This window comes from Gimesia alba, from assembly GCF_007744675.1.
In the GTDB taxonomy this organism is placed as follows: domain Bacteria; phylum Planctomycetota; class Planctomycetia; order Planctomycetales; family Planctomycetaceae; genus Gimesia; species Gimesia alba.
In genome coordinates this window covers 2,043,437-2,158,779 of record NZ_CP036269.1, presented here as the reverse complement: position 1 = coordinate 2,158,779, position 115,343 = coordinate 2,043,437, and the positions used below count along the sequence as shown (strand labels likewise).

62 protein-coding genes (2 of these 62 running past the window's edge) are annotated in these 115,343 nt (G+C 51.8%); 30 read left to right on the top strand and 32 right to left on the bottom strand.

Going from position 1 to position 115,343, the window contains the following annotated elements:
- Window positions 1–9,799, top strand: the 3' portion of a protein-coding gene (locus Pan241w_RS08150; RefSeq protein ID WP_145213589.1) for a golvesin C-terminal-like domain-containing protein. It extends 7,118 nt beyond the left edge of the window; the window shows 9,799 of its 16,917 coding nt (coding positions 7,119–16,917); its start codon lies off the left edge, out of view; the stop codon is at window positions 9,797–9,799.
- Window positions 9,800–9,906: 107 nt separating this feature from the next.
- On the opposite strand, the gene Pan241w_RS08145 is transcribed toward Pan241w_RS08150, so the two are convergent.
- The 4 genes from Pan241w_RS08145 to Pan241w_RS08130 are packed head-to-tail and all read right to left on the bottom strand — an operon-like array spanning window position 9,907 to window position 15,820.
- On the bottom strand, window positions 9,907–12,030 hold the full coding sequence (locus Pan241w_RS08145; protein WP_145213586.1) for a hypothetical protein: 2,124 nt from the start codon (window positions 12,028–12,030) through the stop codon (window positions 9,907–9,909).
- A complete protein-coding gene (locus Pan241w_RS08140) occupies window positions 12,027–12,836 on the bottom strand; it encodes a hypothetical protein (protein ID WP_145213583.1) in 810 nt (269 codons plus the stop codon). The genes Pan241w_RS08145 and Pan241w_RS08140 overlap by 4 nt, the downstream gene beginning before the upstream one ends.
- Window positions 12,837–12,847: 11 nt before the next feature.
- The gene (locus Pan241w_RS08135; RefSeq protein WP_145213580.1) at window positions 12,848–14,587 is read right to left on the bottom strand and encodes a cyclic nucleotide-binding domain-containing protein; all 1,740 of its coding nucleotides are present in this window, start codon (window positions 14,585–14,587) and stop codon (window positions 12,848–12,850) included.
- 42 nt (window positions 14,588–14,629) lie between these two features.
- Window positions 14,630–15,820, bottom strand: a complete 1,191-nt coding sequence (locus tag Pan241w_RS08130) for a multiheme c-type cytochrome (protein ID WP_198000399.1) — start codon at window positions 15,818–15,820, stop codon at window positions 14,630–14,632.
- A 351-nt stretch (window positions 15,821–16,171) separates the two neighbouring features.
- Here Pan241w_RS08130 and Pan241w_RS08125 point away from each other — a divergent pair, with 351 nt between their 5' ends.
- The 5 genes from Pan241w_RS08125 to Pan241w_RS08105 all read left to right on the top strand — a co-directional run bounded on the left by Pan241w_RS08125 (window position 16,172) and on the right by Pan241w_RS08105 (window position 25,562).
- A complete protein-coding gene (locus tag Pan241w_RS08125; protein WP_198000398.1) occupies window positions 16,172–17,914 on the top strand; it encodes an adenylate/guanylate cyclase domain-containing protein in 1,743 nt (580 codons plus the stop codon).
- A 252-nt stretch (window positions 17,915–18,166) separates the two neighbouring features.
- Window positions 18,167–20,092, top strand: a complete 1,926-nt coding sequence (locus Pan241w_RS08120; RefSeq protein WP_145213571.1) for a multiheme c-type cytochrome — start codon at window positions 18,167–18,169, stop codon at window positions 20,090–20,092.
- Between the two features lie 15 nt (window positions 20,093–20,107).
- A complete protein-coding gene (locus tag Pan241w_RS08115) occupies window positions 20,108–21,757 on the top strand; it encodes a hypothetical protein (protein WP_145213568.1) in 1,650 nt (549 codons plus the stop codon).
- 197 nt (window positions 21,758–21,954) lie between these two features.
- The gene (locus tag Pan241w_RS08110; protein ID WP_145213565.1) at window positions 21,955–22,587 is read left to right on the top strand and encodes a sigma-70 family RNA polymerase sigma factor; all 633 of its coding nucleotides are present in this window, start codon (window positions 21,955–21,957) and stop codon (window positions 22,585–22,587) included.
- A gap of 56 nt (window positions 22,588–22,643) precedes the next feature.
- On the top strand, window positions 22,644–25,562 hold the full coding sequence (locus Pan241w_RS08105) for a serine/threonine-protein kinase (RefSeq protein WP_145213563.1): 2,919 nt from the start codon (window positions 22,644–22,646) through the stop codon (window positions 25,560–25,562).
- Between the two features lie 38 nt (window positions 25,563–25,600).
- Here Pan241w_RS08105 and Pan241w_RS08100 read toward each other — a convergent pair whose 3' ends face one another.
- The 3 genes from Pan241w_RS08100 to Pan241w_RS08090 all read right to left on the bottom strand — a co-directional run bounded on the left by Pan241w_RS08100 (window position 25,601) and on the right by Pan241w_RS08090 (window position 35,249).
- On the bottom strand, window positions 25,601–26,827 hold the full coding sequence (locus Pan241w_RS08100) for a serine/threonine protein kinase (RefSeq protein WP_145213560.1): 1,227 nt from the start codon (window positions 26,825–26,827) through the stop codon (window positions 25,601–25,603).
- 318 nt (window positions 26,828–27,145) lie between these two features.
- A complete protein-coding gene (locus Pan241w_RS08095) occupies window positions 27,146–29,527 on the bottom strand; it encodes an ABC transporter substrate-binding protein (RefSeq protein WP_145213557.1) in 2,382 nt (793 codons plus the stop codon).
- A 532-nt stretch (window positions 29,528–30,059) separates the two neighbouring features.
- Entirely contained in the window at window positions 30,060–35,249 is a 5,190-nt protein-coding gene (locus Pan241w_RS08090) for a PVC-type heme-binding CxxCH protein (protein WP_145213554.1), read from the bottom strand.
- A 322-nt stretch (window positions 35,250–35,571) separates the two neighbouring features.
- Between Pan241w_RS08090 and Pan241w_RS08085 the strand changes: the two genes are divergently transcribed.
- Entirely contained in the window at window positions 35,572–36,192 is a 621-nt protein-coding gene (locus Pan241w_RS08085; RefSeq protein WP_145213551.1) for a GntR family transcriptional regulator, read from the top strand.
- A gap of 86 nt (window positions 36,193–36,278) precedes the next feature.
- Here Pan241w_RS08085 and Pan241w_RS08080 read toward each other — a convergent pair whose 3' ends face one another.
- Together Pan241w_RS08080 and Pan241w_RS08075 are read right to left on the bottom strand one after the other, a co-directional pair.
- Window positions 36,279–37,460: a fasciclin domain-containing protein gene (locus Pan241w_RS08080; RefSeq protein WP_145213548.1), complete on the bottom strand. Its 1,182-nt coding sequence runs from the start codon at window positions 37,458–37,460 to the stop codon at window positions 36,279–36,281.
- 258 nt (window positions 37,461–37,718) lie between these two features.
- Window positions 37,719–39,518: an exo-alpha-sialidase gene (locus Pan241w_RS08075; protein ID WP_145213545.1), complete on the bottom strand. Its 1,800-nt coding sequence runs from the start codon at window positions 39,516–39,518 to the stop codon at window positions 37,719–37,721.
- Between the two features lie 175 nt (window positions 39,519–39,693).
- Here Pan241w_RS08075 and Pan241w_RS08070 point away from each other — a divergent pair, with 175 nt between their 5' ends.
- Entirely contained in the window at window positions 39,694–40,473 is a 780-nt protein-coding gene (locus Pan241w_RS08070; RefSeq protein ID WP_198000397.1) for a helix-turn-helix domain-containing protein, read from the top strand.
- Window positions 40,474–40,494: 21 nt separating this feature from the next.
- On the opposite strand, the gene Pan241w_RS08065 is transcribed toward Pan241w_RS08070, so the two are convergent.
- Together Pan241w_RS08065 and Pan241w_RS08060 are read right to left on the bottom strand one after the other, a co-directional pair.
- The gene (locus tag Pan241w_RS08065; RefSeq protein WP_145213539.1) at window positions 40,495–43,506 is read right to left on the bottom strand and encodes a PVC-type heme-binding CxxCH protein; all 3,012 of its coding nucleotides are present in this window, start codon (window positions 43,504–43,506) and stop codon (window positions 40,495–40,497) included.
- Window positions 43,507–43,885: 379 nt separating this feature from the next.
- Window positions 43,886–45,316 carry a sulfatase family protein gene (locus Pan241w_RS08060; RefSeq protein ID WP_145213536.1) on the bottom strand — a complete coding sequence of 477 codons (1,431 nt, stop codon included), beginning with the start codon at window positions 45,314–45,316 and terminating at the stop codon, window positions 43,886–43,888.
- A gap of 295 nt (window positions 45,317–45,611) precedes the next feature.
- Between Pan241w_RS08060 and Pan241w_RS08055 the strand changes: the two genes are divergently transcribed.
- The 7 genes from Pan241w_RS08055 (at window position 45,612) to Pan241w_RS08025 (ending at window position 56,041) form a co-directional block, all read left to right on the top strand.
- Window positions 45,612–45,893, top strand: coding sequence for a hypothetical protein (locus tag Pan241w_RS08055; protein WP_145213533.1), 282 nt, complete (start codon window positions 45,612–45,614; stop codon window positions 45,891–45,893).
- A gap of 382 nt (window positions 45,894–46,275) precedes the next feature.
- Entirely contained in the window at window positions 46,276–48,255 is a 1,980-nt protein-coding gene (locus Pan241w_RS08050) for a DUF1549 domain-containing protein (protein ID WP_145213531.1), read from the top strand.
- Window positions 48,256–48,339: 84 nt separating this feature from the next.
- Entirely contained in the window at window positions 48,340–49,629 is a 1,290-nt protein-coding gene (locus Pan241w_RS08045; RefSeq protein ID WP_145213529.1) for a DUF1501 domain-containing protein, read from the top strand.
- Between the two features lie 282 nt (window positions 49,630–49,911).
- Window positions 49,912–52,593, top strand: coding sequence for a PQQ-binding-like beta-propeller repeat protein (locus Pan241w_RS08040; protein WP_145213526.1), 2,682 nt, complete (start codon window positions 49,912–49,914; stop codon window positions 52,591–52,593).
- Window positions 52,594–52,793: 200 nt separating this feature from the next.
- On the top strand, window positions 52,794–53,348 hold the full coding sequence (locus Pan241w_RS08035) for a hypothetical protein (RefSeq protein WP_232107386.1): 555 nt from the start codon (window positions 52,794–52,796) through the stop codon (window positions 53,346–53,348).
- A gap of 120 nt (window positions 53,349–53,468) precedes the next feature.
- Complete coding sequence (locus tag Pan241w_RS08030) at window positions 53,469–55,334, top strand: beta-propeller fold lactonase family protein (protein WP_198000396.1); 1,866 nt, start codon at window positions 53,469–53,471, stop codon at window positions 55,332–55,334.
- A gap of 50 nt (window positions 55,335–55,384) precedes the next feature.
- Window positions 55,385–56,041 (top strand): TlpA disulfide reductase family protein, encoded by a 657-nt coding sequence (locus Pan241w_RS08025; RefSeq protein ID WP_145213520.1) that lies wholly within the window; start codon window positions 55,385–55,387, stop codon window positions 56,039–56,041.
- A gap of 18 nt (window positions 56,042–56,059) precedes the next feature.
- Here Pan241w_RS08025 and Pan241w_RS08020 read toward each other — a convergent pair whose 3' ends face one another.
- From Pan241w_RS08020 to Pan241w_RS07985, 8 genes are all read right to left on the bottom strand, one after another.
- Window positions 56,060–57,685 carry a sodium:solute symporter gene (locus Pan241w_RS08020; protein WP_145213517.1) on the bottom strand — a complete coding sequence of 542 codons (1,626 nt, stop codon included), beginning with the start codon at window positions 57,683–57,685 and terminating at the stop codon, window positions 56,060–56,062.
- Window positions 57,686–57,695: 10 nt separating this feature from the next.
- A complete protein-coding gene (locus Pan241w_RS08015; RefSeq protein ID WP_145213514.1) occupies window positions 57,696–58,817 on the bottom strand; it encodes an Ldh family oxidoreductase in 1,122 nt (373 codons plus the stop codon).
- A 42-nt stretch (window positions 58,818–58,859) separates the two neighbouring features.
- Window positions 58,860–60,275, bottom strand: coding sequence for a DUF1501 domain-containing protein (locus tag Pan241w_RS08010; RefSeq protein WP_145213511.1), 1,416 nt, complete (start codon window positions 60,273–60,275; stop codon window positions 58,860–58,862).
- Window positions 60,276–60,324: 49 nt separating this feature from the next.
- Window positions 60,325–63,657, bottom strand: coding sequence for a DUF1553 domain-containing protein (locus Pan241w_RS29315; RefSeq protein ID WP_198000395.1), 3,333 nt, complete (start codon window positions 63,655–63,657; stop codon window positions 60,325–60,327).
- Window positions 63,658–64,113: 456 nt separating this feature from the next.
- Window positions 64,114–66,570 (bottom strand): phenylalanine--tRNA ligase subunit beta, encoded by a 2,457-nt coding sequence (gene pheT, locus Pan241w_RS08000; RefSeq protein ID WP_145213509.1) that lies wholly within the window; start codon window positions 66,568–66,570, stop codon window positions 64,114–64,116.
- Between the two features lie 53 nt (window positions 66,571–66,623).
- Window positions 66,624–67,607 carry a phenylalanine--tRNA ligase subunit alpha gene (pheS, locus tag Pan241w_RS07995; RefSeq protein ID WP_145213506.1) on the bottom strand — a complete coding sequence of 328 codons (984 nt, stop codon included), beginning with the start codon at window positions 67,605–67,607 and terminating at the stop codon, window positions 66,624–66,626.
- Between the two features lie 316 nt (window positions 67,608–67,923).
- Window positions 67,924–69,339: a DUF1501 domain-containing protein gene (locus Pan241w_RS07990; protein ID WP_145213504.1), complete on the bottom strand. Its 1,416-nt coding sequence runs from the start codon at window positions 69,337–69,339 to the stop codon at window positions 67,924–67,926.
- Window positions 69,340–69,393: 54 nt separating this feature from the next.
- Window positions 69,394–72,378, bottom strand: a complete 2,985-nt coding sequence (locus Pan241w_RS07985; RefSeq protein ID WP_145213501.1) for a DUF1553 domain-containing protein — start codon at window positions 72,376–72,378, stop codon at window positions 69,394–69,396.
- A gap of 1,666 nt (window positions 72,379–74,044) precedes the next feature.
- Here Pan241w_RS07985 and Pan241w_RS07980 point away from each other — a divergent pair.
- Entirely contained in the window at window positions 74,045–74,596 is a 552-nt protein-coding gene (locus tag Pan241w_RS07980) for an SMI1/KNR4 family protein (protein WP_145213498.1), read from the top strand.
- A 127-nt stretch (window positions 74,597–74,723) separates the two neighbouring features.
- Entirely contained in the window at window positions 74,724–75,350 is a 627-nt protein-coding gene (locus Pan241w_RS07975) for an SMI1/KNR4 family protein (protein ID WP_198000394.1), read from the top strand.
- 969 nt (window positions 75,351–76,319) lie between these two features.
- Here the strand turns inward: Pan241w_RS07975 and Pan241w_RS07970 are convergent.
- Window positions 76,320–77,060, bottom strand: a complete 741-nt coding sequence (locus Pan241w_RS07970; RefSeq protein ID WP_145213491.1) for an AraC family transcriptional regulator — start codon at window positions 77,058–77,060, stop codon at window positions 76,320–76,322.
- Between the two features lie 156 nt (window positions 77,061–77,216).
- Between Pan241w_RS07970 and Pan241w_RS07965 the strand changes: the two genes are divergently transcribed.
- From Pan241w_RS07965 to Pan241w_RS07940, 6 genes are all read left to right on the top strand, one after another.
- A complete protein-coding gene (locus Pan241w_RS07965; RefSeq protein WP_145213488.1) occupies window positions 77,217–78,164 on the top strand; it encodes a dihydrodipicolinate synthase family protein in 948 nt (315 codons plus the stop codon).
- 16 nt (window positions 78,165–78,180) lie between these two features.
- Window positions 78,181–79,125 (top strand): 4-hydroxyproline epimerase, encoded by a 945-nt coding sequence (locus tag Pan241w_RS07960; protein WP_145213485.1) that lies wholly within the window; start codon window positions 78,181–78,183, stop codon window positions 79,123–79,125.
- Entirely contained in the window at window positions 79,122–80,381 is a 1,260-nt protein-coding gene (locus tag Pan241w_RS07955; protein ID WP_145213482.1) for an NAD(P)/FAD-dependent oxidoreductase, read from the top strand. The genes Pan241w_RS07960 and Pan241w_RS07955 overlap by 4 nt, the downstream gene beginning before the upstream one ends.
- Window positions 80,382–80,497: 116 nt before the next feature.
- The gene (locus tag Pan241w_RS07950; RefSeq protein ID WP_145213479.1) at window positions 80,498–83,074 is read left to right on the top strand and encodes a plasma-membrane proton-efflux P-type ATPase; all 2,577 of its coding nucleotides are present in this window, start codon (window positions 80,498–80,500) and stop codon (window positions 83,072–83,074) included.
- Between the two features lie 54 nt (window positions 83,075–83,128).
- On the top strand, window positions 83,129–83,986 hold the full coding sequence (locus Pan241w_RS07945) for a polyphosphate kinase 2 family protein (RefSeq protein ID WP_145213476.1): 858 nt from the start codon (window positions 83,129–83,131) through the stop codon (window positions 83,984–83,986).
- A 722-nt stretch (window positions 83,987–84,708) separates the two neighbouring features.
- Window positions 84,709–85,929, top strand: coding sequence for a Gfo/Idh/MocA family protein (locus Pan241w_RS07940; RefSeq protein WP_315940506.1), 1,221 nt, complete (start codon window positions 84,709–84,711; stop codon window positions 85,927–85,929).
- A 318-nt stretch (window positions 85,930–86,247) separates the two neighbouring features.
- On the opposite strand, the gene Pan241w_RS07935 is transcribed toward Pan241w_RS07940, so the two are convergent.
- Window positions 86,248–87,612 carry a hypothetical protein gene (locus Pan241w_RS07935; protein ID WP_145213470.1) on the bottom strand — a complete coding sequence of 455 codons (1,365 nt, stop codon included), beginning with the start codon at window positions 87,610–87,612 and terminating at the stop codon, window positions 86,248–86,250.
- A 185-nt stretch (window positions 87,613–87,797) separates the two neighbouring features.
- Between Pan241w_RS07935 and Pan241w_RS07930 the strand changes: the two genes are divergently transcribed.
- Window positions 87,798–88,904: a saccharopine dehydrogenase family protein gene (locus tag Pan241w_RS07930; RefSeq protein ID WP_145213467.1), complete on the top strand. Its 1,107-nt coding sequence runs from the start codon at window positions 87,798–87,800 to the stop codon at window positions 88,902–88,904.
- A gap of 26 nt (window positions 88,905–88,930) precedes the next feature.
- A complete protein-coding gene (amaB, locus tag Pan241w_RS07925; protein ID WP_145213464.1) occupies window positions 88,931–90,469 on the top strand; it encodes an L-piperidine-6-carboxylate dehydrogenase in 1,539 nt (512 codons plus the stop codon).
- A gap of 247 nt (window positions 90,470–90,716) precedes the next feature.
- Here amaB and Pan241w_RS07920 read toward each other — a convergent pair whose 3' ends face one another.
- The 11 genes from Pan241w_RS07920 to Pan241w_RS07870 form a co-directional block, all read right to left on the bottom strand.
- Window positions 90,717–91,136, bottom strand: a complete 420-nt coding sequence (locus tag Pan241w_RS07920; protein ID WP_198000393.1) for a hypothetical protein — start codon at window positions 91,134–91,136, stop codon at window positions 90,717–90,719.
- Window positions 91,137–91,245: 109 nt separating this feature from the next.
- On the bottom strand, window positions 91,246–92,214 hold the full coding sequence (locus Pan241w_RS07915; RefSeq protein WP_145213456.1) for a DUF1559 domain-containing protein: 969 nt from the start codon (window positions 92,212–92,214) through the stop codon (window positions 91,246–91,248).
- A gap of 171 nt (window positions 92,215–92,385) precedes the next feature.
- Window positions 92,386–93,720: an IS630 family transposase gene (locus Pan241w_RS07910; RefSeq protein WP_145213453.1), complete on the bottom strand. Its 1,335-nt coding sequence runs from the start codon at window positions 93,718–93,720 to the stop codon at window positions 92,386–92,388.
- 308 nt (window positions 93,721–94,028) lie between these two features.
- A complete protein-coding gene (locus tag Pan241w_RS07905) occupies window positions 94,029–95,483 on the bottom strand; it encodes a DUF1501 domain-containing protein (protein ID WP_145213449.1) in 1,455 nt (484 codons plus the stop codon).
- Between the two features lie 14 nt (window positions 95,484–95,497).
- Window positions 95,498–98,578 carry a PSD1 and planctomycete cytochrome C domain-containing protein gene (locus Pan241w_RS07900; protein WP_145213446.1) on the bottom strand — a complete coding sequence of 1,027 codons (3,081 nt, stop codon included), beginning with the start codon at window positions 98,576–98,578 and terminating at the stop codon, window positions 95,498–95,500.
- A gap of 31 nt (window positions 98,579–98,609) precedes the next feature.
- Complete coding sequence (locus tag Pan241w_RS07895) at window positions 98,610–100,349, bottom strand: FecR domain-containing protein (RefSeq protein WP_145213443.1); 1,740 nt, start codon at window positions 100,347–100,349, stop codon at window positions 98,610–98,612.
- Window positions 100,346–100,876, bottom strand: coding sequence for a sigma-70 family RNA polymerase sigma factor (locus Pan241w_RS07890; RefSeq protein ID WP_198000392.1), 531 nt, complete (start codon window positions 100,874–100,876; stop codon window positions 100,346–100,348). Before Pan241w_RS07890 ends, Pan241w_RS07895 begins: the two co-directional genes overlap by 4 nt.
- 459 nt (window positions 100,877–101,335) lie before the next feature.
- A complete protein-coding gene (locus tag Pan241w_RS07885) occupies window positions 101,336–103,639 on the bottom strand; it encodes an SGNH/GDSL hydrolase family protein (protein WP_145213437.1) in 2,304 nt (767 codons plus the stop codon).
- 158 nt (window positions 103,640–103,797) lie between these two features.
- A complete protein-coding gene (locus Pan241w_RS07880; RefSeq protein WP_145213433.1) occupies window positions 103,798–104,901 on the bottom strand; it encodes a leucine-rich repeat domain-containing protein in 1,104 nt (367 codons plus the stop codon).
- A 341-nt stretch (window positions 104,902–105,242) separates the two neighbouring features.
- Window positions 105,243–106,115, bottom strand: a complete 873-nt coding sequence (locus Pan241w_RS07875) for an alpha/beta hydrolase (RefSeq protein WP_145213430.1) — start codon at window positions 106,113–106,115, stop codon at window positions 105,243–105,245.
- 250 nt (window positions 106,116–106,365) lie between these two features.
- A complete protein-coding gene (locus Pan241w_RS07870) occupies window positions 106,366–108,249 on the bottom strand; it encodes an FAD-dependent oxidoreductase (protein WP_145213428.1) in 1,884 nt (627 codons plus the stop codon).
- 100 nt (window positions 108,250–108,349) lie between these two features.
- Between Pan241w_RS07870 and Pan241w_RS07865 the strand changes: the two genes are divergently transcribed.
- The 5 genes from Pan241w_RS07865 to Pan241w_RS07845 all read left to right on the top strand — a co-directional run.
- Window positions 108,350–109,063: a FadR/GntR family transcriptional regulator gene (locus Pan241w_RS07865; protein WP_145213425.1), complete on the top strand. Its 714-nt coding sequence runs from the start codon at window positions 108,350–108,352 to the stop codon at window positions 109,061–109,063.
- A 28-nt stretch (window positions 109,064–109,091) separates the two neighbouring features.
- Window positions 109,092–110,168: a hypothetical protein gene (locus Pan241w_RS07860; protein ID WP_145213422.1), complete on the top strand. Its 1,077-nt coding sequence runs from the start codon at window positions 109,092–109,094 to the stop codon at window positions 110,166–110,168.
- A 26-nt stretch (window positions 110,169–110,194) separates the two neighbouring features.
- Window positions 110,195–111,313 (top strand): sialidase family protein, encoded by a 1,119-nt coding sequence (locus tag Pan241w_RS07855; RefSeq protein ID WP_145213419.1) that lies wholly within the window; start codon window positions 110,195–110,197, stop codon window positions 111,311–111,313.
- Window positions 111,314–111,423: 110 nt separating this feature from the next.
- Window positions 111,424–114,438, top strand: a complete 3,015-nt coding sequence (locus Pan241w_RS07850) for an outer membrane protein assembly factor BamB family protein (RefSeq protein ID WP_198000391.1) — start codon at window positions 111,424–111,426, stop codon at window positions 114,436–114,438.
- A gap of 188 nt (window positions 114,439–114,626) precedes the next feature.
- Window positions 114,627–115,343 carry the 5' portion of an EF-hand domain-containing protein gene (locus Pan241w_RS07845; RefSeq protein ID WP_198000390.1) on the top strand. Its footprint extends 276 nt past the window's final position, so the window shows 717 of its 993 coding nt (coding positions 1–717); its start codon is at window positions 114,627–114,629; the stop codon falls past the right edge of the window.

The following is a 115,343-nucleotide window of genomic DNA, read 5'->3' as shown; positions in this document are numbered from 1 at the left end:
TGACCCCGGTGACAGTGGTCGCTACTTCGACGGTCTGATGGACGACATCGCCTGGTTCGATGTAGTACTCAATCCGGCAGAACGCGCTGAAATCATCGGAACCAGTGTTGGAACCTCATTCCTGAATGGAGATCCACGCCTGGTCGCTTACTGGAATCTGGACGATGCCCCCGGCACCACAGTCGCAACCGGTGATGGTGGAACAAACATTGACCTGAATATTCAGGCTGAACCTCCCCTGCCCCCCATTGAAGGGTTCGGAGTCCTCGCTCCTGCCAACGCAACCGTGACCTACAACGTCTTCCACGACAACGATCTGAATTCCAATCTGCCTTTGGACCCAACCAATATCCTCGGCGATCCGTTGTTTGCTTACGAAAGCGATCCGAATTATGCACCTACTGACCCAGATTCTCTGGCAGAACAGTTTGCCATCGGCTTTGGTTCGACAGCCGCGTTCAGTTCATCCGAACACGCCGTTGATGCAAACACGATGACGCCACACATCGGTGCCTTCCAGGATCTCTCCCTCTTCGGGGCGGGTGACATTGTGATTGATGGATCAGGTGAAGACGATCTGCTCGAAATCACCTTTATCGATGCCAATACTGCGACGTTTGTCCTCACCACTGATGTCGGCGGAATGGGAGAAACTGTGACTGGCCCCGTGATGTTAACCAACATCACATCCCTCACCTTCAACGGCCTGGAGGGAGATGATATTCTGCGAATCACCAACCCGATGGGCGGTCTGCTCGATCCGGTGGATGGTCTCACCTTCAACGGAGGGACCGGAGGCGAAGATGGCGCCGGCGATACCCTGGAAATCCTCGGCGGAACGGCAACTACCGTAGAACATCGTTTTGTCAACGATAGTGATGGCAGTGTCTTCTTTAATGGTGAAGGCACCGCAACGATAACCTACACCGGCCTGGAACCGGTACTCGATACGATCATGGCAACCGATCGTATCTTCACTTTTACCGGAGCAGGCGAAACCATCACCTTGTCCGATGATGGTGATGCCGGCGATGGGGAATCTCAGATTGATTCCACTCTCGGAGAATTAGTCATCTTCACTCATCCGACCGGAACACTGACGATCAATACCGAAGCTAGTGGCGGCAGCGGCATTGATGCGATCAATATCGAAGGTCTGGATAGCACTTTTGATGCAGACCTGACCATCAATGCCAAAGTTGGTGACACAACCACTTTCCAGGCCAACGCCACCGACATTGGCTCAGGCGATCTGACCGTACGCAGGGGAAGCGTGATCTTTGATCAAGATGTCACTACTACCGGCAACGCGGTCATCAATGCCACCGGCGGTTCGATCACCGATGGTGGATCAAGTGCCACTGATGAATTGACGGCAGCGACCGCAGTTTTAAGGGCAACATTTTACGTAGGTGGAATCGGCGATGCGTTGGACATCAACGTCAATAATTTGGAAGCCGATGTAGACGGATTCATCTGGATCAACAGCACCGGCGTTACACCACTGACCATCGGTGGCATTGGTCCCGTTTTCGGTCTTAAGGCAGTACATGGAATTGACCTCTTTGTCACTGGTCAGTTATTGATCCATGAAGAAATTGAAAATATTTATAACCTCATCTCCATTGAATCTGCTGATTCGATTACTCAGATAGGAACCGTGAATGCGCCCAACGGAAATATCAAAATCACTGCTAGTGGAGATATTCTCCTGGCCTCTTTAGTTGCTTTACCAGGTACGATCGATGTGCTTTCTACCACAGGAGCGATTCTGGATAACAACGGTGCTAATTTCAATACAGCCTCCACCAACGCACGATTCCGTGGCAATATGGGAGTCGGCACCAACGCGGATCGTCTGGAGACCTTCGCAGGAACCATAGTCGGTGGAAGTACCGCTGGTGGTTTTCATATTTATAATGATTCAGATGTCAATCTCGGTGGTGGTTCTTTTGGCGGTGGAATTACGGCAGCCGGCGAAATCTCAGTGATCTCTATGTTTGGTATCGATGTTGAGGATACGGTGGAGTCTACCGGGGCTTCCATCACTCTTACTTCGCTTAACAATCTGAATGTCAACACCACCGTGCAGACCAACGGAGGTGAGATTAACCTGTTCGCTGAGAACAATCTGATTCTCAATGCTGCTGCAGTCGTTGATACCACTTCGGCGGCAGCAGTGACACTCATCGCTGATACTGACTTGAGCGGCGACGGAGCTTTCACCCAGGCTGACGGTGCAGGTCTGGTGAACGCTCAAGGAGGCACGCTTTTTGTGAGTGCCACTGATAACGTTCTGATTTCCGATCTGCAAAGTGCCGGTGGTACGGTGATCGTTGAATCAACCAACGGAGCCATCCTGGATAACACATTAGGAGAAACAACCCTGATCACGGCAAGTCAGGCAGCCCTTGTAGCTCAAGGCGGCATTGGAACTCCGACCATGGATGCAGACATCGATACCGCCATCAGCACACTCAGTGCCTTGACCATTAACAATGATGTCGTGGTCAGCAACACAGGTGCTCTGATTATTGGCGATGTCCTGATGTTGAACGGAGTCACTTCAGATAATGGAAATGTAACCGTTTCCGCCGCCAGTCCGCTGACCGTTAACAACGACGTGACCGCGGCTGGCACCGTCACGCTGACCTCAACCGATGGTGCCGGTCCCGGAGATAATTTGACGATCTACGCCGGCGTCACGGTCGAATCAACGGGCGCGGATGTAGTACTGAACTCAGGCGATAACTTCCTGCTCGCTCTGACGGGCGAAGTCATCGCTGATACGACCATTACGATCAACGTCGATCCGATTACCAACGGAGCCGGAGCGATCGTGGATCTGCTGGGGAACGTCGATGCCACCCTGACCACGATCAACGGCGGCGACGACACCGACACGTTCAACATTCTGCCGACGGGCGATTCGCCAATCACCATCAATGGAGGTGATCCCACATTGCCGGGACCGGGCGACGTCCTCAACATGGACTTCAGCGGCTTAACCAATCCGCCGGTACTGACGCTGGGTATGGATGCCGGTTCGGGAGAATTCAGCTTCCTGGCACCCGATCTGCAACTGCCGGTAACCTACAGCAGCATCGAAAACGTCACCACCAGCACGGGGGCTTACCACCTGGTGCTGGACATGTTCGCCTCCGGTTTCCAGGACGGGGTCGCTGATGACATCAATGTGGCTCTGGATGCAACGGGCACCGATCTGCAAATCGCCATTAACCCCAGTATCTTCTTCACCGGGGCGATTGCTGATATCCTCTCCTTCACCGTCCTGGGGTCCAGTGACAGCGATGCGCTCCATGTCAACGAAACGACTGGTGGACTGCCCTTCTTTGCCACAGCCGCGCCGGCCGTCGGCTTTTCCAGCGGTTCGCACCTGAACGCCGCCGCCGACTTCTACCTGGAAGATGTCTTTAACCCCAATACCTACGATGTCAACGATATCACGTTCCATTTTGATGGTGGCGGAGGCATGAACGACGCATTTCGTCTCATTACCTCAATCAACACCTATGATGTCGGTTACTTCTCGGACATGGACGATGCCCTGGGGAGCGGTAATATCGTTGCCGCGCAGTCAGGGAACACCGATATTGACTTCGGATTCTCGTTTGCCCGTCTGAGAGGACTCGACTTCCTCACTTATTCAGGTGGTGAACTCCATGTCGATGCCAGTGATACCCCCATGACCAACCAGATTGTGATTGACTCCCCCTCTTTGCTCAGCAGCTATACTGAGATCATGGGTAACGGGGGATTCACCAATGTGGTGTTTGATGGATATCAGGATCTGGTAGTCGTCTCCGGCCCCGGAAGCGACACGATTGATCTGATCGCTGTGGGACCGGGGAGCAACCTCAATAGCATTGTAATCGATGCCGACGACGTGTTCGGCACCAACGCAGCCGACAACGATGTGATCCGCGTGCATTCGGCTCCGCTGGGCGTACTCAACATCGACATCCTGGCGGCCGCCGGCGATGACGTGATCAATGTCTTTGATGCCGGCAATACCGTCGACAACATCAATGCTCAGATCATGATTGACGGCGAAGGGGGCGACGACACGCTGATCCTCATCGATTCCGGCGATCTGACTGGTGACACGTTCGAAGTCACTTCGACCACCGTCGAAGGCCTGACCAGTGCCGTGGGCACCGATATCACGTATATGGCAATCGATAACCTGAACGTCACGGGGACCGACGGCAATGATGACATCAGTGTGAACCTGACGACTCAGGAAGACCTGAATAACGTCACGATCAACGGCTTTAACGGCGACGATGACTTCTCCCTGCAGAACGGCAGCACGCCCATGGGCGTGGACACCCGCCTGAACGGGGATGCCGGCAATGATGAATTCTTCTTCCTGCCTGGCAGCATTCTGCGAGGCTTCATCGACGGGGGCGGCGACGTCGATACCATCGACTACACCACCTATGCCGCCGTGGTGCACATTGCCCTCTCCGGTCTGGGAACCATCGACGGCTTCCAGGGCCGCGAAAACAACGGCAGCATCCTGGGTACCGGCATCGGCAGCCTGGGCTTCGATAACATCGACGATCTCTTGGGAACCGCCGGCGGGGATACGCTGGAAGGTCCCGATCTGAATAACTACTGGGGTATCACCTCGACGGATACCGGCTTCATTATCGCCGACCGTCCCAACCTGATGAGCGGTCGTCCGACCACGGGCGGTGACGCCACGGCCACACCACCGGAACAGTTCCTGAGCTTCCTCGACTTCGAAAACCTGATCGGGGGCAACCTGGATGACCGCTTCGACCTGAGTGACGGAGCGGGCCTCACCGGCACCCTGAACGGGGATCTGGGGAACGACAGCCTCGATTACCGGGATTACACCACAGGCGTGAACGTCGACCTGTTTGCCGGAACCGCGACCAACATTGGTGGTGGCCTGGCTCTGGGCACCGGCGGCGGCGACGATGACAACAGCATCGAAAACGTCTTCGGTGGTGACGGCAACGACAATATCACCGGCGACAACGATGACAACATTCTGGGTGACGGCTTCGGCAACGACAACCTGGACGGCGGCGGCAATGGCGTCGGCAGCGAAAACGGCGGCAACGACGTGTTCCTGATGGAACCAGGGGCCGGCGGCAGTGCCGACGTGATCACCGATATCCACGGCAACGACACGATCGACTTCCGCTTCGCCAGCCAGGGCATCGTGTTTGATGCCGATATCATCAACATGCCTCAAGATGTCTTCGGCGGCAACACGGTCGAACTGCGACAGATTCAGCCACAGCAGCCGGATACGAACCCCAGCTTCATGGAAAACGTGGTCGGTAGTGAGTTCAACGACCTGATCTTCATCGATCCACTTTCCCAGGACGGTAACTTCCCGATCGACGGACCACCGGTCCTGCGTTCGGCCGACGGCCGCGGGGGCCTGGATACGCTGGACTTCGACGCCAAGGGACAGTCCGTGATCGACACCGGCTTCTCCCTGACGGCGGACGGCGTGGGTACCGTGCAGTATCTGAACTTCGAAAATGTGCGTCCATTTGAAGACAGTCCCGGCTTCATCGTGGACAACGGCGATGTCGGCTTCACGCTCACCGGAGACTGGGCTTTCCATCCGAATGGAACGGCCGCCATTACCAATGGGACTGGTTTCGAAGACGACATTCATTCGGTCCACGGAAACACGCCGACCGGAACGGGGCCTGCTCAGGCCTTCTGGGAATTCTTCGGCCTGACACCGGGAGAATACCGGGTCTCCGTGACCTGGCCAGTTTCGGACAATCCTCAATCAGTCGGGCTCGTCGCCACCGATACTCCGTTTACGGTCTTTGACGGGGCTCAGTCCGATGTGGGCACCATTGCTGCGACTCCGCTGGCAACCGTTGATCTGAATCAGCAGTTACTGCCCGATGACTTCAGTGCCGATGGCGCTATCTGGGAAGATCTGGGGACGTTTACGATCAGCACCCGGTCCCTGACCGTCATGTTGACCAACCTGGCCGATGGCAATGTGATCGCCGATGCGATCCGCATCGAACGGGTTTCTGCAGGTCCGGAAATCGAACTGACGGATGTGACCGACGTACTGGCACCACCGGCGGTGGTCGTTGACGGACATCCCGGCGGTATTCAGTTCGGTGATACCGAACTGTTGACTCCCGCCGTGCGAACCTTTGAAATCACCAATAACGGTTCCGCGGTCCTGAATATCAGCAATATCACAATTCCAGCTGGTTATACGACCGACCTGACCCCTCAGGCCGTTGGCATTGGGGCCACGATCCAGTTTACGATTACGATGGACGCTTCCAGCTTCGGAGACCGCTCCGGCATCTTCTCATTCGAAACCGATGATGTCGACGAAGCGACCTTCAACATTCTGCTGGATGGCCGTGTTTCCAACGTGGTGATCATCGATGACGGCGATGCGGAATTTTCCGCAACGGCCGGTTTTCAAAATTTCCCGGACGGAACCAACCTGGGTGACGATGGTTACCAAGCGGATTCGACGGCAGCGATTCCAAATCAGCCCGGCGCCACGACTCAACCTGGTGCAGAAACCGCAACCTGGACCTTTACCGATCTGGCCGATGGCAATTACCGGGTTTCGACCACCTGGGCTCCCTATTTCAACCGCGTCGATGACGCGCCGTTCTCTCTGGATGGCGGATCGGGCGTGGTGACGGTCGATGTCAACCAGCAGGTTACCCCGTCCAGCTTTACGGAAGACGGAACTGCCTGGTTTGATTTGAACGCATCGTACCTTGTTGTTGGTGGGGTACTGACGGTCACGCTGACCAACGACGCCAACAACAATCCGCGTGACTTCTACCATATGTCCGACCTGTCTTACGGCGTGATTGCCGATGCGATCCGCATTGAATATCTGCCAGAGCCCGATCTGCAGGTCACCGTGGATATGGGCACGGTTGTCGAAGACGATACCGGCAATGTTGACTTCGGCAGCACGCTGCCCGGAGTACCGGTCAGCAAGACTTTTACCGTGACCAATCTGTCTTCGATGGACGTCGATGTCACCGGCCTGGTCGAATTTCCTGCCGGCTTCAGCATTGATCCCGCTTCGCCGTTTGGAACCGATACAATGCCGGTTACGATTGCCGGCGGTGGTTCCGTTACCTTTACGATCCAGTTTGACGGGGGGACCAGCGGTTCTACCTTTGGTCAGATTTCGTTTACAACGGGCGACGAAGATGAGAATCCTTATAACTTCACTGTGAGTGGAACAGCGGGGCCGGCCACCGTCGGCATCACGGACTCCGATTTCTCTACCACGGGAACCTGGAACGATTATACCCCCCGGGGCATTGGCGATCCCGAATTCCTGTATGCCGGCGTGGCAGATGTGGGCGGCAGTGGTGCCAACAGTGCCACCTGGAGCTTTGATGTGGAACCAGGCCGTTATCAGGTGGTTGCTAACTGGTACGTCCACCCGAATCTCGCTCCCTACGGCGGGGCCGCTGCTAGCAACGCTCCCTATACGATCTATGACGATCTGTCTCCTGTGACGACCGTACTGGTGAGTCATCAGACCAACCCCAATGATTTCCTGGATGATGGCACGCTCTGGGAATATATTGGTAATCCGGTTGCGATCACAGGGAACACCCTGAGTGTGCAGCTGACCGACAATGCCGATGGGATTGTTTTCGCCGATGAAATCCGCATCTATCGCGTGGTCGATCCTGTGATCAGCGTGGAAGTTGACGGGGGAGTCGTCGAAGATGGCGGCACCGTTGATTTCGAAGAGACCATCGTCGGGGCTCCTGTCATCAAGACCTTCACTGTGACCAACTATGGTGAACGGAATATGGCACTGGGAACGCTGAACCTGCCAGCAGGATTCAGCCTCCTTAGTGGCTTTGGGAATGACAATCTGTCACCTGGGTCTTCCACCACATTTACCGTACAGATGGATGCTGCAGTCGCCGGTCCCTTTGGCGGCATGATTTCCTTCGGCGCTGATTCGTTTGATGCAAATCCCTTCAACTTCAGTGTGACGGGATCGGCACAAAACTCGATGATTGTGGACAATGGAGACCTGAATTACAGCAACAGTGGTCCCTGGGAAACCGTTTCTATCAATTACGATTCCTCGTTCTATACCTACTTCCAGCGGGATCAGGATATCCTGCGTGGTGGCGATCTGCTGGGCAGCAACACCGCGACCTGGACCTTCGACAATCTGGGAGCCGGCACCTATCAGGTATCGACTCACTGGTTCCAGCACAGCAGTCTGGCACCGGATGCCCAGATCACGATCTCCGGAATTGAAGGGGGACCGATTACGGTCAGCCTGGACCAGCGGTATGCTCCCAATGATTTCACTGCCGATGGTACGACCTGGGAAGAACTGGGGAACTTCCAGGTGGCAGCAGGAGCCACGTTGACGGTGACGATTACCGACGACGGTGCCAATGGTGATGTCGTCGCCGATGCGATGCGACTGGAACTGATTCCCATCGGCCTGCGAAGCCCGGAAATCGAAGTGCAGGCAGACGCCGTTGATCTGGTCAGCGGCGTCGGCAGTGTCGACTTGGGCACAGCCAGCTTTGCGGAATCCCTGTTCCAGACCTTCACGATTACGAATTCAGGCACCGACACGCTGAACCTGGGAGCGATCTCCACTCCGGCGAACTTCAGTGTCTTCTCGGGGCCGGGAACGGTGGCGCTGGCCGCCGGCCAATCGACGACGTTTGTGCTGGAATTCAACAGCACGGGAATGTCTGGTGTCTCCGCCGGCGTGGTTTCGATTGCCAACGATGATACCGACGAGAATCCCTTCACGATCAATGTATCGGCTACGATGACGACGGTGCAGATTGTCGACAACGGGGACGCCGATTACAGCAGTGTGGGCCCCTGGCAGGCAAAGGGCGGTGCGAGTCTGTTCTACTACGAATCTGATGCGCAGCAGTTGAATCTGGGCGATAACGGTACGGCAACCTGGAACTTCAACGGTCTGGCCGCCGGGACGTATACCGTGTCTACTACCTGGTACCAGCATTCGAGCCTTCGGGCCAGCAATGCAGAATATAACATTGGCACCGGGCCGATCGTGGTCAATCAGCGACTGAAAGCGGACGACTTCTATTCCGAAGGCAAGTACTGGGAAATCCTGGGCACCATCGCTGTCGGAGCCGGTGGAACGATCACGGTGACACTGAGTGACAATGTGGCCGACGGTTCGATCATCGCGGACGCCGTTCGCATCGAACGGACCGGACCGCTGGTAGCCGCCGCCGGTGTAAGCAGCACGCCTGCTGACTCGATCACCCAGGCCGATCTGGACGCTGTGCGGAATGCCGCGTTGACCTACTGGAGTGCCACAGGGTTGACGGCGGAAGAACTGGATCGTCTGCAGTCGGTAAGCTTTGTGTTGGCAGATCTGCCGGATGCGATGCTCGGTGGTGCGAACAGCAGCACGATCCTGATCGACGTGAATGCCGCCGGCTATGGCTGGTTCGTAGACGACAGCCCGTTTGACAACAGCGAATTCACGCTGGATGCAGACGGCAACCTGGTCGCCGACGAAGCGAGTGCAGCCTTCGGTCGCATGGATCTGTTGACGGTCGTGATGCACGAACTGGGGCACGTCCTGGGTTATGACGATCTGGACGCTGATGAAGCGGGCAACGACCTGATGAGTGAATCGCTGAACGATTCACAGCGGCGTCTGCCTGTGATCGACGATGCAGACGCATCCGATCTCGATGACTTCTTCAGCGCTATCGCCGGCGGTGACAACCCGCTGTTGAACTAACAGCAGACACTGCTGCCAAGTAAAAAACCACAGCCCCCTGAAACTCACGTTTCAGGGGGCTGTTTTTTTTAAGCACCTATATCCAGATTTATTAAACGTCGCCAGGATCATTCAGAAGAAGTCAGTTTCCGATGTGCATGGTAATTGTGACATTGCAGGCAGCTTTGGGTTGCGGTTGCCTGATTATGGCAGGTACTGCAATTTTGCCGGCTGATGGGCTGAAAGCCACTGGTGCAAGCCTGCCGGCTGTTCTGATTGATCTGCCAGAACAAATTCGATCGATCGCGAACGAAATAATCACTCTGCAAAATGGCAGCACTGTCTGTGCCAGATCGGTCAAAGACATGACAATTTTCACAGTTCAGTCGTTGTCCTGCTAATAAGTGAGGAGCATGTGAGAATTGCGTGAATTGTTCTTTTGCCTGCTGCGTTGGTAACGGTTGCCAATTGATGTGAGAAACTCCGCTCACAGGATCTTTATCAACAGAGTGACACATCAGACAGCGACCGGAAGCAAGGGCTCCGTGAGAATCTTCAGTGCCGGATGCGGTCGGATTTGAGAATATCTGCCATAGACTGTCACGGTCTAAATTCTTCTGATCCTTCTGAACAGCCTGATCGAGCCAACCTTTAATGAGGGGATCGGCATGGCCGATGGGACGATAGCGAACTGTAAAATCAGAATCGGAGATAGACCAACCACTATTGGCATTGCGTGTAGAGAACCCTGACGGTGCCTGTTTTTGCCGGGTCGAAGCTGGTAGTGCCTTTTTCTCTGTATGATCTTTGATTTCCGCTGCCAGATTCGGAAACCAGATTTGCTGCGCCTGTGATAATGTGGGAACGATGGACGGTTTGAGATGCAGATACAGGGCACTGTTTTTTCCCAGGCGCTCCGTTAATGCCGCTTCGCCTGATGTGGAAATATCATAGAGCAGTCTTTTAACGGCCCAGGCAATTTCTGCGACTGCGGCGGCTTGCTCTGGATCAACATTGTTCAACTTACGATAATCAATCGCTCCCAGTTGTTTGATGGCACTTTGATAGCCGGGATCATTTTCCAGCAAGAGTTCCATCAGTCGAGGTAACCTGGCTGTGGCAAAAGATCCCTCGGTATTAGGCCAGGCTCCCTGTGACTTCATCAATGTGGGAGCAATGACTGGCAGTGCAAAAAATGGAACGCCTGGAAAATCGACATCTTCAATTTGCGGTTCATGACAACTGGCACAGGTCTTTTCGAAGCTGCCTGTCAACATCAGACGGCCTGTGGCATCAGATGTGTGACAGGAGCTGCAGGATTCCGGTTTGTGCCCGTGGGGCATGGTTCGCTTAAACTCTTCATTTTTGAAATAACGATTCAGGTGCGTGTTATGATCGAAATAAATCCGCGATCGGCGTTCATAAGGATAATCCCCCAGAGCGGGATGGCCGTGCTGGAAGCTTGCAAACTGCCTGGCATGACAGGATTGACACTGCAAATCTGTTAATTGTGTGAGATTTGCCTTTCGTCCATGATGCTCCTGGTGACAGGTGGAACAGGCGAGCTTACCGTTCGTCGTGGGATGGCCCGTCAATGAAGCAAGCTGCAGTGCTATGGGAGTCGAAGCTGTTTCCTTCGTTTCTTGAATTTGACTGGTTATTTCGTGTAATCGCTCAACAGAAACACTGTGGGCGAAAAGTGCTTCTTCTCCCAACTCCGTGTGGCATTTCAGACATAACGCTGAATCATCAAGAGCGACATCATCATTCATGGTCAGATGAATCCAGGTATCAAGGCCTCCCTCGGCGGCAGAATGACAGGCACTGCAGTTCGATTCAATATTGGCGTGTGCATCAATGACTTCCCCCGGCGAAAGGAGAGAGGAGGGAGAGTCACCGCTGAAAACAATGAGACAAAGCGAAGCAGCAATGAACGCAGCAAGTCCCCCCAGAAACCGCCGCTTGGCTAAGAGACTGCGGCGGGGTTGACAACTGGTATCAGGCTGACAGCAGGTCCCATCGGGTGCCGGACCTTCCTTACACTTTCCCCCATTCAAGACGGAACGAGTACATTGATATTTTCCACCTTTCTCTGCAGGCTCGCACTGACTTTGAACCTGGCATTCCCCCTTGTTGCTCGGTCCCAGCCGACAAGGCAAACCTTTCTCGCACAACCGTCCGCAAACCCAGGTGTTTGCAGGTCGTTCGTAATTACTGTTCTTCCAGTCGAAAGGTTGCAACGGTTCGGTCATCCGCTGGTACTCGCAAACGCACAGGCAGCAAGTGCGTGATAGAAAGCAAAAATGATCAGGGAATATGTCAAAGGCACATGCACGAAGAGCCACAATTTGATAATGGCCTGAAAAATATATTGGTAATCGAGATCATCTTTCAACTGAATTTGCTCTGCGATCTGTTGTAGCCTAACCTGCTCCTGTTCATCAAGAAACGGCTCTTGTGCAGAAATTTTCTGTTTGAGTTGATGCAGATGTCGTTTTGAATGCAGGATGTGACTGATCTGATGACGCGGGCCTTCAAAAAAATCCTGCAAGTGTTTGTGATAGAAATCAGGGAGTGCGGCCCCCTGCTCTGGCTGCGCATCATCAAAGACCAGCGTCTTAACTCGATCATGTATTTTTCGTCGATGTACGGGAATTCGCTCAAAGAGCACTTCTTCTCCACGCGAGAGGAGACGATAGGGAATCGTGCGTGACAGGAACAATCCAACCACACCACTTAAAAACACGGTGTAATACGTCAGGAAGAGAATGAATTCCAACAGGCCATTCGGAATCTGCAGTCTGGTATGTATCGCAAAGACGACAAACGACAGGAAGCCAATAAAGATATGAAAACGAAGCCAGGCGGCACTGCTTCCCAATGGTAGAAATGAGATTTTTTTGCGTAACTGATAACTGGCCAGAAAGAGAAGACAGAGCAACAAAATTGTTCCGCTGGCGAATGAAGTCTTCGAAAGTGTAATCGAAAATAAATAGCACCCCGCGAAAATCAGCAGAGAAATCACCGTGAATAACAAAAAAGTGATTCTTTGTTGCATCCAAAAGTGTTTCATCGTGAAAACACCTCTCCCACTTGAGACGCATCCTGCATATCCACACGAAAGAGTGCGTCATGCGGGCAAGCACGTTCGCAGGCCGGTCCGCCTCTCTGGTCGATACACAAATCGCACTTTGTGGCTTGAGTCAGGGGTGAACGCGTTTTGGAATCGACGATAATATTTCCTTTGGAATCTCGAATATCAACCATACGAATCGCATCAAATGGACAGTTGCTGGCACACTGGGCACAGCCAATACAGGTTTGTTCGTTGATGATGATATCACCTTGAGCAAAATCGCGAAAGATTGCACCTGTAGGGCACTCAATCATGCAGATCGGATCCACACAATGCAGGCAGGAATTGGGAATCATATATTGATTGAGAATGGGCCCATGGCGAATAAACCGGGGATTATTGTCATGGGCGGTAGAGCAGGCGCGGACGCAATCATCGCAACGTGTACAACGTTCAAGGTCAATCACCATCAGTGATGTTCCTTGGACAAAATTCTGATCGACCAACTGGCTGAGCAGCGTATCATCATTGATTTTAACCGAGTGGCTGCCTGAATCCGAAACGTGTGTTTTGACTTCATGCAGATCTGCGGCCCCGGTAGAGTCGTTTTGCTTGAGTAATTCCTCAACAAGTGGCGTGGGCACAAGCACCGCGTTCAGGTGTCCTATCGCACTCAGTTGTGTACGGCAGCCAACGGGTGTCAGCGATTGTACTTCAGCCCGAATTTCATCCAATCCAAAGATTTGACCGGGAGATAAATAACCAATTGTACGTCGGCCGTTATAATGCCGCTGACTGATACGGGCCAGGCCGCTACGAATCATGACGATGCCACTGGGATAATCACCTTCACGGATGATAACGGGTTCCCCGCCCTCAGTCGCATGATCCTGATTCTCGATTAAGTCTTTAAACGGTTTCGGAGAGTCATAGTTGCCAAAAGTATGAAATTCAACCTGATCTACAATCCGTTGCATCAATTCTGGCTGACAGTCATGAAACAAGGGAGTTGTTCGCAGGAAGGCAGCTAGAGCCCGTTCGCGGAACGCGTCCTCGATATATTGTTTCAGTTTTCCATTCTGATCATGTCGCAGAATATCGCGAATTCCCTGCCAGCGAATTTCAAGGAGCTGTGAAACCCCTTCCGAAAACACGGTAGCGACGCGGCTGGTTCGGCCCAGCGCTGCCAGTTCACCAAACCAATGTCCTGTTTCAAGTCGTGCGGTATGGTATTTATCGAGAACAGCCGAGACTTCCTGAAGATAGATTCGAGTGCTGTTGTGCGCATGACGTGTTTTCAACTCAGACTTGGAAAACACAGAATCTAGTTTACGGACTTCAGGTACACTGTGATTTCGCCAGAGTTGTGAAAAAGATTCCCATAGGTTTTTAACCTTATGATGGCGCCGCCCCAGGATTTCATCAGGCAGAGTTGGCTTTCCTCTTTCCAGACCGACACGCACATTACCAGATAAAATAAAGAAGGCTGAATTTCCCCAGTCTCCCCGCCGCACAACAATGTCACCATCGTCAAACCCAACTACCCGTGCATCGTTTTTAATGATGTCGTGCAGAGGTAGAGACCGCTTAAATCCAGCGGGGTCAATCTGCGAAAAGGGTGGCTTCTTCAGAAGGATTTCCACATCTGCATCTGTCATTTCTTCCTCGCTGCCTGGTTCGAGCGAGAAAGGTTTATCCCAGCGACGCGGACGTGAAATCGAAGGTTCTGACATGGGAGTACAACTTGTTGCTGGTGTGGAACTGGTCGAGACTTCTTATTTATTCAGATACTTGTCCTGAAACTGCTGAGAATAGTGTGGAGGATAGCGTTTGATGACAGAATCGAGTTTGGAAAAATCAGCACCATCATATTTTTTGGCAAATAGTTTTGCCTGTTCCGCGACTTCATCAGCAGCCTTCGTATAAGTCTCTTTATCGGTTGGCAGCGGCGCGAACAGTGTCCCGAACATAGGTGTGATGAGATTGATAACCGCTTGAACTTCCGGCGTGGGAGCAGCAGCATTGATCTGTGACAGCTTGCCGTTTGCCGCTGCGATAATCCCACTTATTTGTGGAATGACAGCGGGGTTTGTTGCTTTAGCGCGTGCTCGTAGTGCGGTTTCCAGTTGAACTAAAGTGCCAACCACAAACTTGACTCGCTTGCGATTTTCTGCAGTTCCCCCAGTTCGTTCCATCCACAATGAAGGGGCATCGGCATTTTTGGTTTTGTCAACGAGGAAATTATGTTTGACTTCTCCACCCGTCCAGGAAACAAAATCGAAGGCACTTGCCGCCTTATGTCCCGCAGCGATCAATTTTTCATTTCCAACGATATGACATTTAAAACAGGATTTGGACAGACCATAAATATCGGAAGAGCGTTTCATGCCAGCCTGGTCACAGAACTTGAGCCGTTCCGCACGGTGCTCTGGAGTCTCTTCAGCACGAGAAATTGGCATGCTGGCATGATAAGACTGATGACGATTGAGCCAGCCATCCTCTCCGCCGGCAGCACCATGGCACTTTTCACATGAAACTCCCGAAATTACTTTGACCTGGCCGTCTCTGACTGCCTTTGTACCATGACAGTCCGCACACATGGAATCGCCCTGTAAGTCGGCACTCGTCAGTCCCATTGCCGTTGCGTACTTTTTTGTGTTCCCTTCAAATTTAAAGAGTCGTTCATCGGGAGATTGAAAGTGCACCGTTTTCATCCAGGCTGCAACTTCAGAAGGATGACACTTCTTACAGTCGGCTGCAACGACACCCATCGTTTTTTTCGTTTGTTCTGCTTTTGACTCTGCATCGGTCGACACAAATGAGGATGCAGCTGCTGCAGATTCGGTTGCATACATCTTCTCGGAATAGACTGAAATAACGGCTTGCAGAACCAGGCAAACCACCATCAAAGTGAACAGGCAACTAGCTGATTTGAGAAAGCGAAATCTGCGTTCGGCAAGATTCATTCTGAGAAACTTTCTTTGCATGTGAATGGGAGACGGGATAGAGTAAATTTAAGGATTGTAATGGTCGTATCTGAACCAAAACTCTCTTAAAATTACCTCTTAGAGTACGATGCTATAACAATACGACTCTTATTCATTAACGAGTATACTAATTGTAATACTACGTGATTTTATTGACTAGTTTGAAGATTTTCTGACGAATTGGACGAAGAGCGGTTACCGCCCGGCAGAATATCCGTTTTAAAGGTAGGGCCCTGTGATCTTTATAAATTCAAACATGTCCGAACCCTCATTGTCAATACTATGCAAAGCACATCCACTAAGAGACAGACGACAAACGGGACCTACTCAATGATACATCTCATTGCAAAAGGGCCAAGGCCGGGCGAAAAAATTGAATGGCATATTCCTGAATCGCAAAAAATGTTGTTAGGTAGGAGCGCTGACAACGATTGTGCCATTCCCTGGGATTCTACCATTTCACGGATGCATGCTGAATTCCAACGCAATGAAGATCAGCTGAATATCCGTTGTTTTCCCAGTGTACTGAACCAAATCAAGTTTGACGAGCAATTTCATAGCGAGTTGACGATCTCAGTAGGCGATTCGTTTCAGATTGGTGAGACTCAGTTTCAGTCGATTGAACGATCATCCAATTCCGGAGTTCTGGAGATTCTAGACGATCTGGATACCGATTCTGGGATATTAACAGAAGCCAGTCTGCGGATTACAGACCTCAGAATCGAAACCGTCTCCAAAGCCGTTCCCAGTTTATGGCTTTGCAAAGATGAAGGAAACCTGGCAAAACAGGCGGCTCTCCTACTCAAGGATGTGATGCCACATGCAGACGTGGTCGCTGTGATCCAAAGTGATGGTCCGAAAAAATGGAATGTCGCCCATTGGGAACAACCCGTTCCCGGTTTTCGGCGCGTTACGATCATCAGATCGCTGGTTCGTGACACTATCCGAAAAGGCGAGACTGCCATCGAAGTAGAAAGCAGTCGCAAAGGGACGCCGCTTGCCAATGGCCGCTGGGCGTTCTGTACTCCAGTCAAAACAGAGGGAAACCAGAAATGGTGCCTCTATATCTGCGGTCGCTTTGGTGAAGATTCGCCTTCACAGGCCTATTTATCTACGAATGATTTACAGGATGATTTGAATCTTGTCGAACTGCTGGCTCATATGCTGTCTGCCATTCGTCGCGTACGAAAGCTGGAAGACCGATTTTCCGGCATAGAACAGTTTTTCTCTCCCGCGATCATCAAAGTCGTTTCTGAGGAGAACGCCAAACATTCACTGGAACCAACGGAAACAGAAACAGCTGTCTTATTCTGCGACCTGCGACGTTTCTCACATATGACGGAACAGGCAGGGAAAAATTTACAACAGTTTCTGGATCGTTTGAAGAACGCCCTGGGCGTCATGACTCAAAGCATCAGTAGTCAGAATGGGGTCATCGCAGACTTCCAGGGGGATAGTGCGCTTGGTTTCTGGGGCTGGCCTCTGCCGTTGACGAAAGGAGCGCTTCCTGCCTGTCTTGCCGCGCTGCGAATTCAACAGATGTTCAAGATTTCGAACAGTACTCATTTCAATGAGTTGAGTGGTTTCGAAGTTGGAATCGGTATCACACGTGGCAACGCCATTGCCGGCAAGATTGGAACGCGCGAGCAGGCGAAAGTCGGTGTTTTTGGCCCCGTGGTCAATCTGGCCTCTCGCCTGGAGGGGATGACAAAGCAACTGGGGGTGCCGATTCTAATTGATGAAGCGACCGCCTCTGATGTACGAAATCTGCTTCCCGAATCTGAAGGACGTTGTCGCCATCTCGGTTTATTTCGTCCCCCAGGATTAGAAGCCCCGCTTTCGGTCTATGAACTACTACCCACTGAGGGAAAGAGTTCGATTTCAAATCAGAATATTAAAGACTTTGAAGCAGCCGTGGATGCATTTATTGATGGTGACTGGGACAGTTCGCTTGATCTGTTAGGGCATCTGCCCCCCAAAGATCGTGCCAGAGATTTTTTACTGCTCCAGATTGCCAGTCATAATTATAAAGCCCCCTTTAACTGGGATGGTGTGGTCACACTCAAGAAATGACATGCATTCAAGCCTGAAGCCGCACTAAAAAACGTCCCGGGAGAAGGTGGGGCAGCCCGAAAGCCAAAGAATACATGTTTATACGAATATGTATTTTCTCCTCTTTCTTTCCAGTTATCTGGTTTAATATTCAACAGTTATTCCGATTATACCGATTATGACTATTAGGCCTGCGACAGGAGTGTTGCGCATCAACCAAAATTTGTAGTCATACTTTGCTTATTCCAGGCAATGTAAATCGGGAGTGCAGGAATGGAATCCTCTCCTTGCAGGAATGAAATCAAGATCGGACGCTATCTGGCGTTTTCGATCGTCGTTTTGGGTATTCTTCTACCCAACATCTATTTTCAATACGTTCAAGCGGAAGACCCGGGACTCATCAGGCTGTCCAACGTTCGAACTGCTTCCGCAACTGCAAGCAACACCAAAGCGACAACCGCCACAAAGCTTGACGAACTTCTACAAGCTGCCGTTGATCAGGCCCATGCCGAGTGCTATGAAAATGATCCATTCCCGTCTGCTGCCAAATGTGGCAAATGTCACCCACAGCATTATCGCGAATGGTCGGTCTCACCGCATGCTTATGCCCAGTTGAGTCCCGTGTTTAACGCGATGTCGAACAAACTGATCAAACTCAATAATGGCACGCTGGGTGATTTTTGCATCCGCTGTCATACCCCCGTCGGCATGGCGTTATCCGAGCCCATTGATATGAGCAATCTGGATCGCCCCCCTTCTTCGCGTGAAGGTGTGACCTGTGTAACCTGTCACCGCATCAATCAGGCATGGGGAAAAGGAATTGCAGGTCGTCAGGCGCTGGTGAGTGGAGATATTAACCAGGCAGTTTATGGACCGTCGGGCGGAGAAATTCTGGCTGAAGTTCTGGCGAATCCGGATAAATATGGCGTTCTGAAAACAACCGATAATCCTGCAATTCGAGGGCGTGCAATTCATGCAGAAGCGTATGAATTCTTTCAACTGACCACACCTGGTTTCTGCGGCAGTTGTCACGATGTGTTTGCCCCTAACGGCTTCCGATTGGAGGACGCTTTCAGTGAATTCAAACATTCTCCTTCTGCCAAGCAGTGCAAAGAAAATTGTCAGGATTGTCACATGGGTGTCGTTCCTGGCGTCCCTTCAGGATATTCCTTTTCGCCTGCAGCCATTGTTGGAAATGTGCCTACACCGGTTCGCAAACATACAAACCATATGATGATTGGCCCTGACTATCCGATTATTCATCGCGGCCTGTTTCCGCATAATCCGAAAGCGATCAAAGAAGAAAATTCTAGCCCCTCACCCGATCAGGGGCTCGCTACCATGCGAGAATGGCTCTGCTTTGATGATGCCGCCGGCTGGGGTACTCCTGAATTTGAAAAACACGTTACGAAAGAGACTTACTTTCCCCCTCCCTGGGACAATCAAGTCACACGAATTAAAGCACGGCTCATTCTGAATGACCAATACGAATTACTGGGAGAGGCCGCTACCCAAAGACTGCAGCTTTTGAGAGCAGGCTATCATTTAGGTGAAATTCAAGTTGAAAAAGCGAAGTGGTATGGACTGGATTTCTCGGTCCCCGTTTCGAATATTACACTGGGACATGGCGTCCCCACCGGGTTTGACGCGGAACGCGTTGTCTTTCTACGGACCATGGTCTGGGACCAAAATGGGCAACTCGTCTTTCAATCCGGAGACCTCGATCCGAATGGCGATATTCGCGACTCTCACTCCCTGTATGTGCACAACGGAAAGATACCGATTGACCGGCAGTTATTCACTCTGCAATCACGTTTCATTACCCGCAACATTCGGGGTGGTGAACGTGAGCAGGTTCTGAATGTGCCTTATTCTCTCGACCCACTGCCTTACTTTCGGCCAGCGACGCGCCCCTTTACGGTTTTGGGGCGTCCGATTGGGGCACGTAAGCAAAAGCAAAACATTCCCCCCAGAAGCAATCGCCTGGCAAACTATCATGTTTCACGAAAGCAACTCACGGGACCGGGTAATTATACGATTCGCGTTCAACTGATTGCAGGCATGGTGCCGGTAAATCTAGTGCATGAGATCTCGGACGTGGGGTTTGACTATGGCATGTCTGCCCGTGATGTCGCAGATGGCGTTGTCGACGGACATATGGTGTTGTACGAAAAAGTGGATACCGTCTGTATTCCTTAATATTGAATCAGCTTAATGAGAAAATTGAAACAACAATTCCTGTTCCTGATTCTAACGAGTGCATTTCTTTTGTACTCGGGAATTGTTCATGCGCAAGCGCCAGATGCCCCGGGTGTCGCCAGCCTGCCCCCTTCTCCGGAAATGGCAGAAGAAACACAGGCAGCTGATGAGTATGATGAATTTGACGACTACTATATCAATCCCTACGCTGATCGCGTGGAATATGATCCGAACGTGTATCACGATTCCGAGCCCCTCTACTGGAAGCTGGGCGAGATGGCAATGGATGCGTTAGCATCGCCGGCTGAACCCTTGGCACATTTCGGCCAGTGGTTGCTTTGCTCCGAACATTACGCTCCTGAAACACCTCTGGATGACTTTCCCATCGGCATACAACCGATTCCCGAACGTCCTGACCTGCTGATTGAGACCAACGAAAAATTTCTGGGAGTCGGATTCCTGAACCAGGGAATCGAGATTCCCACAGGTGCCGTCTGGCGGCCTTCGTTCTGGGTATTTGGTACTTACCGAACCGGATTGAACTATTTTAATAACCGTGCCGGGACCAACGTCACCGAATGGGCCAACCGACTCGATCTGTTTGGACAATTGAACCTTTCCGGTACAGAACGCATTCTCGTTGGTCTGCGGTCACTTGATAAGGAGTTGACTGCCTCACGACTGTTTACAAGCTATGAGTTCCACGATGGAGAATGGCTTGATGGACTCAACGCCGACATTCAAACTCTGTTTTTTGAAGGCGATTTTGGCGAACTGTTTCCGAATCTGGATCCCTATGACGTGCATCGATACGACATTGGGTTTTCCGTTGGGCGTCAGCCGATGTCGTTTCAACAGGGATTGTTAATCAACGAAGACATGGTGGATGCGGTCACCGTCACGCGGAATACAATCAACGGTGGAGGTGTTCTGAATATGCGCGTGACCGGCGTGTATGTTGAGGGGGACATCAACCGGAATAACAACGTCCATGACCCCGACTCCACAATGTATGGTATCTTCTCTGAAACGGACTTTGAAGTCAGTACGGTCAACGCCGATGTAGCGACCGTCAACTCCAGCAACCCGCAATTCGGCAGTATGACCGCTTTCGGATTGAGTGCGATTCAGCGTTTGCACGGATTCCACAATACTTACAATACTTCGTTCCAGGTACTGGGCTCATTTCCTCACGATGGCGAAACGGCAGCCTCCGGACAGGGAGAACTGCTCTTCAGTCAGATCTCTTTAACACCACATCACTCGAATGACCTGGTCTACTTCAATGCATTTTGGGCCATCGACCAGTTTACATCCCCCGCACGAGGAACACTGGCCGGCGGACCGCTGGGACAGGTTGGTCTGCTGTTTGCCGCCTCTGGACTGGGACAATATGGTGCTCCCTTGAGTAACCAGGCAACCGATGTCGCGGGTGCCAGTCTGGGATACCAACTCTTCTATGATAAGACCCGACAGCAGCTCATTTTCGAAATCGGTGGCCGCAAAGATACTAACGACGTCAATGATGGTGCCATCGGGGGCGCCATCCGCTATCAAAAAGCGATCGGCCAACATTGGATCATGCTGCTCGACAGCTTTGTAGCCAAGCAGGAGTCACGGGGCGTTGCCTCCGGTGCTCGGATTGAATTTCTGGCTAAATTCTAGTTCCAATCCGTCAAAATCAGGGGATCTCGCGTAGTAAACTCTGGTAGCCTCAACCATTGTACGTTTCACCTCAAGGGGTCGCATAAGCCTTATAACCCCTGTAATCGAGCCAGAATGATCCGCCTTGTCGTCTGCGGAAGCAATCGGTTAGAATCATTGCCGTCAATGATTTGGATACCGATCGGGAGATACGTTAATTGTTGGATGAGCACGAAGATCAAGAAAAGTTTCTGAACCGGTTACGACAGGACCCGGAAGGCGTGCTTGCGGAAGAATATAACCAGTACCGAGACCGTCTGTGGCGAATTGTGAATTTTCGGCTTGATCGGCGACTGCTCGGTCGAGTAGATGCAGATGATATTCTGCAAGAAGCATATCTGGATGCGGCCACGCGGATTGAACATTATCTGAATGACCCGGCGACCACATTTTTCATCTGGCTGCGGACGATCATCGGACAAACTTTGATCGACGTACACCGCCGTCATCTGGGAGCGCAAAAGCGAGATGTCAGACGAGAAGTCAAAGCGAAGCGCAGAGTATTTTCGGCATCGACTTCATTTCAAATCGCCGATGTCTTGCTGGGCGACATGACGTCTCCGAGTCAGGCTGCGCTCAAAGAAGAACTGGCCGCACAATTGCATGAGGCTCTGGAGAGTCTGAATGAAATTGATCGCGAGATTTTGGTGCTGCGTCATTTTGAAGAATTATCAAACCTGGAAGCATCGGAAGTACTTGAAATCGAACCCAAAACAGCAAGTATGCGATATTTTCGAGCCTTAACCAGATTACGCTCCATTCTGGTGCAGATTCCCGGTATTATTGAGTAATCAGCCGTCCGTGAAGCGAGTATTATTGCAGGACCATATCAACAGGACAGCAGGCAATGTTATCTCCCGACTCACATCACGCAACTAAGAATCTGACGCCTCCGGATCCGCCCGACCTGGAGCAAATCGCTGATGAATTCATCAGTCAGATTCGTAACGGCGAGAACCCTGAGGTTTCTGAATACGCGAAACGCTACTCTGATTTTGCCAGTGAGATTGCAGAGTTCTTTCCTGCCATTGCTGCTTTGGAAGGTGGAAAACATGCCGACCAGGCCCATGGTAAAGTCTCCTTAGGCGCCAGTACACCACAACAACTGGGTGACTTTAAAATCGTCCGAGAAATTGGGCGAGGTGGCATGGGTGTGGTCTATGAAGCTATCCAGGAATCACTCAATCGGCGCGTCGCGTTAAAACTGTTGCCGCGTCATTCGCTAATGGATGAAAAACAACTGAGGCGATTTCGCCGGGAAGCCGAATTAACGGCTTCGCTGCATCACACCAACATCGTACCGGTCTTCGGTGTCGGCGAGAACAGCGGTTTTCACTACTATGTGATGCAATTGATCGAAGGCGTTGGTCTGGATGAACTGACGCAGAAAATCGTGGTGACTGCTGCCGACAGCGATTTGAAACAGATCGCAGCAGGAAACAATACTCTGACGCAGGCGGGCAGTGACACCTCGCTCTCTCACAGTGATGACTCGCAAGTCAGACAGCAGGACGAATCGAGGTCTTTCCACAACATCGGTCCTGAATTTGATAAGTATGTCGGCTCTCCTCAAAATATTGCAGCGCTCGGCATTCAGGCCGCGAACGCGTTACAATATGCACATGATCGCGGTATTTTACATCGTGACATCAAGCCTGGAAATTTACTTTTAGACCGGGATGGTCTGCTCTGCATCACGGACTTTGGACTGGCACGTGCGGCTGAACAGAGCGATCTGAGTAAATCCACCGACATGGCGGGCACACTCGGTTATATGGCGCCCGAAATGTTTCGAGGAGAAACCTGCCGCCAGAGTGATATCTATGGTCTCGGAATTACACTTTACGAACTATTAACCAAACGTCCCGCAATTGAACGCACCAGCCGTCATGCAATGATCGAACTGATCACGCGGGGGGCGATTCCACCGCTCAGGCGGATCAATTCCGAAATTCCCCGCGATCTGGAAACGATCATCCAGAAGGCGATTGCAGCGGATACGAAACATCGTTACCAGAAGGCCAGCGACCTGGCAGATGACCTGAATCGATTTCTCGAGAATCGGCCGATCCGTGCCCGACGCGTGACACTCTTCGAGCAGTTGTGGCGCTGGAGCCGTCGTAACCCGGCGATTGCCAGCTTATCCGGAATTGCATTCAGCCTGCTGCTACTGTTGGGAATCTCGCTGGCAGTCGGATTTGAAAATGAACGACGGGAACGAAAGCGAGCAGAAGCATCATCTCAACTGGCAACTGCAGCCCTGGACCGCGTTTTCAATCGCTTTGTCCCCAGCCGCGCCCAGTCAACAGAAAGCAACACATCGGCAGCCGACTATTCAGAACCGGTTTTGTCCCGGGAATCAGCTGATTTACTGGCAGGAATGATTCAGTTCTATGAACAATTGGCAGAATCAACAGGATCACAACGCGAATTTCAAATCAAAGCGGCCAATGCACAGCACAAGGTTGGTGACATTCATCGCCGACTGGGAGATTATCAATCAGCACTTGCCGCGTATCAAAAATCGCTCGAAATGTACAATCAAAACTCGGTTGAAGCAGATCCTCTCACGATCGCCACACTCTTCAATGAAATCGGTCGAATTCACTGGTACCTGAATCAACTGACGTCTGCCAAGGATTCCTACCTGAAAGCGGAGCAGTTGCTGAAACAGGAACTCGCGAAAAACCCGGATCAACCTGCGCTCCGTTTTGAACTGGCACGTTCCTATTTTCTGATGTCACATAAAGTACGTCCCGGTCAAGTGAAACCACACTCTGTTCCTCATCAGGCGCCTCGCTTCCCTGCAACGGAAGACGAATCAGAGGCGAATCAGGCTCTCTCGCAGAAGGCCATTGATATTCTGGAGCCGTTAGTGAATTCCGATCATGCGAAGCCGGAATATCGCTACTTACTGGCCCTCTGTCTGCAGGAACAAATCTCAAATCAATATCCGCAATCTCAGGCGGATACAGAAAAACAAGCGCGTGTGCTTCAAATTCTGGAGAACCTGGTTCGGGAATATCCGCATGTTGCCGACTATCGACAGGCTGTGGTGAAATCCTATGAGCGAATCGAGCTTCGCAATGCAACCCCCAGGGACATTGAAGAGACCATTGCGAAACGTCTGCAAAACGCGATTCAGCATGCCAGCCGCCTGGTTTCCGATTATCCAACGATCCCGGAATACAAAATCTCGCTGATCCATGCCCATAATAAACTGGCGCATGCAATGGATATTTTGACTGATGGAAGTCCGGATTCAGACAAAGTACGACTTCGCCATGATACAGGCGAACGCTCCTTGAGAACAGCTATCAGATTACAGAGAGAACTCGCGAACCAATTTCCGGAAGTGCCAGAACATCAAACCTGGCTAGCCAGGTTTGAAATCATGCTGGCAAATATTCTGGAAAGAAAAGGAAGTGAAGCCGAAGCAATTCCACTCATGGAAAATGCCATCAAGATCCTGGAAACAGAACAGAAAACACAACCGGATTCTGCTGACATCTATGAGGATCTGTTGAATGCCACAGAGAAGCTTTCTGAGCTTTATCAATATTCAGGAGATGAACTGAATAGCATCCTGCTGTGGGATAAATACAATCAATATGAAGCGCAATTTAAATCCAAATTCCCAGAGGCAGTACGTCACAGGCCTAAACAAAATCGACGGCCCCAACGGGGCGACGGACCACCACGCCCACGAGACAACAGACAGCCACCGCGGCCACGTGACAGGAACGGGCCTCCCTTCCGCAGATGAGACAACTTTCGTTTAGGTTGACTTAATAAAACCCGTCTCTACTCTGACTGCTGACTTAAATTGTGGTTCCAGAAGGGAAACCTGATCCTGTTGAAAACACCGAGAGAGCTTGTGCGACGCTTGACAGATTTGCCATGAATCAATCGGACTAGATCAATGCTGAGTGCTTCGACTGATTGATACCGCTGCTGCTGTGACTTTGCGATGCAATTTAAAATCATGGATTCGAAATTGACGGGGATCGACGGATTCTGCGCGCGTGGTCTTAACGGTTCCTGATTTAAAATCTGCTCGACGAGCTCACTTGAATTTGAGGAAGGGAACGCCGGCGAGAGAGTCGCCAGTTCATACAACACCATCCCCAGAGAGTAAATGTCGCCTTGCTCATGATTCTGTCCCTGAAACCGTTCGGGCGCCTGATAACACAATGTCTTTGCCGGCTGCTGTTTGAGAGCGCCCTCTGCAAACTGGGCCAGACTAAAATTATTGACCCAGACATGACCTGCTGCATCAATTAAGATGTTCTCCGGCTTCAGATCATTGTGTAACGTTTCGCGGCTATGCGCGTATCTCAATGCATCCGCTACCTGTAATGCGATACCAGTCAAGGCACGCCAGCGATTCTCCTGCAAACTGTGTGCGATGGCTGCTATCTGATCACGATGTTTCTGTTTTCCGATATTCTTTTGAGAAAACTGACTCTCACCTGCGAAGTACTCAATGATTTGATCCAGGCCAACCCCATCGACCTGTTGCGTCACTGAAAAACAATATCCCTGATCTTCTCCCGATTTATAAAACGACACGATATTCGGATGACGTAGTCGCGCAACCAGACGTGCTTCACGCTCGAATCGTTCTCGCCAGCGGGGCGTCATTTCTGATTTCCAGGGCAGTAGTTTGACCAATACACGGCGATTCCATTTTCCTTGAACCGCTTCATATAAAATCGAAGTTCGATTGCGGCTGAGTTCGCGAGTGATGCGGCAATCCCCCAGTTGTTTGATACTGTCCGGTTCAGGCAGCTGCCGTCGTAAACTGGAAAACTCCTGATTCCCCTTCCACTGTTCCATCGCGATCAATACGGGGAAGCTCTCACGAATTTCGTCAGCGTATTCCGGATAGGTCAGAGCATACGCTTCGATCGAGGGGTTCAACCACCGCCGATGCTCGTCAACAAACTGACTCGCCAGCACATCCAGAGTGATGCACTCGGTAGCGACTGCAGCAGCCGAAATTGTCTCTGTCCGATTTTCAGAATTCATGTTGGCCCTTTAAGACATTCTAAAGTCGATGATCTTAGTTCTCAGTCCAACGCAAGGTCTCACTGGCTGATTAAAAGCAGCAGACTCTGTAAATGAGGAAAACTGCAACTCCTATGCGGCGTAATACTTAAGGCAACGACTCAATTCCGCGAGAAAATGCGAATATGAGTCAAACGGCAGCACAGAATTACCAGGCCAGCGTATTCTCAATAACGAATACGGGAGAACGATTGCTACTGAAGAACTGCTGACTTTTCTAACCGCAGCCAGGCAATCGCTCTATTGAGAATCGAACGCAATCTATTTAATAACAAAGACTTACTGCATTTCCAGTTCTTTGTATTGCGCTTTCTTATCCAAGACAGTCCCCCAGACCCGATTGGACGCCTGATGTCGTGAGGGGCCGAAGTTAATAATCGGCCCGATTCCCAAATCCAGATTATTGATCTGTTCCAGGGAATTAATGACATTCTCTGTGGTCAAGGCTTCTCCGGAAGCGACCGTTTTCTTCAAACCTTCCACAAAACATTCCGCAGCCAGGAAGCCTTCCAGAGAGACAAAACCTGGTTTCGATAATGGATAAAACTTTTTCATTGCTGCCCGGTAGCGCAGCACTCCACTGGCGCTGGAAAGATAATAGGGCACCACCTGAGTCACAATCACATCTTCGGCATAATCGGCCCCCATTTCTTTGAACTGCTGTGCCAGCAACTCACTGCCGACAAAGGAAACAGCGGCCACCTGTATGTTGAGCTTGCGATCCTTGATTTGCTGAACCATCAACGCAGCCGGTTTGAAGGTCGCCACCATGATCAACGCTTCAACACGGTCTTTATTCTGTTCGATGGTCTTGACGGCTTCTGTGATTTGTGTTGTATTTCTCTCATAGCCGACACGCAGGATATTTTCCGGCTGAACTTTATATTTTTCCAGTGCCTTGGCAACGCCCGCAAACCCATCGTCACCAAAGGAATCGTTTTGCGCAAAGACTGCGATTTTGTCCGGGGATATCCGTTTTTTCTCTACGAAATAGTGAACCATGGCCTCTGTTTCGTCAGCGTAACTGGCACGCAGATTAAACACATAGCGATCGGGAGGATCTCGCCTGAGACTTTTCGCTCCGGTCATCGGGGCAAAAAACAGGTATTTATTCTCATTAGCATAAGGCACGGTCCTGTTCGCGGTCGGTGTACCAACATTTCCGATCACAGCAAATACTTTATCACCTTCAAAGAGTTGGTGCATATTTTCGTGTGCCTGATCAGGCTCATAGCCGTCATCTTTGACAATCAGTTCAAGATTGCGGCCACCAATGCCTCCCGCTGCATTCACCGATTTGAAACAGGCCTGCATGCCCATCACCATATTACTACCCAGCTCTTTATTCGCCCCTGACATGGCAGTGGATGTACCTAAAATAATCTTGTCGGCAGTGATGCCTTGCGCCAGTTTCTGATTCGTCGGACTTACTTTGGCAGGTTTGCCAGTCGTCTCATGCTGTTCTCGATTCGTCCAGAAATAGTAGGGAACCAGAGTTAACAGCAGAAACGTCACAGTAAAAATGACCGCATTAAAAATCTTGCCTTTTAAGGGTGACGTTTCATTCTTACGTTTTGAGATATCCTTCAGATCTTCCTGATTGAGAACTTTTGTATCACCGTATCGTTCGGATTCGGTTTCCACGGCTTTTAAATCAGTCAGCATTTCCTCTGCAGACTGGTAGCGGTCTTCCGGCTTTTTGGCCATGGCCTTCTGAATAATTACAGCACACTTATCCGGAATCTTAGAATCCACATCCCGCGGATCAAGTACATCGGCATGACAGTGGGCATACATAATCTGTACGATGCTGCCGGCATCTTCATAGGGATGATCTCCGGTGAGCAGTGTGTAATAAGTTGCTCCCAGCGAATAGATGTCACTTCGATTATCAACGGTTTTCGATTCACACTGTTCGGGGCTCATGAAGTAAGGCGTTCCGATCAGCTGCCCGTCCTGAGTCAATTGTTGTGACTGCTGAATAACCCGTTTTGCTAAGCCGAAGTCCGCAACTTTGATGGTCCCATGTTTTGACTGCAATAAATTCCCCGGCTTAATATCCCGATGAACGAGGCCGGAAGCATGAGCGACCATCAATCCTTCACAGGCGTCGGCAATAATTCGGGTTGCTTCCAGGGGAGAATAGGGACCGATCGACTCCAGATGATCGTCGGCACTACCGCCGGTCATCAACTCCATCACGATAAAATAGACATCGCCTTCCTGGCTGATCTCATGAATCGAGACCACATGCGGGTGGGTTAAACGACCAGCCGCTTTGGCTTCTGCCAGAAAGCGGTCCAGCATTTTTTTGTCAGATGCCAGTTCCGCGGGCAACAACTTGATGGCGACATCGCGTTCAATCGTTGAATCATGCGCCTGATAAACAACCCCCATGCCTCCCTGCCCCAACAGGCCAGTGATTTGGTACTTGCCTAACTGACGTCCGATCCAGGCCGCGGCTTTGTCTGCGGAAGGCCCAACCGATTGATTGCCTGCTTTCTCCGCAGCACTATCCGCGCCAATCACGGTTTTGTCGATTTCATTGATATTGATCGGCGGAATTTCGTCGACCGTTTCCTCCTGGCTAATATCTACAGGCGGAAACTCATCGACGGTTTCTTCTTCACTGGCACGATTTTTAAAACCTTCGTCCGACACTTGTGACTTCCCTCAGATCGATTGTCTTGGACAGGGATACAGGAGACAAAACATTCTGACTTTTCTGCCTGCTTAGAATCAAATCCATTTCATAGGCCAGCCAGTTCCTCATCGGGAATCGCTATTTGGCCAGGTTTTTCCACTGATATTTAAATGAGGCATTTATAGATATACAGAATCATCGTGCATAAAAAAAATTTACGCAATCGATTTCTTTGAAAGTCAGCGTAATATCCCTGAAAAGTGAGAACATAATTTGAATCTTCAGGTTGATCTCATCTTAACTACCTCCAATAACGGTAGAATGTTGGCGTTTACACCTGATTTCCACCAATTATTTCGAGATCTGCTGAGTTATTATGTGCCCAGAAATCAGGTAATCTGAAGAGCATATAATCGGAACAACCTGCAGGAACGCAATAGTTTAGCTCAGCGCAACCGCGCAGTCTGCCTGAAATAGCATCCCAGGTCCAGCGGCCCCAATTCATGAAAAGAAGAGCATCGGGCACATCATGTCGTTATGAATGATCAACTACTGACTGGAAACTCGCAGGCGGATCGTTTTCAAGTCTAATAAAGCATTGTTGATCTTTCCCTCACTGCGAATCGCGAGCCTTGGTTTACCGGCAGGAAGGTTGATGGTTCCAATTTTTCGACTTTGATAGACGTCCCAACTCCCCGTTCCCGGCACACTCCAGGTCAGACGTTGCCCCGCCACTTCAAGTAACCCCCGGTTGCCCGCTTCTTTGGGAACGGCAAATTCGAGATAGACATCGTACTTACCGGATTGGGGGACATTCAAAGTCCAGACCGCACGATCGTTTTCGCTCTGCCAGTATCCCAGGTTTTTGTACTTGTTCTCGAATTTCAGAGTATTGCCGTAAATTTCCGCAAGCTGGGGAATCAGAAAATAATCGCCGCGCAACGCTTCGGCCTCGACGACCGCCGGCTCATTCCCGGCAAACGTTTTTCGCGGTAGTTCGGCTGTATTCAGATAAGCGATCAGGTCGGCCAGATCCTGGTGACTCATATCTTTTTCCAGCCCTTCCGGCATCAAAGACTTGCCGGTACTCAACAATTCATCCAGATCATCACGCAGCAACGTTTTCTGTTTCCCATCATTCTGAATCAGCGTGATGCTCTCGCCACTTTCTGCAGTGAGCAGGCCATTAAAGGTTAAACCATTCACGGTGACCGCGAGATAGCTGAGGTACTTACTTTCAATTGCCCGGTTCGGATCCAGAATTGCCGTTAACAAGGCCCGCTCTGATTTATCCGTCAATGCAGACAGATCAGGGCCAATCGGCTTGCCTTCCTTGTTGAGTTGATGACAAACAGAACACCGTTTGACAAAAATCTGATGTCCGGCTTGGGAATTGCCTTTGAGTGAAGAAATCGAAGCATATTTCTCGATCACTTTTGCCCGATTGGAATCGACAGAAGCAGCGAGCAAGTTCTTTGCTTTTTCACGCAGCTTGCTGTCTTTGTGGCTCAGTAATATTTGTCGGCTGGAGGCATCGATGTCGGAAGCGAGAATGGTTTTCTGCTCCAGGGCAGTTAACACAGAATGGGCCCATGCCTGGCGGCTTAACAGGGCACTCAAAACTTCTACGCGTAAGCCGGGACCGAAACTTTTCCAGCGTTCGAGCAACGTTCCAGGCGTGCGTTGGCTGCCAAACTGCGTGAGTGCCTGTACCGCTGCACTTTGGAGCTGACGCGAGTTGCGCGGAGAGAGCATTTCAGCCAGCAGTTCCAGATCCTGCTCCCGCTGATCAAATCCTCGACCCAGTAACGGTAATGCCTGCTTTTTGTTTTCGACAGACGCACTTTCATTGCCGGCGACAGTGCGGGCCTCCTGAAACAGCGGCTTCAATTGATCCAGGGCGGCCTGTAGACGCGGATTCGCTCGTTGATAAAATTGAGGCAGCGTCTGATTCCGCCGACTCAATGAATTGAGCAATGTCGCAACCGCCTGAAACTGCCAAGGTTCGAATGGTTTCCCGGCCGAACGTTGCCCCACCCTGTCATAAATTTGTGCGAGTGCCTGCTGCTGATTGGCAGAAACCGTCATCGCGACCAGAGAATTGAAAATCTGTGTGGGCGGCTGCTTGCCGTCCAGCTCCTGAAACAGTGCTGCCGTAAATGAATCCAGATGAGTTCCGACCGAGCTCAGAATGGCGGTACGCAAAAAGGCATCGTCATCATGAGCGAGCGCCATTTGCGCCAACGCCGTCCCCGCTTGCGGCGCGTTCCACTCGCCGAGAGAATACGCCAATTGCATTTGCAGTTGTAGATCTGGATCGCTGACGAGTTGCAGTAACTGCGGTCCGATTTCCGGAGATTCGTTCAACTTTGCTTCGCTGATCCGAATCGCATGGCGGCGTACGCCGGGATGCTTGTCTTTCAAAGCGGCTAATACGGTTTCATTCGAAACCTGCCCCAGCCCCTCCAAAACACACAGAGCATGCAGGCGGGCGGTGGCAGATTTGCCGTGATGCACCATTTTCCTTAATTCCGGGACGACCGCCTTATCTTTTCTGCTGACCATCAACTGATGTGCCATGTCGCGCTGTGTCCCATTCGGACATTCCAGAACCTGTACCAGTTCGGCGTTATTCAACTGATCCAGACGGGGAACCGGACGCAGCGGCGTATTGTCGCGGACGACGCGGTAGATCCGACCCTGCTCTTTCCCGGCCCGCAGATCGAGTTTTTCCTGCATCGCTTTGGGAATCCATTGCGGATGCTCAATCACGTGTCGATACATATCGACGACCCATAATCCTCCATCGGGGCCTGTGCGCGCCATGGTGGGACGGAACCAGTTGTCCGTCGACGCCATGAACTCAGAGCTCTGTTCGCTCTCGGCACGTTGGCTGGTGAAGGTAGTCCCTTTGGGTGAAACGATTTCCCGATGCACCAGATTGTGGACAGGTTCGCAAATAAAGGAATTGCCGACAAACTCCGGCCCCAGTAATTGATCGCGATAGAAACAGAGTCCACAGGCGGATGTAATGCGATTCACTTTGTTTAAATCATTAAAGCGTTCCTGAGTGCGACTGACGGGAAAGATGGTGGCCGCCCCCGGTTGAATGGAAACCTGGACTTTCGCGTTCGGTGCAATCAGGTTCTTGTTGCGTCGCAAATAATGGTCTGCCAGTGCGTAATGAAAGGCGGGGTTACTATTGTTACTGCCAAACCAGTTACCCCAGTCGTCCCGTTCCCGCCCGAACTGGGTTTGCCCCGACTGCGGATCCATCAAGCCGGCATCGGGTCTGATTCGTAAATCGCGACGGCCGAGCTTCAGTTTCTCTTTTGTCTTTGCCGAGATCAGTTCGCCGCCGGAATCTCCGTTAGCCAGATAAATCCAGTTATCGAGGCCCCAGCGCAGGCCATTCACCCGATGCTGCTGATTGCCTTCACCGAAGCCGGTATACAATGATTCGTGCAAGTCGGCTTTGCCGTCATCGTTTGTATCTTCTGCATAAAAAACCTCGGGCGCAGTGGTCACGATCACGCCATTTTTCCAGGCCATAACGCCCGTCGGGTAGCCCAGCCCCTCTAAGAATAATGTTGATTTATCGTATTTGCCATCCCCGTTGGTGTCTTCCAGATAACGCACACGTCCGGCGAATTCCCCTGATTCATCGACCCCCAGCGGATAGTCGGCCATTTCCGCCACCCAGAGTTTTCCATCTGCACCCCAGTCAAAGGCGACCGGGTCCTGCACCAGTGGTTCGGCTGCGACCAGCTCGACGTGAAAGCCGGGTTTGACTTCGATCGTCTTTAAAGCGACATCGGGAGACTTGGGCCGTGGTCCCCCTTCTTCCAATAATTCATCAAACGATTTGCCCGCGACCAGATGTTTCAGCTTGGCGGTATTTTCATTTTGTACCCAGAGATGTTTGGAATGAAACCAGGCGCCGTTATTCGTGCCGTTGCGTGAAATCGCAGGCATATCATCGCCGTCCTGACGCTCTTTCTGGAACACTTTTTTCCAGCCGTCTTTCAGGGATGTGAAGAGATGCAGTGAATATCGATCCTCATTGGAAAATAGAGCATCCGCAAAACCATCTTCATTGATGTCGGCAAAACGCAAGCCGGCATCGCGACCCTTCCCATCAACAATGGTTGACTCTTCCGGAAGCGACCAGGGCAATTTCTGCCAGCAGGAATCAGTTTCTGACCAGGCAAAGACCGCCTGTTGTTTCGGATTCGAGACGATGAGTTCGCATTGGCCGTCGTTGTTCAAATCTCGCAGTCGAAGTCCCTGATCGGTGTCGTTCTTAAGTGTTAACAGAGCCGCCTTACCTGTTGGCAAGCCTGTGAGCAGGCGTTTGTCTTCAACCCAGCTTCCCGCGTGAAACCGCCAGGCGGAGGATTTTTCTGGCGTCAGTGTTAATAAAATGACTTCCCCATTCAGCACACCAAAACGGCTGCGAGTGGCCTGATTCCCCTCGGAATCAGGTTGAGACACCAGTCGCGTGGGGAAGCTGGATTCACTCCAGGTCTGCTGCTTCGGATTCCAGATGCGTGTTTTCTGAACGCGTTCATTACCAATCACCACGTCCATAAAGCCGTCATTGTTCAAGTCCAGCAGTCGCACGCCATTATCGGCACCGCTCGCATTTCGTAACGGTTGGCCTGCCAGTAGATGCTCGTTCATTCGCTGAAGCACATCTTGAAACGAAAGGAACTGCACGGCCGATCCATGCTTCGTCACGGCATGGTCAATCAGTTTGATGATCTGCTCGTTGCTGATCCAGCCATGCGGATGATAGACCAGATTGAACGTGCCCTGTTTGACGACGGTTGCATCCAGGACGGCGGTCCAGTCTCGCACGGTCAGTGGATTATTCTTCTTCTGTCGATGTTGAGCCGACCAGTCACTGGGAGTCACGCAGGAAAATTCCCAACAGAGTCGCGAGATGGGGTACGGATAAGGATAGTCGAAAATCGTATTCACAAAACCGCGATCGACGGGGACGTATTTTTCAATTTTCCCCTGCCCATCGGCGTCGAGGACATATTCTTTGGGCAGTTCCGGATCATTGGCCGTGAAGACATGAAAGACCGACGTATCGATTTGCAGAAAGTTTCCCTGGGGTGAGCGACTGTTAAAGATCTCGGTAAAAAATCGCGGGCTGACTGTATTCAATGAATCGCAACAGGGCATACGGTAGGCAACGGGCTGGCTGTTGGGAATCTCATTCAATAGATCAATACAACGATCCACAGTCCCCTTCGCTTTGTCGAAGTCGCGATCCTTTAACAGTGGACAGGGATGGTCATAGGTATGCACGTCGATGCTCACCCCTTCTTTGATCCATTTCTGTAAATGGGGATCGTTCGGATCGACGCGGCACGTCATAATGCTCGCGCCGGCACGACCGTTGATTTCTTTGAGTCGTTCCAGAATCGGCCGCAGATAGGCTTCGTACTTCTGAATGTCGCGCATGTCATCAATGGCGAGCACGCAGACCGCTTTGACCTTTTTATCGCCATACCATTGGGGTGTAACCAGCTTGGGAAATTTCTGCGAGACGTAATAAGGATCATCCTGATCGAGATAGACCAGACGGTTTCCGAGATTCACTTGTGGTTCCGCCGCCGAGGCAACAGGAGCAAAGCCGACACTGACGGTCAGCAACAACAGCGCCAGCAATTTAAAACCAGAGTTTGTTGAGCCACTTTCAGGGGATCGAGTGAACGAAACAGTCATCTAAATATCTCCACAGCCAAATCAGGCGAGCGCGAACGACTTCCCGGAAGTCAACATGACACCATCTCTTTTAGTCTGGCGGAAGTACTCTAGCCTGTCAACTTAAGACATAACATATTGTATACAATTTTACCAAAGGCATTTTTCTCACATCGACAACAACCAACCAAAACACAACCTTTAAGCAATACAGCAAGCCTGACTCTCATTTATCTTCCTAACCAATACTGGATTCCCAGGTCATGATTGTTTACAATTACTCAAAACATGATCCAAAACAGAAAGCCAACCCATTCACCAGAGATGAAGAAGCGGTGCTATTATGAGTCAAACCGAGCTAGCACAGAATCAGAAGCAAGAAATTGTAGACCTGCTACGGATGGAAATCATTACGGGGCGAATTCAAGAAGGCACGCCGTTACGCGAAGTGAGCCTGGCGGAACGGTTTCAGGTCAGCCGGGCGCCGATTCGAGAAGCGCTCAAACAACTGGCCCACGAGGGCATGGTGGAGTCGAAACCCAACTGTGGAGTACGTGTGGCGCCCTCTTCTTCTGATTCGATGCAGGAACTGGTGATTCCATTGAGGCAGACGGTTGAATCGTTCGCCTTGAAATCGATTTTTGCCGACCTGGATGAATCGGATTTTGCCGAATGGGATTCGATTCTGGATGAAATGAAAGTCGCCTGTGAAACGCACGACTATGTCCAACTCGCGGAACTGGATATCAAGTTTCATCAGTCCATCGTCGCGAGATCACCGGAACAGGGTTTGATGTCGATCTGGATCACACTCGTCTCCCGCTTGCGGCGTCACTTCCTGGAAGGATTTCAGCAGCCCCACGATCCAATGAAAATTTATTACGAGCACGTTGCGATTGTGGCAATGTTTCGTACCGGAAAGCTCGAAGTTTCCATCCAGGCGCTGATCTCGAATATTGATTAAAACTCAAAACCTGCCTGCGATTGAAAAAACTCCCGTCGCCATAGAGACCATGACCACGGGAGTTCAAAACGGAAGAGTACTTTCATTTAGAGAGCTGACATTTGCATGTAAGCATGATCCAATGCATGTCTCAGGGTCCATGCCTGCTGTGAGGCGCAGTGCATTTTTTCAGAGTGGGTTAGTGCCCGCTTCATGTTGACGCGAATTTCTTCCGGCATGTTATCTACGCTGTCCAGCATGGTTTGCATCGTTTTTTTGTATAATTTTGTTGTTTCACCATAGTGCCCGTGATTATACAAATTGGCCCCGCGTGCGACTGTGTGCTTGATTTTCTCACACGCTTCTACAGCACTGAGTTTCTTATCCTCAGGAGGCATGATGACTGTATCAATGATGTGAATCACGCCGTTTGATGCATCGATGTCTGTTGCCAGCAACTTCGCATTATTTACTTTAGCGACACCGTTGGAAGCACTGATTTTCACCTTCTTGCCTTGCAGTGTTTTCGCTTTGCCCGCAGCCAAGGCATCTTCGGAGTAAACGCGTCCTGCGACGACATGGTATTTCAGAATCGCTGCCAGCTTTTCTTTATTTTCCGGCTTCAAGAGACTGGCGACAGTACCTTCCGGAAGTTTCGCGAATGCTTCATCGGTGGGAGCAAAGACCGTAAACGGCCCTTTATTCGCAAGCACATCTGCCAGACCTGCTGCTGTTGCCGCTGCGAGGAGTGTCTTGAATTTTTCTGCTTCCGAGGCGGTGACGACGATGTTTTTCTCACTGGGGAGAATCACACTGTCAATCACATGGATGATGCCGTTGGAACACTCGATGTCAACGGCTTCCACGCTGGCACCGTCAACTTTGACTTTCCCGCCCTGCGTCTGAATATCGGCTCGCTGTCCATTTAATGTCTTGGCACCTTTTAATTTTACGACATCCTTCGAAGCGACTTTACCTGGCACGACATGGTATGTCAGAATCGCGATGAGCTGGTCTTTGTTCTCTGGTTTCAACAGGGTTTCTACTGTTCCCGCCGGCAGCTTTTTGAATGCCGCATCGGTGGGAGCGAAAACGGTGAATGGTCCTTTGCCCTTTAGTGCGTCTACGAGATCAGCGGCTCCCAATGCAGCCGCCAGTGTTTTGAACGAACCCGCGTTAACAGCGGTGTCGACAATGTCTTTTTTCTCAGCGGCATGGGTGAACGTGGCTGAAAACGAAACAGCTAAAATCGTCGCGAATGCCACTGATGTTTTTAATAAGCGTTTCATCTAACGAACTCCTTCAATGAGGGGAGGTTATTAACTCAGTTTTTGATTGAACGTTTTGAAACATGAAGTGGCCACTCAATTTTCTTTACTGTTGCAACCTTAGAATGTCAGCCTTAGTTGACAAGCAGACCATTTTGAATTTTCGCGAAATCGATTCGCGCCGTATTCGCGCACTGCGCCCCCGAATCTTTCGATATGGGAATCTCAAAGACTTTAAGGGAGTTTCAGAAGAGCGCCGAAAAAAGAAAACGCTGGATTTCACTGTCCAGAGTTTGAATCTGCAGGGACCTGCAATGATTCAAGGGGCAGAATCGACAGGCCACAATCCTCCTTACCGATGGAATACACAACGTAGAGTTTGCCATCGTGCTCATGGGCATAGGGATACGACCACTGCTTCCCTTTGGCAAATCCGGTAAAGCGGGGAGGCCCGGACTTGCCGTGACGGATCTTCCACATCCGGCTCAATGTAGTTTCCCCTGGCTTACTCACCGAAATCACCAGCGTGTCTCGGTTCTTTAAATTCGAAACCAGATATTCCTGTCCCGTACTTAACTTTCCGAAATAGGCCTTACTGCGCGGCATGGGTAAATTACTCTGCTTTGCGGGAGACCAGGTCCGGCCATAGTCATCGCTGGTCGCGATCCAGGCCACACCCGCACCGCCGCGAATAATGGCGCGCACAGTCTTCCCGCTTGCCATCACCGTGGTTTCGGCAAAGGACGGCTTCAGTTCGGGGGGAAACGGAATCAACACGGTATCCCAACGGGTAAGATCATCCCCGTGACTGATGGCAACGACGGGCAAGCCGTCTTTGTCCTGTCCGCCGGTAATCAGATTCCCGTTCTCCATGCGCACCGGTTCGTCATAAGGCCAGCAGTTCTGCATGACAATACCCTGTGACTCCCAAGCATCGGTGGCTTCATTCAAGACAAACGCTTCTGCCTGCAAGCCGGGAAATCGCTTTGCCGGTTTGCCGATCCCAAACCGACTGCAGATGGTCCAGAGCTTCCCCTGATGCACCAGCAATACGCCGTGACTGTGACGGTCAGGACCTTCAAAGCCCGGGCCGATTATTTCCAGATCCGACCAGGTCTTGCCGCCATCTTTCGAACGTCGGCCCTGCAGTGTTTCCTCTGGACCGTTTTCATTCTTCGGACTGTTGGCCCAGTTCGCGTATAACGTTCCCTTGTGAGCGATAATGGCGGCACCATGCAGAAATTTATAACCGTCTTTCGTAGCACGGTGAATCGTCTGATGCGTCATTCCGGGCACGAAGGGAATTTTTTCGAAGTCAGCCGGAATCGGTGGACCCGTCCAAAGCGTCACCGGTTTCGGCAATGGTTTGACCATTCCCGGCGAAGGAAGCTGTGGCCCTCCCTGCACAATCAGGTCATCAACATAATACCAGGCATCCGGTGCCAAACGTTTGCCGGACACGAGTGCGATGCCTGCGAGATCCAGATTGGTACGATATGTGTGGAGTGTGCCTGTGGGCTTTTTCGGTAAAGAGAGCGTCCCCGGTTGGGACAACCAGAAATCAATTCCCGGTTGCTTCGCATCAAAGACCATCTTCAGGCGATGCCACACGGGATGGTCCGCATCGGTTGATGGCTTTACATTGCGCGAAATCACCTGCCAGGTTTTAGTGCGTCCGTCGTACTGCTGCAACGAACCATTCTGAATACACAGATTAAACTGGCTTGCATCCTGTCCCTTTGGCTCGAAGGACCAGAGATTCAACGAACGCCCTTTACCCGGTGAAAACGCAAACGAAAGTTCAATAAGAACTCGCTGCTGTGGTTCAGAAAACTCAAACGCAAGTGCGGTCAGCCTTCCGGAATCCGAACGCACTGCTTTGAGGCACCGAGATGACTGCCCCGCGCCCAATCCCACCACCTTGACGTCGGGTTTCGAACCGGGAAGAAATGCCATCCCGCCCTGAGGCGGTTCTCCGACCGCCTCCGCTTCAAAATCACGTTGCAGAAGCAGCTTCTGCTCTGCGAATCCAGTCAGCGGGATCAGTAACCAGACAAGAAACATCAATATCGGTTTCATCAGAGATTCCTTAGCGCGTTCATTCAATGGATGTAGACTCTCATTCTACTTAAACTCAGTTTCACAAGCAGTCCCGGGAACCATCCATTTTACTTTCTGTGCAAACGGATACAATATTGTATAGATGCAACTTGGCGCGCGAATTCACATAGGACGTATTCGAAAAACAGAGACAATGAATCAAACACCAATGAAATCCGTAACCAGACTGCGTGCGACTCTGGAAAGTTTTGCCGCGCGTTATGCAGCTGAAAATGTACAGCAAGGCAGCGATCCCCAGAAGTTACTCAAGCGGTTTCAAAAGCTGCAAATCGCATCCGAAAAAGGAGATTATCGCCGCTTTGCCAATGATGACCGGGGGCTGCATCAGGCAATCATCGACCTGGCTAACGTACCCGGTTTAGCCCAGTCGTGGCAGGCCGCGTTTGAGGCACAGAATGCGTTCCGTATTAAAACGATCAAAGAATGCTGGCCCGATCTTTCAGTTTTGTTTGAATCGCATCGACCGCTGGTGGATGCAATTGTCGCCGGCAGTGTGGAAGAAGCGGAAGAGGAAGCGTTGACTCACCTGGATGCCATTTGGTTTCGGCTGGCTGATGCTACCCACGACCAATCTCTGCCGCGCGACCCCTTGTCCCGCGCCTGTGCGTATCTGGCGTTTCATTTCCATGAATCAATTCGACTTCCGGAACTGGCAAAGCAGATCGCCGGATGCAGCCCGGGCCATCTGGCGCGTCTGTTCCGCGACACATTGGGGCTGGGATTCAGTGACTATCTGATTGAACTGCGGATACAGAAAGCAGCGAATTTGCTGCGACAATCGAATCGTCCCATCCACGAGATTGCCGCGCGGGTCGGCTATGCCGATCCTTCCCGATTTACCATTCATTTTCGCCGCCGCTTCGGACAGACGCCGAGCGAATTCCGTCGTCGGTTCGTGCGAATTGTGACCTGACTCGCATCCTCAGAAAATCGACTATTTGGTTGCATTCAGATAAGCGAGCAGGTCGGCCATTTCCTGTTTGTTGATCTGCTTTTCGAGTCCTTCGGGCATAAAGGAGAGCTTCGAGCTGATCATTTCATCAATGTCAATGCGGAGCACAGTATCCTGTGTTCCATCGGCGCGGGCGATGGTGATGCTGTTCGCATTTTCTTCTTTGATCAGTCCTGTAAGCGTTCTGCCTTGCGTGGTGACGAGCAGATAGGTCACATACTGTGGCTTCACTTCCCGATTCGGATCGAGAATATTCAGCAGAACCGCTTCCGTGCCGCGATCTTTGATGGCTTTCAAGTCGGCACCGAGTTGCACGCCGACATTCTCCAGACGGTGGCAGGCAGAGCAGGCTTTCTTGAACACCAGTTTGCCGTTCGCGGGATCTCCCTTGAGTTTGAGCGCGGCCTGATATTCTTTGACGATATCGGAGCGCCCCGTTAATCGCTGATTATGAAACAGGGCATCGGCCCGTTTCTTGATTTTGCTGTCCGGATTTGTCTTTAACAGTTGAACCCGTTCGGGGCTGATATCGCCGGGGTTAATCTTGCCTGCCTTGATCGAATCGAGCAAACTCACCATCCAGGGCTTGCGGGAAAACAGAGTTTCGACCGCACTCATTCGTAGCTGCGGACTGAAGCCCGGCCAGGACTCAATCAGCAGTGCGGCAACACGAAGATCGTTAACCAAACCCAGCGCCGTGATGGCGCGCTGGCGGATTGGCAAAGGTTGCTGTACGGTAAGCAGTTCTTCGAAGACATCTCCGGTATCATCAAATTTTCCAATGCTCAATGTCGGAATGGCATCCACGCGGGCTTTCACAGGCAGTTTGGCATTGGTAGCCTGTTGCATCGCGGTTTGCATCATCCCTTTCAAAAGCTTCGCCGTATGTCCGCTGGACGATTGGTTTATCACCGTTTTCGTGGTCCCCGAAGCGCGAGAGAGCAAATTGCGGAATAAGATTTCGGCGAATTTCTGATCTGCTGCCGGCAACGATTTCAGAGACGACAAGAGCCGCTTCACGTTCTCTGAATCCTTCTGAGCTCCTATCTGCACTGCCAACGAGATAAGAAATGCCTGAGCCGGTTTCTGCTTGAGTAACGTTGGATTCTTCACCAGCAGTGCAAAGACTTCACCGGCTCCCTTGTTCAGAGAACTCTGAACGGCCATGCGCATCCATTTGTTATCTACATGGCGTGTCAGCAGATCAGCGAGTGCCTGATTGCGTGCTGAGGATTCAAAAGCGCCCAGTGAAAAAGCGGCCTGGTACTGGACTTCCAGCGATGGATCACTAGCCAGTGCCAGCATCTGTTTCTGAATATTAGCTGAGTTTGCATACTGCTCTGCGATCTGCAAGGCCTGTTTTCTGACTTGAAAATTCTCGTCCTTGAGCCCTTTGAGCAGCGTCCCCTCATCGAGTGATTTTGTCCCTTGCAGCGACCAGAGTGCGGTTGCCCGGGTAATCGGCTTGCCGGATTTTCTTGCCAGTTGAATTAAATCATTGCTGACGGAGGTATCCTGACGTTCGAACAACAGACGCTGGGCAGTATCGCGAGTCCAGCCGTTATCACTTTCCAATAATGCGACCAGTTCTTTTGAGGAAAGTGTTTCGAAATCGGGCAGTGTCGGCTGCTGAAAATCTTTGGGAACGATGCGATAGATGCGTCCCATTTCCTGACCGCCAATCGGATCGATGTGTTTCAGAATGTCTTCCGGGATGAAGGGCGCGCCTTCGATGAGCTCGCGGTACATGTCCAGAACGTACAACGCGCCGTCGGGTCCGTTCTCAAACTGGACCGGTCGAAACCAGACATCGGTCGAGGCCAGAAATTCCGCATCCTGATCGGCACGCGGTGCGACGAGAGACAATCCGTCGGGCTGGGGCGCGGCGCGATAGACCAGATTATTGGCGGGCTCGCCCACAAAGATGTTACCTTGAAATTCTAAAGGCCAAGCGTCTCCCCGATAAACGGTGACACCAGTGGCCGCCGTGAAGTAACCGGATGGGTTCCCTTTTTCATAGTCCCCTTTTGCACTCTGGGCACGCAATCGCGTTCGCAAAATGCGCCAGGGTTCAATCTGACTGATGCGGAGCAGTTTTGTAAATTTGCCGCCGGGGGCAATCGAAACGGGGGCTGCCGGTGGTGCCAGATAGGGATTGCGGGCGATATAACGGTCATCGTACATCAGCACCTGCATGGGAACGCCATTCGAGCAGACGAAGTTGCGGTTCCAGATTCCCAGGCTCATGCCATGCTGACCGCCGCCTGTGGTCAGTTCAATCGTACGGGTTTCAGGATCGAGAATGACCCCGCGGCCCCGGGTGTTGTAAGTTTTTTTCTCCTTGTCAGCGGCAACGGTAATCACGCCCCCATCGGTGCCTGTGGAAAAATGAATCTTGTTATCGAGGCCCCAGCGAAATGAATTGATCATGCCTTCGTCCCCTTTGTCGCGTCCAAAGCCGGTCATCACGATTTCGCGCACATCGGCTTTACGGTCGCCGTCCGTGTCTTTGCAGTAATAGACATAGGGCGGTGCGCCGACAAAGACGCCCCCTTTATAACTGCAAACCGCGGTGGGCAATGTCATATCGGTCAGGAAGGGATAGCTCTTGTCATATTTTCCATCGCCGTTGGTATCTTCCAGAAGTTTGACCGAACTGTAGCCCTCTTTGTTGGCATCGTTGTACTCGGGCATTTCGATGACGTAGGCACGCCCGCGCTCATCAAAACACATGGCGACCGGATCGCGGACCAACGGTTCTGCTGCGACGAGTTCGATTTGAAAATCATCGTGCAGCTTGAACGACTTCAATGCTTCGGCCGGCGTCCGCGGCAGGATGCGGGGCATCTCGGACGAATAATCGACCTTTGGTTTGGCATCTTCCGTTTTATCAGCTGAAATTGCACTCACTGTCAGACTGATCAGGAATACTGAAAAAACAGCAGTGAGTACGATCGTCAGGCGAACCTGTTTCAAAGAGGATGACAGCGGCATGAAAGGATCCTGTTGAGGTCTCAGGTGGGAATGACAAAGGGCGATTTGGCACGCCGGGAATATATTAACTTAGTTTATTATGAGGTCCCCTGAGAGGAGAATGAAGCGGGAGAGAGGAAAAGTGATCGAAAAAAGCGAAATCGGCGACGCATCAATGCCGATTGATCAGAGGGCTGTGAGGGGGCCGAATGCAATTCGGGGTTGTTGAAAACAACAGGATGTTACAACACCACCGTTTGAGAAAGGTATCTCTGATGGACTTTGACTCGGAGCCTTCATGTTATTGTAAGCTTGCACCGTAACCTCCTGCTCGCTGCGCTCGGCCCGAATTGCATTCGGGCTTACCCATGATCATCCATGATGAGAAGCCCCTGCTGATTCAATTCATCAATCGCTGTAACTCTGCCTGCAAGGTTTTGATCGTGTCCTGCATTGCTGGGTCGTCGATCCGATTTTTGAATTCGTAAGGATCGTTCTGGACATCGTAGAGCTCGTCCATGCCTTCCAGCTCGTTAAACTGAATGTACTTCCAGCGCGGCGTGCGGACGGCTTTGTAGCCCATCTTGACCAGGCGGGGAAACACGGTATCGCTGTTGTATTCGACCAGAAACGACTGCCGCCAGTTGGCAGGCTGCTCCCCTTTGAGCAAGGGAACCAGACTGACGCCGTCGAATTTGTGATCGGCTTTGACCTGTGCCAGATCCAGGATGGTCGGAGCCAGATCAACACTGACGGCGAACTGATCAATCAGCGTGCCCGCTTTGACGAGCGGCGGATAACGCACCAAAAGTGGAACACGAATGCCCTCCTCATAAGGCAGGCGGCGTTCGACACTCAAACCATGTTCGCCATACCAGTAACCGTGATCACTGGTGAAGACAAACACGGTATTGTCGAGCTGATTTTGCTGTTCCAACAGGTCACATAACTGGCCCACTCCTTCGTCGATGCCGGCCAGCATCCGCAGACGATCGCGAATCACTTCGTCACTGGTGCCTGTCTGCTGACTGAGTGGAGGCAGTCCGGGAACGGTGCGTTTGAGTGCGCGTTTGCCTTCCAGAGAATCGACGACATTTAATCGACGCGGGATGGCATCGTTCGTGTATAAGTTCTCATGCCGTTTGGCGGGCATGAACTTCGCTGCGGAGGGGTCGGTGATGCTGCCATCGTCGCGCTGGGTCAATTCCGGGTGCAGCGCCTTATGGGCGATATAGAGGCAGAAGGGTTTGTCCCTTTTCTGTTTCACGAATTCATTGACTTTCCGGTTGAGGACATCGGTCGTATGTCCCTGCTGCGGAATGCGCTCGCCATTAATATTCAAGACCGGATCAAAGGAGGTCCCCTGCCCTTTCATGCTGACCCAGTAATCAAAACCGGGGCGGGCGGTATCATCGTTCCCCATATGCCACTTGCCGACATAGCCGGTTTCGTAACCCGCTTTCTGCAATGACTGAGGAAACGTCTTCAGTGTATGGCTGTGTTTGCTGCGATTGATGTTATCGAAGATGCCGTGATTGTGAGTATACAGGCCAGTGAGCAGGCAGGCCCGGACGGGAGAACAGAGAGGTGTTGAGCAAAACGCATTGCGAAAGCGCGCCCCTTCCCGAGCGATGCGATCGATGTGGGGCGTGCGGACAAAAGGATGTCCCATGCAGCCCAGTTCATCCCAGCGGAGATCATCGACCAGCACAACCACGATATTGGGTTGTTGTGGTTTCTCGTTCGCGAAGGACAAACTCAACGGTGTGAAGGCAATCAGACAAAACCAGACCAGCGTCTGCATCACGATGAAGCGGGGAAAAGAGTTCACGAAAACTGCTCCTGGTTGTTGAATGAAGTTTCAAGTCTGAGCACGCCGACGAAATTGAGGAATCTTCACTGTACCAGACTGCCCGGCTGAATCAAGTAAGAGTGACCACAAACATCCCCCATTCACTTCTCTCTCTGCACCGGTGCCCGATTTTCATTCAGGACGCGCAGCAGACCATCGAGTAGAATGTCTGAGCCGAGACGACGTCTTTCTTTACTAAGGAGAGAGAGCACAATTTCGTTGCAATGAGGAGAAGACCGTTAAACCGAGGAGTTCAAATATGATGAGGTTACTGATGCTGATTCTGTTCCGTTTTATTTATTTTCTCAGTGATGCTTTGCGAGAGGTTGATCTTCGCGAACGGCGTGATTCAGTCAAGCGCCATCAGTGGTGGAAAGGTGACGAACAGATGCTGAATCAGCACCGACAAAGCGCCGATATGCGTTCGAAGCGTGTCGAACGACATAAAATTGACAGTGAAGGTCCAGCATGCATGCAAACCGTTCAGATACTGAACTGCGTCAAACGAGAGGGTTTTATGGTGATAACATCATCAGGTGAAAAAGGAATCAACTGAAGAAAGTGTTTTCTCGCGCGCGACGCATAAGAGGCGTAGCTTAGAAAACATCACGGCTGTGTCAAGAACTGAAAATTATTCACAAATAAACAATGAGATTCAGGAAAGAAGAGAGGTGTTATATGGTATCAGGTATTTCTGAATGATTCATAGCACTTGAATCAGTTGAAACGGAGTTCACTCCCCTTGTGAACAGTTACTTTTTGTACCCTGTCTGTTTCAATAAATCCAAACTCTTAAGAAAAAATTAATCGAGTTTGCATTAGTTATTCCTGATCTGTTTTGTGTAGAATAAATGATACGAGGCCAGATCATAATCTTTGTTATAGTCTGGTGTTCGGTCATATCTGATTACTCAAGGAACGACTGAGGGAGTTATTGCATGTCAGGAAAACAGGTCAGTTGCCCGGGTGGACTTACGCGGCACTGGAAGTTGTATGGAAGTTGTGCTGTCGTTTTAACGTTTCTCATTTTTTCAAGCCTGCCCGATTCTGAAGCGGCACCGCGCAGAAGAGCAGCGAAAAAAGCGGCACCGAAAAAAGAAGAGCCCTTGCCCCCCCGGTTCATGGTGAAATCCAAACCGGTCAGCCCCACGAAGCTTTCGTCGGCACTCAGATCAGCCGAAAAAATCGACAAACTGGTCGAAGCCAATTATTCCAAATACAAAGTCAAACCTAACCCACTGGCGTCGGATGAACAATTCCTGCGTCGCATCTATCTGGATATCACGGGAACGATTCCCACCTATCGGGAAACCCGTTACTTCCTGGCATCGCGACATCCGGACAAAAGGAAACGTTTGATTGACCGCTTGCTCGACAGCGATGGTTACGCCAGCCACTACTTCAATTACTGGGCTGATGTCTTTCGTTATACCGACCGCCTGAATAACAATGTGGACGGTGCCCCTTATCGTCAGTGGATCAAACAGTCTCTGGCTGAAAATAAACCCTGGGACAAAATGGTCCAGGAAATGATTACCGCCGAAGGGCTGATCTGGGAAAACCCTGCCACCGGTTATCTGCAACGTGATTCCGGCATGCCTCTGGATAACATGAACAACACCGTTCGAATCTTCCTGGGAACCCGGATTGGATGTGCTCAGTGTCACGATCATCCGTTCGATCGCTGGAAGCAAAAAGAATTCTACCAGATGGCTGCCTTTACATTCGGTTCCTCAACCCGCGCCAGTGGTCGCGACAAACGCTTCTATACCGGCGAAGACCCGAACCGACGTCTGCGAAAAGAATATCAGGAAATGGGTCAGGAAGAAAAAGATCGACGCCGCAATCAGGGGCGATTCAACCGGATGATTCGGGTGAATATGATGGTCGTGAATGACCAGATCAACCGTAAAATTCAACTGCCGCATGACTATGCTTATTCAGACGCTAAGCCAAAATCGGTGGTAGAGCCCAAAACGATTTTTGGGAAACCAGCTGACATCAAAAAAGGGGAAGCACCCCGTCAGGCGTTTGCCCGCTGGATGGTATCTAAAGACAATCCCCGTTTTGCGCTGACGATTTCCAATCGACTCTGGACGCAGGTCTTCGGACGCGGTCAGATTGAGCCTGTGGACGACATGATGGATCATACTGTCGCGGAAAACCCTGAATTGATGAAGTATCTCGAATCCGAGATGAAACGTCTCAATTTCGATATGAAGGAATATCTGCGTATTCTGTTCAATACGAAAACTTATCAGAGAGAAGCATCCACAACCGATGTTTCTTTAAGCGAACAATACCATTTTCCAGGTCCGGTACTGCGTCGGATGACGGCAGAGCAAGCCTGGGATTCGTTTCTAACCCTGGCAGTTGTCGATCCGGAAGAATACCGAGAGTTTCCCTCAAATCTCAAATCGGACATTATCGCAGTCGACTTGAATACGGCGACTGCGGAAGAAGTTCTGGAAGCAGATGTAAAGAAGCGGGCAGAGATCGACAAAACGCGTTACAAACGGGAAAAGAAGTATAAGTACAAAGGCCAGTTACTGGCACGTGCTTCAGAACTTCCTTCCCCGGTTCCACCCAGTCACTTTTTGCGAACGTTTGGTCAATCAGATCGTGAGTTGATCTCCGCCTCTTCCGACTCGGGTTCGGTGCCACAGATCCTGTTTATGTTTAACGGACCTGTCACACACATGATGTTGGAAAAGGGTTCGACGATTTACAACAACGTCATCGAACAGAAAACAATTAAAGACGGCGTCGATGTCATTTTCATGACCATTCTGAATCGACGGCCTGACAGCGAAGAGTCCAAGATTGCCATGGATGAAATCGAAAAGAACGGGCCGGCCGGTTATGGAAACGTCATCTGGTCACTCGTGAATACACGCGAGTTTCTGTTTATCCAATAGTTTGCATAACCTAAAGTCCCGGCAAACCAGCCGGGACCTGGATTAAAAACAAATAATACTAATTCACTATAAAAGGCACAGTTAATGCGAGATATCCTTTCAAAACTCGACGGAGTGGGTCGGCGACAGTTTCTTGAATATGCCGCGAAATCAGCACTGGGAGTCAGCGTACTTCCGGTATTCAACCAAATGGTGGAAGCGGCGCCTGCGAAAGCGAAAGGTGGAAAAGCCAAGCGGTTGATCTATCTTTATATGGCTGGCGCGATGACACACCTTGATACGTTTGACTTGAAACCAGGTCATAAAAATCAAGGAGATACCAAGGCCATTAAGACCAGTGTGCCCGGTACAAAAATCAGTGAATTCCTGCCAACTCTGGCGGAAGAATTCGATAAAATGGCTGTGATCAATTCGATGTATACGGAAACCGGTGCCCATGGTCCCGGTGAATACATGATGCGAACCAGCTATAAAACGATCGCTTCAACCCGGCATCCTTCGATGGGTCCCTGGATTCAGCGTTTCAAAGGCCGGCAAAATAAAAACCTGCCTGATACCGTTCTCATTAGTGCGCCCGCCCGACACCCGAGTGCCGGATTCCTGGATCCTTCTTTCAGTCCGCTGCCAATTGGCGATCCCAATCGCGGTCTGGAGAATACCCAGTCTCCCGCATACATGTCTGACACTTCTTTCGAAAAGCGTATTGATCTGATCAATAAATTCGATCGCAAGTTTCAGAGTAAATTCAAGACGAAAGATGTCCTGGCTTACACGGACTTCTATTCACAGGCAACCAGTCTGCTCTCCAGCGATGAGTTGAAAGCCTTTGATTTGAACGAAGAGAAACCAGAAGACCGCGATAAGTATGGTCGAAATTCCTTCGGCCAAGGCTGTATGCTGGCCCGCCGTCTGGTGGAAAATAATGTGCGTTGCGTGGAAGTCACGTTTGGCGGCTGGGATATGCACCGCGATATCTATGATGACCGAATTCTGCCTACACGTACAGGAATCCTGGATAAAGCATTGGGCAATCTGTTGAAAGACCTGGCTGCTCTGGGTCTATTGGATGAGACACTTGTGGTCCTGACGACTGAGTTTGGGCGAACGCCTGTGATTAACCAGAATGCGGGTCGAGACCATCATCCCGGCGTCTTCTCTGCCGCCTTAATGGGTGGTGGAATTAAAGGAGGCCAGTTCTACGGGAAATCTGATGCAGGTGGTCAGAGCGTTGATGAAGATGGCGTAGCGCCAGCCGACTTTAACGCCACGATTGCTTCGGCATTGGGCTTGCCATTGGACAAAGAAATCTTCTCACCCGACGGTCGTCCCTTCAAGGTGGCCCACGATGGGGAAGCGGTCTCCAAGTTGTTGTAAGCACAGTTGAGACTTCATAAAATTCAAAACGGCTTCCTCTCCGGAAGCCGTTTTTTTGTATCATCATCAACACAAAATAATTTCGGTGATATTTTCGAAATAACGTTAAAATAGTAGCTTCTCTCAAATTTCCAGTTTATGATCGAGGTGTTGATTTCCAGTTAAATATCCCTGCCGAGATGACCAGACAACCTCGAACAACTGATTCAATGTAATCGTCTGTTTGTATCAAGAGGCCCTCCTGAGTTCCCTCAAAACTGCAACACGAGAAAGTCCATTCCGATGATGAAAATCAGACTGAGTTCTGTATTGGTTCAGACAGTGATGAGTCTAGTTTTATGCTGCACAATCGCCCAAGCAGACGAGGACTGGCTTCAATTGAAAGGAAACGCACAACGTTCCGGAAACGCAGCGAACGTCTCTCTCCAGACGCCTTTATCGCTGGCGGCAGCCATTCCATTAACGGACGGCATTTATACTTCTCCCGTCATCAGCGACGGAAACATATTCGTCGTGGATGGCTCGGGAGTGGTCTTCGCAATTGACGGGAAAACCAACCAGGTTCTCTGGAAGTTTACTACGAAAGGCGGTGCCGGGAACTGCAGCAATGTCGCTTCACCAGCGATTATTGATCAATATCTGCATGTCGGCACGACCGCCGGTTACTATTATGTTCTTGATCTCAAAGATGGTTCTGTTGTCAAAGAAATTGACTGCCGCGAGCCCATTTTTTCGGCCCCGGTCGTCAATAACAACCGCGTCTACTTTGCGACACTCGGTGCTCAAGTCTATGCAGTAGAGCCGAACGGTGAGGTTGCCTGGACATGGGACTTTGTGAAAGAAGTCGTTGAGTTCGATGGCAATCGCTGGAGCGGCGCTGACTGGCTGGCTCACCGCAAGGATCGAGTGACGTGGCGAGATCATTTTGTCTGCTCGCGCGATATCTGTCTGGCGGGAAACAGCATCGTAATTCCAGCGGGAGGTCGTACTGTCTTTCTGGATGATGCGGGAAAGAAACCTCACTTGCGTGCCGTGGGAGAGATTCCGAAATATGCCGGCTCCGAATATCCCGCGACATTCGGTCAGAGTGCTGATGCAGCAGGCAATGTCTATGTGCAATGGCATCGGCGGGACAACGCCGGACGTGTGGAAGTGATGCGACTGGAAGGCGATCAAATCAAAGCAGACTACGTTAAAGGGACACAAACATCGATCCGGGATCCGGGCCTGCTCAGCTTCGCCTCGGTCAGTATCCGCGGGAACGATGTGTACCGGGTACGGCCGGAAGCAGGGCTTGGATTATGTCGACACGCGATGGGAGAAGAGAAAACAGAAGTGCTCTGTGAAGCGGCTTCGGTATGTTCTCCGGTAATAACGCAAGATCATGCCGTTTACGGCGGTCTCGATGGGAAGCTCTATGTGGTCCCTCTGACGGGAGGCAAGCCGACCACGTTCAAGACGGCTTTCGATGCACCGATTACGGCGCCGGTCGCGATTGGCAACGGTAAGATTTATGTCCCGTGCGAAGATGGTTATCTGTATGTTTTGAATGCAGACGGCACGGTTCCACAACCTGCAGTCGCTTTGCCGGAACGGGATTTAGAGATCTGGAAAATTCGCAGCCCCCTCACGGGTCCTCTGGCGGATGCGAAATATGACTGGTATACCAATTATGGAGACTTCGGTGGGACCAATGCGAATGCCCAGGGATTGAAGCCTCCTTTGCGAATGCGCTGGGCACGCCGACTGGAGGGGACGGTGAAACATCTGCCCGTCTGTGGCGGCGGCCGACTTTATACTCATACCGCGGAAGGACAGATCATCGCGGTCGAGCAGGACACGGGCCGACTGTTATGGAGACGTTATTGGCCCGACGTGTATCTGTCATTCACCTCGCCGCTATATATCAATGGGAAACTTCTGATTCCGCAGGCAGGCATCAAAAAATCACGCATGCGATGTCTGGATGCTGCCACAGGAAAATTGCTCTGGGAGGCACCATTTACCGGATCGCCCAGTTGGAGCCGTCAGTTTCCCCCGGTAGTGCATGGTAATATCGCGATCTATGCTTCCGGTTCCGGCGAGTATGCAGCCCAGGGAACAGAAAAGGCATTCACGTTCGGCGGCAAACCCGCGGTCAGACCAGACGGACGGGAAGTGATGAGCTGGATTTATTCGAATGACAATCCTTATTACCCGAAAGATCATCGTCCTCGAATCTGGGCCTGGGATCTGGATACGGGCAAGGTCGTCTGGGAAAAAGATTTTTCTAAGTATGGACGCGGCGGAAATGATTGTGGCATCGCTGTTCTGGATGGCAAGCTGTATTACTCGACCTTTTTTGGATACGCCAGCAGCCAGCGCAGGCGGCGTGGATTGCCCGTCGAGAATAATGGCATTACCGCCTGCCTCGATCCCAAAACAGGTAAGGTCGTCTGGCTGACGAACAAGTATTACGTCACTTCCAAATGTACGTTGAGTGCCCGTGGCGGCCGGATTTATATTGGCGGCTACAACCGTGCGAATGAAAATACGCAGGACCGATTTGTCTGGTGTCTGGATGCGAAGGACGGATCGCTGGTCTGGCAATCGGACGCCGTCACGTCGGCCCTGAACGTCGTGACCGTTGGTAAAGATTTCATCTTTTCCAATGCACTACGAGGAAAAGGCAACGTGTTTGATCATCAGACGGGCAAGGTCGTCAGCAGTATCGGTCACAACTATGCCTGCTGTCGGTTTACCCTCTCGGAGCCTTATGTTCTGGGAGCGAATATGGATATGATTGATTTATCTGATAATGGGAAACTGGTTTCCACGGGGCCTGCCATTGATTCTCGGGAGTGTCTAGGAGCGGTTGTTTCAAATGGCCGAATTTTTTACACATCCCAGGCCAGTGGTTTTGTAGTCTCTCAGACATTTGGAGAGGATTCAAAGAAATTGCCCGCTATCTGGGAAAGGCCTTGATGTATAAGATCTTACTTCGAGGATCTTCCCTGAACTGATGAAGAACGCATGAATTTATGATTCCTGCAACCAAAAGAAAAAGTGCTAAATCGTTTGCACTCCCGATTCACTCACATTAAAATTCACCGATACGTTAGTACTAACGTATCCCCTGCACCTGCAGGATTTTTTGTCAAGCATTGGAAATTAAGGAGAAATACATGAAAAGACTGCTTACACTCTCAGTCGCGTTAATGTTCGTAGCAGCCAGTTCGCTCAGTTCTGCAGCAGAATTGAAATCTGGTATCGAAGTAGGCGGAAGACCCGGCGCATATACAGTCAATGATTGTACGGGCCCTAACGCTGGTAAGTCACTCTGCTATCGTTGCAGCTATGGTGGCCGTCCTGTAGTCAACATCTTCGCTCGCGAAATGGATGGTGATGTTCAAGATCTGATTGCACAGATCGACAACAAAGTTGGTCAAAACCGTGATCAGAAAATGGCAGCGTTTGTTGTTCATCTGACTGACGATGCTGACAAATCCAGCGCTCAACTCAAAAAGATCGCTGACAGCAAGAAAATCAAGAACACACCTTTGACAAACTTCGAAGGCGAAGCTGGTCCTTCTTCTTACAAAATCTCTAAAGACGCCGACATCACCGTATTGATGTGGGTCGGAGGAAAAGTGAAAGTCAATCACGCTTTGAAGAAGAGCGATCTGTCTAAAGACAAGATCAATAAAATCGTTAAAGATACTTCCAAAATCTTGAACTAACGATTTGAGACCATCATTTATCAAATGAGTAGACCCCGCTTTCCTGAACCGGTTAGCGGGGTTTCTATTTCCTGCCGCGTTAAACCAAAGCGAATCTTCACGTTTCGTAAAGGGGTTTCAATGTATCTCAGTGCAAGGTCCGTTCGATTTTTCCTGCCTCTGACAACGCTCTGTTTCCTTTGCCTGTTGATGGGCCAGCAGCGTGCAAGCGCCGGTCAATCCAATAGCTTGATGGATATTTCTGCAGACGGCAAGCTGCTCGCCTGTTCGAACCGCGACAGTGGCACAGTCACGATTGTCGATTTGGCATCAAATAAAAAACAGAGTGAAATCAAAGTCGGCAAACACCCGGAAGGCGTAACCTTTCTGGGAAAAAGCCACCAGCTGGCAACCGCCGTCTACGACGAAGACATAGTTGTTTTTCTTGATGCAGACTCAGGCAAAATAACGGGGCAGACAGAAGTCTTTGATGAACCGTACGGCGTTGCCTCATCCAGTGACGGTTCCAAAATCTTTGTCACGCTCGATTATCCGGGCCGGATCGTAGAAATCGATACGCATAACCACAAAGTCAACCGGGAATTTTCATCGGGAAGTCATTTACGTGGCATTGCAATTTCTAACGACGATCAAAGCCTGTTTACAACCGAATACTACACCGCCCTGGTTCGGCAGATTGATGTCGCCAGTGGTAAAACTACCGACGAGTGGCCCGGGGGAAGCACGGACAATCTTTCGCGCCAGATCACCCTGCACCCCCGTCGCGCAAAAGCATACCTGCCCCATATTCGCTCACGGATTACCGTAGCCCATGGTGCTGGTTCGATCTTCCCGATTGTTTCGATTGTTGATACAAAACCAGGTGAAGGAAAACGCCGACGAAAAATTCCCATGGATTCCTTTCGCGGAGCCCGTGTGACTTGTAACCCGTGGGATACCGCGATCACCCCTGATGGAAAAACGTTCTTTGTGGTATTCGCCGGGACCGATGAGCTCTACGTCTGCAATGTCATTGACGATGACTACCGCGAGTTAACGTTTCGCTCTTCACTCAGACTGGGACATAATCCCCGCGCGGTCCGGGTCGCCCCTGATGGAAACACGTTTTACGTTTACAATTCGTTGGACTTCAATGTCGTTGCTTATGACACACAAACTCTGCGTCCTCGGGCAATCATAGATGTAACAGAGAACCCACTGGATGAAGAAATACTTCTGGGCAAACGCCTGTTCTACACAGCACTACAGCCGATGACGAGCCGTTTATGGATCTCCTGCGCGAGCTGTCACCCCGATGGACAATCTGATGGTAGAACCTGGCATAATCCGGAAGGCTTAAGAAACACCCAATCTCTGGCCGGTATGGCCTGGACGCATCCGATTCACTGGTCTGCAGATCGCGATGAAGTACAGGACTTCGAACATACGATCCGCGGCCCCCTGATGCAGGGTAGCGGACTGGTCAGAGGAAAAATCAACCCTTCCCTGGATGCTCCCAACAAAGGCTTATCGCGGGCACTGGATGCGATGGCCGCTTATTCCAATACACATGAATTCACGCTGAGCCCTTATGCTAAAAAGGGACTCAGCCCGGCTGCCAAACGGGGTCGCGAACTCTTCTTTTCCAAACAGACAAAATGTGCCTCATGCCATAGCGGTCCCTTCCTGACAGACTCAGTCCCCAGCGCGAAAATTGTTCGGCACGACGTGGGTACTTCTGTTGATAACCCCGGTGAAAAAATGGGACCTGCTTATGATACGCCTACGTTGTTGGGGATCTACCGGACGGCTCCTTACCTGCATCATGGTAAAGCAAAAACCCTCGAAGAGGTATTCACCATTTATAATCATGACGATCAACACGGAAACACGAGCCAGCTTTCAAAACAGGAACTCGCCGACCTCGTCGAATTTCTGAAAGCACTTCCCTATGAAGATCCAGTCCCTCAGGCAAAAGCAGCCGGAATGGTTAAAGTGTCGAAGTAATCAATCAACGCGTGTTTCTCAAAAAGACGACTTCCAGAAAGACTTTACTTATGTCAGCAAAAACGCTCTGTTTTGTATGCTGTTTAATACTGCTCCACGGCTGCAATCAAAACTCACCTGCTCCCACGACTCCACCTGAAACAGAAGCGGCTCCAGAGACTGCACCAGCAACGGTCGAGAAACAGGAACCTGCCATTCCCGGCGCAAAAACATTTGAAAAAGACGGCGTCACGGCAGAAATTGCCAGCTGGGATCAAGCACAGGATTTTATCAAAAAACAAAAGGGGAAAATTGTCGTCGTCGATTTGTGGTCGACCTGGTGTGAACCTTGTCTACGAGAATTCCCTCAGCTGGTCGCGTTACAAAAGAAGTTTCCGGAAAAAGTGGTCTGCGTCTCATTCAATCTGAACTATATCGGGAGTAAAGACTCCCCCCCCGAGTCAAATAGCGAAGAACTCATGGAATTCTATTCCAAACAGAAAGCAGACATCGTCAATCTGATTTCCAGTACACCCGATGAAGAGCTGTACGAGAGTCTGAATCTGGCTGCGATCCCGGCGGCCTATGTCTACGGTCCTGATGGAAAGCTGAAAAAACGATTCGACAATGAAAAGCAGGAATACGGAGAAGAAGGTTTTACGTACGAGAAACATATCGTACCGATGATTGATGAAATGCTTAAGTCGACTCCAAAGCCAGAAAAGTAACCGCCCAGCAAGACTTGCTTAAGCAAACGTGATATAGATCGAAGACATGATCCCCGCCAGCAGCAGCGCAATCAGCCGCGGGTCGGTCACCCCCGATAGTTTGCGGAAAACAATCTCTTTCAACGGATGCTTCCAGCACATCATTTCGATCTGATCAGCAGTTGGCGGGGGTGTCAACAGGCTGATCGCTACAAAGACGACCGAACAAATCACAAACAACCACCAGGCCTGAAGCATGAAGGGAATCCCCAAATCGTCGGTGATCATTCCAAAACCAAAGTCTAACACGAATGTCAGCCCGCCTAAGATTGAACCAACGATTAACGTAATCAGCGACGCTTTTTCCGTCCCCCGTTTCCAAAGCACGCCCCAGATAAACACCACCGTAATCGGAGGGGCTAGACAGGCAATCATGCTATTGAGCCCCGAAAAGATACTCTCAAACTTACTCCCCATCGTTGACCAGCCTATCGCCAGAATCATCACGACCACCGCAGTAATCCGCCCCACTACAACCAGCCGTGCATCGCTGGTCTCCGGTTTCAGTTTTTTCACAACGTCGATACTGATTAACGTTGCCGTACTATTCAAGGCACCGGCAATCGTACTCATGAGTGCCGCCAGTAAGCCGGCTGCAATCATGCCTTTCAGGCCTTCAGGAATCAGTTGACTGATTAAAACAGGGAGCGCGCTATTCGGGTTATCTCCAATTTGATCCCGAAACAGGACATATGCGAGGACTCCAGGAAACACCATAATCAATAACGGCAGAACTTTGATGAACCCTGCAAATAACGGCCCAACCTGGGCGTCTTTTTCGGTCTCCCCTCCCAGAACTCGCTGCACGATGGTCTGGTCGGCACACCAGTACCAGATTCCCAGTACAGGATAACCCAGCACGAAAGCAAACCAGGAAAACCCCCCGCTCTCATGCAACATACTCATGTGCTTTTCGGGAAGTGCGGCTCGCAGCTTTGTAAAGGAATCGATCCCTTGCTCATTCAATGCCCCGGCAGCAAACCAGGTGATGGCAATCGAACCAATAATCAGTAACACCGTCTGGATCGATTCCGTAATCACGACCGCCTTCAATCCCCCCACCACCGTATATAGCGTTGTGATGGCAGAAATCACGATCACAGAAGTAAAAACATCAAATCCGAAGAACTCATGCATGATGGTAGAGCCGGCATACAGTGTCATGCCTATATGAATAAACAATGCCGCGACGACCCCCATAATCGCCAATACAATCCGAGACCCCGCGCTAAAACGCTGTTCCAGAAAATCAGGTAGCGTCACGACACCACTGCGATGATAAATCGGTGCAAAAACCAGACCGAGAATAATCAATGTGAACGCCGCCAGGCACTCGAAGTTTCCCACGACTAAGCCCACTCGATATCCATCCGCGGCAAGACCAATCAGATGTACGGTCGAGATATTGGTCGCAAATAAAGACAACCCAATCGTAGGCCATTTAAGAGAACGCCCCGCCAGGAAATAGCTGTCGACCGTTTGCTTTTGCTTACGACTGACGTACAGCCCCATCCCGGTAATCATAATCAGATACGCCAGAATGATTGCAGAATCGAGGACGGAAATATTCAGTTGAGTGGCAGCCAGCAGGAATGGCCCGTTCATAGATGTTCAATCAAGTCAGAGATTCGGTAGGAGAAGTTTCCAGAGTTGTGTCCACATCATGCGGCAATTCAGAAACGTCAAGAGGAGACAGGCCACGTTGCTGCGCCATTTGATTGAATTGCTTAATCAACTGACACCCCACGGGAATTCCGGTTTTCATTCGCTCCAGGCGCATCACTTCTTCCGGCTCACCCGGATAATAGACTTGCCAACCCTCGTGAAGCGGCTGTAATGCACCCCAGCGTTGAATGATCTCGCCAATCCGTTCCTGGAATGATTCGACTGATGTGAAACGGCTGATATCGATTGCTCCAACCATGCCTCCCAGCAATCGTCTTTGTGAAAGATCGCCGTACATTTTAGGGATATCAGGACCAATCGGAGCCCCTCCGAGTAACGCGCACAATACATCAATCATCAATCCCAGACCCGAGCCTTTGAAACCACCAAAAGGAAAAATCGCAGCGACTTCGTTCGGATCAGTGGTCCCCTGCCCATTCGCATCCAATGCCCAGTCTCCCGGAATCGAAACCCCTTCCGTCGCGGCATTGGCAATCGTATTCCAGGGTGTAATGCTCGTCGCCATATCCAGACAAAGTGACTTCCCGTGCCTTCCCGGTGCGGTAATGCAAATCGGATTCGTTCCGCAAAACGGTTCTCGTGCTCCGTGGGGTGTGACCATGGGATCGACGTGCGTAAAAGCAAAACCGATCATGCCCGCCTGAGCCATCCTTAACCCATAATAAGCCAGTGCACCACAGTGCGAAGAGTTACAGATCGAAACCCAGCCGGCTCCGGAATCGCGTGCCAGTTCAATCGCATGATCCGCCGCCTTGACCATCGCCAGTTGACCGAGTCCGTGATCCCCGTCAACGCGGCCCGCAGCCGTACCCAGTTGTTCCCACCGCATTTCGGGACGAGCATTGATACTTTGCTGACGAATACGCTCCAGATAATGCGGCAAGCGAGCCACGCCATGCGAGTCAATGCCGCGCAGGTTTGATTCAACCAGAGAGTCCGCAACCAGCTCTGCGTCCTCATGTTTTAGATTAGCATGCATGAGTAGCTGCAAACAGAATTCCCGCAGGTCATCAGCTTCGACCAATGCACTCTTCACTTGAATTTGTGGCAAAAGGCACCTCTAAAAAGTTTTCTTTTTATTAACAGAAAATAATCAGGCAAACAGGTCATACATGACTTCGCCATGCACGTCCGTTAATCGGAAATCACGGCCGGCAAACTGATAGGTCAACTTTTTATGATCAAGCCCGAGTAAATGTAAAATGCTGGCATGCAGGTCATGGATGTGAACCTTATTTTTTACAGCATAATAGCCATAGTCATCGGTGGCACCATACTGCAATCCACCTTTGACGCCACCTCCGGCCATCCACATCGTATACCCTTGAGGATTATGATCTCGGCCGTCATCTCCCTGACTGACAGGTGTCCGACCGAACTCCCCGCCCCAAAGAACTAAAGTGTCTTCCAGCAAACCGCGCGACTTCAAATCTTTGAGCAAAGCAGCGATCGGCTGATCGACTTCCTTCGCATTTCGTGGTATCGCCGTTTTCAATCCGGAATGTTGATCCCATTTATAACTGTGCGTAATTTGAACGAAACGGACTCCCCGCTCTGCAAAACGACGTGCCATCAGACACTGGCGTCCAAAATTCTTTGTGACATCATTATCCAGACCATACATTTTTTGCGTCGTCTCAGATTCATCACTGATATCCTGCAGTTCGGGAGCCGCTGTCTGCATCCGATAGGCCAGCTCAAAGGAATTAATCCGCCCTTCCAATGCCGCATCGGGACCGGAACTTTCCAAATGCTCCCGATTCATCTGCTGCAGGAAATCCAGTTCCTGACGTTGTACTGCTAAGGGAATGCCGCTTTTATTTTTGATGAAAGGGATCAAAGCGCGGTCAGCCGGAATACTGGCATTTCCAATCGGCGTCCCCTGATAATCCGCGGGCAGGAAAGAAGAACTGTAGGCATTCACGCCTCCATGGGTTAACGTCGGACAGACGGTGATAAACCCGGGCAAGTCCCGATTCTCGGATCCCAAACCGTAGGTGATCCAGGATCCCATGCTGGGGCGAACAAACGTGTCACTCCCCGTATGCAATTCCAAAAGTGCTCCCCCATGCCGGGAATTAGAGCCGTACATCGAATTGATAATACATAAGTCATCAACGCATCCCGCGACATGCGGAAAGACTTCACTCACCCAGGCACCGCTCTCGCCATGTTGCTTGAACTTCCAGGGTGACCCCAGTAAATTTCCGGTCGTGGCTGAGAAAACACGAGGCTTGTCAAACGGCAGCGGCTTGCCACTGTCTTTCTGCAACTGGGGTTTGTAATCGAACGTATCCATGTGCGAAGGGCCGCCGTGCATGAACAGAAAGATCACACGCTTGGCCTTAGGGGTGAAATGCGGCTGCTGAACGACTTTCTGCTGCGCAGCCTGACCGTTACTTCCCAGTAAGGCAGCTAAAGCCAGACTGCCAAAGCCGGCAGAACTCCTGCGCAACATTTCCCGTCGCGAGATCACCGTACGTCCGTTATTTGTCTTCCATTGATTCATCTGAATTCCAATTCAAAACAAACTCGTAAACTCTTCGTTCTCGCTGTCTTTAATCAACAAACAAAAATTCATTGGAGGCAATCAACACCCGGCACAGACTCTGCCAGGTTCGCTGCTCTTTTTCTTCGTCTGACATCTCTAACGACTTCAATTCCTGTCTGTAATGTCCGATGTAGTTCAGCGCGCGAGATGTTTCCATCGCTGACGCAGGACGACTGAAGATTTTTTCATAAATTCGATTCACTTTGGCGCGCTGATCTAAATGGGTCTCATGCAGCACTTGATCCGCCAGGTCCATCGTATTCTGCATCACGAATTCACTATTCATCATGAACAGCGCCTGAGGTGCCACCGTAGTATGCGTTCGATCGCCAGAAAGAACACTGGGATCGGCAAAATCAAATGCCTGCAGTACCTCATACAAGGCACTCCTCACAATCGGCAAATAGACGGAACGACGATTCGTTTGATAAACGACCGGATTCACATTTCTGGTGCTCGTGACATATTTTCGATTCTCAACACCCAATAGCGAGCCTCCCATTTCATAGTCGAGCTTTCCACACACGGCTAAAATTGAATCGCGAATTGCTTCTGCTTCCAGGCGTCTGCGGTTCATCCGCCAGAGCAATCGATTCTCGGGATCAACGGCTGCCAACTCCGCGTTATACCTTGTACTCATCTGGTAGGTCGAAGACAGCATAATGAGACGATGCATCGACTTAATCGACCAGCCCTGTTCTACAAATTGAACCGCCAGCCAGTCGAGCAGCTCTGGATGCGTCGGACGTTCTCCCAGTTTTCCAAAGTTATCGGGTGTTCGCACCAGCCCCTTTCCGAAATGCCAGCGCCAGAGTCGATTCACCATGACACGAGCCGTCAGAGGATGCCGACCGCTGGTCAACCACTGGGCTAACTGCAAACGACCACTCTGCTGATCATTGATGGGAGTCTGTTGCTCTCCCTCAATAATTCGCAGGAACTGCCGAGGAACTTCTTTTCCCAGCGTGAAGTGACTTCCTCGCAAATGTACCTTCACGTTTTCCGGCTTTTGTTCTGAAACGGCCATGGCCGTCGGATATTGAGGAAGTGTTTTTTCCAGCTCTTTCCGGGCAGTTCTTTTTTCCGTCAGTTCGGTTTTCACTGCAGCAGCATAAAACGTTTCACGGTCCGCAGGTAACGCGAACGGTCCTTTCGGATCATATAGCACTTGCCGAATCGCTTCGCTCTCCGCATTCGGCAGACTTTTCGTATTTTTACCCTCGTCGGTTTTCAGATAAGCCTGCCACTCCTGTTCGACTTCTGCAAACAATGCCCCGTAAAGCTGAGCCGCCCGCGGCAGCCGTTCTGCTTCAGGCAGATCATTCAGACTTTGAAACCGCTGGTATGAAGGCCCGAGTGTTTCTGGTGTCTTCCCCGTGCGTACCAGTTCGCTCCAGATATAAAAGGGAGAGGTCTCCTCCTGTGAATGTTTCGCCAGATAATCGGCCCACTGTGCTGTGATACTGCCAATGAGTTTGCTTTCGGGAGCCGCGATTTCGGCAATCAAATTCCGCTCTTTCCTGGAAGGCTCCCGAGGAGTTGCAATCAACAACTTATCAATATGTGGAAACGGAATCTTACTTTCCAGGCGGATTTTATTATTCCCTTTGTTGAACTGGTAGAAGCCTTCTACTTTCCATTGTTGTGACTTGGGATACCAGCTTCCGGTCACTTCTCCTGCTGCCTTATTTTTGACGAGTTGACCATTAATCAATAATTGAACCGGCCGTGCAGACGCGGCGGCATAGCGAATTTCGAATTGATACCGCCCCGCTTTCGGCAATTCAACTTCATACTCCGCGATATTCGGCAGCATCCCTTTATTGTAAATGACGCCAATTCCCTCGCCGTAACCGGTCAGGGATTTTTTCACATTGCCCGCCTGATAGTTTTCCGCTTCCACGATCAGGACAGAATCCGCTGAATCGGCCTGAAGTGTTTCGCCGATCGGTTTTGTCCCCTTCATTAATTCATCAGCGTGTTTTTTAATCTCGGCCGCCAGTAAATAATCGGAGACATGCTTTCGCTCTTCCCTCAGAAACTGTTCATCGGCCTGTTTCACAACTGATTGAATCTCAGAGTCGAGGTCTGCGATCTGTTTTTTATGTTGTTCCAGTTTTTGAATCTCTTCAGGGCTGGCCAGAGTTCGTTCCTGCCAGCGGGCAACCACCTTGAAGTTTTCCATCGTTTTCGTACTTTTGAAGATCCCCGCCAGCGAGTAATAATCTTCAATCGGAATCGGATCGAATTTATGAGAATGACAGCGGGCACACCCCAATGTAAGTCCCATAAAAGTACGACCGACGGTATCCAGTTGCTCGTCGATGATATCCATCTGCATTTTGGTTTGGTCATCTTCCGCCAGCATCTTAGCGCCGATAGACAGAAACCCGGTCGCGGTAATTTTCTCGATGCGGCTGTCGTCGTTAACTTGTTCCGCCAGAATATCGCCTGCCAGTTGTTCCTGGACAAACTGATCAAAAGGCTTATCTTGATTGAATGCCGCAATCACATAATCGCGGAATCGAAACGCATTCGCATAAGACAGGTTTTCGTCGAGGCCGTTTGAATCGGCATAGCGTGCCACATCCAGCCAGTGCCGTCCCCAGCGTTCACCGTAACGGGGTGATTCCAAAAGCCGATCAATGACCTTAGCAAAAGCATTCGGCGAATCATCTTTGACAAAGTCATCGACTTCTTTTCGAGTGGGCGGCAAACCAATCAGATCAAACGTCGCTCGACGAATCAGGTCCTGCTTCTCGGCGGGAAGAGCCGGCGCATAGCCTTTCTGTTCCAACCTTGATAATACGAAATTGTCAATCCGATTCTGAACCCAACCAGACTGCTTAACCGACGGTAGACTTGGTTTTTGAGGCGGCTGAAAGGCCCAGAACGCTTTTTCCTGCTCTGTAAAAAGCGGCCCCTCAGATTCATTCTCGTTCGATTGCGCAATCGGTTTTGAATTCGGCCAGTAGGCTCCCAGTCGAATCCATTCGGTTAAATCGCTGATCTCTTTTTGAGACAACTTATCTTTGGGCGGCATGTGTAATTGACCGCTGTGGTTCACCGCACTAATCAACAGGCTTTGCTCGGGCTTTCCGATCACGACAGAAGGCCCCCGCTCTCCCCCCCGGACTAACGCCGACAGAGAATCGACCCGTAATCCGCTCTCAACGGAATCCTCACTGTGGCAGTCATAACACTGGTTAATCAGTAACGGACGAATTCGTTTTTCGAAGAAGTCTGTTTTTTTCAAATCAGCATCATCTGCCAGAAGCGGACGGCTCAGGATCATGACAAAGATGCATAATCCCCAACTCACCAGAAGTCGTCGTATCATCGTGATGTATCCAAAAGCACGTTTGTTTTTTGTAATCAACTACTTAGACGCAACAGCGCTCGACTCGAATTAACAGATCGTTGCCATCATTATAGCGCAAGTCTGCCCTGAAACGCCATGATTATATATTATATATAATCATAAACAGCAAACAAGTTCAACCGCAAAATTCCGCATCTTTTGTACTTTTTAGAAATGAAAAGATTGAATTGAGACATCGCTGCCTCAAACAACTCAGATCAGAAACGCCACCGATCTGCTCAGGGAGAAGTATCTGAAAGTTATACCAAATGGCGCCTCCCGGCATAGGTCACTATGATCAGCTTCCCAGGTTGCGATAATTGCAGCATAGAAAAGAAAACACGCCTCAAAAATGAGACGTGTCTGTTGAATTCATTTATCGGACGAATGAAAGCCTGTTCCCTTTTCGGGCGGCAGATTCAAACCGTTCAAAGGCTACCGCTGAACCGCACCATGCTCTGCATTGAGCTGCTTCACGACATAGTCCATCAATTGCTGTGCCTCACCCGAAGTCAGGGTATGTGCGTCATCGCGGAACAGCATGCGAATCGTCAAGCTCATCGCATCAGCCCCGATACTTTCACCCGTAAAGGTATCGACACAGATGACATTTTCCAGTTTCGGATTTAGCGCGACCGGTGCATCACTCTCTTTGCGTGGTTCAACCTGCAGATTCTCGACCGCAGCAGCGAACGCTTTTTCTAGTGATGCCTCAATCTCGGCGTAACGTAAATCAATCGGAACCAGAATCGAAATATCACGGGCAATCACCTGAGTCCGGGCCAGGCCGCTAAACATTCGAGCGGGCGATTTCACTTGAACCAAAGCCGAGAGATCCAATTCGAAACCGTACAAAGGCACGCGTGCACGATCCTTGATCCCGAGTTCGTTCAGGTCAATTCGTCCCAGTGCACCAATCCGTTGATCCCCGTGCTTCAGCGCGGCGAACTCTTCACCACGGTACCCCTTAGCAGGAGTATCACGTTCAAATGTGATGTCATCCACACTGATCTGAGAAAACAGATTTTCAACCACCCCCTTGGCACGTAGAAAATCAAATTCCTTCTCGGAGGCAACCCAGGCAGAGTCATTGACATAACCTCCCAGTACGCCGCCAACCATCCAGCGTTCATCAATCACATCATCATTCTGACGGAAGGTCCGATCGATCTCGAAAAACCGGAAACTGCTGGCACCGCGACGGGCATTCCGCTCGGCCACTTCAACCAGGCTCCCCACCAGACTTTGGCGGAGCGTCGTCATTTCTTTGGAGATCGGGTTCTGCACCTGAATCGCATCGCCAGCCCATTGACTGAATGAGAAAGCAACCTGCTCTGTTGTCAGCGGAGGCGTACGGCATTCCAGGAAACCGTTACTCGTCAGAAATTTCGCAACGTTGGTTCGGAGTCCATCTGTTTCAGAAATGCGGCCTTTGGTCGTCGTCGCTATCATCGGTTTCATAACAATACTGTCATACCGCAAGAGCCGCGCAACATCTTCGGCAAGCACGACTTCATTATTCACATCCACGCGCCAGGTCGGCACGGAAATCGTCAGCCCCTCATCAGCCGTCATTTCCAGTTTGGAAAGACAGTCTTTGATCTGCTCATCGCTGATTTCTGCACCTAATAACTTTGAGAATCGGTCGGAATCCAAAGCGAATTTCGTCCGCTCCCGCACGCTGGGGTAGCTGTCTGTAATCGTAGAAGCTGGCTTGGCTTCGGACAGTTCCGCATCCTGCAGCAGTTCCGCAGCTCGGGTGAAAGCACCGCTCAACATGTCATTCGGGTCAGTTCCCCGCTCAAAGCGATACGAGGAATCCGTGCTGATTCGCAGCTTTCGAGAAGAGGTCCGAATACAAACCGGATCAAAACAAGCGGCTTCCAGCAAAATGCGTTTTGAGCCAACCGTGGTCTGGGAGTTCCAGCCCCCCATAATCCCTGCTAGAGCGATCGGTTTCTCCGCATCGGCAATCACCAACGGCTGCTCCGCGCCATCGACTTCAGTTTCATCCAGGAGCTTCAGTTTTTCATCTTTGCGAATGCGGCGGACTTCAATCCGATTCCCCTTTAAGGAATCGAAATCAAACGCGTGTAACGGCTGTCCCCATTCCAGCATTACAAAGTTCGTGATATCCACGACGTTATTAATCGGACGCAATCCCGCTGTTTGCAGGCGGCTCTGAAGCCAGTGAGGCGAACTGCGAACTTGAACTCCATCAAACACCTGACAGGCATAACGCGAACACAGTGATGCATCATCGATCTCAACCGCAACAGACTCACTCTGACCGGCGGCAGGTTGAATCACCCGCTGACTGGGATACTTCAACTGCATGTCCAAGACAGCAGCGACTTCACGGGCGATCCCGATCATTCCCAGACAATCGGGACGATTCGGAAGGACCGAAACTTCAACCAGAGATTCCTGGAACGGAGACACGGAAGGCAGACTCTCGCCGAGCGCTGCTTCGTCTTTGAAAACCTGCAGACCGGTTGATTTCGCAATCATTCCCAATTCACCATCCAGGCAGATCATTCCTTCCGAACGAATTCCCTTGAATTTTCCTTCGGAGATCAAAGCACCGCTGGGCAGCTTCGTACCGGCAACCGCAACGGGAACACCCCATCCAATCTCAACGGGATGAGCAGTGGCACAGAGAATCGTTACCAGCTTACCTTTGTCAATTTCGACCAGGCATTCGAAATATTGGCCATCATCACCAACCGGTTTCTTCTCTCGAATAAAACCAACCCTGATCGGCTCTAACGCTTGTGCAAGATCATGTTCTTCTTCGACTTCCAGGCCCACCGTCATGAAGGCATCAAGCAGTTCGCTCTCTTTGCAGTCTTCAGACAGATAATCGCGCAACCAACCAGTATTTATTCGCATCGTACTCTCTCTATGCCAGAAATATCGTGCCAGCTTTTACCAGGAAACGTTCATTAAAACTGACGCAAAAACGCTTCTTCATTTTCATACATCAGCCGGATATCAGTGATCCCGTGTCGAATCATCGCCATCCGATCCAGTCCCAGGCCGAAGGCAAATCCTTGCCATTTTTCCGAGTCGACCCCACCGGCTTCCAGAACTTCGGGACGAATCATTCCGGCTCCCAGAATCTCCAACCATTTGCCGTTAAACATCACATCCACTTCCGCACTCGGCGTAGTGAAGGGAAAATAACTGGGGCGGAAACGGAGTTGCACATCTTTGCCAAACAAGCTACTGGCTAATTGATACAAGACCCATTTCAGATCTGCAAAACTGATATTCTCATCAATGGCGATCACATCCAGTTGATGAAAGATCGGAAAGTGAGAAGCGTCAATTTCATCCCGCCGATAACAGCGACCTGAAGTCATCGCCCGCAACGGAGGCGGCCCGAAATTCTTCATCGCCCGCGTTTGGAAGGCCGAAGTATGGGTCCGTAACACATTCCCTTTGGTCGTATAAAATGAATCGTGCATATCCCGCGCCGGATGCCAGTCGGGCGTATTCAATGCATCGAAGTTAAAGAATTCCGTTTCCACCTCGGGATAATCATCGTAGCGAAAACCCAGACCGATCAGAATCGATTTGACTTCATCCATCGTCGTCATCAACGGATGCCGACAGCCGGGTAAAGCACGCACGCCGGGCAGCGTCACATCGATGGCTTCGAGATCCGGACCCGAATTTTCTTTCTCTTCCAGCTGCGTTTTCTTTTCCGTCAGCCCGGTCTGGATGCTCTGCTTGATCGTATTGAGCGTCTTTCCAAACTCACGTTTTTCTTCGGGCGACAACGATTTCAGCTGGGCTTGCAGGTCCTTGAGTTTCCCCTTCTTCCCCAGGTATTGGACGCGCACTTCATCCAGTTCCGAAAGAGATTGTGCGGCCGCGATGCTTTCCATCGCCGCTTCTACCAGCGCGTCATTGTTGTCAGACATTATAATTCTTCAGGTTCTTGAATTTCTCTGTTAGTCGATTCTGTACTTTACGAATCACAATTTCGCTCATATCTCATGAAGAGATAACGAGTTGCGCGCAAAGTCCACCCTAAGCTCGGGATTGTAACTATTCCGATGAAATTCTGCAACCACCCCCAAAATCGGGAAGTCGCCATTCATCAGAAGCCCTGAGTATCGCAGTGCTTAACGCCCCCATGCTTTCGCCGCATCAGCGGGGGACCAGACACTATAATATAAGGACAGAAAAAGCCGGTCTCCGGTTCTCGTTCACAAGTCTCGCAGATCAGGCCGATTTTCAACTAGTGAGAATCTCGTGCACCACTTCTCCATAAATGTCCGTCAGTCGGAAATCCCGACCGGCATAACGGTACGTCAGCCGCTTATGATCCATGCCCATCAGATGCAGCAGCGTGGCATGTAAATCGTGGATGTGAACTTTATCGCGGGTCGCATAATAGCCATATTCATCGGTGGCACCATGCACGTGCCCCCGTTTGACCCCCGCTCCTGCCAGCCACATCGAATAGCCTTGCGGATTATGATCCCGTCCGTTGGTCCCCTGAGCAATCGGCGTCCGTCCGAACTCACCGCCCCAGACCACCAGGGTGTCTTCCAGCAATCCACGTTGTTTCAAGTCAGCCAGCAAACCGGCAATCGGTTTATCTACCATCCGTGAATTCCGTTCGTGCCCGCTCTTCAAGCCGCTGTGTTGATCCCAGCGATTATTGCCCAGCGCCACTTCAATATAACGCACGCCTGCTTCGGCAAAACGGCGGGCCATCAGACATTGACGCCCAAAATCCTCCGTCGTCTTGTCATTGATCCCATATAATTCATGCGTCTCTTTGGTCTCCGCCGTCAGATCCATCAGCGTGGGAACTTCCGACTGCATCCGGAAGGCCAACTCATACGAATTGATCACCCCTTCAATTTCCTGGTCGACCTTGACCTGCTTCAGATGCCGCTCATTCATCGCCTGTAACAGTCCCAGTTGTTTTCGTTGCTGTGACTCCGAAGACGCATTGTTCGCCAGGAATCGAATCTGCGCTTCCCTGGCAGCAGTATCAGCATCGCCAATAGCTGTTCCCTGATAGACGGCAGGCAGAAACGCGCTACCAAAATTCCGCACGCCACCATGACCGCGTGAAGGGCAGATCGAAATGAAGCCGGGCAAGTTGTTATTTTCCGTGCCCAAGCCATACACCATCCATGAACCGACCGAAGGCCGCACCAGACTGTCCGACCCCGTATGCAGTTTCATCACCGCCTGACCGTGCGACTGGCCGTTGGTGTGCATCGAGTTAATCACACACAAATCATCCGCATGTTCGGCCACGTTATCAAACAACTCGGAAATCCAAAGCCCGCTCTCGCCCCGCTGCTTGAACTTCCAGGGAGATTTCATCAGACGCAAATTTTCCTGCGACGATTTCTCGATGTTCTTCGCCGCTTTGAACGGCAGTCGCTGCCCGTCCTCTTTCGCCAAACGTGGCTTATAGTCAAACGTATCCACCTGGCTCGGTCCGCCATGCATGAACAGGAAAATCACACGTTTGGCGCGAGGCGCGAAGTGCGGCGCTTTGGACTGTAACGGTGACTGAGTTTTCAAAGCCGCTTCAGAGCTTAAGCCCGCCATCGCCAGATAACCAAATCCGCAAGCCGATGATTTCAACATTTGCCGACGAGATAAATTGAGTGGTTGCATAGCCATTCATTCTTATTAAAAAGTAAGTACTCGCTACGGTTTAAAAATCGTAATCGAACATCAATTCAAGAAGCGAAATTCGGTCGAAGCAAACAGAATCTGACAATAAGAGGTCCAGGCCTTCACCCGTGCAGCCGCTTTGTCCGAATTCGAATCCGCTTTCATCAGAGACTCGATATACTGTAATGCTTCCGCCTGTTCTGTCTGATTCGCATCGCGGCCCAGACAGGCTAGATACAATTTCGAAACGCGTTCAGAATCGCTCTGTTTTTTCTCGCTTAAAAGTCGCTCCGCCGTCGCCTGTGCCTGGTCGATCACAAACGGACTATTCATCATAAATAACGCCTGAGCGGGCACCGTCGTCACAGGGCGATTTCCCACCAGCATTTCAGGAGCCGGAAAATCAAACACCGTCAAAGAAGCCGGCACATTGCCCCGCACGATCGGTAAATAGACACTCCGTCGAAACTCAGACGGGTTCTGCTTTAATTTTTTATTCTTGTTCGGACTGATGGCCTGCTCGGGATAATGTGCCACCGACGAGCCTCCCTGCTGTAAATCAATCTTCCCCGAAATCGACAGCACCGCATCGCGAATACTTTCCGCTGAGAGACGCCGACGATTCATCCGCCACAGGAAATGGTTCCCGGGGTCCTGTTGATACTGATCCGTATCAAACTTCGAACTCAACTGATACGCCCGACTGATCATGATTTCACGAATCAAGGTCTTGATCGACCAGCCTTCGGAAACAAACCGCTGCGCCAGATAATCCAGCAACTCCGGATGTGTCGGCTGTTCTCCCAGGTGACCAAAATTATCAACGCTCCGCACCAGCCCGTTGCCAAACAGATGCTTCCAGACCCGATTCACAATCACCCGGCTGGTGAGCGGATTCTGTGGCTGACTCAACCAGTTTGCCAGTTCCAGCCGACCGCTCTGCTTGGGACTGACCTCAGGCGGCTCCTGAATCGAAGCAATCGTCAAAAAGCCACGATCCACTTTATCACCCAACTGGTGAATATTTCCCCGCCGGGCAATTCGATAGTCGGCAGGATCAGGCTGCTCACCCACGGCCAGCGCCATCGGCGCGGCGGGCGGGGCATTCGCTTTCAATTTTTTAATCTGAGCCGTCAACGTTTTCACACTCGCTTCCAGCGTTTTGATTTTCGCTGCGCGAACGTCGGCTGCAGAATCAACAGTCGGCTTTTTCGCGACCAGCACGTCATTCTGCATTGGAAGCTGAAACTGCGGAATGAACTGCATCGCGTCCACAACCACATAACCGGAAGCTCCTTTGTTTGAAACTTCAACAGCGCCCGCTTTACCCGCGGCAAATTCAAAATTACCAAGCGATGTCAAGACACTATCAATCGGTCCCGGCTTTGTCTGATCGACATAAATGGTTTTTGCTCCCTGCAGCGAATGAATCGTCACAGGCACGCGATCGGCACGACCTCTGCTCCCTGGAAACGCAAAACGCACTTCGTACTTGCCGGCGGCGGGCAGATCCGGGGTAAAGCGAATCGTCTTCTTCCCCTGCTCTTCATTCATATCATGCACGTAACCCACGCCCAGATAATTTTTCGAATAGACCGACTCTTTCCACGCACCCGTTTTCACTGCCTGGGCATCATCGACCACAATCCCCGACAGTCTTTTCAAGTGTTGCTGTTGTTTGGTATCGCCATTCAATTGTTTTAACTGATCCGAGTCGGCTTTCAGTTTCTCTTCCAGCGTTTTCAGCTCGGCGGCATGTTTCTCCAGCGCCGCCGCATGTTCGGGTTTGATTGGCAACGGTCGCGTCATCCAGCCCGATACGAATTGATTATTCAGACGATTCCCATGCACGGTCTCCGTGCTGCGAAAGATCCCGGCCAGCGCGTAATAGTCGGTCATCGGAATCGGATCGAATTTATGATCGTGACAGCGGGCACAACCCAGCGTCATTCCCATAAACGCCCGACCCGTCACATCAATCTGCTCGTCGACCACGTCCATCCGCAGTTTTTCTTTATCCCGCTCGCTGAGCATTTTCGCGCCCATCACCAGAAACCCGGTGGCGACAATATTCCGCGTCCGCTCATCATCGTTTTCATAAGGCAGTAGATCGCCGGCAATCTGCTCGCGAATAAATTCGTTGTAAGGCTTATCTTCGTTAAACGCCTGGATCACATAATCGCGATACCGCCAGGCATTGTAAAATGTCAGGTTGATATCCAGGCCGTTCGAATCCGCATAGCGGGCCAGATCCAGCCAGTGCCGTCCCCACGTCTCACCATACTGTGGTGAATTGAGTAAGCGATCGATCAGATGCTCGTACGCCTGCGGAGAAGGATCGTTCACAAACTTCTCTATCTCCTCCGCGCTCGGCGGCAATCCGGTCAGATCAAAATAAATGCGACGCACCAGCGTCCGCCGATCCGCCGTATCAACCGGAGTCAGTTTTTTCTCATCCAGTTTCGCTTTGATAAAACAGTCAATCGCACTGCCTGACCAGGCTTCACTTTTTACTTCGGGAACCGTCGGCTTCGTCAAAGGGCGAAACGACCAGAACTCGCGTTCTTTATCAAAATCAATCGCGAGTTCCGTTTTCTTCTTCGGACTGCTCGGCACGTTTCCTTTCCGAGGATCAGGAGCGCCCATCTGAATCCACTTGCGAAAATCGGCAATCACCTGCGCGGGCAGTTTCTCATCCGGCGGCATCGCATAAAAATCGGGATCGTGTTCCAGCGCCTGCAGAATCAGACTCTGTTTCAGATTCCCCGGCACGACCGCTTTTCCCGAATCGCCCCCCTGCTGAATTCCCGCGCGGGTGTCCAATACAAACGAAGCATTTTCCGGATCGGGGGTGCCCGAATGACAGTCGTAGCAATGCTCGACCAGGACCGGACGAATCTTATTTTCGAAGAACTCAATCCCCGCCTGCTCGTTTTGCGGAGCGACTTTCGGAGCCTGAACCTGAGCATCAGCCGACCCTCCATTGAAACCATTCAACGCAGTCATCAGCAACATCAGGCAAGATAATTTCAGGAAAGGACGCAAGGCAGTTCTCCTTCTCGAAGCTTTTCAAAAATGAACGCAATCAAGTCGCTTTGGGACAGCGAACTCTTCGAGTTTGCAATTCAGGCCGGGAGGGAATCAAAAACACTGATCTGGCCTGAATTTCCATCATCGTCCAGTATAATGCATCAACGCCGATCTATGAACTAAATTCAGGCAACTTTTAAGCAGTTTTCGCCAGTTCCCACTCAGAAAATACCAGACTTGCAGCAAATGGTTCACGAACATTTTTTTAACTCTCTAAACAAACTCCCGATTTTGCGGCTGAGTCAGATTACGTAAACCTGACGCACCAGAACATCCCCTCAGTCAGCGGTGAAAAATGTTCCCTTTTCAGTGAAAAGAAACACCTTGACACCACCCCGCCATTCGCCATGATCCTCTGCAGTTGCGCGTCGCGCGCGTGAGCAGTACTGATTCAGGTGAAGACCAGGAACGAAACAAACGGCAGCATGGGAAAACCCGCTTGTTTCAGCCACATTTGACATCAACCAGCCCCAAAAAGTTATGCGGGTCGACACACATCGCCGCACATCGCCTCGCTCACAACACTCCCCACCACACCTACAGCACATCTCACCACTCCCCCGCCACACAACTTTTCCCCGATCCCCCTTGACCACCCCACGCCCTTCAGGAAAATCACGTTTCATGAACGGCAACACAGAAAGAAAATTCATCAACTTGATCCCCAACTTCAAAAGAAACCAGCAAAAAAAGTAGGGCGCGACCCTACGTGGCCGCCCGCCTGGCATCCTGTGATCCCAACTCACCACCGTAAACGGAACCAGAAATGCCACCCCCACCGTAAGCGGGTCGGCGCTAGCCGCCGTTTCCAACCCATGTGAAATCCAAACCACCGGCAAACAAATCCTACCAGATACCACCGGCAGCATGAGAGATGAAAATCGCAAACAAGTGCAGAAACCGACCCACAATCAAAGCAGCCCCATTCCACCACAGACCAGCTTCACCAACCTTTTTCATGGGCAGGCTCGAATGCAATTCGTCCCGAGCGCAGCGAGCAGGAACTCAACAGAGCCACCGCAAGATCGAGCGAGCCACTCTCGATCCCGTTCAGATTCCCACCAACCAAAAGTTTCGTGCCGTTCGTGGTAGAGCAAAATATGGTTTTATATCTGATTTATTGGAAAAATTGTGAGCGGCATGGCGCTAGCCACCGTTTGTGAAACAGCGTCCCTGACCCAAAAACGGCGACTAGCGCCGTCCCGCTCACGGTTGGTATCCGTTATCCAACGTTTGCATTTGTTTTAACGTTGCCTATCTCAACGTAGGGGCGGTACCCACGTGTCCGCCCGCCTGGTGACATATGAACGATTTCCGTCTTCGAGGGAACCCGGATAAAACTTTCCCATCAACCATCACAACAAACATCGATACCGCGGGTCGACACATGGCTCGCCCCCTACAAACTATGAGCAACACGTTTTCAACAGCAGCCACTCTCAACCCCGATCAGATTCTCACCAACCAAAAGTTTCGTGAGTTTTCGTGCCTTGCGTGGTAGAGTAAAACATCAGGGAAATCATTAAAGTACCAGAACAAAAATTTAATGGACCTGGCATCTTTTTTCTCACCAATTTTCGAATGAAACCGATCTCATAAAATATCCTGATAGGAATCCATCATGCTGGATAATTGGAAACGACTGTTAGATTTACTACCACCTCCAGAAAAAAAACACAGCTTTAAAAGATCCTGGCAGACCGTCGAGTCGGAACTCGGTCTTTCACTCCCAACTGATTACAAGAAGTTTATTGATAAATACGGTTCTGGATGCATCATGCCTTCAGGAGGTGAGTGCGGAAGCATCATTATCTGGAATTTGCGGGATGTATCAGACGTTTTGAGTTGGATATCTACAGCTTCACGACGATACAGCGACGATCAACAGTCAGGAAACGACTTGCCATTCAAAGGTTACCCTGAACCTGAAGGACTACTTGGATGGGGAACGACACCTGAGGGTGACTTTTTCAATTGGCGCATGATTGGAGAGCCTGATGCTTGGGATTGTGTTTTTTATCATTTCTCAAATGCAGAAATGATTCTGTTGGAGGGTAAGGGATTTGTCGATGTTTTGGTGGACTTACTGGAACACAATTCCTCATTGATGCCCTACCCAATCGACCCCGACAACTTGAAAACTCCATGTGCTTACACTGAAGAAATTTGGTGAGATTTATGGGCAAGAACGAGCGAAAAGATTTTAAAAAGCCTGGTCTCGATGATTCTGGAACTGCCCCTTTTAAACGCTTCAGGTCATTGAGCAGATGCGCCTCGTTAAGTTTGAATGGAGAGAAGAAATGAACAATGCAGAAATTAACTTGGAATACAATTTAGAAAGTCTACTTCCAGCTGTTTCTTTAGAAGACATCCATCAATTTGAAATAAAAACATCAAACTATTTTGAACAAAAAATTAAATTACCAGATGAACTAATACAACAGTTCTTACATTACCATGGTGGTATTCCCGGAAAACAATGTTTTCAATCACTCGATGGTAAAATTAGAATGATTTGCCGTTTCTGTAATATCTTTAAGCCACTTGGAGATGAAAGACTGCCCCAACCACCAATTCCCTCTTGGAGGCCGGGAGGAGCTAGTGACGTTAGACTTGACTACACAATTGGCTTTTTATTAGCTAGGTTTGATTATTCAGACAGGCTTTACGAGAGTGGAGGATTATTAGTTCCGATTGCCGTTATCGATACAGCTGGTCACAATGCAAGAGAGATGAGTGAGATGAACTTACTCTGCCTTGACTATCGGAAACCAGGGGAGCCATCTGTTGTTACATGGAGCTTCGAAATGTCATGGCATGATCCGGAAGAAATCGTCAAAGTCGCTGACTCTTTTGGAGAATTTCTCACAAGACTTTTCAAGCATCCTGATGATTTCCCAATCACAAATGAGTGTGAACATTTCTAGGGCTTGTCTCTAATCGTAAAAAAATGAACAGATTTAAGGGATCTTGTCTCGATGGTTCGGGACCTGCCACCTGCCCTCTTTAGGGCTTTTAATTTTCGTGCCGTTCGTGGTAGAGCAAAACATGGTTTTATAACTGATTTATTGGAAAATTGTGAGCGGTATGGCGCTAGCCACCGTTTGTGAAACAGCGCCCCTGACCCAAAAACGGCGGCTAGCGCCGTCCCGCTCACGGTTGGTATTCGTTATCCAACGTTTGCATTTGTTTTAACGTCGCCTACTTCAACGTAGGGGCGGTACCCATGTGTCCGCCCGCCTGGAACGGATTTAAGGGGTCTGGTCTCGTTTATTCTGGACCTGACCCTTTTGGAGTGCAACGTCACGTTATTCATAATAAACATCCACCATATAAATTTCATTCTCTCCATATAACAAGACAAAATTTTCCAGGTTACCAGTTAAAGAACAAATATTAAAACAAGTATCTCGGACCGAGTTACTGTAATGTATGGCATCAAAAACAGGAGAGTATATTTTAATGACCATGATGCGATCATCCCAGTCTGAATAATCCAAAATACCAACTGGTGCAGAGACTACGAAGATGAATGAAAGTAAATATAACAGAAGAGAGCTCGTAATCAGAATAACTACTTTTCTAACCATTTTATATTAAGACCTAGACAAGAAACAACGAGCTTAATTCTTCTATACCCTACAGTAAGCCTTTGGTCAGAACTCAATGGCCTGACATTCTAAATTTCTTTCTGCTTATAACCGGAATTGGAAACGTTGTTCTTTTTATAATTATTTAGAGTGATAATATATTTCACTTTAATTTCTGAATCCAGTGGAAATCTTTTTTTACAGGAACGGATTTAAAGGGTCTGGTCTCGATTCTTCTGGACCGGCCCCTTTTTAGAGCTTTTTATTTCGTGTCTTTTCGTGCCTTTCGTGGTAGCAAAAACATACCTACTCCCCCGCGTTCTTCACCATCCGCTGATAATCACGCGGCGACATGCCTGTGGTCCTACGGAACTGGCGGGTGAAGGCACTCTGGTCTGCGTAACCGACACTCAGCGCCACTGACGCAATCGAGGCGTCACTCTCTCTGAGTGTTTGCTGTGCCCGATCGATGCGCAGCTTTAACAGCCATTGACCAGCGGTCAGACCAAACACGTGACGCATGCGGCGGTTGAGCTGGTAAGGGGACATCTCAGCGACCTCTGCCAGTTCTTCCACGGTCGGAGGCTTTGCCAGATGTGTCTCCGCATGGGAAATCGCGGCCAGAAGATTCTGATACAATTCAGTCGCCGTATCGGGCAGATGCAGGTCCTGCGAGACGCCGACCAGACCGATCACAGCGCCCGTTTTTTTCTGACGCAATGGGAGCTTGGTCGTCAGACACCAGCCCACATCACCGGAAGCATAGATATGCAATTCAAGCTGTGACGTGATAGGCTGTCCCGTCTGTACCACCCTGAGATCCTGGGCTGCATAACTTGCGCCGAGAGGAGGCCTCAGCACTTCCGCCGCCGTGCGGCCAATCAACTGCTGTTTGTCCTGAACGCCACAACGATCCACGAGCGTGTTGTTTACAACCAGATATTCCCCTCGCTCATTCTTGATGAAAAACACAATGTCAGACAGGTGGTCAAACAAGGCTTCCCCCGTAAAGGGGGGATCGATCTGGCTTAATAACTCATGAATCATTGGTCTGGCTCCCGTCCCTGATTATGCGCATTTTAAAGTCCGTTGTCGACACTTGGTCAAGACACCCGAGAACTTTTCCAGTACTATTCAATCTGATGGACTTACGTGATCATCATGCGGCTGTCATGATGGCAATCTTGCAGAAGGAGACCCTTGGTGACTGACCGATCACAAATTTTCCGTGGATGTATCCCCGCCCTGATGACGCCCTGCTCTGCGGAAGGCACACCCGATTTCAAAGCGTTAGTCCGCAAGGGACGTGAGCTGATCGATGTCGGCATGCGAGCCGTCGTCTATTGTGGCTCGATGGGCGACTGGCCTTTGCTCACCGACGAACAACGCATGGAAGGAGTGCGTCAACTGGTCGAAGCGGGAGTGCCCGTCGTGGTTGGCACCGGCGCCCAAAACACGGAGCGTGCGGTCGCGATCACCACACTTGCCCGAGAAATCGGTGCTGCCGGGCTGATGGTCATTCCGCGTGTCCTCTCGCGGGGCACGTCGGCCGCCGCCCAGCGTGCGCATTTCGCGGACATTCTGCAAGCCGGTGATCCCCTTCCCGCCGTCATTTATAACAGCCCTTATTACGGGTTCGAAACGAAGGCCGATCTGTTCTTTGACCTCCGCCGCGACCACACCAATCTCGTGGGATTCAAAGAATTCGGGGGCGCCGCTTCACTCAGTTACGCGGGCGAACACATCACACACAGCGACCCCGATTTGGTGCTGATCGCCGGCGTGGATACGCAGGTCTTTCACGGTTACGTTCACTGCGGCGCCGCCGGCGCCATTACCGGCGTGGGTAACGCCCTGCCTAAAGAAACGCTGCGTCTGATTGCTCTCTGCGAACAGGCCGCAGCCGGGGATGTTGAAGCACGCAATCTGGCGCTCGAACTGACCGAAGCACTCAACGTGCTGGCCACCTTTGATGAAGGACCGGACCTGGTGTTGTACTATAAATATCTGATGGTTCTGGAAGGCAATCCGGAATACGAGCATCATTTCTACGCAACCGATTCACTGAGTCCCAGCCAAAAGCAATTTGCGCGTTCGCAGTGGGAACAATTCCGAAACTGGTGGAGTGCGTGGCCCGGTTCATCCACCTAATTCACAGGAGCCTGTTATGCGCATCATCGATTCACACACGGAAGGCGAACCGACGCGGGTCATCATCGACGGGGGCCCTGATCTCGGCTCCGGCTCCCTGCAGGAACGCCGGCAACGCTTCAAAGAACAATACGACAGCTACCGCAGTACCGCCATCAATGAGCCGCGCGGATCAGAGGCGGTCGTCGGCGCGTTACTGTGCGAACCAGTCAACTCCACCTGTGCGGCGGGAGTGATCTTTTTCAACAATACCGGTTATCTGGGAATGTGCGGACATGGTGCCATCGGCGTCGTCGTCACGCTCTACTACCTCGGTCGGATCGACCTTGGTGTTTGTCGGCTCGAAACACCGGTCGGCATCGTTGAAGCCAATCTGCTCTCTCCCAATAAAGTCATGATTGAGAATGTAACCAGTTATCGCTATCGTCACAAAGTCAGTCTGAACGTGCCCGAACTGGGAACCGTTGTGGGTGACATCGCCTGGGGAGGCAACTGGTTTTTCCTCGTGGAACAATCGCCGTTTGCACTCACATTCCCGAATCTGAAGCCACTCACCGACGCCGCACAGCGGATTCGTTCGGAACTGGAACGACAGCAAATCACCGGCGCGAACGGTGAAGAGATCGATCACATCGAATTCTTCGGCCCGGCGGAATCCTTTGACGCACGCAGCCGTAATTTCGTCTATTGTCCGGGCGGCGCCTACGATCGTTCCCCCTGCGGCACTGGCACCAGCGCCAAGCTCGCCTGCCTGGCAGCAGATGGTAAACTGCAGCCGCATGAACCCTGGATTCAGGAAAGTATTATTGGCAGTCGTTTTATTGCCACGTATCGCGAATTGACTGACCAGCACATCATCCCGACGATTACAGGCACCGCCTTTATCTGCAGCGAAGGACAACTCATTCAACAACCCGACGACCCGTTCCGCTATGGCATCACTGTGGAAGGACCAGCATGAATTCCTCTTCCCAATCGGAATCAGCGATCGTCGTCGGCGCGGGCATCATCGGCATTGCGTGCGCGCACTACCTGTCCAAAGCAGGCCTGCAAGTCACCGTCATCGATCGAGGTTCCCTCGCCGGCGCCTGCTCGCACGGCAACTGCGGCTATATCTGCCCGAGCCATGTTCTGCCGTTGACCGAACCGGGGGCGTTTAAGACGGCTTTGAAATCGTTATTCAACCCACATGCACCGTTTCGCGTCAAACCACAGTTCAGCCCCGCACTCTGGAACTGGATGTGGCAATTCGCCCGCCGCTGCACGCATCGTCAAATGCTCGCCGCGGGAAACCACCTCAAAGCGATCCTCGATTCTTCAATGACCGAATACAAGAGACTCATCACAGAAGAGCAGCTGGAATGCGAATGGCAGCAAAAGGGGCTGCTGTATGTCCTGCAGACGGAAGCCGGGATGCACGAATTTTCGAAAACAGATCAGATCCTGTCCGATCACTTTGGTGTGAACGCCCATCAAATCAAAGGCGCCGATTTACCCGCCTTCGACCCGGCACTCAAACCTGATCTTGCCGGCGGCTTCTATTATCCGGACGATGCCTCGGTGCGCCCCGACCTGCTCAATTCCCAATGGATCGCCCGGCTCAAACAGCGGGGCATTACGTTTGTTGAGAACTGTGAATTGCAAGGGCTTCAAAAATCGGCGGATCGAGTCACACAGCTGACAACTTCGTGCGGAGAACTGGAGGCGAATTGGATGATCTTTGCCACCGGTGCCTGGAGCCCGCAGCTGTCCGCAGAACTGGAATGCCGCATTCCCATCCAGCCGGGCAAAGGCTATTCCGTCACTATGCAGCGGCCCACGCCCTGCCCGCAGTATCCGATGCTGTTCCCCGAGCACAAAGTCGGCGTCTCTCCGTTCCAGAACGGCTATCGACTCGGTTCGATGATGGAGTTCGCCGGCTATGACACCTCCCTTCCCCCACATCGTATCACCCAGTTGAAGCGATCTGCCGAACCCTATCTCCGCACCCCTTTCACCGAAAATGAACAGGAGCGCTGGTTCGGCTGGCGTCCGATGACCTGGGACAGTCTGCCGATCATCGGCCGTACCCCCCGCTTCACGAACGCTTATCTCGCCACCGGCCACAACATGCTCGGCATGAGTATGGCCGCCGCCACTGGAAGGTTGATTGCAGAACTCATACAAGGCAAACCAACGCACATCGACGCGAATCCCTTTTCGCCCACCCGCTTTTGAAAAATTGCCTCCGCCGTGATCGTATTGTCGATCTGTTCCTCAGCCAGTATACTCCGCAGCAGGTAACAACCGCGTCGGCCAGTCCGATTTCCCCACAGCTTCGGAGAGCCCGTTAGATGAATTCAGCCCCTGCTTCCACCAGCGACAGCTCAAACAGTGAACCCGATCTGGAACAGGCCGACCTGGAGACCGTCTATCAACGGCTCGAAACAACGGCCGCCGGTCTCTCCTCTGCAGAAGCGTCGAAGCGCCTCGAACAATACGGTCGCAACGAGCTGGCCGACGAAGAGATCAGCGACCTGATGAAATTTCTGCGTTACTTCTGGGGACCGATTCCCTGGATGATCGAAGCGGCTGCATTTCTCTCCGCCCTCATCGGCCACTGGCCCGACTTCGGCATCATCATGGGCCTGCTCGTTTACAACGCGGCCTCCGGTTTCTGGCAGGAACGAAAAGCATCTAATGCGCTGGCCGCTTTGAAAGCAGGCATGGCGCCTAAAGCCCGGGCGCTCCGCGACGGAAAGTTCTCCCCCATCGATGCCGCCGAAGTGGTGCCCGGCGATGTCATTCGGATCAAGCTCGGCGAAGTCCTGCCGGCCGACGTCCGTTTCATCGGCGGCGATTACCTCAGCATCGATCAGGCCGCTCTCACCGGCGAATCGTTACCGGTGAGTAAAAAAGTGGGCGACAGCGGCTACTCCGGCAGTATTGCCAAGAAAGGGGAAATGACGGCCGTCGTCATCGGCACCGGAAAAAACACCTTCTTCGGTCGGACCGCCAGCCTCGTCGCGACTGCCGGCACCGCGGCTTCGCACTCCCAGAAAGCGGTCGGGCAGATCGGCGACTTTCTGATCTTCCTGTCGATGATACTGGCTTTCGTTCTGTTCAGCGTGGAATTCTACCGAGATGTTATCGTGAAAGATGACTGGCACTGGACCGAACTCGTCGACATTCTGCGGCTGATCCTCGTCCTATTGATCGCTTCGATTCCCGTCGCCATGCCGACGGTGATCACCGTCACCAATGCCTTGGGCGCGCTGGCATTGTCTAGAAAGAAAGCCATCGTGTCGCGGCTGGAAGCCATCGAAGAACTGGCGGGCGTCGATATCCTCTGCTCCGATAAAACCGGCACACTGACCAAAAACCAGTTGAGTCTCGGCGAGCCGATTCTGTTTGACACTGACAATCCCGAAACCATTACCCTCGCCGGTGCCCTTGCTTCACAACGGGACGACGACGATCCCATTGACCTGGCCGTCGTTGCTGGTCTCAAGCAGACCGATGTACTCGACAGCTTTCGCGTGGAAAAATTCGTCCCCTTCGATCCGGTCAGCAAGCGGACGGAAACGACTGTTATCGACGCGGACGGCAAAACTTGGAAATATACCAAAGGAGCCCCGCAAGTCATCATCGAACTCTGTCAGCTCGATGATGAAACGAAAACAAAAGGCGAACAATCCGTACTTGATCTCGCCGCCCGGGGTATGCGGGCGCTGGGTGTCGCCGAATCGGCAGACGATGGTGCGAGCTGGAAGTTCCTGGGCATCCTGTCTCTGCTGGACCCGCCGCGGGATGATTCCAAAGAGACCATCCGGCAAGCACAGGAGCATGGAATCGAGGTCAAAATGATCACCGGCGATGATGTGGCGATCGGCAACGAAATCTCCGGCCAGTTGGGCATCGGCAATCATCTGCAGGCCGCCGCCGACCTGTTTACCAAAGAAATGGATATGAGCCATCTGCCCGAACCGATCACGGCCTGTGTAGAAAAAGCCGATGGCTTCGGCCGCGTTTTCCCCGAACACAAATACGGCATTGTCAAAGCACTGCAGGACCGTGGACACGTGGTCGCAATGACGGGCGACGGCGTGAATGACGCGCCGGCTCTCAAGCAGGCCGATTGCGGCGTCGCCGTTAGTGGTGCCACCGATGCCGCGCGGGCGGCCGCGGATTTGATTCTGACCGAGCCCGGCCTCTCGACCATCGTCGATGCCATCGATGAAGCACGCAAGATTTTCGAACGCATCATCAACTATGTTTTGTTCCGCGTCAGCATGACGCTCGACATCATGTTCGTGGTCGTGCTTTCAACCTGCTTCTTCGGTTTCTCGCCGCTCACGCCGGTGATGATCGTCTTCCTGGCGCTACTCGACGACGTGCCCATCATGACCATTGCTTACGACAACACGCTCTTGCCCGACAAACCGGTGCGCTGGAATATGCGGCGGCTGCTCACGATTTCGAGCCTGATGGGGCTGCTGTCGGTCGCACAGACATTCACTCTGCTGTTGATCGGCATGGAATGGATGGGCAATCACGACTGGCTCACCTGGATTCATGTGACACCCGATCATCTGCAAACGGTCATCTTCCTGCAGATCGTCGCCGGCGGGCACCTGCTGCTGTTTGTGATGCGTTCCCGCAGCCTGTTTTTCATGCCTCCCTGGCCGGCACAGCCGTTGTTTCTGGCGATCGTCGGGACACAACTCCTCGCCGTTCTAATGTGCGGACTCGGCTGGTTCGTCTCTCCCATTCCCTGGACAATCATCGGCCTGGTCTGGCTCTACATGCTGGTCTGGATGGTCATCCTCGATCTCGTCAAGCTGGCGATCTATCGAAAAGTCGAACAGATCGAAAATCATCGACCCGCCTGGTACAAACGATTTCTCAAAAGTCGAATGAACCGGAAGTAGACCAGCATCAAAACGATTTTCCCTTTCACTACCCCAAACCGAGGTAACTTAACCATGGATTACTGCAAACAATTTCGCGTGACACCGGGGAGTAAAGTGGATCTGTCTCAGATCGACGCGGGCTATAAAGATGGGCAAAAATCCCGCGCAACGGCTTCGACCGAGATCAAAGCATATCAGAAAAAAATGCAGGAGCTGCAATACCTGATGTACGCTGAAGGCAAGCGTTCGCTCTTGATCTGCCTGCAGGGGGGCGACGCCGCAGGAAAGGATGGCACGATTAAACATGTGCTGGGTGCCATGAATCCTCAAGGCTGCAGGGTCACCGGTTTCAAGGTCCCTTCACACACTGAAGCGGCCCACGATTTCCTCTGGCGCTACCACCGTGCCACACCGGAAAGAGGCCAGGTCGCGATCTTTAACCGCTCGCATTATGAAGACGTACTGGTCGTCCGCGTGCACAATCTGGTTCCTGAGGCGGTCTGGTCCAAACGTTATGAACACATCAACCACTTCGAAAAACTGCTGCACGACAACAACACTCACATCCTGAAATTCTATCTGCATATCGACGCAGAAGAACAACTGAAACGCTTTAAAAAACGGATCGACGACCCCAAACGACACTGGAAAATCAGTGACAGCGACTACGCCGAACGCCCTTTATGGCACGAGTACACCCAGGCCTTCGAGGCCGCCTTAAGCAAATGCAGCACGGAACACGCCCCCTGGTTTATCATCCCCTCCAACCACAAATGGTTCCGCAATCTGGCCATCTCACACATCGTCGCTGAGACCCTGGAGTCCCTCAACATGCAGTTCCCCGAACCCACCGTTGACATCAACGAAATCAAACAGAAATACCACGAGATGGTAGAGGAAGAAAAAGAAGAAGAAGAAAATAGTAAATGAGAAGTTGAAACCACCTATGGGATTCCAGAGCGCGCCACATTTAACCATAGCGTGCTTCATTCTAATCTACTCGGTCCAAACAGCCTTGGAGACACAACAGTAAACCTGGACACAGGCTAAACCAGCACGATTTCTTAAATGGTAGGGGTCGGTCTCTGTGCAGACCCGCCGAGCGAGGAACGAATCCGTTTCATATGCCCAATGGATCCAGAAACAACAGTCCCAAAGAAAGGGTAAGCCCGAATGCAATTCGGGCCGAACGCAGCGAGCAGGAGGTTGCAGCGCACGCATCCAATTCGCAATAGAGTCTCCCAGGAATTGCAGTTTCCAGAGTGAGGTACGCTCTTAAAACCTACTTCACTCACACTACCACCTCCTGTTGCCTCCGGCAATACCGGATTACATCCGGTACCACCCCCGCCAAGAATGCCATTCTTAAGCACTGTTGGGCAAGCCAACAGTGGCACCCAACTTGGATCTTTTTCGTGTGTTTTTGTGCCTTTCGTGGTAGCAAAAAAATGTGTTCCTCTGCAAGTTTTCTTTTGCCCTGCACTCTCCATTTTCTATAATAAAAGTTCGTTGATCTATTCATCCCTCACGCCGCGACTTTTCAAACACGGGAATATGCAATCATAGATCGCAGAAAATTCTTACAGGGTTCCGCCGTCGGTCTGGCCAGTCTTTCGCTCGAACAGGTTACCAAAGCCTCCGCCAGCGAACGCGTGCGGGTCGGCGTGATGGGTGCCGGCGGTCGTGCCTCGGCCTTGAATCAATATTTCGCCGCCAATCCGAATGCAGAAATCGTGACCATCGCCGAAGTCGATTCCGCCCGCCTGGGAAACACCGTCGATACCGTGACTAAGCTGCAAGGCAAGCAGCCCAAGGTCGTCAAAGACTTTCGACGTCTGATTGATGATAAGAGCCTCGATGCCATCGTCATCGGCGCGCCCGATCACTGGCATGCGATCCCCACCATCCTCGCCTGTCAGGCCGGGAAAGACGTCTACGTCGAAAAACCGGACGGGCATAATATCATCGAAGGCCAACGCATGGTCGCCGCGATGAAAAAACACAATCGCATCGTGCAGCTGGGGTCACAGCACCGTTCCACCGAACGGCTCAAGTCGGCGCTCGACTATATCCGCAGTGGCGCCCTCGGTCGCTGTCTTGTCGCCAAAGCCTGGGAAAGCACCAAGCAAGGCAACATCGGTTATCCACCCGATGGCACACCTCCAGAAACTGTCGATTACGATATGTGGCTCGGCCCGGCGAAAAAACGCCCCTTCAATAAAAATCGTTTTCACGGACGCTGGCGCTGGTTCCACGATTACGGCACCGGCGACCTGGGTAATGACGGCGTGCATCGGCTCGACATGGCGTTCGCCGCACTCAACGCCGCCTGCGAAGCACAGGGGGACGCAGCGATTTCACTCCCCACCAAAATTTCCGCGACCGGGGGCAAATGGTATTTCGACGACATGCAGGAATGGCCCGATACGCTGCAGGTGACTTACGAATATCAGAGCAAAACGCCGAAGATCCTCACCTATGAAATGCGGATCTGGGCTCCCTACCACTATCACGGCGAATCGGAGGGCGCTGTCATCTACGGCGACAAAGCCCACATGACCATCGGCAACAGCCGCTGGCGCGTGTATGGCGAACGCGGCAAACTGATCAAAGAAGTCAAAGGCGACAGCGTTGCGGCACCCCATGTGCAGAACTTCATTGAATGCATCAAGACCCGCAACAAACCAGCCTGTGATCTGGAAACGGTCGGGCACCCCGCGTCCGTCCTCTGCCACGCCGGCAACATCGCCGCCCGTGTCGGCCGCACACTGGTCCTCGATCCGAAAACGGAAACCTTCGAAAACGACAAAGAAGCCAACCAGCTCCGCGGCCGCGAAGAATGGCGCGCCCCTTGGGTCTTGCCTGAAGTCTGACTTTGCTTAAAGAAAAGAAAGGGTAAGCCCGAATGCAATTCGGGCCGAGCGCAGCGAGCAGGAGGTCACAGCCCACGCATAGAATTTACAACAGAGTACTGAGCATGAGGTACGCTCTTGAAACGTACTTCATTCATACTGCCACTTCCTGTTGCCTCCGGCAATCCCGAATTACATTCGGGACCACCCGACACTTACTTTTCCTGCCAAGGATGTCTTTCTCAAACACTGTTGGGCAAGCCAACAGTGCCACCCAACTTGGGTCTTTTTCGTGACCTTTCGTGTTTTTCGTGGTAGCAAAAAAAACTCACTTCCCTGTCACGTCTGCATCTTCAACGGATTCGTCTCCAGAATAATGTCATTGATCCCCGACTGATTAAAGCCTTTGAAGCCTTCTTCCCGCTGCAGAATTTCCAGGTGCGAACCAATGGCTCCTTTCGTGCGGAATTTGTCTGCTTCTTCATCGGTAATCAGGCCGTCATCCAGCAACGACTGAATCCGGCTCTCTTTGACTGGCCAGATTTCCCCCGCTGTAAATGCCTGACGCAGGTGCGGCAGATCGGTAAACGGCTTCATCGTCTTCACGTCGTTCTCGTCCGCCAGTTGATCGCGGGCGGCATCAAAATCAAACAGGCATTCCAGGTGATGCATGCCCGCCTGCAGAAAGGCTTCGCCGTGCAGACGGCACCAGAGCCCCACCGTTCCCAGTTCCTTCAATTCGGGGAGCGGCTCATGCGCAAAGTCCTGCGAGACTTCTTCGGGAGAAAGATCCACGTCGGCAAAAATGACCACGCCGGTCGTCGGATGTTCGAGCACCTGCGCGCCCCAACCTGCCTCTTTGCCCGCATAAAACCGTTCGCGCAATTGGAAACCGAGCAGTTCCAACAGCGAGATCAATCGCCAGAAATGTGTTCGGCTCGAGCGATACGTATGATGATCGTGATTCGCCCAGCCGACGCCCAGCAAATCCTGCCGCGTTTTTTGAATGCGGGCGACCGCGTTCCGTTGCTGCCAGTATGCCCGCTCAGCTGCGAAAAACAGATCGCACGTCCGGTCGACTCCCAGATCTTCAATGGCGACGCGAATCATCGACTCGGCATGTTCAAATCCGTCCACATCGCCGGCAAAATCCCGCTTGCGCAAATGAAAGGCCTGAGCATGATAGAGCAGGTCTTTTAAATCTGCCTCAGGCTGCTTCTTCACCGCGTCGATGCGGACGCCATGTCGTTCAATGACGTGAAGTTCGACTCCGTCTTCATGAAATGCCAGTCGCTGACGCACGGCGGCACCCGGGGCTCCTTCAATGGGAAGTTCCAGCGCACACTGATGGATGGCTAAAAAGTCAACCACCGAATCCACGCGCACATAGAGTGACTCCGACTCCCCACTGCTCGCCTGAATGGCGGGAAAATGTGCCGCCGGATGCTGGAACAGTTTGAACTTTAAACCGCTGGCCGCTTCATAACCCAGGCTGATCAGTGTCTGTTCCAGTTCATCGGACCAGTGCAATTCAAAATGATCGACCCAGTCAATCAGCCGAGTTCCGGTTTTCGTCTGCAAATCCTGCGCAAATTGTTTGATACGTGGGGATTGTGCACAAAACGCATCAATCCGCTCGTTCAGGAACGCGGCTGTCTCGGGATAGCGTTTCCAATCAAAAGTCGCAAGTTGTTGGCTGGTCATAATTTATCTCCTTATAACCCTATTGTTTCGTGGCCCGTTTGAAAGTCAAGACGCCACTCTTCCATTAATACGCGAAATCACGCCAAAACAGAAACTCAATCAGAAAAGCAGTTTTCGGCGTATATAATTGTGTAGAGGTTCCCTCTATCATATCACATCTTTCATCCCTGTCTGGAGAACCTGCCATGTCTCAAACGATCTTATTAATCGGTGCGGGAAAAATCGGACGGATGATCGCCTCGCTGCTCACCAGGTCAGGCGATTATCAACTGCGAATCGCCGACCGTGTTCCCGCTGCCCTCGAACGAATACAACAACGCATTCCCACCGCAGAAACACGCGTGCTGAATGCCGACTCGCACGCCGAACTGGTTCACCTGATGCAAGGCTGCACCGCCGTGATCTCTGCGCTCAGCTTTCGCGAGAATCCGGGAGTCGCCCGCGCCGCACAGGAAGCGGGTATCAATTACTTCGATCTCACCGAAGACCGACAGACCACCGCCGCGGTCAAAGAGATCGCCGACGACGCCAGCCCCGGTCAGGTCTTTGTGCCCCAGTGCGGACTCGCCCCCGGTTTTGTGACCATCGTCACCAATCATGTCATGAAATGGTTTGACGAAATTGATACCGTCCGGATGCGCGTCGGCGCGCTGCCGCAACATCCAACGAACGCGCTCGGCTACAATCTGACCTGGTCCACCGACGGACTGATCAATGAATATTGTAATCCCTGTGAAGTGATTCACGGACATAAAATCAAAAATCATCTGCCTCTGGAAGGCCTGGAACAGTTCACCCTCGACGGCAACGTCTATGAAGCCTTCAACACATCGGGAGGACTCGGAACGCTCTGCGAAACGATGGACGGTCATGTTCGCGAATTGAATTACAAAACCATCCGTTATCCCGGTCACCACCAGCTAATGAAATTCTTGTTGCGAGACCTGCGGCTCAGTGAGCGTCGCGAATTGCTCAAAGATATCATGGAACACTCGATTCCCGTCACCTTTCAGGATGTCGTGATTGTGTTCTGCACGGTGCGGGGAAATCGCAACGGACAGTTCGTCGAAAAAAGCGACTTGCGCAAACTATACGCACAGGAAATCAACGGCGAAGTCTGGAGTGGCATTCAGCTCACCACCGGCGCAGGCATCTGTGCCGTCGTCGATCTGGTGCAACAAAATCAGATCAAAGGCACCGGCCTGATCCGACAGGAAGAGATTCCCTTCGAACAATTTATCAACAACCGTTTCGGCTGTTATTATGAAACAGAAACCTTTGCCCTGGATTAATCAACATTCATCAAGGGAACAAAACGATGACTCATTCCATCCATGAAGCATTACAACGTATCGGCGTGGCGGATCAACCCGCGGCGGTCGCTGTCGGAACGAAATGGCAAACCGGCGCAGGCGAACTGCTATCAGGTAAGTCCCCCATCGACGGCTCAACGCTGGCCACGTTCAACGAAGCCACACTCGGCGATGTCGGTCTGGTGGTCGATACCGCACAGAGTGCCTTTCTGAAGTGGCGCGAAGTTCCCGCACCCCGTCGCGGAGAATTCGTCCGTCTGCTCGGCGAAGCTTTGCGGGAACACAAAGCCGATCTAGCGACCATCGTCAGCTGGGAAGCCGGCAAGATCACCCAGGAAGCACTCGGCGAAGTCCAGGAGATGATCGACATCTGCGACTTCGCAGTCGGTTTAAGCCGTCAGCTTTATGGAAAAACGATCGCCAGCGAACGACCGGGACACCGCTTAATGGAGCAATGGCATCCCCTCGGCCCCATCGGCGTGATCAGTGCCTTCAACTTCCCTGTCGCCGTCTGGGCCTGGAACGCCATGCTGGCGTTTGTCTGTGGCGATACCGTCATCTGGAAACCATCCGAAAAAACGCCCCTCTGTGCGATTGCCTGCCAACAGATTGTGAACCAGGTTGCACAAAATTTCCCGGAAGCCCCCGACGGTCTTTCGAATCTGATCATCGGCGATGCCACGATCGGCAACGCCCTCGCCGAACACCATGATGTCCCGCTGATTTCAGCCACTGGTTCGATTCCCATGGGTCGGGCGGTCGCTACGACCGTTGCCAAGCGTCTTGGACGCAGCCTGCTCGAACTGGGTGGCAACAACGCGATGATCGTCACCGAATCGGCGGACCTCGAAATGACAGTCCGCTCGGCTCTGTTTTCTGCCGTCGGGACCTGCGGTCAGCGCTGCACCAGTCTGCGGCGTCTGATCGTGCATGAAAGCATTGCCGATCAACTACTGACGGCGTTGAAAAACGCCTACCAGCGATTGCCTATCGGCAACCCGCTTGAACCCGGTACACTCGTTGGACCGCTTGTCGATCAACGCGCACTCGATACCATGCAGCACGCATTGAAAACCGCCAAAGAACAAGGTGGCATCGTCCATTTCGGACATCAAATCGATGAAACAGAATATGCAGACGGCTGCTACGTGCATCCCGCGATTGTCGAAATGCCCGGGCAGACCGACATCGTCCAGCAGGAAACCTTCGCCCCCATTCTGTACGTCATGCGGTATCGAACGCTCGATGAAGCGATCGAGATGCACAACGCCGTCCCGCAGGGCCTTTCCTCTGCGATCATGACCAATGACATTCGGCAGGCAGAACAGTTCCTCTCTCCCGCCGGTTCTGACTGTGGTATTGCGAATATCAACGTCGGCCCCAGCGGTGCAGAAATCGGCGGCGCATTCGGCGGCGAAAAAGAGACCGGCGGCGGCCGCGAATCCGGCTCCGACGCCTGGAAAGCCTACATGCGCCGCACGACGAATACGATCAACTATTCAACGGAGTTGCCCCTCGCGCAGGGCATCAAGTTCGATCTGTAATCATTCTCCCCAAACGATAGGCGTTGCAACTGTGAGCGGGTCGGCGCTAGCCGCCGGTAGGTGCGCTGGCTTGTGTTTCGATACCGGTGGCTAGCGCCATTCCGCTCATTTTTCATTATATACCAGCTATAAAATCATATTTTTCGCATTCCAGGGTGGCACTGTTGGCTTGCCCAACAGTGTTTGAGAAATCACTCCTTCACACCAGTTTTATTCACTAAAAAAGCTCAAAATCATACTGGTGCTTCTACTCTTCCAATATTACACCGGGCTTTGATTGCCGTTCCGGAACTTCGAATTTCTGCTCTGTGTTCTCTTCCGGAAAAACCACCGCCGTCTGATAATCGGCAAACAACGGCTCGGCTCCCTGGCCTTCATCATCTTCAGCAGAAGCACGCACACTGCGTCCCTTAATAATCACCTTGTACGCGCCGCCGACCACACCGCGGCCTGCCTCTGCCGTGTTAAATTTGCCGTCATTAATCTCCGCGACTCCCTGTGGCCCCGCGTTGCCTTCATCGGCGTCGGCAATAAACAGGACCGAGCCAAAGGGAACTGGTTTCCCGTTATAACTCACGGTGCCGGAAACATCATATAACGTGACATCGCTGCTCCCTGCACTACAACCTGCCAGCAACAGACAACCAATCCCGCTGAATACAACCATGTAACGCTTCAGACTGTTCATATTCCCCATCCGACAAACGATCTATTGAGAAAGAGATCAAAAAACATCTCCCGCAAACGTTCACGGGAGATGTCAGTTTAGTGGTCAATTAGAATTCCAGCGTATTCGTTTCGCCCCCTTCGCGGCTGGCGGTCGCGAGGTACACATTCATGTCAATATTTTCAGAGGCAAAATGCACGCTGCCATCGCCCATCAGCAGATGACAGCCCCCTTCATGAACACTGCCAAAGCTCATATTGTTGAACTCGCCAGAGACAAAACCGTGTACGTTGATCCCGAATTTGACATTTTTACTGCTGCCGCACGAATCATTATGACAACCCCGATTCCAGCCTCGCGGTGCGATGGCTTCGGTCAGATATTTGTGCCCCGACATTTCACCGACCATAATTGTATTCGAGCTTCCGTCCAGAATATCCCGCAATCGTACATTCGATCGAGGACCTCCCAGCACGCCCATATTGGAAACATCATTCCCGCTGCGGCAATTCGGCACTGAAGTCCCGGACGACGGATTTTCACACTCCAGCTGATAAGGCGCTGAAGTCGTGGCATTCGTTCCGACTGGCCCCATGTTGCCGACATAATGCGAAGCATACATCGGCGCAGACCCCACGACTTCGCTGGTATGAGTTGAATGTGTTTTATTGGAACTGGGACAAAGATAAACAGGGGGCACATTCAGGCAGACCTGTCGATTTGCGGAATAGGAATATCCCCGATTCAAATTAAATGATTCATACATCGGCGCCTGATCAACAAACGGCAGGATCATCACCAGAAAACTCATACTCACATTATTCGCCGTACTGGCAGAAGTTCCTGAACCGATCGACTGGCCAAATCCCCCCTGAGGAAAAATACGATGTGTTTCGTGATAATTATGCAACGCCAGACCGATCTGTTTCAGTTGATTTTTACAGGTACTGCGACGAGCCGCTTCCCGTGCTTGTTGAACAGCCGGCAATAATAACGCAATCAGAATCGCAATAATGGCAATCACCACCAGCAATTCGATCAGAGTAAAACCCTTTCGACCTCTTCTAAAAGAACGCATGACTTATCCTTCACTAATCTAAAACAAACAATAATCCCTGAACGAAATTGATACTCCTGATAACTACGTGTCATTTTTTTATTTCAAAAGCGGCGTGTGCCACTGTTGGCTTGCCCAACAGTGCTTGTGAAAGCGTACCCACTGTGAGCGGCTCGGCGCTAGTAACTCCGCTTACAAATAGTTTCCCACCACGGCGAATTGTTGCCATTGTTTCCTGGTTTTCCGGAGTTCTCTCCAGGTGCGTGGGCGTTCGATCTGCTGCTGCTTTGTGCGGTGTCCGGTGTAGGTCCAACGCATAGGACGGGCCATGTGCTGGTTGAAGTATTCAATGAAGTTCTGCAGTTTTTCGATCAGGTCCTGTTTGGAGGTGAAGCTGCCTCGACGCAGTGCCCGACGTTTAATGATGCCGAATACGATTTCGATCTGGTTCAACCAGGAACTGTGCTTGGGCAGATAAATAAAGCGGATGCGATGCGCTGGATTGGTCAGGAACGCACGCCGACTGGTCATTGTTTTCAACACACCCTGCCGTTTTACTTTTCCCAGATGGGCCGGATTGATTCCCAGTTGCTGCGCTACCAATTCGACGAGTGGCGCGCCGCAGTGCGTGTTTAAATTGTCGACAACGAACACCCAGCCTGCCTGTGGATCAGTGGCGATCGTCTGCGCGATGTGACGGGCGAAATCGTGGTTGTCGCGCGTTTCGGTAATCGTCGTGGCCAAGAGTTGTCCTTGTACCACATGCCAGTTGGCTGTCACGCACACAGCGCCATGACGGGTATACTGAAACTCTTCCCTGGCCGATTGTCCGGGACGTGGCGGTTTTGTCTCAGCCCGCCGTTCGTTGGCCTGCAGGCTGGTCATTTCATCAATGCAGACCGTGTGAGTTCTTCGCTGGTCATACAACTGTGGCGCCTCATGGTAAGTTCGGCAGACCGTTTCTACCTGCCGCTGAAACAGCTCAGGATCTTTCTCGGTGGTATTGCACCAGTAGCGGCTGCGATGAGGCTTCAGATTCACTTCACGCAAGATCCGATTCACATGGCTGGCGGAAATCGAATCGACCAGTTGACGCCGTTGTGCTTCGTCGGCCAGTTCGGCTCCCGTCCAGGAGGTCACTGGTCGCCCGCTGTTCTGGGGCTTCTCACAGGCCAGTGAAATCAGTCCCGTAATCTGTTCGTCAGTAAAACGTCCTGGCGATCCGCTACGGGGCGCGTCGCTGAGGGTATCAATGATCGCCCGTTGGAAGGCACTCTGGTTGAGATTGAACTGCATCTGCAGGAGTGCCTGATAGGAGTCCCGCCAGCGACGCCGCCAAAGTCCGACCGTTTTAGGGCAGCGTTCGACAGTGTCTGAGATGGTCTGATTATCAAGCTTGTTGAATGCGAGTAAAATAATCCGGGCTCGCACAATAATTGCCCGGCTGGCATTCCGACTCGCAGCCAGTTGCGATAAAATCTGATGCATACTCGACGTCAATTCAATATGGGCAGCCTTGCCTGACATTGCTCTTCCCTGGTTCTGATGGGCGAGGTGAGATTCCTCATCAAACCTCGGAAGAGCATTTTTGTCACCAGCAATCTGGTGGTCTACAAAAAACAGGGAAACAACGTAAAAAAACTTTCTGGTAGGAACGAACTTAAGAGCGGAGTTACTAGCCGCCGGTAGGTGCGCTGGTTTGTGTTTCGATACCGGTGGCTAGCGCCATGCCGCTCACATTTTGATAAATACCAGCTATAAAATCGCATTTTTCGCGTTCCGGGGTGGCACTGTTGGCTTGCCCAACAGTGCTGATATTTGGCCTCAGGCAGCTGTCACCCAAACACCTCACCAATCACTTCCCCTCCCAGCACCGTGGCAATCTCTTTCCGATTATTATGCATGTAAAACAGTTTGTGCTGATCAAGTCCCAATGCATGCAATAACGTGGCATGCAAGTCCGCAGGTGAGACCGGCCGTTCCACTGGCGTATATCCCAGGTCATCCGTCTGACCGATGATCTGTCCCCCTTTCACGCCGCCGCCAGCCATCCACATGCAATACGTCGTTGGCAGATGATCGCGGCCGCGCTTATCCCCCGAGGCGTTCCCTTCCGTGGTTGGCGTGCGTCCGAATTCGCCCCCCCAGATCACCAGCGTCTCTTCCAGCAACCCTCGCTGTTTCAAATCCTGTAGCAGCGCCGCCACCGGTCGATCCGTGGCCTTCGCCCGCCTGGTATGATTGGCTTTGATCGCCCCATGCGCATCCCAGCCGCCATTGCGCAGTTGAACGACTCGCACGCCCCGCTCCACCAGCCGGCGGGCAATCAGACAATGTCTACCAAATTCCGCCGTCGGCTTGTCATCCAATCCATACAGTTTTGCGGTCTCTGCCGATTCGCTTTCCAGATCAAAAACTTCCGGTGCCGAGGTCTGCAGTCGAAAGCCCAGTTCATAAGATGCGATCCGCGCTTCCAGCTCTGAATCCTGCCCGAGTTGGGCCAGATGTTCCTGATTCATCCACTTGATAAAGTCCAGCTGCTCACGCCGATTTCCCTGTGAATAACCGGCGGGCATCTTCGTATAAGGTATCCCGCGTTTCCCATCCACGAGCGTGCCCTGATACCGCGACGGTAAAAACCCGTTACCCCAGCCCGGCGTCTGTGGAGCCGGACCGCTGCTATTCGATAACATTGAAATAAAACCAGGCAGATCGCGGCTCTCACTTCCCAGTCCATACGTCATCCACGCTCCCAGACTCGGCCGATCCCCGATTGCCGAACCGGTCAGCGCGATACATTCACCCGGACCATGCACGGGCACACGGTGATTCACCGAACGCATCACACAGATTTCATCGATCAGCTTTGCGGTCTCGGGAAACATATTGGATACCGGAATCCCACTCTGGCCATACTGCTTGAATTGGAAAGGCGAGGCCATCAACTTCGATCCCAGTCCCGCCCGCGGAATGTTCGGCACCCGCGCCGCAATACTGGCAGGTACCGGCTCTCCTTCCAGCTTCGTCAACAGTGGTTTCGGATCGAACGTATCAACCTGACTTGGTGCGCCTGACATAAACAGAAAGATCACACTCTTCGCGGTCGCAGGAAAATGACTCTTGCCGGTTACCGCCGGCGTCCCATCTCCGGCATACAGCAATCCCTCTTCCGCCAGCAAAGAGGCCAGCCCCAGCGCACCAAAGCCAAGCACGCTCTGCCCCAGCATCGCACGGCGACTGAGTGGCGGTGTGGAAAAACCAGATTTCATAGCCATTGGATCAAATAACATAAACGCCCTCGAAATTAAGGGATATAAATTAACTCGTTCAAATTCAGTAACGCATGGCACAACATCGAGAGTCGGCGTTCGTCTGACTCTGCAGAACTGTCTGATTGGAAAAAGGCCAGCGACCGATTCTGTTCCTGCGCCGTCGGTTGGCGTCCCAGCACACGCACAAACGCCTGTGTCACTTGCTGCCCGTGATCGTCGCCTGTTTCGGCAACAATGTTTTTCGCCAGCACCTGTGCCCGGCGGTTCATAAACTGACTGTTCAACATAAACAGCGGCTGCAGCGCTACTGTCGAAACCTGCCGCCGCGAACAGCTGGCAATACTGTCCGGCGCATCGAACATCGCCATCACCGACGGCATCTCGCTCCGGCGTTGAAACAGATAAATCGTCCGCCTCAAATTTGCTTCTTCACGTTCCTGAGGCACGCTCGGCCCGCCCAGCTCGCGTTTCAGTTCGCCCGTTGCACACAGAATCGAATCCCGTATCGCTTCCGCTTCCAATCGGCGTCGCGGCCAGCTCCAGAGCAACCGGTTTTCCGGATCGAGTTTCAGATTCGCTTCGTTGAACGAACGGGCCTGCCGATACGTCGACGACAATACAATCTGCCGATGAATGTGTTTCGTACTCCAACCCCGCTCCATCAGTTCAGTCGCCAGCCAGTCCAACAGTTCCGGGTGCGACGGTTTTTCTCCCTGCACACCAAAATCACTGGGCGTGGAAACCAGGCCGCGTCCAAAATGATACTGCCAGAGCCGGTTCACCCAGACCCGCGACACTAAAGGATTCTTGCGGTCGGTCAGCCAGTCCGCCAGCGCAGTCCGCGAAAGTGTTTCCGAATCGACGGTCGTCGCTCCGAGCACGGCGGGCCAGCCTTTCCCCACTTCCAGTCCCGGCTTATGCACATCTCCGCGAATCAGAATGACGGACTTGGTCTGTTTTAATCGTTCCGCCGAATAAGGAATCGGATCGCGGTTCACCACCGGTAGCCGCTCGATCTGTTTTTGCCCTGTCAGCGGAGAATAATAGCCCCACGTGTGCGGCGTCTTCGTGTGGGCAAATCGTTTTCGATTGATCAGTTTCTTCGCTTCGCGCTGATAAAAATCAAACGTCCCTTTCGGCATCCAGGTTTTCATTTCAGTCGGATTCGGCAGGCCGTCTCCTTTGAGAGACAGGTTGCCCAGTTGACCGTTCACGAAAAACCCCTGCAGACGATAGTAGTCCCGCTGCGTCAAGGGATCGAATTTATGATTGTGGCACTGTGCACATTCGAGCGTCAGCCCCAGCAGCGCACCGCTGGTCACATTCACAATATCAACGAGCACGTCGTTCCGCTGGGCCGCCTTATCCATCTGGTTCCCGCTGATGCGTGCCGACGCCAAAAAACCGGTCGCAATCACATGCTCGTCCGCGTAAGGCTTGAGTTCATCGCCGGCGAGCTGTTCCTTGATAAACTGATCAAAGGGCTTGTCTGCATTAAAACTCTCAATCACATAATCGCGATACCGCCACGCATACGGTCGTGGCAGGTCATGCTGATAGCCGTGACTCTCCGCCCAGCGCGTCAGATCCAGCCAGAAACGCGCCCAGCGTTCGCCATAATGTTTCGATGCCAGCAGCCGCTCGACCAGTTTCTCATAGGCCCGCGGATCGGTGTTATTAACGAAGGCTTCAATCTCATCTGCACTCGGCGGCAGTCCCGTCAAATCGAGCGAAAGCCGGCGAATCAACGTCGCTTTGACCGCTTCGGGAGCGGGATTGATCCCCGCTTTCTGCCAGGCACGGGCAATGAAGGCATCGACGGGCGTGCGAATGGGTTTGCTACTTTTCACCTTGGGAACGTCAGGCCGTTTGATGGTTTGAAAGGCCCAGTGATCCGACTCCGTTTTCGGTGTCGGCAGCAACTTGTAATCCCACTTCGCCCCCTGATCGATCCAGGCGCGTAGCTTGGCTACTTCCTGTTTGGAGAGTGCGGGCCCTGCATCGACAGGCGGCATCCGTACTTCTGCGACTTGTGTTGAGACCAGTTCGACCAGCTTACTCTGCTCGCTGTTTCCCGGCTTTATTAACTCTTCCCCCGTACTGAAGCCGAGCAGTTCCTCGTAGACATCCAGCCGATAGCCCGAATCGGGATTCGCACCGGCATGACAACTGAAACAGCGCGACTTGAGCAGTGGATAAATATCCTTGTCAAAATGGACTGGTGCTGCCCAGGCAGTCTGCTGTTTCGTCGCCATTTTCGGAATCTGTTCAGGCGAAAGATCGAGCACATCACTCCAGGTGCGGCTCAAGACCAGATCGCTCACATAGATCCGGTCATCGAATTCGGTTTTGTAGCCGGTGGCAAAGCCGACCCAACTCACGCCGTTCACACTCTGCGGATTCACGGTCGTCGCCACGGGCTGTTCCAGCTCACCGGGCTTTGGATCGACCCATAATTCGAATTTGGTAAAGCCGGCCCGCAATGATTTTTCGGGCTTCGACAGCCGTCCGACGATCAGATAATCTCGATCGCGCTGGAGTTCCACCGAACTCCAGGCCGTCTTCTGCGAACCGATCCGCACCATGAATACGACTTTTCCCTTATTCGGACCACTGGACGCCACATGCACGCCGATGTTGGGCGTGTGATTCGCATGCACGGCGTTGTCAGTACCTTCGTAGCGATCCAGCCAGAATACGAAGAACTCCCCCTCATCGCGCTGCTTCGCATCGGCTGCATAACGGAAGCGGAATCGCAAATACAGTTCCTGATCCTGGTACGTCTCCTTCAGCTCCCGCCGCAGAGGGTTATTTCGTTGTACCGAACCTTGAATCAGCGCTTCATGTGCGATTGCCTTGTGGTTTTCGTTGGATGATTTATGCTTCGCGTCAACAAACAGCGCCGGCTGCCGTTGCGAGAGCACCCAGCCCCCCTTCCAGCCAAACCCGGGTTGATTTTTCTTCAGCGTATCGATCTGCCGATTGACTAAACCGTGCGCGAGTCGTGGCGGCTCCTCCGCAAACGTCTGTTGAGAACCGAACAGCAGTCCGCAAACCAGCAGCGTCGAGATGGCTCGCCAGGAAAAAAAATCAGATGTCAGAGCGCGATGCATCACAAGTCTTTCAGTTCAAATAATAAGAAAATCAGTTCTGCCCGGCGGGTCGGGTCACCGATTCAAAAGTATCACCAATCACCAGCCGATCCAGATAAAGCGAATCGCTGACTTCGGTGTACTGACCGATCCGCACTCCCAGTGCGTTGATCGATTTCAGCAGGTTGGCCTCTTTATTCCGTTTGACAACCACATCGGGAGTCTCACTGCGCTCTCCCACCGGATTGACCCAGAATTCCAGGTGATTAAAGAATTTCGAGTTCTTTTTGGAAAGATGCCCCACCAGCAGAAACGTTTCATCGTCTACCGGTTGCTCAAAAAAGGCTTCCTGTTTCACGTTGAAGCGGGCAAAGAATTTTCGTTCTTTGAATCCGATACTCGGAACCCGGGCATGGCTAGACCCCATGCCGCCCATCGAGCTATCGAACCAGAGACCAAAGAAATCGTCTTCGTCCACGCCATGATATTGAACCAGCATGCTGAAGTAGAAATCGTCGGTGAGTGGCGTTTCCAGTTTGCGGGCAATTCGATGTGCGAGCGACGGGTAAGCATGATGATGCCCGCGGGCATGTACGATCATCGGACCGCCATCCAGGTCTCTCCACTGCAGTTGTTTTTCAGGAATCATCAATCGCGTAAAGTTCTGATCGGTCCACCAGCCTTCATGACTGAAACCCACGCCTCCGCTCTGTTGATACAGAGAAGAAGTCGGATATTCGAAATCTTCCCCCACTCTGATCCCCTTCGGCAGTGCTGAATTTTCTCTAATGAGAGAGACCTGATTCATCGGCTCCAGCTTTTCAAAATCGAGTGTTTCCTGAGGCGGATAGCTTCCCGATTTCGCTGCGATAAGCTGCTCGGGCGTCGGTGCATCAGCAAACCTGGCCGGCGTTACTCTGATTTCCGCCCCTTTGACATTCCCGTTGGAGAACCGCAGCGCCTGGCTTGCTTTCAGACTGGCAATCACCTGATTCTCGGCCGCTACCGGCTTCACTCCGACTTCACCTTCAAACACATGCACTTCCGCTTCGCCCGATGCATCTACTACCGCGCCGAAGCGGGTTCCCTGATCCACAATCCGGATTTTATTCGTATCCACGGTAAAGCCCTGCGCTTCTTCAGGCACATAGGCGGACAGCGTGCCATAGTGCAGCACGGCATTCAGTGGCGAACGGAGTTCAATCTGGGCCGGTCCTTCCAGCATGACGCCGGCGCCGCTATCAAACCGAATCCGCGCGATACCCGATTTCAACCGCAGTGATTCTCCCGTAGGGAATTTGGTGCCGTACGGAATCTCTTCCGCGTCGCGGTCTTCCCAGACCGCATCTTCAGTATCGAGTAACATTCCTGCATAGCCGGGCACAACTGCATTTGGCTGCTCCGCTGTTTTCTGTTGCTCGGCTTGATTGAACCAGAATAATCCCCCCGCCAGTAACAGCACCACGGCAGTCGCGATCCAGGACAACCAGCTATTCCGGCTTCGTGATACGGGCTCGACTGTCGTAGCCACATCCACATTGATGGAAATGTTTTCGTCCGTTTCCTGCACCACGAGTGCTTCCAGACTGAACTCTTCCGGTATCGCAGCATACAGGTTCGACGTAAGCAGAGAATCCAGATGAATCTGGTTCGCATATTCTTCAATCAATTCGGGATGGACATTGAGAATCTCCGTAAGCCGTGCGTCTTCGTCTGTTGTCATTCTGTTTTCAAGCATACGGCTGGTGAGTGCCGCCAGCTCTTTGCGAACCGCTTCAAGTTCGGGGTTCATAATCGTGCCTCCTGGGCCACTGTCTTTTGGATACACTCCATGAGCGTTTTCCGAATGCGGTATAAGGTCATCGAAACCGCGTCGGCTGTTCTCCCTGCTTCGGATGCGATCTGGTTTACAGGCATCGCATCACAATACCGGCTCTCCACCAGTTGCCGATGTTCGGGAGGTAGTTTTTCCATACAGGACTCAAGTGCCGCTGCATGCGATTTTGCATCCACCGCCCGACCGGTCGCCACCGTCGCGATCTGTTCCAGTGTCTGTTCGTCAAACACCGCCTGACCGTCGTTCTTGACTCGTTTGAAAAACGCGAGTGCCTGCAATTGAGCAATCCGGCACGCCCAGGGAAGGAAATTGCGATCCCAGTCATACTCGTTCCGCTTCCGCCACAGAACGGTATTCGTTTCCTGCAGCACATCATCCACATCCGCTCCCCGACGAATCAGTGCGACCAAAATCCCGCGCAACACAGGCTGGCTCCCGGCAATCAACGCCACATACTCTTCATCGAGATCACGATTCGACAAAACGGAAACCTCTCCTGCGCAAGTGAAGGCGACATCCAATCAAAACAACGCTCCGTATCAGTTATTTAGATCAACTGGCTCTAATCTAACGCAGAATTTTTGAAAAAGATAATTTCCAGCCGAAAAAGAACAGGATTGAATTAGACTCACATTGACGCATCACAATATATACAAACAACTTATCCGTCAGGTAAGGGTAAGCCCGAATGCAATTCGGGCCGAGCGAAGCGAGCAGGAGGTCACAGCTCAAGCAGACAATTCACAGCAGAGCCACCAATCGGATTGAATCAGTCATCAAAAGGCATACTGGCTCACAAAGCACCGTTTACCCAGCCACCTCCTGTTGCCTGCGGCAATACCGGATTGCATCCGGTACCACCCTTTTTCTGTCCAGCACTCCTGCCAGAAAATGTTCGTGCTTTTCGTGGTAGAAATCATTTCGAGTCTTTCGCAGTCCGCCTACCGCTCGTCATAACCAAACACACCCAGCACCCAAACCGGTTTTTCCTGTGCCTGCAATTTGATCCGATATTTACCAAACGGTAGCCCCGTTACGCCGCGGCGGTTCTCGATGAAATGTTTCCGTCCCTGTGAATCCATAAACGGTTCGCTGGTCGGTTGTGACCAGACCGTTTTCCCGTCGACTTCAGTCACCAGCGTGCCCCCTTCAACACGATCCAGCCAGGCGATTGACACATCGGTCGCCTCGACTTCAATTTCAATCGCTTCGCCCGGCGTCAGGTAAAACGCCTGCTCTCCATAGGGAGTGCCCCACATCGACTTGAAAGTCTTCACGGCAGACGTCCCACGCCAGCCTTTCGCGTCAACGCCATAGAACCGGCGGTTCAATCCCACTTTACAATCGACCGTCGTGAGCCGCGCGCTCGTGTTGGGAATTTCAATAATGTGACGATCCCCGCGCGACAGCCGCCCATGCACGAATGTGGAATTCCGTGGATTGGGACGTGTGAAACTGCTTCGCCCATGTCCCGCATGTTGTGCCGGCTGACCATCGATCTGTAACTGCATCATTTCCCGTTTGTTATCTGCCCAGAGATTGAAAGCCGCCTCTTCCAGAATCATCATCCGTCCGTCCACAATCCGCGGACTGTCAACGTCGAAGCGGGTCATTTCTCCTTCCCAGTTCGCAGCATAATCATTCATCCGCGCGGGCAACTGTCGTTGCGGGATTCCCGGCTGTGGATTCTCAGGCATTTCGAAGATCTGCTCCAACTGTTTGAACCACAGATAATGACTGGCGGCTCCCGGGTGCCCACCATCGGGGGCCAGCGCGTACTGATTGCAGGTTGTCTTCAGATCCGTCAACAACTGCCCCAGATCGACAAAGGGAATTCCGTAATGCGCGCAGAGTTGCTGCATCGGTTCGGTCATTGAATTCGGCTGCCCTTTATCACGAATCCACATGCACGAAACAAATTCCACGCCGGGATAGTGCCGCTGAAACCAGCGGACGGCTCCTTCATAGGCGGCGATTTCATCGGGACGGTCAATATGCTCGTTATGCCCGTGCCCGAAGATCACCAGATCCGGTCCCGGCTTCTTTCCGTTTTCAAACAATGCTGGATACAGTTCCTGCCACGTCTTGCCGGCGGGATGACCGTTATTACCAGGATCGGGCGACTGTTCCAGCGACGCATATTCAAGAAAGCCGCTGTGAGATTCGCCAATCGACGAACCATCGCAGGCCATCACGTTGAGCAGAATCTTCTCGACCGGATAATTGAACTTCCGCAGCAACTCCCGCCGCATGCGTCCGGTATACATGAAATAGTGTTGCGACCAGCCGACGTAATCCTGCAGATCGGGCCGCTGCATGCGTTCGAACAGCAGCTGTTTCAAAGCTGCCGGCTTTCGTGGCCGCGCGTCGGTCAAAGGCTCTTTAAAGTCCGGGCTGGTGGGGTCTTCGTCATAAAAATAGAGTCGCGGGTTCGCACTGCCGCGATCGATACTGGAACCGAGTGTTAGAATTGTTACCGGCTTTCCGCTGGTCAGTTTCTCCATCGTCCGCGGAATCCGTCGATACAGGTCCGGCAGGGCACGCGAGGAAACCGTTTCCGTTACTGCCTTGTCCCCTTTGATCAGCGTGGGCGAATGAATCCAGACTCGTTTGTCGGAGTCATTCACAAATTCGACCAGCACTCCCACCACATTCCGAAACGCTGCATTCGACGCGCGTTGATGTTCAAACCGTGGATCAACTTTGAGACCGGAAAATTGCAGTATAAATTCCTGCCCTGCCTGCTCCGATGATGTTTCCAGCTGCGGTGCCCGAATCAATTCGCCTCGCCCATGTTTCGCAAACGTCCGTTTGTCTGACAGACCAAAGTCCGCCGGTGACCACTCACCGTCGGCACTTTCAACCAGCATCAGACAGAGCCGTGCTTTGAGTGCGCCACTGGTTTCCTGATACCCGTTGACCGACAGACTGACGACATCGCCGGCCGCCAACTTCAGTTCAGGTAGCGTCGCAAACTGCCAGAACCGCTTGCCCGGCTCAATCGCAACCGCTTTCGTCGACGGTTTAATTTTCAGTTTCTCATTTTCCGCTCCCGCACTCACATCACCATAGTGATCCGTATTCCAGCAGAGAATCGATCGGCCGGACTCCGCTACAGCCGTTTTCCGCAATCGAAATTCCGGATTCTGCAACAGATTCTGCTCCCGCGGCATTTCCTCAGCAACGACAGCAGACAACAGGGAACAGAGAACAACAAACAGGAACAAGGGAACGATTTTTTTCACGGCGGGGCTCACAAGCAGAAATCAGGTCGGAGGCTCAAATTCAAAAGAGAGAATCAGGTATACTTCTCCTATCTTACACCAATCTCGGTTTCGAACTCAAAATCAGTTGTGCAGAATAAGTGAAAAATGAAGAGGAAGTTTTTTATGAGACTTGTTCTTCAACACCGGACCCAGGAGTTTTCCATCGATTCAATCAGTTCGCGAGCGCCCCGGATCGTGATCGCGGTTTTTTCGACAGACAGGTTTTTTAGATTCTTCATCTGAGTCAGGTACGGTATCGCCGCATCCGTAATGTCCGTCCCGTCCAAACTTAAGTCTTGCAAAGTAGTAAACTGCCTCAGCAAAGTCACCCCCTGATCCGTGAGTCGGGTTCCCTTCAGACTCAAAGAGTCCAATTGTGGCCAGAGATCTTCCATCCGAAAGAAATCATCCGTGATCCGTGTTTGATCCAGAGTGAGTCTGTCCATTTTGGAAAGACCTGCAAGATCATACTGCACCCAGTCCGTAATTTTCGTATAGGTCAGATCCAGAAAGTGTAGATCATCCAGTTCAATCAGACAGCCCCCAATCTGATCAGAGATCCTGGAATAGAACAGATTGAGAACTTGCAAACCCGAAAACGTTTCCAGCATCTCCAGGAAAGTACTTTCCGGGCGAGGGAACTGCGATATACAAAGTGACTTCAAATTTTCTTTCTCTGACAACGGCTCCAGAGTTTCCACAAACTTCGGCGCCGCGTTGTAACCAAAATAGATTCCCAGATTCTGAGAAAACTGAGCAACCAACTCCAGATCTTCGATCGTCGGTTCATACTTAAATAATAAACAGATCGGATCCTGGCGATTCAAGGCCGCTTCCAGGTCCCCTCTGTGATCCAATTCGCAATATTCCAGTGAACCACTGGGAGTAATTTCGGTGCTGACATGCAAATCATCCAGCTCCGTTACAACGGGCAGATGTTTGCTTTTTTCATCAATTGCCTGTTGGGACATGACCGCTTTGCGCCGCTCCAGGTTCGTTAAAGGCCCATCCAGGATATCCTTCACCCAATAGTGAATCCAAAGCTCATCGGGTACCGATTCGGCGTCGGGATACTCGGCCGGTCGAAATTGATGCAGCAGTTTTTCGCATTTCGCAGTAGAGCAGTCTGAAGCCACTACCCCTTCGTAAATATACTTTTTCACCTCGAAGGAAGCATTCCAAGTCTCCACATCATAGTATTCCTGCCCCACAACATATTTATTCTTGATTGGCTTTTTCATCAATCACCTCAAGGAGAACGATATGATCGAGCATAGTCTGACGACCTGTAATCAGTAAAAGACGAGTATCTTGTGCTATTATAATAGAACGCAATAGCAAAGACACGCCCTTTCTGAAAACCACTCGTAGCGGGTAAGCCCGAATGCAATTCGGGCCGAGCGCAGCGAGCAGGAGGTCGCTGCTCAATCAGACAATGCACAGCAGTGCTGCCAACCATTCTGAATCAGACAGTATGAGGCACAGCCACTCTCCACACATCGTAAACACCTCCACTTCCTGTTGACTGCGGCAATACCGGATTGCATCCGGTACCACCCGATGATCTCGATGAATCAAGAAGTCATTTATGATCGGCAGACAATTCCCGTTTCGTAAACTCCAGCACATACGGAATCGCTTCCCTGACCACCGGAAACGTGTGCCCCCCTTTGAGCTCAATGTATTGGTGTGGCTGCTTGAGTTCGCTCAGCCGATCGCGAAAACGCTCGTTCATCGTGCGGTCAAAGGCGGCGTCGGCGGTGATGATGAGTACCGACATCCCCTTCAGCTTTTCCGCACGATGAAGTGGATTGAACTCCTTCCAGACCGTTTCATCAGAACCAAATCGCTCCACGGGCACTTTATACGACTGCCCTTTCGGCAAACCCGAGCGGGGAAAATCAAGCAGTCCGATGATCGAACTGACGGCGGCAAACTGTTCGGGATGTCGTTCGGCAAAGTTCACACAACCAAATCCGCCCATCGACCAGCCGGCAATCGCCCAGCGTTTCCGATTGTGCGGCAACTGATATTGCTGCGAGACGACATCGAGGACTTCTTCCAGATACGATTCATACACGTCCTGTTTGCGTACGGGCGAATTGATATACCAGCCATCATCGCCGTCCGGCAGAATCACAAACAGTCCGGAATCCAGCAACTGTTGCCGAATCGTTTTGTCATCAATCAACGTCAACTCGTGCCGCCCGCGACCATGTAAGATCACCAGCGTGCGCCGCTCTGCTGGCTTGATTGACTGCCAGTGGTCTGGCAACACGATGACCGCCCGTTTTTGTTTCTTCAAATGAGTGCTATCAAATGAAATTGCTTCAATCCGCGGAAAGAGGCTCTTTGTTTCCAGATCTGCCGCGTCGGCCAAACCGAAATCAAACAACAGTCCCACGAACGCCAACACGCACACCAGTTTGTGAATTGAATGATCTGAAATCATCATGTAACCCTTCCAGAAAACAACTCCCGTGTGCCATCCATGATCGAAAAGTCTTCATTGTAAGCATTCCTATTGTGAGCGGGTCGGCGCTAGCCGCCGTTTTGGGCTCAGGGTCGCTGCTTCAAAAACGGTGGCTAGCGCCATTCCGCTCACTTTTCGTATAAAACCAGCTTAAAAACTATGCTTATCGACTCACCGAGTGCCACTGTCGGCTTGCCCGACAGTGCTAAAACAGCCACCGATTCCCACATTATTAATAAACCCGCACTTCACAAATCCGGGCATGATCTATCCCGTTCGTCGCCGTCACCACCACACGAAACTGACTCACAGACAATTGTGTTTCCACTGGATGCACACGACGTCTTTGATAATTGTCTGTTACAGAAACCATTGATTTCCAGTCAGTACCATCGAAGACTTCAATCGAATAATCCCGGACCGTCTCCGGCTGTGCTGCTCCCCAGACCATCTTCGAGGTGTAACCATCATGATGACTCAGCGTCAGATGCCGATGCAGGCCCGTATCGAAAATAAGTTGAACTTCACGCACTTCAATCGGCGTCTCCCATTCCAACAGCAACGACGCCGGCAATCCGTCCGTAGGCTCAGACATCCAGCGATGACCGCCGGGAAAAGACAGCTCTGGTGGTGCGCCCTGATCGCCGTGCACACTCCGCGTCTGACCTGAAATCACATTCACCGCTTCATAACCAACTTGTTCGCTGCTGGCAGTGATCCGCGCCGTTTGTGCGAAGTCAGCTTTGTCTTCATTTCTGATCCCGACCAAATAGGCATCATCGCGTATGAGCCGCTGCTGGATTTGTTTCATCACCGCGGGATTCGAAATCGCGTCTGCCGGCATAACATTATGTAGAGCCGCATACGCCGCCGCGGTTCCCACGCCCTGTCCGATCACCGCACAGGTCGCCATTACACGCGTCGAAGAAAATGCCACATGCGTCGCAGAAATATTCCGCCCGGCAAACATCAGATTGCTCAGATCCGCAGAAACACAGGCGGAGAGAGGCACATTATACAGGTGCGGCACCGGATGCTGCGTGCACGGTTCTTCTTCTGGTGCATCAATGCCGGCGGGCGGATGCAGATCGAGCGACCAGCCGCCGTAGGCGATCGCATCGGGAAAATCGCGGGACGAGAGCAGATCCTCTTCGGTCAGAACGTGTCGACCAATGAACCGCCGGCTCTCCCGTTTACCGGGGAGAAAACCGAACCAGTCGAGCGCCCAGTGGGCTGCGGAAAATGGATCATCGCCCGCAGGTGTCCCCGGCGGACCGTTCTTCACATGATCCCAGATGCCCATCACAATCGCCAGCAGCTCATCGCGGATTGTTTCGTTCTCTTTGATCGTATCCAACGTGCCGCCCCACTCGGCCCACCAGTATCCGTACTCGTGTGTCGGCTCTTCTTCGCCAGGTGTCGCGTAGAGTCGCAGCTTCAGTTCTTCCTTTTTAAAGGAACGAGCCCATTCCGGTGCCACAAACGGCATCGGCCGGTCATGCCGACGGGCCTGCATCAGAATGGTGGAACCGAGCCGCTGATTGTCTGCTGTTTCGGGAGCCAGTTTTTCCTGAAACTGCGCCTGTCCTTCGCGGCCTTCCATGAACAGCGCCCCCGCCTCTGCCGCCAGCCGCCCATCACCGGTACAGTCAATGAATATTTCCGCATTGATTGTGAAACGATCTTCCGTACTCTGTCGCTCGGCGATCGCCTGCTGAATTCGGTCACCGTTCAATCTCACAGCTGTCACAAAAGTATTCAGCAGCAGCATCAGATTCGGTTCGGCTTTACATTTTTCATAGAGAATCAGATCGAACATCGATGCCGAGCGTTGCGGATTGCAAACGCAGTTCTCCAGCCGCAACTCTTCAATGATCCCCCCTTCACGGGCTTCGGTCTGCAGTTCTTCGCCGCGATCAAAGTGCCCGGTCCCGTTCGCGCCGACAATATGCATGCGGACTTCGCTCGACGCATTGCCGCCTAACACAGAACGATCCTGGCACAAAATAACACGGGCACCGCACCGCGCAGCAGCAATCGCAGCACAGCAACCCGCCATGCCGCCCCCTGCCACGAGGATCTCACACTCCAGAACATGGTCTTCCAAGATCGTCATTCAGAAATTCCGTCTTTGAATTTGACACACCGATTAAATGCCATATAATAATCTACCGCAACCCTTTTTCAAGAACAATTACCCTGAAAACGCCATTGTAATGACACTTATAGACAAAGAACCGACAAATACGCTGGCCCTGGATCTGTCTGAACGCATTCGGCATCGGATCCAGTCCGCCGAATTTACCGATGGCGATTTCTTCCTCACTGAAGCAGAACTGGCCGAAGAATACAATGTCTCGCGGCGGATTGCCCGTGAAGCCGTCAATCGGCTGTGCGCGTTGGGGCTGCTCGAAGGTCGCAAACGAAAAGGGCTCCTCGTCCGCCATCCTGACCCGATTGAGGTCTGGGCAAATTGTCTGCCTTCGCTGGCCCGGTCACCGGAAAAACTGGCCGACCTGGCTCACTTTCGCTATGCCCTCGAAGTCGGTGCCATTGAACTGGCGATCAAAAATGCCAGCGAGGAACAGATCACTCAACTGGCGGCACTCGCCGAAGAATTCAAACAGGCGGCCCGCATCCCCGAAGATCGCAAACATCGGATTGAAATCGAACGCCAGTTTCATGGGTTGATTCTAAAGATGTCGGGCTCAACGTTAATCGCCGATATGCAGAAACTGCTGGCAACCCTGTTTGAAAATTCGTATCCCGCCCGGGAATCGCCCGTGCTGGAAGACGACGTTAATGAGCGCATCATCTGGCAGCACTTTGAACTGGTCAGCGCCATTCAGGATCGCGACGTCGAACGTGCCCGCTCCGTGATGCGGTCTCACTTGAAATATCTATTAATCTCTCCACCGGAAACCAACTGAATTATTCCCCTGTTCGAGGTTCAACAACATGCTCAAACGCGCCCCCTCACTCATTTTTGTATTCGCCCTGCTCATCAGTGTCCTGCTCTCGACTTCTACTCTCCCCGCAGGAGAAGACAGTTCCCTGCCTGAAGTCGAAGTCACCAACGTCCGCAAAGTTTTCGATAACGGCGAACATAATGCCTTCACCGATATGATTGAATTCAAAGGGAAATATTATCTCACCTTCCGCACTTGCCCGGGTGGGCATATGCTGTTTCCGTCTTCTCGCATTCTAATCATGCAGAGTGATGACGCGGAAACCTGGAAGCAGGTGGATGAATTCTCCGTTCCCCGACGCGATGTCCGCGACCCGCACTTTTTGATTTTCAAAGACAAACTGTTTGTCTACACCGGCACCTGGTACTGCGGCGACGCGCCCCCCAAAACCAGAACGATCAATCAGCATCTGGGATATGCGGTCTGGTCTGCCGATGGTTCGAACTGGTCAAAGCCGACTATGCTGGAAGGGACCTATGGCCATTACATCTGGCGGGCCGCCGCCTATGGCGACAAAGCCTACCTCTGTGGTCGCCGCATTCGAAACTTCACCGAAGACAACAAAGATCGTGAGCTCATTGAAACCGCGATTCTGGAAAGCGATGACGGCCTCGTCTGGAAAACCGCCAGTCTGTTCAACGAAAAACAGGGAGACGAAACCGCGTTTCTGTTTGAAAAAAACGGTGACCTGCTGGCGATCGGGCGCAGCGGCTCCAACCCCGCCTGGGTCATGCGTTCGCGGCCTCCCTTTGATCACTGGGAACGCAAACAACTCGACCGTTATATTGGCGGCCCGCTCCTGGCCAAGTGGGGTGATCACTATCTGGTCGGCGGTCGTCAACGAAAGAACGGAAAGTACGTCACGTCACTCTACTGGTTCAAAAACGACCAGTTACATGAATTTGCATCACTACCCAGCGGCGGCGATAATTCTTATCCTGGTATTCTGATTCTTGGTCCCGATCGGGCACGCGTCTCCTATTACTCCAGCCACGAAAAAGACGAGAACGGAAAACCGATCACCGCGATTTACCTGGCGGACTTAAAACTGAAGCACAAAAAGTAAACGATTCTCAGCAGCAAGGAAAGCGCATGCCACTCAACCAACTGGAAACCGGCATCCTGTTTCGCAACGAGAAGCCGCACGTCAAGAGTGTGCATGCTTACTTTCCTTCGGTCGCCGTCTTAGCCGACGGAACACTAGTCAGCACGTATGTACTGGGCGAAGCGTTTGAAGCGACCAACCTTCAGGTACACTGGTCGCGGTCTCACGATCAGGGGCAAACGTGGGACCATCAGGGACAACTCAATCCACCGACAACGGACCGCGTGACGTCGACCTTCGGACGCGTTGCCACAACGCCGAACGGCGAACTCATCGCGAACCTGATTCGTTACGACCGCAGCACACACGTTGATGAAGGACTCAGTAATCCTGAGACGCTGGGACTGGTACCGGCGGAACTGCTGTTGATGCGTTCCCGCGATCAGGGAGAGACATGGAACGAACCGGAAACGATCACGCCTCCGCTGGTCGGTCCCGAATTTGAAATGTGCAGTCCGATCACGGTGCTGAATGATGGACGCTGGCTCTGGCCGACTTCGACCTGGCGCGACTGGGACGGAAATTTACCAAACGGCAACCGGATGGTGGCCCTCGTTTCAAAAGATCAAGGGGCGAGCTGGCCTGAATACCTCGATATCATGTATAGCGTCGACGACCAGTTGATCTTCTGGGAATCGAAGGTGATTGAATTACCCAACGACCGCCTGCTAGCGGTTGCCTGGTGTTATAATGAAGGTGCGAATGCAGATCGCCCCAATCATTATGCCTTCAGCGATGATGGCGGGGCTTCGTGGTCAGCTCCCACTTCCACGCAAATAGCAGGCCAGACGTTGACGCCCTGTCTACTCGACGACGGCAGTCTGCTTAACGTTTATCGGCGGCTGGATCAACCCGGGCTCTGGGCCTGCCATTCCCGACTCAACGCACAGGGAGAATGGAGTAATCTCGACCAATGGCCTCTCTGGGGACATCAGTCGCTGGATGGAACAACAAAAACGGTCGAAAACATGTCTGCCAACTTTGCTGCCCTCAAATTTGGTGCCCCGCACATCGCCCGTCTGTCTGATGGCAGTCTGTTCGTCACGTTCTGGTGCTACGAACAGAACGTGAGCCTGATTCGCTGGTTCAAATTCGACGTTGATTGAGTCGATTTTTCGCGGTTATCGGTGACAAGCCCCGCCCGATGGTTTACCATGAACGGATCAAAACACTCCGACCAAACCACCCTACCAAAACCAGACGCTCAGAGGCCTCCATGAAAACCCTGCCGGCTTTTCTTTTCCTGTTTGCTCTTTATTTCTTCCCCTGCACGACCCAGGCCGACTGGCCGCAATATCGGGGCGATGCAGCCCGCAGCGGCTTTACTGAAGATCCCCTGCCCACACGGATGGAGCTGCAGTGGACGTATCGCACCAAACAAATACCAATGCCTGCCTGGCCCACACACACGCGTATCAAATTCGACGAAGTCTTTCAGCCGATCATTGTGAATCAGACGGTGCTATTTGGCAGTTCGACCGACGACCAACTCTATGCACTCGATTTGAAAACGGGCGTCCTCAAATGGAAGTTTTTCACTGAAGGCCCGATCCGTTTTGCACCGGCTGCTTGGAAGGACCGCGTATTTGTCGCCAGCGATGACGGCAACCTCTATGCATTATCGATCAAAGACGGTTCCCTGCTCTGGAAAAAACAGGGCGGACCAAAACGGAAATTCATCATGGGCAACGATCGATTGATCTCACACTGGCCGGGTCGAGGCGGCCCGGTCGTCGTGGGCGACCAGGTTTATTTCGCCGCCGGTGTCTGGCCTTCGGATGGCGTTTATCTGTATGCCCTCAATGCGGAAACCGGAGAGGTCATCTGGAGCAATCAGGACTCGGGACAGTTACTCATGAATCAGCCGCATGGCGGTGCGAGTGCGAAAAGCGGCGTCTCGTCGCAGGGTTATCTGGCTGCCAGTGCAGACCAGATTTTCATGCCCACAGGGCGCGCAGTTCCCGCGGCCTTCGAACGCACGACCGGCAAATTTCAATATTATCATCTGCAGAAAAACCAGCAGCGCGGCGGTTCCGATGTGATGCTCGCCGATCGTTTTTTCTGTAACGCCGGTTGCCTGTTTGATCAGAAAACGGGTGACTTGTCACAACAACCGGGAACCGGACCGATGGCTGCAACACCCCGGGGCATTCTACGCGGCAGTGGTCCGTCACTGGTTTACAGTGAATGGTCAGACCAGAAAACCCGCGACCGCAAAGGCACGCCGATATCGGTCCGACAGCTCAAAGAGAAACGACTGATCCCGCTGGATTATACGATCACCGATGTGATCATTGCCGGTAGCGATGCGTACTGCGGTTCTCACAACAAAGTCACCGGCGTCGATTATAAAGCGCAAGCCAACACCTGGTGGTCACACGAAATTGAAGGCACCGTTCGCGGACTGGCGGCCGCCGAGGAATGTCTCGTCGCCAGCACCGACCAGGGCGTGATCTGCTGCTTTGCGAATGCGAAACCACCGGAAGCAACTCAAAACGCCCCAGAAAAACCGGTCATTGTCAGTCCACTTTATCAACAGGCGGCAAAAGCCATCACTAATAAGACTGATGTCAAAACAGGGATCTGCGTCGACCTGGGAGCCGAGAATGCGAATCTGGCACTCGCACTGGCCCGGCAGTCAGAGTTTCAGATTTATCTGGTCATGCCAGATAAAGCCAAAGCCAATGAAGCACACGAAATGTTAGCTGATGCCGGCGTGTATGGTTCACGTGTCGCCGTGCATGTTGCGGATCCGGAGCACGTTCCCTATTCGAAGAACTTTGCGAATCTGGTGATCTGTTCGGCGTCGCTGGAGCGAGAAATGAGTCCGGCTCTGTTACAGGAAGCCCGCCGGATTCAGCGTCCGTACGGCGGTCAGCTCTGCTGGGGACCTGTTGAAAAGTTAGAGGTGGAAACCAAGGCCGACCTGCAAGGGGCAGGCAGCTGGACGCACCAGTATTCCAATTCGACCAACACGGTCAACTCGGATGACGAAATCGTCAAAGGACCGCTCCGCATGTACTGGTATCGCGATGTTGATTTTCAGATCCCCAATCGTCACGGCCAGGGTCCCGCGCCGCTGGTCAATCGGGGCGTGATGGTCGTCGGCGGCCTGCATGGTTTGTGTGGGCTCGACGCCTACAACGGACATACCCTCTGGAAATACCAACTCAAAAATAATCTCATCGACATGAATGGCATTCACCATGATGTCAGCACAGCAGAAGTCGGCAGTAACTTCTGTTTGGGCGGTGACTACGCCTTTGTCTGTAAAGATTCATTCTGCCATCAAATCGAATTGAAAACCGGCAAGCTGGTGCGAAAGATTTCGACGCCGGTCAGCCGCGACGATCCGAATCAGAACTGGGGTTATCTCGGTTATCATCAGGGTGTGATTTATGGCACCGTCAGCAACGACGCACATTACACCAGCCCGCGCTACAAAGGACTCAAGCTGCGGAATGAATCGGTGCTGTTTTTCGCCGTCGATGCCAACACGGGCAATGTGCTCTGGACCTATCAACCTGAATACTCCATCCGCAATAACGCGATTACGATTGGCGACAACAGCGTCTATCTTGTTGACCGCGAAATCGCCAAAGCCGATCACATCAAAGAAGCCAGACGGAACGGCCGTCCCAATCCCCCACTGCCGGAAGATGTGCATCGCAAAGGCAAGCTGAAAGCCTTCCAGGCCAAAACGGGCAAAGATCTCTGGGAAGACGATCAAGACGTCTTCGGCACCCAGCTCGCGGTTTCCGAAGATCACGAAATCCTGCTGATGTTCTATCAGGGCATCCGGCACAAATTCTTCAGACTCCCTTCTGAAGTCGGCGGACGCATGGCGGCCATCGATGCAAAAACAGGCAAACGGATCTGGGATATCAAAGCCGAATATCAGTCACATCCTGTGATCAACGGCGACAAGATCTATGCCCAAGGGGGCGCCTGGAACTTGAAGACGGGGACTCCCCTCGATTTCAAATTCGATCGTTCCTATGGCTGCGGACAGATCTCCGCCAGCAAACACATGATGGTCTTCCGCTCGGCTACCCTCGGATATGTGGACCTGACCCGTAAGGCAGGCGTCGAAAACTTTGGTGGCATCCGCCTGGGGTGCTACATCAACGCCATCCCCGCCGGCGGTCTGGTGCTCGTTCCTGATGGATCATCGCAGTGCAACTGCTCTTACCAGATGCAGGCCTGGTTTGCACTGGAAGGTAGCGAATGACTGGTTTCTTTCAAATCTGCTTCCAATTCTAGATTCTCTGAACTAATCTTCAAAAAAACTGGTAGCGATCTCCCGCGGCCCCCGTTAGTTTCTGCAGCGGGTCATTATTCCAGCCAATATCGGCAAACGGCATTGGCGGAACAGTGATGAATCAAGTCCCTATTCTCCCCAATAGGAGAGTCATCCAGATGAAGTTTTTTATTGCCTTTGTTGCCATCGCTGGTTTAGTCACCACTGGTATCTCATCTCAAAAATCACGTAGTGACCGGAATTGCGGTCGTCCGGGTTCCCCGCCTCCCGATCCAATCCTGAGTTTATTTGATACCGATCAGAATGGCGAGATTTCTGCTCAGGAACTCGAACAGTCGGAAGCAGTTCTGAAAAAACTGGATTGGGACAAGGACGGAAAATTGACGCGTGAGGAACTGCCACGCCCCCCGCGCCCTGAAGAGGAACGGGGGCACGGTCCACATCACGAACGAGGTCACAGACCAGAACACGAGCGAGGACGCAGGCCAGAACACGACCGTGGACATGGTCATCGACCAGATCATCAACGAGGACACGAACAGGGGCGGAGACCAGGAGACGACCATCACCGCCGTCCAGAACGAGGTCGCCCGCCACGTCCCGCACCACATCCTGGTGAAGATCGATTCGAAGGTCCCGAACGACCTCCCGTTTCCCCAAATGCCCCTGCAGGCACTGTATTGTTCAACGGCGGATACGAAACCGATCCCCGCGATCACGGGCGACCAGTGGCCCTCATCGCTGCAGCGCTGGGTGTCGAAGCACAAGTTTTTCGAGATGCCTTCAGCAATGTGAAACCGGCACAAAACGGACATCCCACTGAAGCCAGAGCCCGTGCGAATAAAAAAGTGCTGCTGGACGCATTGGGCAAACAC

Bases quoted from the DNA above. Each gene is read 5' to 3' on its own strand.
- Pan241w_RS08145 (WP_145213586.1), bottom strand. From the start codon at position 12,030: ATGACCGAACCGTTGCAACCTTTCGACTGGAAGAACAGTAATTACGAA.
- Pan241w_RS08140 (WP_145213583.1), bottom strand. From the start codon at position 12,836: ATGCAACAAAGAATCACTTTTTTGTTATTCACGGTGATTTCTCTGCTG.
- Pan241w_RS08135 (WP_145213580.1), bottom strand. From the start codon at position 14,587: ATGTCAGAACCTTCGATTTCACGTCCGCGTCGCTGGGATAAACCTTTC.
- Pan241w_RS08130 (WP_198000399.1), bottom strand. From the start codon at position 15,820: ATGAATCTTGCCGAACGCAGATTTCGCTTTCTCAAATCAGCTAGTTGC.
- Pan241w_RS08125 (WP_198000398.1), top strand. From the start codon at position 16,172: ATGATACATCTCATTGCAAAAGGGCCAAGGCCGGGCGAAAAAATTGAA.
- Pan241w_RS08120 (WP_145213571.1), top strand. From the start codon at position 18,167: ATGGAATCCTCTCCTTGCAGGAATGAAATCAAGATCGGACGCTATCTG.
- Pan241w_RS08115 (WP_145213568.1), top strand. From the start codon at position 20,108: ATGAGAAAATTGAAACAACAATTCCTGTTCCTGATTCTAACGAGTGCA.
- Pan241w_RS08105 (WP_145213563.1), top strand. From the start codon at position 22,644: ATGTTATCTCCCGACTCACATCACGCAACTAAGAATCTGACGCCTCCG.
- Pan241w_RS08100 (WP_145213560.1), bottom strand. From the start codon at position 26,827: ATGAATTCTGAAAATCGGACAGAGACAATTTCGGCTGCTGCAGTCGCT.
- Pan241w_RS08090 (WP_145213554.1), bottom strand. From the start codon at position 35,249: ATGACTGTTTCGTTCACTCGATCCCCTGAAAGTGGCTCAACAAACTCT.
- Pan241w_RS08085 (WP_145213551.1), top strand. From the start codon at position 35,572: ATGAGTCAAACCGAGCTAGCACAGAATCAGAAGCAAGAAATTGTAGAC.
- Pan241w_RS08080 (WP_145213548.1), bottom strand. From the start codon at position 37,460: ATGAAACGCTTATTAAAAACATCAGTGGCATTCGCGACGATTTTAGCT.
- Pan241w_RS08075 (WP_145213545.1), bottom strand. From the start codon at position 39,518: ATGAAACCGATATTGATGTTTCTTGTCTGGTTACTGATCCCGCTGACT.
- Pan241w_RS08070 (WP_198000397.1), top strand. From the start codon at position 39,694: ATGAATCAAACACCAATGAAATCCGTAACCAGACTGCGTGCGACTCTG.
- Pan241w_RS08065 (WP_145213539.1), bottom strand. From the start codon at position 43,506: ATGCCGCTGTCATCCTCTTTGAAACAGGTTCGCCTGACGATCGTACTC.
- Pan241w_RS08055 (WP_145213533.1), top strand. From the start codon at position 45,612: ATGCTGATTCTGTTCCGTTTTATTTATTTTCTCAGTGATGCTTTGCGA.
- Pan241w_RS08050 (WP_145213531.1), top strand. From the start codon at position 46,276: ATGTCAGGAAAACAGGTCAGTTGCCCGGGTGGACTTACGCGGCACTGG.
- Pan241w_RS08045 (WP_145213529.1), top strand. From the start codon at position 48,340: ATGCGAGATATCCTTTCAAAACTCGACGGAGTGGGTCGGCGACAGTTT.
- Pan241w_RS08040 (WP_145213526.1), top strand. From the start codon at position 49,912: ATGATGAAAATCAGACTGAGTTCTGTATTGGTTCAGACAGTGATGAGT.
- Pan241w_RS08035 (WP_232107386.1), top strand. From the start codon at position 52,794: ATGAAAAGACTGCTTACACTCTCAGTCGCGTTAATGTTCGTAGCAGCC.
- Pan241w_RS08030 (WP_198000396.1), top strand. From the start codon at position 53,469: ATGTATCTCAGTGCAAGGTCCGTTCGATTTTTCCTGCCTCTGACAACG.
- Pan241w_RS08025 (WP_145213520.1), top strand. From the start codon at position 55,385: ATGTCAGCAAAAACGCTCTGTTTTGTATGCTGTTTAATACTGCTCCAC.
- Pan241w_RS08020 (WP_145213517.1), bottom strand. From the start codon at position 57,685: ATGAACGGGCCATTCCTGCTGGCTGCCACTCAACTGAATATTTCCGTC.
- Pan241w_RS08010 (WP_145213511.1), bottom strand. From the start codon at position 60,275: ATGAATCAATGGAAGACAAATAACGGACGTACGGTGATCTCGCGACGG.
- Pan241w_RS29315 (WP_198000395.1), bottom strand. From the start codon at position 63,657: ATGATACGACGACTTCTGGTGAGTTGGGGATTATGCATCTTTGTCATG.
- pheT (WP_145213509.1), bottom strand. From the start codon at position 66,570: ATGCGAATAAATACTGGTTGGTTGCGCGATTATCTGTCTGAAGACTGC.
- pheS (WP_145213506.1), bottom strand. From the start codon at position 67,607: ATGTCTGACAACAATGACGCGCTGGTAGAAGCGGCGATGGAAAGCATC.
- Pan241w_RS07990 (WP_145213504.1), bottom strand. From the start codon at position 69,339: ATGGCTATGCAACCACTCAATTTATCTCGTCGGCAAATGTTGAAATCA.
- Pan241w_RS07980 (WP_145213498.1), top strand. From the start codon at position 74,045: ATGCTGGATAATTGGAAACGACTGTTAGATTTACTACCACCTCCAGAA.
- Pan241w_RS07975 (WP_198000394.1), top strand. From the start codon at position 74,724: ATGAACAATGCAGAAATTAACTTGGAATACAATTTAGAAAGTCTACTT.
- Pan241w_RS07970 (WP_145213491.1), bottom strand. From the start codon at position 77,060: ATGATTCATGAGTTATTAAGCCAGATCGATCCCCCCTTTACGGGGGAA.
- Pan241w_RS07960 (WP_145213485.1), top strand. From the start codon at position 78,181: ATGCGCATCATCGATTCACACACGGAAGGCGAACCGACGCGGGTCATC.
- Pan241w_RS07955 (WP_145213482.1), top strand. From the start codon at position 79,122: ATGAATTCCTCTTCCCAATCGGAATCAGCGATCGTCGTCGGCGCGGGC.
- Pan241w_RS07950 (WP_145213479.1), top strand. From the start codon at position 80,498: ATGAATTCAGCCCCTGCTTCCACCAGCGACAGCTCAAACAGTGAACCC.
- Pan241w_RS07945 (WP_145213476.1), top strand. From the start codon at position 83,129: ATGGATTACTGCAAACAATTTCGCGTGACACCGGGGAGTAAAGTGGAT.
- Pan241w_RS07935 (WP_145213470.1), bottom strand. From the start codon at position 87,612: ATGACCAGCCAACAACTTGCGACTTTTGATTGGAAACGCTATCCCGAG.
- Pan241w_RS07930 (WP_145213467.1), top strand. From the start codon at position 87,798: ATGTCTCAAACGATCTTATTAATCGGTGCGGGAAAAATCGGACGGATG.
- amaB (WP_145213464.1), top strand. From the start codon at position 88,931: ATGACTCATTCCATCCATGAAGCATTACAACGTATCGGCGTGGCGGAT.
- Pan241w_RS07920 (WP_198000393.1), bottom strand. From the start codon at position 91,136: ATGGTTGTATTCAGCGGGATTGGTTGTCTGTTGCTGGCAGGTTGTAGT.
- Pan241w_RS07915 (WP_145213456.1), bottom strand. From the start codon at position 92,214: ATGCGTTCTTTTAGAAGAGGTCGAAAGGGTTTTACTCTGATCGAATTG.
- Pan241w_RS07910 (WP_145213453.1), bottom strand. From the start codon at position 93,720: ATGTCAGGCAAGGCTGCCCATATTGAATTGACGTCGAGTATGCATCAG.
- Pan241w_RS07905 (WP_145213449.1), bottom strand. From the start codon at position 95,483: ATGTTATTTGATCCAATGGCTATGAAATCTGGTTTTTCCACACCGCCA.
- Pan241w_RS07900 (WP_145213446.1), bottom strand. From the start codon at position 98,578: ATGCATCGCGCTCTGACATCTGATTTTTTTTCCTGGCGAGCCATCTCG.
- Pan241w_RS07895 (WP_145213443.1), bottom strand. From the start codon at position 100,349: ATGAACCCCGAACTTGAAGCGGTTCGCAAAGAGCTGGCGGCACTCACC.
- Pan241w_RS07880 (WP_145213433.1), bottom strand. From the start codon at position 104,901: ATGAAAAAGCCAATCAAGAATAAATATGTTGTGGGGCAGGAATACTAT.
- Pan241w_RS07875 (WP_145213430.1), bottom strand. From the start codon at position 106,115: ATGATGATTTCAGATCATTCAATTCACAAACTGGTGTGCGTGTTGGCG.
- Pan241w_RS07870 (WP_145213428.1), bottom strand. From the start codon at position 108,249: ATGACGATCTTGGAAGACCATGTTCTGGAGTGTGAGATCCTCGTGGCA.
- Pan241w_RS07865 (WP_145213425.1), top strand. From the start codon at position 108,350: ATGACACTTATAGACAAAGAACCGACAAATACGCTGGCCCTGGATCTG.
- Pan241w_RS07860 (WP_145213422.1), top strand. From the start codon at position 109,092: ATGCTCAAACGCGCCCCCTCACTCATTTTTGTATTCGCCCTGCTCATC.
- Pan241w_RS07855 (WP_145213419.1), top strand. From the start codon at position 110,195: ATGCCACTCAACCAACTGGAAACCGGCATCCTGTTTCGCAACGAGAAG.
- Pan241w_RS07850 (WP_198000391.1), top strand. From the start codon at position 111,424: ATGAAAACCCTGCCGGCTTTTCTTTTCCTGTTTGCTCTTTATTTCTTC.